Source organism: Collinsella aerofaciens, assembly GCF_015555045.1.
Classification (GTDB): Bacteria; Actinomycetota; Coriobacteriia; order Coriobacteriales; family Coriobacteriaceae; genus Collinsella; species Collinsella aerofaciens_W.
On the sequence record NZ_JADNJQ010000005.1, the window covers coordinates 1 to 99,956 of the forward strand.

General features: G+C 60.7%; 93 protein-coding genes and 2 tRNA genes. 78 read left to right on the forward strand and 17 right to left on the reverse strand.

Annotated features, from left to right (window positions below):
- The coding region (locus I2E45_RS02840; protein ID WP_195444158.1) for a sugar nucleotide-binding protein at window positions 1–1,400 on the forward strand (1,400 nt) is incomplete at its 5' end.
- Window positions 1,401–1,437: 37 nt separating this feature from the next.
- Here I2E45_RS02840 and I2E45_RS02845 read toward each other — a convergent pair.
- Genes I2E45_RS02845 through I2E45_RS02855 form a run of 3 tightly spaced genes read right to left on the reverse strand, consistent with a single transcriptional unit; the run spans window position 1,438 to window position 5,779 of the window.
- Window positions 1,438–3,849, reverse strand: coding sequence for a YfhO family protein (locus tag I2E45_RS02845; RefSeq protein WP_195444160.1), 2,412 nt, complete (start codon window positions 3,847–3,849; stop codon window positions 1,438–1,440).
- Window positions 3,833–4,801 (reverse strand): glycosyltransferase family 2 protein, encoded by a 969-nt coding sequence (locus I2E45_RS02850; protein ID WP_195444161.1) that lies wholly within the window; start codon window positions 4,799–4,801, stop codon window positions 3,833–3,835. Before I2E45_RS02850 ends, I2E45_RS02845 begins: the two co-directional genes overlap by 17 nt.
- Before the next feature lie 6 nt (window positions 4,802–4,807).
- Window positions 4,808–5,779, reverse strand: coding sequence for a glycosyltransferase family 2 protein (locus I2E45_RS02855; protein ID WP_195444162.1), 972 nt, complete (start codon window positions 5,777–5,779; stop codon window positions 4,808–4,810).
- 160 nt (window positions 5,780–5,939) lie between these two features.
- Here I2E45_RS02855 and I2E45_RS02860 point away from each other — a divergent pair, with 160 nt between their 5' ends.
- From I2E45_RS02860 to I2E45_RS02870, 3 genes are all read left to right on the forward strand, one after another.
- Entirely contained in the window at window positions 5,940–6,785 is an 846-nt protein-coding gene (locus tag I2E45_RS02860; RefSeq protein ID WP_271741963.1) for an ABC transporter permease, read from the forward strand.
- Between the two features lie 11 nt (window positions 6,786–6,796).
- The gene (locus I2E45_RS02865; RefSeq protein WP_022094777.1) at window positions 6,797–7,564 is read left to right on the forward strand and encodes an ABC transporter ATP-binding protein; all 768 of its coding nucleotides are present in this window, start codon (window positions 6,797–6,799) and stop codon (window positions 7,562–7,564) included.
- A 52-nt stretch (window positions 7,565–7,616) separates the two neighbouring features.
- Window positions 7,617–7,693, forward strand: a tRNA-Arg gene (locus I2E45_RS02870).
- Between the two features lie 310 nt (window positions 7,694–8,003).
- On the opposite strand, the gene I2E45_RS02875 is transcribed toward I2E45_RS02870, so the two are convergent.
- The 10 genes from I2E45_RS02875 to aroF all read right to left on the reverse strand — a co-directional run bounded on the left by I2E45_RS02875 (window position 8,004) and on the right by aroF (window position 18,018).
- The gene (locus I2E45_RS02875; protein ID WP_195444163.1) at window positions 8,004–9,005 is read right to left on the reverse strand and encodes a translation initiation factor 2; all 1,002 of its coding nucleotides are present in this window, start codon (window positions 9,003–9,005) and stop codon (window positions 8,004–8,006) included.
- Window positions 9,005–9,454 carry a DUF4869 domain-containing protein gene (locus I2E45_RS02880; RefSeq protein WP_195444164.1) on the reverse strand — a complete coding sequence of 150 codons (450 nt, stop codon included), beginning with the start codon at window positions 9,452–9,454 and terminating at the stop codon, window positions 9,005–9,007. Before I2E45_RS02880 ends, I2E45_RS02875 begins: the two co-directional genes overlap by 1 nt.
- Window positions 9,455–9,584: 130 nt before the next feature.
- Complete coding sequence (gene aroQ, locus I2E45_RS02885) at window positions 9,585–10,022, reverse strand: type II 3-dehydroquinate dehydratase (protein ID WP_195444165.1); 438 nt, start codon at window positions 10,020–10,022, stop codon at window positions 9,585–9,587.
- A 64-nt stretch (window positions 10,023–10,086) separates the two neighbouring features.
- On the reverse strand, window positions 10,087–11,337 hold the full coding sequence (locus I2E45_RS02890) for a shikimate kinase (RefSeq protein WP_195444166.1): 1,251 nt from the start codon (window positions 11,335–11,337) through the stop codon (window positions 10,087–10,089).
- Window positions 11,338–12,483 carry a prephenate dehydratase gene (pheA, locus tag I2E45_RS02895; protein ID WP_195444167.1) on the reverse strand — a complete coding sequence of 382 codons (1,146 nt, stop codon included), beginning with the start codon at window positions 12,481–12,483 and terminating at the stop codon, window positions 11,338–11,340. It abuts the gene before it with no gap.
- 39 nt (window positions 12,484–12,522) lie between these two features.
- Window positions 12,523–13,620, reverse strand: coding sequence for a chorismate synthase (aroC, locus tag I2E45_RS02900; protein WP_195444168.1), 1,098 nt, complete (start codon window positions 13,618–13,620; stop codon window positions 12,523–12,525).
- Between the two features lies 1 nt (window position 13,621).
- Window positions 13,622–14,941 carry a 3-phosphoshikimate 1-carboxyvinyltransferase gene (aroA, locus tag I2E45_RS02905; protein ID WP_152068251.1) on the reverse strand — a complete coding sequence of 440 codons (1,320 nt, stop codon included), beginning with the start codon at window positions 14,939–14,941 and terminating at the stop codon, window positions 13,622–13,624.
- A complete protein-coding gene (gene aroB, locus I2E45_RS02910; protein WP_195444170.1) occupies window positions 14,935–16,041 on the reverse strand; it encodes a 3-dehydroquinate synthase in 1,107 nt (368 codons plus the stop codon). The genes aroA and aroB overlap by 7 nt, the downstream gene beginning before the upstream one ends.
- 36 nt (window positions 16,042–16,077) lie before the next feature.
- Window positions 16,078–16,992, reverse strand: a complete 915-nt coding sequence (locus I2E45_RS02915) for a prephenate dehydrogenase (RefSeq protein ID WP_195444172.1) — start codon at window positions 16,990–16,992, stop codon at window positions 16,078–16,080.
- A gap of 3 nt (window positions 16,993–16,995) precedes the next feature.
- A complete protein-coding gene (gene aroF, locus I2E45_RS02920) occupies window positions 16,996–18,018 on the reverse strand; it encodes a 3-deoxy-7-phosphoheptulonate synthase (protein ID WP_035138595.1) in 1,023 nt (340 codons plus the stop codon).
- Between the two features lie 204 nt (window positions 18,019–18,222).
- On the opposite strand from aroF, the gene I2E45_RS02925 reads away from it, so the two are divergent.
- The 20 genes from I2E45_RS02925 to I2E45_RS03020 all read left to right on the forward strand — a co-directional run bounded on the left by I2E45_RS02925 (window position 18,223) and on the right by I2E45_RS03020 (window position 38,979).
- Window positions 18,223–18,299 (forward strand) — tRNA-Arg (locus I2E45_RS02925).
- A gap of 76 nt (window positions 18,300–18,375) precedes the next feature.
- A complete protein-coding gene (locus tag I2E45_RS02930) occupies window positions 18,376–21,099 on the forward strand; it encodes an HAD-IC family P-type ATPase (RefSeq protein ID WP_195444173.1) in 2,724 nt (907 codons plus the stop codon).
- 103 nt (window positions 21,100–21,202) lie between these two features.
- A complete protein-coding gene (locus I2E45_RS02935) occupies window positions 21,203–22,345 on the forward strand; it encodes a zinc ribbon domain-containing protein (RefSeq protein WP_195444175.1) in 1,143 nt (380 codons plus the stop codon).
- A gap of 107 nt (window positions 22,346–22,452) precedes the next feature.
- A complete protein-coding gene (locus I2E45_RS02940; RefSeq protein WP_195444177.1) occupies window positions 22,453–22,995 on the forward strand; it encodes a peptidylprolyl isomerase in 543 nt (180 codons plus the stop codon).
- An 11-nt stretch (window positions 22,996–23,006) separates the two neighbouring features.
- The gene (locus I2E45_RS02945) at window positions 23,007–24,311 is read left to right on the forward strand and encodes a tetratricopeptide repeat protein (RefSeq protein ID WP_229058796.1); all 1,305 of its coding nucleotides are present in this window, start codon (window positions 23,007–23,009) and stop codon (window positions 24,309–24,311) included.
- Window positions 24,312–24,438: 127 nt separating this feature from the next.
- The gene (gene mreB / locus I2E45_RS02950) at window positions 24,439–25,470 is read left to right on the forward strand and encodes a rod shape-determining protein (RefSeq protein WP_006236061.1); all 1,032 of its coding nucleotides are present in this window, start codon (window positions 24,439–24,441) and stop codon (window positions 25,468–25,470) included.
- 78 nt (window positions 25,471–25,548) lie between these two features.
- Window positions 25,549–26,490: a rod shape-determining protein MreC gene (gene mreC / locus I2E45_RS02955; protein WP_117770377.1), complete on the forward strand. Its 942-nt coding sequence runs from the start codon at window positions 25,549–25,551 to the stop codon at window positions 26,488–26,490.
- Window positions 26,491–26,501: 11 nt separating this feature from the next.
- On the forward strand, window positions 26,502–27,068 hold the full coding sequence (locus I2E45_RS02960; RefSeq protein WP_117745941.1) for a rod shape-determining protein MreD: 567 nt from the start codon (window positions 26,502–26,504) through the stop codon (window positions 27,066–27,068).
- A 13-nt stretch (window positions 27,069–27,081) separates the two neighbouring features.
- Window positions 27,082–29,151, forward strand: coding sequence for a penicillin-binding protein 2 (gene mrdA, locus I2E45_RS02965; RefSeq protein WP_195444179.1), 2,070 nt, complete (start codon window positions 27,082–27,084; stop codon window positions 29,149–29,151).
- A gap of 9 nt (window positions 29,152–29,160) precedes the next feature.
- Window positions 29,161–30,387, forward strand: a complete 1,227-nt coding sequence (locus I2E45_RS02970; RefSeq protein ID WP_195444181.1) for an FtsW/RodA/SpoVE family cell cycle protein — start codon at window positions 29,161–29,163, stop codon at window positions 30,385–30,387.
- Between the two features lie 17 nt (window positions 30,388–30,404).
- A complete protein-coding gene (locus tag I2E45_RS02975) occupies window positions 30,405–31,334 on the forward strand; it encodes a YcjF family protein (protein ID WP_195444183.1) in 930 nt (309 codons plus the stop codon).
- A 10-nt stretch (window positions 31,335–31,344) separates the two neighbouring features.
- On the forward strand, window positions 31,345–33,222 hold the full coding sequence (locus I2E45_RS02980) for a TIGR03960 family B12-binding radical SAM protein (RefSeq protein WP_055309861.1): 1,878 nt from the start codon (window positions 31,345–31,347) through the stop codon (window positions 33,220–33,222).
- Entirely contained in the window at window positions 33,219–34,031 is an 813-nt protein-coding gene (locus tag I2E45_RS02985; RefSeq protein ID WP_195444185.1) for a TIGR03936 family radical SAM-associated protein, read from the forward strand. The genes I2E45_RS02980 and I2E45_RS02985 overlap by 4 nt, the downstream gene beginning before the upstream one ends.
- A gap of 67 nt (window positions 34,032–34,098) precedes the next feature.
- Window positions 34,099–34,473 carry a 50S ribosomal protein L21 gene (gene rplU, locus I2E45_RS02990; RefSeq protein ID WP_035138585.1) on the forward strand — a complete coding sequence of 125 codons (375 nt, stop codon included), beginning with the start codon at window positions 34,099–34,101 and terminating at the stop codon, window positions 34,471–34,473.
- Window positions 34,474–34,506: 33 nt separating this feature from the next.
- Window positions 34,507–34,764, forward strand: coding sequence for a 50S ribosomal protein L27 (gene rpmA, locus I2E45_RS02995; protein ID WP_006236075.1), 258 nt, complete (start codon window positions 34,507–34,509; stop codon window positions 34,762–34,764).
- Between the two features lie 85 nt (window positions 34,765–34,849).
- The gene (gene obgE, locus I2E45_RS03000; RefSeq protein WP_195444187.1) at window positions 34,850–36,316 is read left to right on the forward strand and encodes a GTPase ObgE; all 1,467 of its coding nucleotides are present in this window, start codon (window positions 34,850–34,852) and stop codon (window positions 36,314–36,316) included.
- Between the two features lie 3 nt (window positions 36,317–36,319).
- The gene (nadD, locus tag I2E45_RS03005) at window positions 36,320–36,997 is read left to right on the forward strand and encodes a nicotinate-nucleotide adenylyltransferase (RefSeq protein WP_055285119.1); all 678 of its coding nucleotides are present in this window, start codon (window positions 36,320–36,322) and stop codon (window positions 36,995–36,997) included.
- An 87-nt stretch (window positions 36,998–37,084) separates the two neighbouring features.
- Window positions 37,085–37,618, forward strand: a complete 534-nt coding sequence (yqeK, locus tag I2E45_RS03010; RefSeq protein WP_193221482.1) for a bis(5'-nucleosyl)-tetraphosphatase (symmetrical) YqeK — start codon at window positions 37,085–37,087, stop codon at window positions 37,616–37,618.
- A gap of 27 nt (window positions 37,619–37,645) precedes the next feature.
- On the forward strand, window positions 37,646–38,101 hold the full coding sequence (gene rsfS / locus I2E45_RS03015; protein ID WP_035138582.1) for a ribosome silencing factor: 456 nt from the start codon (window positions 37,646–37,648) through the stop codon (window positions 38,099–38,101).
- Between the two features lie 137 nt (window positions 38,102–38,238).
- Window positions 38,239–38,979, forward strand: a complete 741-nt coding sequence (locus I2E45_RS03020) for a transposase (RefSeq protein ID WP_040359946.1) — start codon at window positions 38,239–38,241, stop codon at window positions 38,977–38,979.
- Between the two features lie 75 nt (window positions 38,980–39,054).
- On the opposite strand, the gene dinB is transcribed toward I2E45_RS03020, so the two are convergent.
- Window positions 39,055–40,308, reverse strand: coding sequence for a DNA polymerase IV (dinB, locus tag I2E45_RS03025; protein WP_195444189.1), 1,254 nt, complete (start codon window positions 40,306–40,308; stop codon window positions 39,055–39,057).
- A gap of 201 nt (window positions 40,309–40,509) precedes the next feature.
- On the opposite strand from dinB, the gene rpsP reads away from it, so the two are divergent.
- The 26 genes from rpsP to I2E45_RS03155 all read left to right on the forward strand — a co-directional run bounded on the left by rpsP (window position 40,510) and on the right by I2E45_RS03155 (window position 67,136).
- Window positions 40,510–40,851, forward strand: a complete 342-nt coding sequence (gene rpsP, locus I2E45_RS03030) for a 30S ribosomal protein S16 (protein WP_195444191.1) — start codon at window positions 40,510–40,512, stop codon at window positions 40,849–40,851.
- A 42-nt stretch (window positions 40,852–40,893) separates the two neighbouring features.
- Window positions 40,894–41,139, forward strand: a complete 246-nt coding sequence (locus tag I2E45_RS03035; RefSeq protein WP_171021534.1) for a KH domain-containing protein — start codon at window positions 40,894–40,896, stop codon at window positions 41,137–41,139.
- Between the two features lie 34 nt (window positions 41,140–41,173).
- Entirely contained in the window at window positions 41,174–41,665 is a 492-nt protein-coding gene (rimM, locus tag I2E45_RS03040; protein WP_226812527.1) for a ribosome maturation factor RimM, read from the forward strand.
- Between the two features lie 10 nt (window positions 41,666–41,675).
- Complete coding sequence (gene trmD / locus I2E45_RS03045; protein WP_117745952.1) at window positions 41,676–42,434, forward strand: tRNA (guanosine(37)-N1)-methyltransferase TrmD; 759 nt, start codon at window positions 41,676–41,678, stop codon at window positions 42,432–42,434.
- Between the two features lie 2 nt (window positions 42,435–42,436).
- A complete protein-coding gene (gene lepB, locus I2E45_RS03050) occupies window positions 42,437–43,000 on the forward strand; it encodes a signal peptidase I (RefSeq protein ID WP_195444193.1) in 564 nt (187 codons plus the stop codon).
- Window positions 43,001–43,059: 59 nt separating this feature from the next.
- Window positions 43,060–43,971, forward strand: a complete 912-nt coding sequence (locus I2E45_RS03055; RefSeq protein ID WP_006236091.1) for a glycine--tRNA ligase subunit alpha — start codon at window positions 43,060–43,062, stop codon at window positions 43,969–43,971.
- Window positions 43,972–43,974: 3 nt separating this feature from the next.
- Window positions 43,975–46,071, forward strand: a complete 2,097-nt coding sequence (glyS, locus tag I2E45_RS03060; RefSeq protein WP_117745954.1) for a glycine--tRNA ligase subunit beta — start codon at window positions 43,975–43,977, stop codon at window positions 46,069–46,071.
- A 34-nt stretch (window positions 46,072–46,105) separates the two neighbouring features.
- The gene (locus tag I2E45_RS03065) at window positions 46,106–46,972 is read left to right on the forward strand and encodes a pyruvate, water dikinase regulatory protein (protein ID WP_117745955.1); all 867 of its coding nucleotides are present in this window, start codon (window positions 46,106–46,108) and stop codon (window positions 46,970–46,972) included.
- A 250-nt stretch (window positions 46,973–47,222) separates the two neighbouring features.
- Window positions 47,223–49,973: a pyruvate, phosphate dikinase gene (gene ppdK / locus I2E45_RS03070; protein ID WP_271741971.1), complete on the forward strand. Its 2,751-nt coding sequence runs from the start codon at window positions 47,223–47,225 to the stop codon at window positions 49,971–49,973.
- A gap of 209 nt (window positions 49,974–50,182) precedes the next feature.
- On the forward strand, window positions 50,183–50,524 hold the full coding sequence (rplS, locus tag I2E45_RS03075) for a 50S ribosomal protein L19 (protein ID WP_006236098.1): 342 nt from the start codon (window positions 50,183–50,185) through the stop codon (window positions 50,522–50,524).
- Between the two features lie 93 nt (window positions 50,525–50,617).
- Window positions 50,618–51,406 (forward strand): ribonuclease HII, encoded by a 789-nt coding sequence (locus tag I2E45_RS03080; RefSeq protein WP_195444195.1) that lies wholly within the window; start codon window positions 50,618–50,620, stop codon window positions 51,404–51,406.
- Window positions 51,407–51,596: 190 nt separating this feature from the next.
- A complete protein-coding gene (locus I2E45_RS03085) occupies window positions 51,597–52,082 on the forward strand; it encodes a YraN family protein (RefSeq protein ID WP_195444197.1) in 486 nt (161 codons plus the stop codon).
- The gene (locus I2E45_RS03090; protein ID WP_055309873.1) at window positions 52,082–53,605 is read left to right on the forward strand and encodes a YifB family Mg chelatase-like AAA ATPase; all 1,524 of its coding nucleotides are present in this window, start codon (window positions 52,082–52,084) and stop codon (window positions 53,603–53,605) included. The genes I2E45_RS03085 and I2E45_RS03090 overlap by 1 nt, the downstream gene beginning before the upstream one ends.
- Window positions 53,605–54,537, forward strand: coding sequence for a DNA-processing protein DprA (locus I2E45_RS03095; protein WP_195444198.1), 933 nt, complete (start codon window positions 53,605–53,607; stop codon window positions 54,535–54,537). Before I2E45_RS03090 ends, I2E45_RS03095 begins: the two co-directional genes overlap by 1 nt.
- A gap of 14 nt (window positions 54,538–54,551) precedes the next feature.
- Window positions 54,552–55,889: a methylenetetrahydrofolate--tRNA-(uracil(54)-C(5))-methyltransferase (FADH(2)-oxidizing) TrmFO gene (gene trmFO, locus I2E45_RS03100; RefSeq protein WP_195444200.1), complete on the forward strand. Its 1,338-nt coding sequence runs from the start codon at window positions 54,552–54,554 to the stop codon at window positions 55,887–55,889.
- An 8-nt stretch (window positions 55,890–55,897) separates the two neighbouring features.
- Entirely contained in the window at window positions 55,898–56,806 is a 909-nt protein-coding gene (locus I2E45_RS03105) for a tyrosine recombinase (protein ID WP_229058799.1), read from the forward strand.
- A 219-nt stretch (window positions 56,807–57,025) separates the two neighbouring features.
- Window positions 57,026–57,754, forward strand: coding sequence for a 30S ribosomal protein S2 (rpsB, locus tag I2E45_RS03110; RefSeq protein WP_006236109.1), 729 nt, complete (start codon window positions 57,026–57,028; stop codon window positions 57,752–57,754).
- 45 nt (window positions 57,755–57,799) lie between these two features.
- The gene (tsf, locus tag I2E45_RS03115; protein WP_022094736.1) at window positions 57,800–58,669 is read left to right on the forward strand and encodes a translation elongation factor Ts; all 870 of its coding nucleotides are present in this window, start codon (window positions 57,800–57,802) and stop codon (window positions 58,667–58,669) included.
- Between the two features lie 117 nt (window positions 58,670–58,786).
- Window positions 58,787–59,509 (forward strand): UMP kinase, encoded by a 723-nt coding sequence (gene pyrH / locus I2E45_RS03120; protein ID WP_035138557.1) that lies wholly within the window; start codon window positions 58,787–58,789, stop codon window positions 59,507–59,509.
- A gap of 2 nt (window positions 59,510–59,511) precedes the next feature.
- On the forward strand, window positions 59,512–60,048 hold the full coding sequence (gene frr, locus I2E45_RS03125) for a ribosome recycling factor (RefSeq protein ID WP_195444202.1): 537 nt from the start codon (window positions 59,512–59,514) through the stop codon (window positions 60,046–60,048).
- Window position 60,049: 1 nt separating this feature from the next.
- Window positions 60,050–60,844 carry an isoprenyl transferase gene (locus I2E45_RS03130; protein WP_195444204.1) on the forward strand — a complete coding sequence of 265 codons (795 nt, stop codon included), beginning with the start codon at window positions 60,050–60,052 and terminating at the stop codon, window positions 60,842–60,844.
- Window positions 60,845–60,846: 2 nt separating this feature from the next.
- Complete coding sequence (locus I2E45_RS03135) at window positions 60,847–61,746, forward strand: phosphatidate cytidylyltransferase (RefSeq protein ID WP_271741974.1); 900 nt, start codon at window positions 60,847–60,849, stop codon at window positions 61,744–61,746.
- Complete coding sequence (gene dxr / locus I2E45_RS03140; RefSeq protein ID WP_195444206.1) at window positions 61,746–62,933, forward strand: 1-deoxy-D-xylulose-5-phosphate reductoisomerase; 1,188 nt, start codon at window positions 61,746–61,748, stop codon at window positions 62,931–62,933. Before I2E45_RS03135 ends, dxr begins: the two co-directional genes overlap by 1 nt.
- A gap of 23 nt (window positions 62,934–62,956) precedes the next feature.
- The gene (locus I2E45_RS03145; protein ID WP_195444207.1) at window positions 62,957–64,318 is read left to right on the forward strand and encodes a M50 family metallopeptidase; all 1,362 of its coding nucleotides are present in this window, start codon (window positions 62,957–62,959) and stop codon (window positions 64,316–64,318) included.
- Window positions 64,319–64,337: 19 nt separating this feature from the next.
- Window positions 64,338–65,414: a flavodoxin-dependent (E)-4-hydroxy-3-methylbut-2-enyl-diphosphate synthase gene (gene ispG, locus I2E45_RS03150; protein ID WP_195444264.1), complete on the forward strand. Its 1,077-nt coding sequence runs from the start codon at window positions 64,338–64,340 to the stop codon at window positions 65,412–65,414.
- Window positions 65,415–67,136 carry a proline--tRNA ligase gene (locus I2E45_RS03155; RefSeq protein WP_229058798.1) on the forward strand — a complete coding sequence of 574 codons (1,722 nt, stop codon included), beginning with the start codon at window positions 65,415–65,417 and terminating at the stop codon, window positions 67,134–67,136. It abuts the gene before it with no gap.
- 173 nt (window positions 67,137–67,309) lie between these two features.
- Here I2E45_RS03155 and I2E45_RS03160 read toward each other — a convergent pair whose 3' ends face one another.
- Together I2E45_RS03160 and adhE are read right to left on the reverse strand one after the other, a co-directional pair.
- Window positions 67,310–68,074, reverse strand: a complete 765-nt coding sequence (locus I2E45_RS03160) for an aminoglycoside phosphotransferase family protein (protein WP_195444209.1) — start codon at window positions 68,072–68,074, stop codon at window positions 67,310–67,312.
- Between the two features lie 87 nt (window positions 68,075–68,161).
- A complete protein-coding gene (gene adhE, locus I2E45_RS03165) occupies window positions 68,162–70,810 on the reverse strand; it encodes a bifunctional acetaldehyde-CoA/alcohol dehydrogenase (RefSeq protein ID WP_117797767.1) in 2,649 nt (882 codons plus the stop codon).
- A 330-nt stretch (window positions 70,811–71,140) separates the two neighbouring features.
- On the opposite strand from adhE, the gene I2E45_RS03170 reads away from it, so the two are divergent.
- On the forward strand, window positions 71,141–71,917 hold the full coding sequence (locus tag I2E45_RS03170; RefSeq protein ID WP_195444211.1) for a transposase: 777 nt from the start codon (window positions 71,141–71,143) through the stop codon (window positions 71,915–71,917).
- Window positions 71,918–72,113: 196 nt separating this feature from the next.
- On the opposite strand, the gene rpmB is transcribed toward I2E45_RS03170, so the two are convergent.
- Entirely contained in the window at window positions 72,114–72,302 is a 189-nt protein-coding gene (gene rpmB / locus I2E45_RS03175) for a 50S ribosomal protein L28 (RefSeq protein ID WP_195444213.1), read from the reverse strand.
- Between the two features lie 451 nt (window positions 72,303–72,753).
- Between rpmB and pyrR the strand changes: the two genes are divergently transcribed.
- From pyrR to I2E45_RS03310, 27 genes are all read left to right on the forward strand, one after another.
- On the forward strand, window positions 72,754–73,338 hold the full coding sequence (pyrR, locus tag I2E45_RS03180) for a bifunctional pyr operon transcriptional regulator/uracil phosphoribosyltransferase PyrR (protein WP_006236123.1): 585 nt from the start codon (window positions 72,754–72,756) through the stop codon (window positions 73,336–73,338).
- A 4-nt stretch (window positions 73,339–73,342) separates the two neighbouring features.
- On the forward strand, window positions 73,343–74,287 hold the full coding sequence (locus I2E45_RS03185; RefSeq protein ID WP_195444215.1) for an aspartate carbamoyltransferase catalytic subunit: 945 nt from the start codon (window positions 73,343–73,345) through the stop codon (window positions 74,285–74,287).
- On the forward strand, window positions 74,271–75,560 hold the full coding sequence (locus I2E45_RS03190; protein ID WP_195444217.1) for a dihydroorotase: 1,290 nt from the start codon (window positions 74,271–74,273) through the stop codon (window positions 75,558–75,560). Before I2E45_RS03185 ends, I2E45_RS03190 begins: the two co-directional genes overlap by 17 nt.
- Window positions 75,561–75,676: 116 nt before the next feature.
- The gene (locus I2E45_RS03195) at window positions 75,677–76,444 is read left to right on the forward strand and encodes a dihydroorotate dehydrogenase electron transfer subunit (RefSeq protein ID WP_195444265.1); all 768 of its coding nucleotides are present in this window, start codon (window positions 75,677–75,679) and stop codon (window positions 76,442–76,444) included.
- A 14-nt stretch (window positions 76,445–76,458) separates the two neighbouring features.
- Entirely contained in the window at window positions 76,459–77,367 is a 909-nt protein-coding gene (locus tag I2E45_RS03200; protein WP_006236128.1) for a dihydroorotate dehydrogenase, read from the forward strand.
- Entirely contained in the window at window positions 77,361–78,077 is a 717-nt protein-coding gene (gene pyrF, locus I2E45_RS03205) for an orotidine-5'-phosphate decarboxylase (protein WP_195444219.1), read from the forward strand. Before I2E45_RS03200 ends, pyrF begins: the two co-directional genes overlap by 7 nt.
- 239 nt (window positions 78,078–78,316) lie before the next feature.
- Window positions 78,317–78,625 (forward strand): integration host factor, actinobacterial type, encoded by a 309-nt coding sequence (gene mihF, locus I2E45_RS03210; protein ID WP_006236130.1) that lies wholly within the window; start codon window positions 78,317–78,319, stop codon window positions 78,623–78,625.
- A complete protein-coding gene (gene gmk, locus I2E45_RS03215; RefSeq protein ID WP_195444221.1) occupies window positions 78,626–79,195 on the forward strand; it encodes a guanylate kinase in 570 nt (189 codons plus the stop codon).
- Between the two features lie 5 nt (window positions 79,196–79,200).
- Complete coding sequence (locus I2E45_RS03220; protein WP_035138532.1) at window positions 79,201–79,482, forward strand: DNA-directed RNA polymerase subunit omega; 282 nt, start codon at window positions 79,201–79,203, stop codon at window positions 79,480–79,482.
- Window positions 79,483–80,727, forward strand: coding sequence for a tRNA uracil 4-sulfurtransferase ThiI (gene thiI, locus I2E45_RS03225; RefSeq protein WP_195444223.1), 1,245 nt, complete (start codon window positions 79,483–79,485; stop codon window positions 80,725–80,727).
- A 213-nt stretch (window positions 80,728–80,940) separates the two neighbouring features.
- Window positions 80,941–81,654 carry a helix-hairpin-helix domain-containing protein gene (locus tag I2E45_RS03230; RefSeq protein WP_195444225.1) on the forward strand — a complete coding sequence of 238 codons (714 nt, stop codon included), beginning with the start codon at window positions 80,941–80,943 and terminating at the stop codon, window positions 81,652–81,654.
- Window positions 81,651–83,954: a DNA internalization-related competence protein ComEC/Rec2 gene (locus I2E45_RS03235; protein WP_195444228.1), complete on the forward strand. Its 2,304-nt coding sequence runs from the start codon at window positions 81,651–81,653 to the stop codon at window positions 83,952–83,954. The genes I2E45_RS03230 and I2E45_RS03235 overlap by 4 nt, the downstream gene beginning before the upstream one ends.
- Before the next feature lie 78 nt (window positions 83,955–84,032).
- Window positions 84,033–84,995 carry a DNA polymerase III subunit delta gene (holA, locus tag I2E45_RS03240; RefSeq protein ID WP_195444230.1) on the forward strand — a complete coding sequence of 321 codons (963 nt, stop codon included), beginning with the start codon at window positions 84,033–84,035 and terminating at the stop codon, window positions 84,993–84,995.
- 133 nt (window positions 84,996–85,128) lie between these two features.
- The gene (rpsT, locus tag I2E45_RS03245; protein ID WP_022094714.1) at window positions 85,129–85,395 is read left to right on the forward strand and encodes a 30S ribosomal protein S20; all 267 of its coding nucleotides are present in this window, start codon (window positions 85,129–85,131) and stop codon (window positions 85,393–85,395) included.
- Between the two features lie 96 nt (window positions 85,396–85,491).
- Window positions 85,492–87,303, forward strand: a complete 1,812-nt coding sequence (gene lepA, locus I2E45_RS03250; RefSeq protein ID WP_195444232.1) for a translation elongation factor 4 — start codon at window positions 85,492–85,494, stop codon at window positions 87,301–87,303.
- 4 nt (window positions 87,304–87,307) lie between these two features.
- On the forward strand, window positions 87,308–88,351 hold the full coding sequence (gene dusB, locus I2E45_RS03255) for a tRNA dihydrouridine synthase DusB (protein WP_195444234.1): 1,044 nt from the start codon (window positions 87,308–87,310) through the stop codon (window positions 88,349–88,351).
- A 2-nt stretch (window positions 88,352–88,353) separates the two neighbouring features.
- Window positions 88,354–89,586 carry a radical SAM family heme chaperone HemW gene (gene hemW / locus I2E45_RS03260; protein ID WP_195444236.1) on the forward strand — a complete coding sequence of 411 codons (1,233 nt, stop codon included), beginning with the start codon at window positions 88,354–88,356 and terminating at the stop codon, window positions 89,584–89,586.
- Window positions 89,587–89,644: 58 nt separating this feature from the next.
- Window positions 89,645–90,748: a DnaJ domain-containing protein gene (locus tag I2E45_RS03265; RefSeq protein ID WP_195444238.1), complete on the forward strand. Its 1,104-nt coding sequence runs from the start codon at window positions 89,645–89,647 to the stop codon at window positions 90,746–90,748.
- 81 nt (window positions 90,749–90,829) lie between these two features.
- Complete coding sequence (dnaJ, locus tag I2E45_RS03270; RefSeq protein WP_195444240.1) at window positions 90,830–91,978, forward strand: molecular chaperone DnaJ; 1,149 nt, start codon at window positions 90,830–90,832, stop codon at window positions 91,976–91,978.
- Between the two features lie 9 nt (window positions 91,979–91,987).
- Complete coding sequence (locus I2E45_RS03275; protein WP_195444242.1) at window positions 91,988–93,280, forward strand: MiaB/RimO family radical SAM methylthiotransferase; 1,293 nt, start codon at window positions 91,988–91,990, stop codon at window positions 93,278–93,280.
- Window positions 93,261–94,247, forward strand: coding sequence for a PhoH family protein (locus I2E45_RS03280; RefSeq protein ID WP_195444244.1), 987 nt, complete (start codon window positions 93,261–93,263; stop codon window positions 94,245–94,247). The genes I2E45_RS03275 and I2E45_RS03280 overlap by 20 nt, the downstream gene beginning before the upstream one ends.
- The gene (ybeY, locus tag I2E45_RS03285) at window positions 94,244–94,753 is read left to right on the forward strand and encodes an rRNA maturation RNase YbeY (protein WP_117564282.1); all 510 of its coding nucleotides are present in this window, start codon (window positions 94,244–94,246) and stop codon (window positions 94,751–94,753) included. The genes I2E45_RS03280 and ybeY overlap by 4 nt, the downstream gene beginning before the upstream one ends.
- A 9-nt stretch (window positions 94,754–94,762) precedes the next feature.
- Complete coding sequence (locus I2E45_RS03290) at window positions 94,763–95,140, forward strand: diacylglycerol kinase family protein (RefSeq protein ID WP_195444246.1); 378 nt, start codon at window positions 94,763–94,765, stop codon at window positions 95,138–95,140.
- A gap of 12 nt (window positions 95,141–95,152) precedes the next feature.
- Entirely contained in the window at window positions 95,153–96,220 is a 1,068-nt protein-coding gene (gene era / locus I2E45_RS03295; protein WP_195444248.1) for a GTPase Era, read from the forward strand.
- Window positions 96,221–96,235: 15 nt separating this feature from the next.
- On the forward strand, window positions 96,236–96,985 hold the full coding sequence (gene recO / locus I2E45_RS03300; RefSeq protein WP_195444251.1) for a DNA repair protein RecO: 750 nt from the start codon (window positions 96,236–96,238) through the stop codon (window positions 96,983–96,985).
- Between the two features lie 138 nt (window positions 96,986–97,123).
- Entirely contained in the window at window positions 97,124–97,402 is a 279-nt protein-coding gene (gene rpsO / locus I2E45_RS03305) for a 30S ribosomal protein S15 (RefSeq protein ID WP_035138510.1), read from the forward strand.
- Between the two features lie 150 nt (window positions 97,403–97,552).
- A complete protein-coding gene (locus I2E45_RS03310) occupies window positions 97,553–99,799 on the forward strand; it encodes a polyribonucleotide nucleotidyltransferase (RefSeq protein ID WP_055309899.1) in 2,247 nt (748 codons plus the stop codon).
- Window positions 99,800–99,956: the final 157 nt, after the last annotated feature.

The following is a 99,956-nucleotide window of genomic DNA, read 5'->3' on the forward strand; positions in this document are numbered from 1 at the left end:
GCCTCAAGGTCGTCGACCTCGCCGTCCACGGCGACTCGCGCGGCTGGTTCAAGGAGAACTGGCAGCGCGCCAAGATGACCGCCCTGGGCATCCCGGACCTCCGCGTCGTCCAGAACAACATCTCCTACAACGACAGCCGCGGCGTCACCCGCGGCATCCACGCCGAGCCCTGGGACAAGTTCATCTCGGTGGCCCGCGGCAGCGTATTCGGCGCCTGGGTGGACCTGCGCGAGGGCAGCGAGACCTTCGGCAAGGTGTTCACCTGCACGCTCGACCCGAGCAGGGCCATCTACGTCCCGCGCGGCGTGGGCAACTCCTTCCAGGCCCTGGAGGACGGCACCGCCTACACCTACCTGGTGGACGCCCACTGGTCGCTCGAGCTCAAGAGGACCTACACCTTCGTGAACCTCGCCGACCCCGAGCTCGCCATCGAGTGGCCGATCCCCCTCGACGAGGCCACCGTATCCGAGGCCGACCTCAACCACCCGTACCTCAAGGACGTCGTCCCCATGGCGCCGAAGCGCACCCTCGTTACCGGCTGCAACGGCCAGTTGGGCCATGCGGTCCGCGCGCTGGCGGAGGAGCGCGGCGTCGCCAAGGACTTCGACTTCTGCGACATCGACACCTTCGACATGTCCGACCCGGAGGCCTACTCCAAATACGACTGGTCGCTCTACGGCACCGTGATCAACTGCGGCGCCTACACCGCCGTGGACAGGGCGGAGACCCCCGAGGGCCGTGTCATCGCCTGGAAGGCCAACGCGACCGGCCCGGCGCTTCTGGCCCGCACCTGCGCCGGGCACGGGATCACCCTCGTCCACGTGTCCTCCGACTACGTCTTCGACGGCACCGCCGAGGTGCACGACGAGGACGAGCCCCTCAACCCGCTCTCCGTCTACGGCCAGACCAAGGCGGCCGGCGACATCGCCGTGGCCGGCTGCCCGCGCCACTACATCATGCGCTCCAGCTGGGTCATCGGCGAGGGCCGCAACTTCGTCAAGACCATGAGGGCGCTCTCAGACCGCGTCGCCGACCCGGAGGACAAGCTGGAGCAGGTCACCGTCGTGGACGACCAGCTGGGACGCCTGACCTTCACGCGCGACATGGCGCAGGCCATCTTCCATGTGCTGGACGCGAAGGCCCCCTACGGTACCTACGACTGCACCGGCTCCGGTGCCGTGAGGAGCTGGGCGGATATCGCCCGCGCCGTCTTCGAGGCCGCCAACGGCAACGGCGACAGGGTCGTGCCGGTATCGACCGCCGACTACTACGCGAGCGCCGAGGGCCCCGTCGCCCCGCGCCCGGTCCACTCCGCGCTCGACCTGTCCAAGCTCGAGGCTGCCGGCTTCCACATGCCCGACTGGGAGGAAGAGCTGGGGGAGTACATCAAGACGCTCTAGCCGCTATTAACTTTTCGAGAGTAAAAGCCGCCGCTTGTTAACGGCGGCTTTTCTTATGCCTGGCGTATAGCCCCGCTGCAATAAGAGCGGCGGCGGTCGCCAGACTCACTGCAAGCCCCGCAAGGGCGCCCGGAGTCTTGTAAGTCATCACGATCCTATTCGCGCCTTTCTGCATGTTCAGGGACGACAAGCCCTTATCGGCGGCGGGCGTTAGTTCTGCGGCGGTTCCGTTTACCGTTACGTTCCAGCCCTCATCGTATGGAACGCTCAACAGCAGGTTGCCGTCATCCTTGGCGGTATACTCGCCTTCGATCCTTCCGTCTTCAAAAACCGTCGGAATAAACTCGCTCGTCTTAAGCTCGTTAATAATCTGATCAAAAACGTCCAGATTGAGGGCGTAAAAGACCGGCTCATTGTCTTGGGGCATGTCTGTATAGCCCTCTGCGACTCCGATTGACACCGTATGCTGGCTCGGGGCGTCCGATGCATCCGCAATCTGGCGGATATTATTGTCGAATCTCCAGGCCTCGTTTTCGATCGTTCGCTGGTCGATGGTAAGGGCGACGGGCCAATAACTGCCGGCGGTCGCATCTTTGTTGATGTAGAGATACCCGATGGAGCTTGCCGGTACAGTGACGCTCCATTGCTTTAAGCTATCGCTATTCTCTGTGCTCGTGGCCTCGATCTTGGTATAGAGCTCGACCTCACGGCCTAGGATTTTGCTGTAGAGGTCGTTCTGCTTTTCGAAAGGGTTTTCGCTCTTCAGCGTGCTGTTTTTGATATCGCTTGAGGCCGCGATGCCAATGCTGAGCGCATAGGGGTTCTCGTACACCGCGCTTGTGGAGTCGGCCTGATTCGTCTTGGCTAAAACGTATCCTGCAGGCGCGTTTTCAGGAATGGCGTACTTGACTCCCAGTAGGGCATCGACGGCGAGAATGGGCTCGGCATAACGGGTCGAGAATTCGCCGACGCTGCTGTATCCAAGGGAATTGAGCAGTGCGATGGCCTGCGGGTTGTTGGCGGACGAATACGAAGACAACTGGTTGTACCCAAGCGCCAGGCCTTCGTTGAGGGCGGCGCTGTCGACGCGTGTGGTCGTGCGGTCAATGCGATAGAACGACGCCGAAGTCTGGTCTTGAATGGCCGTGATCGCGTCGGTTGCGGCGGCGACATAGGTGCTGTTGGCTTCTTCGGAATAGCCTGTGTACAGCTGATTCCACATTACATGGGCGTTGGCAAATAGTTCAATTGCCGTGAGTGCCAGGAGTGGCAGGATAATGGCTGGACAATGGGCTCGACGTAATGTTGACCACTCTTTGAGTTTCTGCAGCGCGTATCCTGCGGCCCACAGCGCAAAGAAGCTCAGCAAAAAAGCCGTGCGTGAGTAGAAGCCATTGGGAACGCGCATGCCGCACCAGATATACTCGAGCGGGCTCAAAACGGAGCTTGCGACCAGGATTATCGTGACGACGAGTGTTGCGATGCGCGTCTTGATTGAAACCGTGCGGTTAACCAGCAGGCTCGCCGCGAGCTGCATCATGATGATGCCACAATAGAACTGCGGTGTGCTTTCGTTGTTTACCCACATGCAGGGAAGAAAGCCCCTGATGAGCGACTTGAGGCTGGTTTTAAGCAGGGGGCCAAGTGCCAGAACGGGACCGCCCTTGGACATGGCAAGGATGGCCGGCAAAAAGGTCCAGGCGGACAGGAGCAGCCCAAGCGCGATGGCCCCGGCGAATCGTAGGGCCCGATCGAGCATGAGCTTCCAGCTAAATCCTTCTTCTGCAACATAATCGACAAATTCGACCAATACGAAGATGCAGAGGAACAGGAGGCTGATGTAGGCCGTATACCAGCAGAACATGACATTGAGCGCCGTTGCGATGACGAGGCGGATCATGCGCTGCTTGCGGATGAGCTCGTAACAACCGTAGGCGCAAACGGGAAGCAGAATCAGACAGTCGATCCAGAGCGGGTTGCGCAGGTTGCTGACGGTCCAGCTGCAAAACGTGAATGACGCGGAAAGCAGAAATGTCGCGGGTTTGGATAAGCCAAAGCGCTTTTGCACATACCAAGCGCTGCTAATGTGGATACAGCCAAGCTTGAGTGCGCTGATGACGAATACAAAGAGCGTCAGCTTGTCTGCGGGAAACAGCACGCAGAACAGGTTGAAGGGGCTGGCGAGGTAGTAGCTATATAGCCCCCATGTGTTCATACCGAGTCCCTGTGAGAAGGAATAGCGAAGGTTTGCCTCGCCTAAAAGGACGCGGCGAAACCACGCGAAGAAGTCGATGTATTGGTATTTGAGATCGTTGGTGAGAAACGAGTTGTCGCCAAAGGGGTAGACATGCCCCGCCGCTGCAAGTGCGACAAAAAGTGCGACGGAAAACGCAAAGCAGGCGGCGTAGAACGCCACATTCTTGAGCGTGTTGTTATTGGGCTGTGTCATCAGATTCCTCGTTGGATTCTCGAATGATATAGATGGGGCGGCGCTTGGTCTCCAAGTAGGCTTTTGCTAGGTACTCGCCAATGATTCCCAGGCACAGGAGCTGCATGCCGCCAAACAGCGTAATGAGGCAGGCAAGGGAGGGCCATCCGCCTACGGGGTCGCCCCAAACAAGCGTTTTGACCAGGATGACGATGAATCCCAGGATAGCGATGAGACAGAAAACGATACCCGTGAGGGCGGCGAGGGAGAGCGGCGCCGTGGAAAACGCGACGATGCCGTCGATGGAATAGAGGAGCAGCGACCAAAAGCTCCATTTGGTCTCGCCGGCCACGCGGTTGACGTTTACGTAGGGGAGCCATTTGGTCTTGAAGCCGACCCAGCCGTAAATGCCCTTGGAGAATCGGTTGTATTCGCCCATGGAGATGATGGCGTTGACCATAGGTCGCTTCATGAGCCTAAAATCGCGTGCTCCGTCGACGATGTCGGCCTTAGAAATGCGGTTGATGATCTTGTAGAACATACGGGCACAGAACGACCTGATGGGAGGCTCGCCTTCGCGGGTGGTCCTGCGTGTGGCGACGTTATCGTAGCTATCGGTCTGCAGGATCTCGTACATCTGCGGCAGGAGCGAGGGCGGATCCTGCATGTCGGCATCCATGGTGGCGACATAGTCGCCCTTTGCGTGCTGGAGTCCGGCGAGTAGTGCCGCCTCCTTGCCAAAGTTGCGCGAGAAAGAGTGCCAGTGGATGGCGTATGGATGCGCCGCCGCGGCCTCGGCTTTCATGACGGTGAGCGTTGCGTCTGCCGAGCCATCGTCGACGAGGACGGCTTCAAAGGAAATGCCGGGGTCTTGCTGGGTCATGATGCGAACGACGCCATCGAGCTCTTTGAGAAAGATCGGAAGTGATTCCTGCTCGTTGTAGCACGGCACGACGATGGAGATGAGCGGCATGGTGGTTTACCTCACGCTTGGCTTGGAAGTGGGGTGGCCGAGCTGGTCGTCGTAGGCGTATTTGCTGTACACGTTGACCTCCCACTGCTTTTTTTCGACCTTTGCCACGGAGTCGAGGATGAATCCGGTTGCGAGACTCAGGCCGCACAGGAACATAAACGAGGCGGCGAGCATGGCGGTGGGGAAGCGCGGGACGAGGCCGGTCTGGAAATACTCCACAACGATGGGCATGCCCAGGGCGAGGCCGATAAGCGCGAATAGGATTGCGACCAGGGTGAAGAACTTTAGCGGGCGGTAGTCCTTGAACAGCGTGCCGATCATCGCGACGACTTTAATGCCATCGCTGACAGTGTTGAGTTTGGACTCGGAGCCCTCGGGACGGTCGCGGTACTCGATGGGTACATCTTTGATGCGCCAGCGGTGGTCGACAGCGTGGATCGAGAGCTCGGTTTCGATCTGAAAGCCCTCGGAAAGCACTGGGAAGGTTTTAACGAACGGGCGGCTCATGGCGCGGTAGCCGGTCATGACGTCATCGAAGCTGTAGCCATAGATCCACTTGATCATGGCGCGGACCAGATTGTTGCCAAAGCCGTGGAAGGCGCGCTTGTTTTCCTCGGCGTAGGTGCCGTTTGAAAGGCGATCGCCTACGGTCATGTCGGCCGTACCGTTAAGGATGGGCTCGCAGAGGGCCTTGGCCGCCTCGGCGGGATAGGTGTCGTCGCCGTCGACCATCAGGTAGCAATCAGCGTCGATGTCGCGAAACATCTGGCGGCATACGTTGCCCTTTCCCTGACGGGGCTCAAAGCGGACCGTGGCGCCGTGCTCGGTGGCGATGCGTGAGGTATCGTCCGACGAGTTGTTGTCATAGACATAGACCGTCGCTTGCGGAAGCTCGCGGTGAAAGTCGTCGATGACTTTGCCGATCGTGGGCGCTTCGTTGTAGCAGGGGATGATGACGGCGATGGATTCAGAATTCACTCAATGCTCCTTATACGTTCAATCCTTGAAAGTATAGCCGTTTGGGCTTGGCATCCTAAGATGTGGGTTAGTTCTCCAGTTTTGTTGCGCGAATCGTTTGCATGGCCGTCGGGTCTATACTGTTCGTTTGTCAACGATTACGAGTAAAGGAGTTGCATCCGTGTCGGATCAGACAAAGCAACAAGAAACTCGCAGTCTGCCTGCGACGTTTGCTAAGAACGAATTTGAGAAGGACGCGTTTATCCTTCGTCAGCTGGTTACCAAGGATTTTAAGATCAAGTATCGCCGTAGCGTTCTGGGCGTCGCATGGTCGGTGCTCAACCCGCTGCTGATGATGATCGTCATGGCCATCGTGTTCTCGACGATTTTTGCCCAGGGCCGCAATGGCTCGATTACGCCCGAGATGTACCCGCTGTATTTGATCGTGGGTAACGTCACCTTTGCCGTCATGTCCGAGTCTACGAACCAGGCCCTGACGTCGATCGTGGGTGCTGCCCCGCTGCTCAAGAAGGTTAAGGTGCACCGCTGGGTCTTCCCGGTGCAGAAGGTGCTCTTCTCGCTGGTCAACTTTGCCTTCTCGCTTGTCGCCGTCGCCATCGTTATGCTGTGGTTCCGCGTTATGCCTTCTTGGCACCTGATTCTGCTGCCGGTCTGCCTGCTGCTGCTTATGTGCTTCTGCATGGGCCTGGGCATGATGCTCTCTGCCCTTACGGTTTTCTTCCGCGATGTCATGCATCTTTGGAGCGTCATCATTACGGCGTGGACTTACATCACGCCCATCTTTTGGACGACCGATTTTGTTGCGCAGATGCCCCATATTGTCCGTATCTTGGTATATGCGAACCCCATGTACAACTATCTGCAGTTTATGCGCGATATCTTCCTGTTCCAGACCACGCCTTCGCTTATGACGTTTGGCATGTGCGTTGCTTGGGCGGTTCTTGCGCTTGCCATTGGCTATACCGTGTTCCATAAGTCCGAGCGTAAGTTCATCCTCTACATCTAAGGAGTGCTGTGATGACTGAATCTGTTGTTGATTACAGCGAGCAGCCTCTGGCTGTCGAGGTCGACGACGTCACCATGATCTTTAACATGGCGTCCGAGTCGCTGACCAACCTCAAGGAGTACTTTATCAAGCTTGCCAAACACGAACTGTTCTTTGAGGAGTTTAGGGCGCTCAAACATATCTCGTTTGATATACATCGCGGCGAGGTTGTAGGCCTTGTCGGCACCAACGGTTCCGGCAAATCTACGATGCTCAAGATTATTGCCGGCGTGCTTGAGCCCAGCGAGGGCAGCGTTAAGGTGCATGGCAACATTGCGCCCCTTATTGAGCTTGGCGCTGGATTTGACCCCGAGCTAACTGCCCGTGAGAACATTTATCTAAACGGCGCACTGCTCGGCTACACCAAGGAGTTCATCGATGCCAACTTTGACGGCATTATTGAGTTCGCTGAGCTGCAGAACTTTGTCGATATGCCGCTTAAGAACTTCTCCTCGGGCATGGTGGCGCGTATCGCCTTTGCAATCGCGACGATTACCGAGCCCGATATTCTGATCGTTGACGAGACGCTGTCCGTCGGTGATGTGTTCTTCCAGCAGAAGTGCGAGGACCGCATCCAGCACTTTATTCAGAGCGGTGACGTGACGGTTCTGTTCGTTTCGCACTCTATGGAGCAGGTTGAGCGCATCTGCCAGCGTGCCGTTTGGATTGAGAAGGGTGACCTTCGCATGGACGGCCCGGTCGATGAGGTCTGCAAGGCGTATCGCGAGCAGTTCAACTAGGTTATAATTACTTGCGCTTGGCCGAATTGTTTGGCTGGGCGTGCGGTTATTTGCTCCATTAGCTCAGTTGGATAGAGCAGGGGACTTCTAATCCCAAGGTCGACGGTTCGAATCCGCCATGGAGCACCAACGTTTATTAAGCCCGGACCGCTAGGTGGTCCGGGCTTTTTCACATGCCGGTGTTCTTTATTCTTGCCGAGTATACGTTTAGGCCGAAGCGGTGGTGCGAGCGTTCTGCGGGCAAGCCAGTCTGGCAATCTTTACGATCCATGCGGTCGATTGGTTTATTCCGTGGCAGACCATGCCTCTGCTTATGACGCTGCCAGCATCGTGGCTCTTCGCGTCAATCGTACGCTGCGCCTGCGATATTGGATTGGCGTACGTAATCAAGAAGGCGTAATAACGGCGGGGAGGACCAACTTGGCCCTCCCCGCTGTATCTAGTCTGTCTTCAGGCACTCGGGTAAGACGTTTGCAACTGCATTCATCGCCTGCGGCCTTAGGTATTGCTCATTGAGTTTTGCTTTTTTGTAGGCATAGCGAGTGTCTGCTGAGTATTTGACCAATACATCGGTAAAGAATCGCTCCCAGCTCAGGTAATCGCGGCTTTCGATATAGCTCGAAGGATCCTTGAGGATTTTTGGAATGTCGTTACTGGGAATGAGGCCAGATTGCAGAAGTGTCCACTCAAATGATTCCGGGAGGAACAAGCGAACGTTCTTGTAAACGCGCTGTCCGAGCACCTTTTCGATGTAGGGACCAAACGCTGCGCCGTCTCCAATGGCAAGAACGTTTTGCTCGGGGCATTCGTGAATTGTCCGCTTTAGATTTGCTACGCCGGTGGCGGTATAGCAGGGGATCCCGAGCCGGTTGCAAAGAGCGTTGTAGAATTGATAGCCAGATTTGCTATCTTCGACAACTACGGCGTCGGGTACCTCGAATCCAACATTTAGATCCTGATACAGCATACTTGCCGTGTGGTCATATAGCGGCTTGGTCACCGAGTAGAAGCGTCTGTCGCTCTTGCGGCCATTGATTGTTTTACTTGTCGTGTTGACTAACTTCAGGATCTCATCAACGCTGTAGGGGAGCTCGTTGGCATCGCGACGAGATATCAGAACATAATAGTTGGATGATCCGTTGACGTCTTTGGCGAAGTCCTTTGAGTAGATAAACTCGTTGCCCTCATCTAGAAAGACGATTGAATCTTCGATGATCGACAGCTCGCGCTCCCAGCGTCTGCCGGAAAGCGTTTCGCAAGGCACGTCGCAGCTGAGCGTAACGCCGCTTTCCGGTCCTCGGTCGTTGTAGTCGCGAATCATCGAGATGAGCGTCGTTTTGCCCGTGCCGCTGTTGCCGCGTATAAAGGAAATATTGCGCTTAAACGTGAGTGTGTATTTGACCTTTGCACGCTCTACGACAACGGTATGCGTTCCCTTCATTACTCATCAACATCCAAAAAGTCATTCGTGGCACCGACAAACTCCTGCATGTTCCTGACGATGCGGCCGTCGTTATTGATACGAATCTCAAAACGCTTCCAGGGGAACTTCATGATGTGGTAAAGGGTTACCAGCACATCCTGTTCTTTGCCAATTTTGAGCAGCCAGCGGGCACAATTGTCTCCGCAGGTGGATGCGTTGAACACCATGTTTGGGATATTGCGTACCAGCAGCAGCGTCTTAACGCCGCCGGACAGTTCGAGTGGAGTGATTGAGCCCAGCTGCTTGCTTACGATGTTGTGGGGACCGATGAGCTCTGATCCGTCCACGCTTTTAATAATCTGTGCGGCCATAGGATCTTCGAACCATGAGTCCAAGTATGAGTTCCTAAAATAGGTTTCGGTATCGTAGATGGAACCGGGGTAATCTCCCAGATGGATGCTCAGCATGTGGGTCTCCAGACGTTGTGTGACTGCAACGATTATATGCCAGTAATAAAATGCCGGCAGCAGCGAGGTCGCTGCTGCCGGCGCTGGCATTATTAGCGTGTGAATCGCGTTGATGGATTTGCTCGCGAGGCTACTTTTCGAGATGCTCCCTCAGCAGCTCCAGCGCGTGAGCGTAGCCTTGGAGGCCCTCGCCGGTGATGGTGGCGAAGCAGGCTAGGCGTGCATAGCTCACCTGGCGGAAGTCCTCGCGGGTCTCGACGGCGCTGATGTGGACCTCGACGGCAGGGATGGCGACGGCCTTGAGGGCGTCGAGGATCGCGACGCTCGTATGCGTATAGGCGGCCGGGTTTATGACGATGCCGTCGACCTTGCCGTAGGCCTCCTGGATCTTGTCGACGATGCTGCCCTCGTGGTTAGACTGGAAGACCTCGACCTCGTCGAAGCCCTGTGCGGCGCCCGCTTTCTGGCAAATCTGGACCAGGCGGTCGTAGTTGTCGCTGCCGTAGATGCCCGGCTCGCGAATGCCGAGCATGTTGAGGTTGGGGCCGTTGATGACGAGTGCTTTCATGGTTGCTTCCTTTGCGGTTGAAAAGCCAGCACAAAGGTGCCTGTCCCCTTTGTGCTGGTTTTGGTTAAAGAGCGGGTGGGAGGGTGTCGAGGAGGGCATGGGCGGTGTTGGCGGCGCAGTCGCGTGAGTCGATGATGTAGTCGGCCCAGGCGCGGTAGCGCGGCATACGCTGTTCGGCCAGCTTATCGATGCCGTCGCGCGCGGTGATGGGGCGGCCCTTGTGGGCGAGTTCGTCGAGCTTGCGATTGAGCATCACGATCTGGCTGTTTTGGTGCAGCAGCGGGTAGTTCTCGTCGCGTGTGACCACGCCGCCGCCGGTGGAGAGCACCAAGCCGCTGCGCTTGGAGATGTCGGACAGAGCCACCGTCTCCTGCTCGCGGAAGGCCGCCTCGCCGCGCTCGACGATAAAGTCGGTGCAGGGCATGTCGAGGCGTTCCTCGAGGGCGCGGTCCAGGTCGATGTGCTCGCGACCCGTGAGCAGGGCAATCTGCTCACCCACGCGGGTCTTGCCCGAGCCCGGCATGCCGATCAGCGCGATGTTCTGTTCGCGGCGTGACAAGCGCTCCGTTACATCCAGGATGCGCTTGCGCGGGGTGACCTGGCCGGTGTAGCGCTCAACAGCCTGTGCCGCTTGGGCCACGAGCATCAGCAGACCGCCGATGCAGGGGATACCGCGGCGCTCGGCCTCGAGCATGAGTCCCGTGCGGGCGGGGTTGTAGACAATGTCGATGACGCCCTCGAGCGCATCGAGCCCTTCGAGCGTGCAAGGCGCGTCGGGGCAATGGGGGAACATGCCGGCGGGCGTGCAGTTGACGAGCAGGGCGGCGTCGGATTGCTGCGCGATGTTGCCGTAGTTGACCTCGCTTGTGCGGCCCACGGGCACCACGGTGGCGCCCAGGTCGCCGAGTACCATGCTTGCCGTGGTGCCGGCGCCGCCGGTGGCTCCGAGCACGAGAGCCTTCTTGCCGGCAACCTCAACCCCCAGCTCCTCGACCAGGCACTGAAAACCAAAGTAGTCGGTGTTGTCGCCGCGCAGGCGGCCGTCGGGCAGGCGCGTGATGGTGTTGACGTTGCCCATGCGCTCGGCGAGCGGGCTCAGCTCGTCCAGGTAGTTCATGACGGCGCGTTTGTAGGGGATGGTCACGTTGGTGCCTTCCCATTCTTTACCCGTCATAAAGGCCGCGAGGTCCTCGGGCTCGCGCTCAAATCGCACGTAATCGAGCCCAGCGAGCTCTTTGTAGATGGTCGGGGTGTAGCTGTGGCCCAGCACGCGGCCCAGCACACCGTAGGGGCGGGTTGCGGCGGTATCGGTCATCTAGAGCACCTCCGTGTAGCTGCCAAAGTAGGTGAAGCTCTCGCACACGTCGTCGATGGAATCGAGCAGGTCGTCGAGGGCCTTGCTGCCAAAGGGGCAGTCCAGATCAAAGTAGAACATAAACTCAAAGTCGCGGCCGGGGATGGGGCGGCTCTCGAGCTTGATGAGGTTGATGTTGAGTGCGTAGAAGCGCTCGAGCACGCGATAGAGGGCGCCCGGCTCGTTGGCCGTGGTGATCATGAGCGAGGTGCGATTAGCGCCGGGGTAGACGCGCGGCTCGCGGCTGATGACGACAAAGCGCGTGTAGTTGTTGTCCGAGTCTTGGATATTGGGATCCAGCACCTCGAGGCCATACAGCGTGGCACAGCTGCGCGAGGCGATGGCGGCGACGTCGGTGCGCTCGGAGTTGGCGACCATCTCGGCCGACATGGCCGTGTTGGGGTACTTGGTGGCGTGCAGGCCGTGGGACTCGATAAAGCCGGCACACTGGGCAATGGCTTGGCCGTGGCTGTAGACCTCGCGTATGTCCGCGAGCTTGGTGCCGGGCTTGACGAGCAGGTTGTGGTCGATCTTGAGGCGCAGCGAACGCACGATATGGAAGTCGAACTGGGCGAGCAGGTCGTAGACGGCGTTGACCGAGCCGGCGGTGGAGTTCTCGATGGGCAGCACGCCAAACTCGCAGAAGCCGTCGCGCACAGCGCGCATAACGCCTTCGAAGGTCTCGAAAAACGCGATGTCGGGCACGTCGAAGAGCTTGCACGCGGCGATTTGACTGTAAGCGCCCTCAACGCCCTGGCAAGCGACGGTGGCAGTTTGAGGGAAGGGCGTGTCGGAGGCTGCAGCCGTGGCGTGGGCCTTTTGCGAGACGGTGATGCCCTTGAGTTCGTTGATGTAGCGCTGCTGCTCGGCCTTGCTCATGCTCATGAGGAGACGAAACAGGGTGATGGTCTGCGCCTCATAGCGCTCGGGCGCGCGGCTGGCGAGGTTGTTGAGTTTGGAGCGCTCGCGGGCGGGGTCGAAGACGGCCTTGCCCATCTCGATTTTTGACTTGGCGACCTCGGTGGCAATGTCCATGCGCTCGATAAAGCTGTTGAGGAGCGTGGTGTCGATGCCATCGATGGTCTGGCGGATGTCAGCAAGGTCCATAGGGACCCCTTTCGTGAATCATTGCCCGGGGTGGGCGGGTTAGCGCTGGGCGGCGTCCTCTAGGAGGGCGTCCCAAATCGCGAGGGCAGCGGCTGCTTCGGCTACGGGGACGGCTCGGGGGACGATGCAGGGGTCGTGGCGGCCGTGGACCGAGAGCTCGGCATTTTCCATGGCGTCCATGTCTACGGTCTGCTGCTCGCGGCCAATAGAGGGCGTCGGCTTTACGGCCATACGCCACATGACAGGCGCGCCGGTCGAAATACCGCCCAGGATGCCGCCGGCGTTATTGGACTCGACTTCGATCTCGCCGGTCTCGGCATCGATGCGATACGGATCGTTGTTCTCGCTGCCGCGCATGGCGGCCACGGCAAAGCCCATGCCAAACTCCACGCCCTTTACGGCGGGAATGCCAAACGCGATTTGCGCGATGCGGTTCTCGATGCCGTCGAACATGGGGTCGCCGATGCCCGCGGGAAGCCCGTAGATGCCGCACTCCACGATGCCGCCGATGCTGTCGAGTTCGTCGCGCGCGGCTAGGATCTCCTCGCGCATGCGGCCGGCTGCGGCGGCGTCAATGCACGGCAGATCGTTCGTAAGGATCGCCTTGCGGTCGGCCTCGCGATAGACTATGTCGTCCATCGGCAGGTCGGAGATGCCGCCGATCTGCGCCACATGCGCCATCACCCGAATGCCGCGGGCCTCGAGTGCCTGCAGCGCGATGCCGCCGGCGATGCATAGAGGGGCCGTCAGACGGCCGGAGAAGTGCCCGCCGCCGGCGACGTCGTGCATGTTGTGGTACTTCACACGCGCCGGAAAGTCTGCGTGCCCGGGGCGGGGCTTGCGGCGCAGCTCGGAATAGTCCTTGGAGCGCGTGTTGGTGTTCTCGATAATCGCGGCGATGGGCGCGCCGGTGGTATGTTCATCGACAACACCGGCGATGATGTGGGCGGCGTCGGCCTCGCGGCGTTTGGTCGCGGTCTCGTCGCGACCGGGGGCGCGACGGTCGAGGAAGGCCTGCAGCTTCTCCTGGTCCACGGCGATGCCCGCCGGGATGCCATCGAGCGAGCAGCCGATAGCGGGGGAGTGCGATTGGCCGAAGATGCTCAGATGCAAGACATTGCCAAAGGTCGAGGACATGCTATTCCTCCTCGAGCGTGACCTTGCCGCCCAGCAGACGGTAGTGGTCGAAGAAATCGGGATAGGACTTGTTGACGGCCTCGGCGCCGTGGATCACGACCTCGCCGGTGGCGCGGCTCGCGGCGATGGCGGCCATCATGGCGATGCGGTGGTCGTTGTGCGAATCGACCTCACCGCCGGTGAAGGCATCGACGCCCTTGATGATGAGGTCGTCGCCGGCAATGCGCACCTGCGCGCCCAGCGCGGTGAGCTCGCGGGTGGTGGTGGCCAGGCGGTCGGATTCCTTGATACGCAGACGGGCGCAATCGCGGATGAACGTGCGGCCCTGAGCCAGCGAGGCCACGGCCGAGATAACGGGCACCAGGTCGGGGATGTCGTGGGCGCTCATCTCAAAGCCGGCGAGCTTGTCGGACTGCACGGTGGCGGCGTTGGTGGAGCGCACGATGCGGGCGCCAAAGCGCGAAAGCGCGGCAAGCACGTTGCGGTCGCCCTGCGCGGAGCTCAGCGACACGCCCTCCACGGTGATGGGGTCGGTGCCGATGGCGCCGGCGCACAGCCAAAAGGCGGCGTTGGACCAGTCTCCCTCGACGGCTACGCTGCCGGGCGTACGGTACGATCCGCTGTTTACGCGGAAGTTCGTGACCTCGGGCTGGCCGTCCTTGGCGGGGATACGTTCGACGTTGACCTCGACACCAAAGGCCTTCATGGCCTGGATGGTCAGGTTGATATAGGGGCGGCTCTCGATGAGGCCGGTCACTTGCACACAGGAGGGCTGGGCCAGTAGCGGGGCCGCCAGCAGCAGGCCGGAGATATACTGCGAGCTCACGTTGCCCGGAAGCACAAAGGTGCCCGGGCGCATGCGGCCGCTCGTCTTGAGCGGAAAACCGCCCAGACCCTGTAGGTCGCAGCCGGCGGCGATAATCTCGTCCGAGAGCGGGGACAGCGGGCGGGCGCCTAAGCGTCCCTGACCCACAAAAGTTGCTTCTGCGCCCAGCGCGCAGGCGACGGGCAACATAAAGCGCAGCGTGGAGCCACTCTCGCCGCAGTCGAGCGTGCCGCCGGCTAGGGCCTTGAGCAGGCCAAATTCAATGCTCTTCATGGTGGGGTGGACCTGGAAGCCGTCCTCGGCGGTCTCGATGCGAGCACCCAGGGCCGTAAGGCAACGCACCGTAGCCTCGATGTCGGCGCAGGTGGTGTTACAGGCGACGTGCGTCTCGCCGTTGGCAAGCGCAGCGCAGATGATCAGGCGGTGCGCCATCGACTTGGACGCGATGGCGGGAACGGTGCCCTTAAGCGGGGACGGGGTGATGCGGGCTAGCATGCGGATGCGTCTCCCTTCTGGCCGAGGCCCTCGGCAATGAGTTCGTGGAAAGTGGAAAGCGGCGTGCGGTCGATGCTGCAGCGGCCAATGCCGTGCGGAATCACCAGGTCGATGGTGTCGCCCGCGCGCTTCTTGTCGTGGAGCGCCTCGGCAAAGACGGCATCGGCGGAAAGCTCGCAGCGGGTCTTGAGGCCGTGGCGGGCGCAGAGTTCCTCAATACGACCGGGCAGTGCAGCATCGCAGACGCCGTGCAGGGCCGCGGCGCGCGTGATGATGCCCATGCCGATCGAAACGCAGTTGCCGTGTCCGAGCTCAAAGTGCTCGCAGGCCTCGACGGCGTGTCCGGCGCTGTGTCCAAAGTTGAGGAGCTTGCGCTGGTTGGTTTCGCGCTCGTCGGCGACGACCACGGCGCGCTTGATGTCGATATTGCGGGCGATGATGAGCGCTACGCGGGCCACATCGCGGTTGAGCAGCTCCAGCGTGAGCGGGGTCTTCTCCAGCTCGGCGAAAAGCTCTGGGTCGGCGATCACGGCGTGCTTGACGACCTCGCCACAGCCGTCGGCGAACTGCTCGGGCGTGAGGGTGGCCAGGCACCCCACGTCGGCGATAACCACATTCGGCTGCCAAAAGGCTCCGGCGAGATTTTTGCCGGCAGCCAGGTCGATGGCGGTCTTGCCGCCCACCGACGAATCCACCATGGCGAGCAGGCTCGTCGGGATCTGCACAAACTTACAGCCGCGCATGTAGGTGGCGGCCACAAAGCCCGCCACGTCGCCCACGACGCCGCCGCCGAGTGCCACGATCACGTCGGAGCGCGAAAGCTCGTGCTCGGCCACAAACTCCAAAATGGCAACATAGGTTTCGGCGCGCTTATGGGCCTCGCCGGCCTCGAAGGTGCAGATGCTTACCTCGTAGCCAGACGCCTCCAGGCTCTGCTTAACGGGCATCTGGTAGAGCGGGCCCACGTTGGTGTCCGTTACGATGACGGCCTTGGCGCCGCCGGCAGTGGCGCGCACGAGCGGTCCCGCCTGCTCCAGCAAAAACGTGCCAACATGCACCTGGTAGGGGCGTGCAGTGTCGATATCGATGGTAATCGCCATAAGCTTCGGTCCTTTCGACCTGGCGTGATAGGTGGTCTAGTGGGAGGCCTCGTCGTCGAGTGCGCGCTTAATGCGGTCGCCCTCGGCAAGGAGATTCTCCAGATAGCGCTGGTCGCGGTTCTTGAGCGCACGGCTGTAGGCGCCAAGCGACTCGATCAGGTGGTCGATCTCGAAGGCAAGCGCGTCGGCGTCGTCGATCATGAGCTCGGACCACATTTGCGGGTTGAGGTGCGCCACGCGGGTGAGATCGCGGTAGCTACCGGCCGAAAAACCGTGGTGGACCTGGGCGGTCGGGCTCTTTACGTAGGCGTTGGACACCACGTGCGCAAGTTGGCTCGTGAAGGCGATGACGCGGTCGTGCTCGGCGGCGCTGGTCACGCTGAACTTGCCAAAGCCCAAGGGGCGCACCATCTCGCGCACCTGCCCCAAGAGCTCCAGCTTAAGGGCATCGTCTACCGCGGGCGGTACGAGCACCAGCGGGGCGCCCTGGAACAGGTCGGCACGAGAGTTAGCGTAGCCCGAGAACTGGGTGCCCGCCATGGGGTGCGCGCCCACAAAGTAAAAGCCGTGCTCGCGGGCAAGCTCAAAGGCGCGCTCGCACACGATGCCCTTGACGCCCACCGTGTCGATCACCACGGGGCCCATGATGGCGTCGGTATCGGTGGCGTCGGCGAGTGCCTGGGCATGCGCCTTAAGCCATTCGATGCAGGCCTCGGGGTAGCAAGCCAGGACGATGATGTCGCATTCGCCGAGTGTCCTGTCGTTGAGCTCTCCGGCGACAGTGCCCATGCTGGCGGCCGTCATGACATCGTCATCGGGGTCCCAGGCCAGCACGCGGACGCCCGCCTGCGCATAGCCGCGGGCAAAGCTGCCGCCGATGAGGCCAAGGCCGACGATGCCGGCGCACTTGGGGCCACCCTGGTTAACGCGCGCGTTTCTCACCGTACCCATGGGCTACTCCATGGTCTCTTGGCAGACAACCTCGCGGATGGCTCGGATGCGGCGCATGGTGTCGTCGAACTGGTCGGGGGTGAGGGCCTGAGCGCCGTCGGACCAGGCACGGCTCGGCTCGTCGTGGACCTCGATCTCCAGACCGTTGGCGCCGCAGGCGGTCGCCGCGAGCGCCATGGGCTCAACGTAGCGGGTGTAGCCGGTGGCGTGGCTGGGGTCGGCGACGACGGGCAGGTGCGACAGGTGGTGCAGCACCGGCACGGCGTTGAGGTCGAAGGTGTTGCGGGTGCGGGTCTCGAAGGTGCGGATGCCGCGCTCGCACAGGATGACGTTGTCATTGCCCTCGCTCATGATGTACTCGGCTGCCATAAGCAGCTCGTCGATCGTGCCGGACATGCCGCGCTTAAGCAAGATCGGAGTCTGGGTCTTGCCGACCTCCTTGAGCAGGGGGAAGTTCTGGGCGTTGCGGGCGCCGATCTGCATGACGTCAATCTTTTTGTCCAAGAAGACCTGCACGTCGCGTGGGTCCATGATCTCGGTGACGATCGGCATGTCGAGCTCGGCAGACGCCTCGCACAGCAGGTCGAGGCCGGCGGGGCCCATGCCCTGGTAGGCGTAGGGGGAGGTACGGGGCTTGTAGGCACCGCCGCGCAGCATCGTGGCGCCGGCGGCCTTCACGCGGCGTGCGATGCGAATGAGGTTTTCGCCTTCGACGGAGCAGGGACCGGCGATGACCTGGAACTGGTCGCCGCCGATCTTGACGCCGTGACCGCAGTCGATGACGGAGTCCTCGGGGTGGAACTTGCGGTTGGCGCGCTTGAACGGCTCCGAGACGCGCTGCACGCGCTCGACGACATCCATGGACTCGAGCAGGAACGGGTCGATCTTGGTCGTATCGCCCACCAGGCCGATAATCGTCTCATTCTCGCCGCGCGAGACATCGGTCTTCAGGCCCTTTTTCTCAATCCAGCTGACGATATGGCCGACGGCCTCGTCGCTGGCGCTCTGCTTTAAAATTGCAATCATGGTGTGCCTCTCACCTCGATGGATAACTTTTGCAAAAACGGCCCGCAATGCGAGCCGTGTATATATGGTGCATGAGAGTTTATACTATCTGACTCGCTTTTGCCTTCTAAAGTGGGCCGTTGCGCCGCGTCTTCCTCGGAATTGCAAAGCTTTTTCTTTTATTTTGATAGCCCGTGGTGCACTTGGGTATAATGCCAAACGTTGGCCCTATTAGCTCAGGGGATTAGAGCGTCTGCCTCCGGAGCAGAAGGCCGTTGGTTCGAATCCAACATGGGGCACCATCGAACGTAAGACCGTCCGAACCTCGCATGGTCCGGGCGGTTTTTCTTATACCGACGCGACGTGATGGGACGTGGTATGGCAGCAACGGATATCGAGCGCGGACTCTCGACCGCCGAGGTCGAGGAGCGCATCGCCGCCGGTAAGATCAACCGCAACATGGAGCTCAAGACCAAGTCGGTCAAAGAGCTCATCATCGAGAACCTCTGCACGCTGTTCAATTTGATCAACGTGATCTTGGCGTTCCTGGTCATTTTGACCGGTTCGTTTAAGAACCTGACGTTCCTGTTTGTGGTGTTCCTCAATACCGCTATTGGCGTCATTCAATCCATGCGGTCCAAGAAGATGGTCGATAAGCTCACGCTGCTGACCTCTAAGAAGGCCATCGCGGTGCGCGACGGTGCCGAGGTGGAGCTCGACTTGGACCAGATCGTGCTCGACGACATCATCCGCCTGGGGCGCGGCGACCAGATTCCCGCTGACGCCGTGGTGGTTTCCGGCGAAGCGCTCGTGAACGAGAGCCTGCTGACGGGCGAGAGCGACCTTATTAAGAAGCAGCCCGGTTCCGAGCTCATGAGCGGCAGTTTTATCGACTCGGGCCTGCTGCGCGCTCGCGTGATCCATGTCGGCGCCGACAACTACGTGGCTAAGATCAATAACGAGGCCAAATACGTCAAAAAGGTCAATTCCGAGATCATGAACGTGCTTAACGCCATCGTGCGCTTTGCGAGCATCATCATGATCCCGCTCGGTTTGGCGTTGTTTGCCTCGAGTGTGAGCGAGCTGTGGGATGCCGCGGGAACCCCGGGCGATAGCGCGCTTTCGTGGTGCTTCTCCGAGCTGTTGGCTGGTCATGTGCCTTCGTCGGCGCTGCTGTCCACGGTGGGCGCCCTGCTGGGTATGATCCCGCAAGGCCTGGTGCTGCTGACTTCGTCGGTGCTCGCCATCGCCACGGTGCGCCTGGCCCGCCGCAAGGTGCTGGCACAGCAGCTCTACTGCATCGAGACACTCGCTCGCGTCGACGTGCTGTGCCTGGACAAGACGGGCACCATCACGTCGGGCCGTATGGAGGTCGAGGGCACGTATCCGCTGCCTGTTGAGGGTGTTGGCTTTGGCGTGGACTCGGACGAGGCGGCTGTTCCCATCGATACCACAGTGCTCGATTTTGCGCTGGCTAACGTGGCACGTGCGACTTCGGCCGATGCCAACGAGACCTGCCAGGCGCTGCTCAACTATTACGCCGATCGCCCGGTCGAGGTGTCCGAGCCGCTGTCGGTCATTCCATTCTCGTCGTCTAAAAAATGGAGCGGCGCGTCGTTTGCGCAGGGCTCCTACGTAATGGGCGCCGCGCAATTTGTGCTCTCTGATCGTGCGTTTGCCCAGGTCGAGAACCGTGTCGCCGAGCTTGCCGATACCTGCCGCGTGCTCGTGGTGGCGCGCGTGGACGGCTTTACGCCCGATGGGGATATGGTGGGCGAGGCCGAGCCCGTGGGATTTGTGACCATCCGCGACGAGATTCGTACCTCGGCGGCCGAGACCATCGGCTACTTTAACGAGCAGGGCGTGACCCTCAACGTGATCAGCGGCGACGACCCGCGTACGGTGTCGTCGATCGCGCGCGTGGTGGGCGTGCCGGGGGCGGACGCTTATGTGGACGCCACGACGCTCGATACGCCGGCCAAGCTCGATGCCGCAGTGGACCGCTACCATGTCTTTGGTCGTGTGACCCCGCAGCAGAAGCGCGAGCTCGTGCAGGCGCTCAAGCGCCGCGAGCACACCGTGGCCATGACGGGCGACGGCGTCAACGACGTGCTGGCGCTCAAGGAGGCCGACTGCTCCGTCGCCATGGCGGCTGGCTCCGATGCCGCGCGCAACGTGGCCGAGATCGTACTCGTCGACAACGATTTTGCCTCGATGCCCGCCGTGGTGGCCGAGGGCCGTCGCTCCATCAACAACCTGCAGCGTTCGGCCTCACTGTTCCTGACCAAGACGCTGTTCTCGATGGGCCTGGCGGCGCTGTGTATCGCGCTGCCGCCGTACCCCTTCGAGCCCATCCAGATGACGCTCATTAACTTCTTCTGCATCGGCGCGCCGGGCTTTGTGTTGGGCCTGGAGCCCAACAATGCTCGTGTGAAGGGTGCGTTTTTGAGCAACGTACTCAAGCGTGCACTGCCGGCGTCGATTGCGGTCATTTTGGCTGCGGCGCTCGATATCTTTGTGGCGCGCGTGTTTGGCTTTAGCCAGCTCACGCTGTCTACGATGTGCCTGCTTACGTCGTGCGCGGCGAGCGTCAGCCTAATCTGGCGCATCTCGCAGCCTCTCACGCCCTTACGTGTGGTGCTCTTTGTGTTTGTAGTCGCCGGCATCCTGGTGGGCGTTATCGGATTCCCGGAGCTGCTGTCTATTGCCAACCTGTCGATGGGCCAGATGGTTATCTTGGCTGTTATCGTGGTCTTTACCTGCTCGGTGTTCTTTAAGCTCGCCACGATGATGGATTCGCTCAAGCCGCGTCGTCGTCATGCCGCAACTGGTTTTGGCCGTGGTGTGCGCGTCCACCTGGGTCGCGGTGGCGGCAAGGCGAGCTCGACGGGTTCGACGGCCGAGCGTTTTGCCAAGCGCGTCGCCGCCGACATGGCGCAGCGCCGCGAAGATCGCACCGCTCGCGAGGCCGAGGCCCGCGCACTCGAGGGCGTGGCCCAGGCCCAGCCCAAGAAAAAGAAGAGTGCCGGAGCCAAGCGCTCTCGCGTGACCAAGTCCGCCCAAGGCATCAAGGTCTCGATGCCAAGCAAAAAGAAGAAGTAGCTACGCGCCCTGGCGATGTTGAATTGGTGCCTTGTTCCTGTGGGGCCGTGGCGATGTTATGCTCTATCCTCGATTGTTTGAATTGCTTCGAAAAGAGGATGCCGTGATCTGCCCGCATTGCCTTAAGACTATCGAGGACGGCGCCTCGTTCTGCCCCTACTGCAACGCCTATGTGGGTCCGGGCGATGGCCCCGAGCACACCGAGTTCGTGTTCTGTGAGGGCTGCGGTGCCCGTCTTTCTCCGCATGATCGTACGTGCCCCAAATGCGGACGCCCCGCTCCGGGTATCCTCTCCGAGGACGCGGCCGCATCCGACCTGGCAGCGGGCCGCACGGCGGGCTTTCCGCGCCTAACGCAAGAGCAGATCGATACCGAGGTGCCGCATGCGCCTGCCTCGGCTGCCGCGGTTCTTTCGGACGCCGCCGATCCTAACGAGACCTGCGTGCTGCCGGCTTTCGATAAGGATTTCGGTATTCCCAAGGTCGATATTCCCACGCCCGTTTCCCTGCATGACGATGCTCAAAAACCCAAGCGCAAAGTGCATCCCGACGAGGACGCCTATCACAAGCACAAGCGTCATATCCCCAAGCCGCTCATCGTCATCGCGGTCCTTGCTGTCGTTTGTGGCGGTGCCTATTGGTTCGTGACGACCGATCCCATGGGTGTTATGCCCGGCTTCTATGACCAGTTTGGCCAGGCCGCGCAGACGACCTTCCCTACGCGCCAAAAGGGTGAGGCGACTGAGGACGATACCAAGCAGGACGATTCTGCCGAGGTGGTCCAGGAAGAAACCGTGCTCACCGATGATCAGCTCTATACCAGGCTCGACGGTCTGTATCAGACCATCGTGTCCTACGGTGACGAGGACCAGATCGGCGAGGTCATCGATTCTTTTAACAACGGCTATCTTCGAACGCCGCTGTCCACCCGTCAGGAGCTGTCGCAGAGTGCCTACGCCCTGCGCGACCAGATCAAAAAGACGCAAGATGAGCTCAACAACCTTAAGTATCAGGACGATACGGTCTATGCGGACGACATCGCCCACTTAAAGCAGCTTGCCGAGTGGATGTATGAGCGCGTCGACGTGATTTGCCAGAGCTGGGACATCTCGCTGGCCATTCCCGATGGCGAGTCGATGAGTTCCCACCAAAGCGAGATCCTGGCGCCCATCGCGCAGAGTGGCAACAGCGCGCTGAACCAGTACGACGCCAATGTGGGTTCCTGGAAGCCGCAGCAGCGTTCCTAAAATTAGTTCGCCATAGTCGGCATAACCTACGTGCGCAATTGATGTAAGCGCATGCTTATTGCTACAATTCGTACAAATATGCTTTAAACGCACGAGGAAGGAACCACATGTTTGGTTTTAAGAAAGAGCTCTACACGCCTGAGTATCAGCTTGCCGGCGACGAGTGCGCCGTTATCGAGACGTCGAAGGGTACCATCAAGGTCAAGTTTGACGGCGAGGGCGCTCCCATTCATGTCGCGAACTTCTGCGAGCTTTCCACGATGGGTTTCTATGATGGCCTTAGGTTCCATCGCTATGTGCCCGGCTTTGTCATTCAGGGCGGCGACCCCAATACCCGCGATATGTCCGGCGCCGACGTCGCTGCCGGTCTTGAGGGCCCCGACGGCATGCCCGGTACCGGTGGCCCCGGCTACTGCATCAAGGGCGAGTTTGCCACCAATCCGCGCAACAGCCATGTCGATGGCGCCCTTGCCATGGCACGCTCCATGGATCCCGATTCCGCGGGTTCGCAGTTCTACTTCTGCTTGGGCGCCCAGCATAACCTCGATTCCGGTTACACCGTCTTTGGTACCACGGTCGAGGGTCTCGATGTGATTTCGCAGCTGCGTGCCGGCGACGAGATCGTCCATGTCGAGATCGTTCACGAGTAAAGGGGATTTCCTTGAATAGCCAGCTGATCCAACAGGGCCGTGCCGCTTACCGCGCGGGTGATTTTTCCGCTGCAGCCCAGATGCTTGGGGCGGCAAAAACTCCCGATGAGATTATGGGCGAGGCCGATCACCTTCGTGGCAACGCCTTGATGCACCTGGGCATGTATGCCGAGGCCGCCGAGGCCTATGCCGCCGCCCTCAACGACGGCACCTATGGCAAGTGCGGCGCGCTGCTCACCAACCGCGGCAAGGCACTCGCCGCCGTGGGCGACTACACGACGGCCGCTCAGGCGTTCTCTGCCGCTACGCAGGACGCTTCTTATGCCACGCCGTTCAAGGCCTATCTGGGCCTGGGTAACGCGCTGTTCCAGTCGGGCGACTATGCCAACGCGGGTACTGCTTTCCGTCAGGCTGCCATCGACGGCGCCAATCCGGCTCCTGCCGCCGCACTCGGCGAGCTCGGTCGTTGCTTCATTAAGCTCGGCCGTCCGGCGGATGCCGTGGAGACCTACCGTACGGCTATCGACTTTGCCGGCCCCCGCGACGACACGCGTGCGCTCAACGCCGGCATGGGTCAGGCGCTTTCTGCCGCCGGCCGTCCCTCCGACGCACTCGACGCCTTTAACGCCGCTACTGCCGATGGTATCTACCAGCTCACCTCCGAGCAGGCCGATGAGCTTGCCCGCGTGCACGATTCGCTTGCCGCGCTGTCTGCCCAGACGGCTATGGCCACGGCTCCGGCGCCCGCGATGGACGTTCCTGCCGTCGATCCGCTCGATCCTACGGGCGCGACCGGTCAGTTTATGCCCGATCCCTCGGACACCGGCTTCTTTACGCTGTCCGAGTCCGAGATGGTCCAGCAGGACCGTCAGGATCGTAAGCAGGCCAAGGTCCGTCGTCGCCACCGCCACACGGGTCTCAAAGTTTTCATCGTGCTGCTTCTGCTCATTTTGATCGCCGTGGGCGGTCTGGGCTTTGCCTACACGCGCGGCTTTGGTTTCCCGTCCCAGGAGTCTGTCGTTTCCGATCTGTTCCAGGCTGCCGGCGACGGTGACACGGCAAAGGCCGAGTCTTGCCTGGCCTCGAGCCTGTCCGAGGACGCTAAGTCGATGATCATCTCCTCGATTCCGCAGGGTGCCACTGTGTCCGTCGAAGGCATGGATCAGTCCATGACCGAGACGACCGCTAAGGTGAAGGCATCGCTGTCCAAGGGCGGCGAGCAGGAGTACACCGTCAAATTCGTGCGCTCCGACAACCATATCGGCTGGGCCGTTTCCTCGCTCGATATGGATTTCTCGGCTGCTGACAACCAGTAGTGACCTTATGGGATTTAGCTTTGCCCGGCGCTTCACCGCAAGTGAGGTGCCGGGCTTGCGCTAGTATGATGAGCTAGTAGTTTTCCAGCAATCATCCAACACATCAGGAGTTGCGTTGTTTTCTTTGATGGATATGTTCTTCGGTAGCTATGCGGGCGATCTTGCCATCGACCTCGGCACCGCCAATACGCTTGTCTCCGTGCGCGGCAAGGGCATCGTCATTCGCGAGCCCTCTGTAGTCGCCATCGACAAGAACGACGAGCGCATCCTGGCGGTCGGTATCGAGGCAAAGCGCATGCTCGGCCGTACGCCCGGCAACATCGTGGCCGTTCGTCCCCTGAAGGACGGCGTCATCGCCGACTTCGATGTTACAGAGGCTATGCTTCGCTACTTTATCGACAAGGCGTCCGAGAAGCGCTATCCGTGGACCCCGCGTCCGCGCGTTGTCGTCTGCGTTCCCTCCGGTGTCACGTCGGTCGAGAAGCGTGCCGTCTTTGAGGCCACGATCCAGGCCGGCGCTCGCCAGGCCTATCTGATCGAAGAGCCTATGGCCGCCGCTATCGGCGCCGATCTGCCCGTCGAGGAACCCACCGGCTCCATGGTCATCGACATCGGTGGCGGTACCACCGAGGTTGCCGTTATCGCTATGGGTGGCATCGTCGTCTCGCAGTCCATCCGTATTGCCGGCGACGAGTTCGATCAGGCCATCCTCACGCACGTTCGTGATGCCTACAACTTGGCCATCGGCGAGCGTACGGCAGAGGACATCAAGATCAAGGTCGGCTCCGCCGTGCCGCTCAAGGACGAGCTCGACGTCGAGGTCAACGGCCGCGACGTGATCACCGGTCTGCCCAAGACCGTGCGCATCGAGAGCGAGGAGATTCGTCGCGCGCTCAACAAGCCGCTCGACGAGATGGCCAAGGCCGTCAAGGACGCACTCGACGCTACGCCTCCCGATCTTGCCTCGGACCTTATGTACTACGGTATTTTGCTGACTGGTGGCGGCGCGCTGCTGCGCGGTCTCGACGTGCGCCTGCGCGATGAGACCGGTGTTTCGGTCAACGTCAGCCCCACGGCGCTCGATAACGTCGTTAACGGCTGTGCCCGCGTGCTCGAGGCCAATGCGTTTGATGGCGGCTTCGTCCAGACCAATGCTTAATTTCCAAAAGGTGGATTCCATTTGGCACGATCTTCGGGTTTCTCCACAAATCTGAATACCAAGCGACAATCAACGGGTATGCGCCCGTTGATTGTTTTCAGCCTGATTTCGGTGTTGCTGCTCACGTTTTACATCCGCGAGGGCGAGGCAGGACCGATTCATGCCGTGCGTTCGGGCGTGACGACGATTACCTCGCCGGTGCGCTTTGTGGGCTCGGCTGTGGCGGCCCCCTTCAATGCGATCGGCAACGTGTTCTCTAACCTTACGGCGTCGCAGGACACGCTCGACGAGCTTAAGAAGCAAAACGAGGAGCTGACCTCTAAGGTTGCTGAGCTCTCCGAGGCTCAAAAGACCGCCGAGCGTCTGGAGGGGCTGGTCGGCCTGCAGTCGACCTACAACCTCAAATCGACCGCTGCTCGTATCGTTGGTGCCTCGGGCGATGCCTGGACCTCGACCGTAACCATCGACAAGGGCTCTGCCGACGGCCTTACCATCAACATGCCCGTGACGAGTTCTGCCGGTGTTATCGGTCAGATTATCGAGGTATCGGCCAAGACCTCTACCGTGCGCCTTATTGGCGACGAGAACTCGGGTGTGTCCGCCATGGTACAGGACACGCGCGCCCAGGGCATGCTGCAGGGTCAGGCTGACGGCACGCTGCGTCTTGAGTACGTGAGCGTCGACTCCGATGTTAAGGTTGGCGACATCATCGTGACCTCGGGCATTGGCGGTGTATTCCCCAAGGGTCTACCGCTCGGCACCGTCTCGTCGGTTGAGAAGTCGGCAAACGACGTGTACTACACCATTGTGGTGCGCGCTCAGACCACGGCCGAGAACAACGAGGAAGTGCTGGTCATCACCTCGCTGACCGACGAACAGTCGGCTTCGGATGAGGACGTGAGCACCGCTAATAGCACGCCGCAGGGAACGTCGCGCGACGCTGCGACCAAGACGAAGGACGAGAGTTCGGATGACAGTTCCGACGCGTCCGAGACGACCGATTCCGGCTCGAGCGAATAGGGGGCATGTCCATGGATCTACACGAGCAGGGGATGAGCTCCCGTACGTTTGTAATCGCCGCCATCGTGTGCGTGCTGCTGCAGGCAGGCCTGGCACCGCAGATCTCCATTGCGGGCGGTCGCGTCAACTTCATGATTATCCTGGTGTGCCTAAGCGTGTTCTCGGGCGACCCGACCCGTGCCGTCGTGTGCGGTTTTTGCAGCGGCTTGTTCTATGACCTGTCCGCTGCCGTGCCGGTGGGCGTTATGTCGCTCCTGCTGACCGTGGGTTCTTTTGCCCTGGTGCACAGCGCCGTCGGTCAGACGGGCGGTACCCCGAGTGCGCGCGGCATCACTGTGGGCGCCTTCGCGCTCGTCATTAATGTGATCTACAGCATCATCTTGCTGTTTATGGGTTTGGAGACGAGCTTTGTCGTGGCGATCTTCGGCCATGCGCTGCCGTCCTCGATCCTGACGGGTCTGGTTGCCATTCCGTTTTTGATGTCCGGCGTCGTGCCGCAGTCCGGCTATGGATTCTCCGCACGTGGCGGACGCCAGACGGGTATGCGCTTTAAGCCCAAGACCCGCAAGCTCAAATAGGGGAGGCCCGTAGATGTCTTCCCAGATGACGGTTATTATCGCCGGTATCGTGCTGGTTGTGGCCATCGTGGTCGCGCTGGTCATCATGCGTCGAGGCGATTCCCGTTTTACCTACGATACACAGCATGGAACGGCCCCGCGCGCCACCGAGGGCGAGGGCAATACCGCGGCGACCGCCTTTAAGGGCCGCTTTTCCATCCTCACCACGGGTGTGGGCGCGATGTTTGCGGCACTTGCCGTCAAGCTGTGGGGCATGCAGATGGTCTCGTCGGACTATTACGAGAAGCAGGCCAATAGTAATCAGACTCGCACCGTTACCACACCCGCTGTGCGCGGCCGCATCCTCGACCGCAATGGCGTGGCGCTTGTCCAGAACCGTCCCTCACTTGCTGTCGTGGCCTACCGCGACCTTGCCGAGGATGAGGTTCTGGTTCGCCATCTTGCCAACGTGCTTGGAATGCCTTATGTGGCGGTCCTTCGCAATATTCAGGACAATACAGAGGGCGCTCAGAGCCTGCATACCATCGCGACGGACGTCCGTCGCTCCACGGTTGCCTATATCAAGGAACACGCCGGCGAGTTCCCGGGCGTCAAGATTGCCGAGCGTACCGAGCGCCAGTATCCATACGGCGAGACGGCATGCCATATCTTGGGCTATACCGGCACCATTACCTCCGAGCAGCTCGAGGCCCAGAATAAGAAAACCTCTGGCGATGATGATGCTTCTGCTGGCAAGATTACGTACCAGTCGGGCGATATCGTGGGCCAGGCGGGCGTTGAGAGCTACTACGAAAACCTGCTGCAGGGTATTCGTGGCGAGCAGACCGTCAAGGTCGATGCCTCGGGCAATGTGACCGGTCAGGCCGGCGCCGTACCCGCAAAGGCCGGCTCTGACATTAAGCTCACGCTCGACCTTAAGATCCAACAGGCCTGTGAGGCGGCACTGGCGAGCGCTATCGAGCTTGCCAAGACCACTGGCTACAGCAATGCCGGTAACGGCGCCGTGGTGTGTCTCGATCCCAACAATGGCGAGATCCTGGGCATGGCGAGCGAGCCCAAGTTCGATCCGTCCGTCTTTATCGGCGGCGTCTCAAATGACGTGTGGACCGAGCTCAATGATGACAAGGGTTCGCACCCGCTGCTCAACCGCGCCATTAGCGGACAGTACATGTCGGCCTCGACCATCAAGCCGCTCTCGGCGCTGGCCGGTCTTGAGTTTGGAACCTACACTTCAACGCAGACAACCAACTGCACGGGCTATTGGACGGGCCTGGGCAAGGCTTGGGGCAAGCGCTGCTGGCTGACGTCTGGCCACGGCACCATGACGCTGCAGTCGGGTATCGCCAACTCGTGCGACCCCGTCTTCTACGACATGGGCAAGGCGTTCTTTTATGACGAGCAACATCCCGAGGGCCTGCAGGAGGTCTTTCGTCGCTGGGGTCTAGGCAAGACCTGCGGTATCGATCTGCCGAGTGAGGGCGCGGGCCGTATTCCCGATGCCGAGTGGAAAGAGTCGTACTTCACCGACGCATCTGCCGAGGACCGCAAGTGGAATGCCGGCGATATGACCAACATTGCCATCGGTCAGGGTGACATCCTGGTGACGCCCCTGCAGATGGCGTGCGCCTATATGGGTCTTGCCAACGGCGGCAAACAGTACGTGCCTCACGTGTTTTTGTCTGCCGTGTCGCGCGATGGCGACGGCGATGCCTATAAGTACAACGGCAAGGGCAAGAAGAAGCGCCTGGAGGCCAAGATCAACAGCGATTCGGATTTGGCTCTTGTTCGCAACGGCATGCACGACGTGATTTACACGGCATCGACGTCCCTGGCGGCTCACTTTGGCACCCTGACGCCCCAGGTATACGGCAAGTCGGGCACGGGCGAGAAAAGCGGCGAGGACGAATACGCGTGGTTCTGCGCCTATGCACCGGCCGATGATCCCAAGTATGTCATCGCTACTGTCCTGGAGCAGGGCGGCGGCGGCTCAGATACCGCGATGCATGTCGTGCGCGACGTGCTCGGTGTGATTTATGACGAGCCCGATACCTCTTCGGCCTCGGGCGATTCTTCGGTTCGATAGGAGGTTGCGATGGATTTTTCTCCGGCGGATCTGTTCCGTTCAACCAAGACCGGCTCTCGCAGCAGCCTGGACCGCGTCAACAAGCAACTTTCGGCCTCGCGCGGCACGTTTCGCCAAAAGGTGCATATCGGTGTGCTCGTGGCTACTGTGGCGCTCGTCGCCTACGGTGCCATCATCATCTGGTCGGCTTCGCAGTTTAAGGCCGATGCCTCGTTCTCACGCCATCTGCTGGGAATTGGCATCGGAGCGGTGCTGGCGGTGCTGGTCTGGCGTACCGATCTGCGCGGTATTTCCAATTTCTCGACGGCGTTGCTCGCCATCGACCTGATCGTGATCCTCTCGCCCAAGATTCCGGGTCTGTCCTATACGGGCGGTCTGGGCATGACGGGCTGGATCAAGATTCCCGGTATCGGCTTGACATTCCAGCCGGTTGAGCTTGCCAAGCTCATCACCATCTTCTTTATTGCTACGCTTGGATCGCAGTATAACGGCCGCATCGATACCGTTCGCGACTACGTCAAGCTCTGCGGCATGCTGTCCATTCCGTTTTTGGCCGTCGTCGCCATGGGCGACCTGGGCTCGGGCCTGGTCGTGCTGGTTTCGGGCGCCATCGTCATTTGTATGAGCGGTGCACGCCGCGAATGGGTGCTGTCGACCCTGGCCCTGCTCGTGGGCCTGGTGGCCCTCGTCCTGGCGCTCGATTCGGTCTTTGATTCGTTGCTCGGCCACGATGTGCTCATCAAGCAGTATCAGATGAACCGTCTGACGGTCTTTATCGACCCCGATAATGCCGATTCGGACGATGCCTACAACCTGCAGCAGTCGCTTATCGCTGTTGGCTCGGGCGGCTTCTTTGGTAAGGGTTTGGGCCATGCGACGCAGTCTGCCGGCGGCTTTCTGCCCGAGTTTCATACCGATTTCGTCTTCGCCTTTTTGTCCGAGACCTTTGGCTTCTGCGGCTCCTTTTTGCTGCTGTGCTTGTACGTGCTGCTCATCTTCTCGACGATCCGCGTTGCCTTTAAGTGCGAGTCTCTGTTCCTACGCTTATCATGCGTAGGTATCGTTGGCATGTGGGCGTTCCAGACCTTCGAAAACATCGGCATGTGCATCGGCGTGATGCCGATTACCGGTATTCCGCTCCCATTTATTAGCTTCGGTTCGTCTTCGATGATGATTCAGCTGCTGACGGTGGGTATCGTACAATCCATATGGCGGCATCGTTCGGGCGCCGCGTAACGCTGGAGGGGTTTGCCATGAAAATTCCCGTAGATAAGCTGACCCGCGCTTTTAAGATGGGCGCGTCCGTTAAGAAGGATTCCGATACACCTGTGCGCGTCTCGGTCTATCTGGATTCGTCCGCCTCGCGCTTTCTGGCCGAGACGGTGCGTGACGCCTTTGTGCCGCAGACGACCTCGGGCATTGTGCGCGTCGAGCGTCTGGGGGAGGAGCGAATTGCTCCAAAGACCGATACCGATGTGGTGCTGGTGCTCTCGTGTGGTTCCGACCGCTTGGAGAGTGCCGTGCAGGAGCTCGTGATCGCCGGCGCGCCCGTGTGCGTGCTTGCCGAGTCTGCTGTGGAGGTGCCGTTTATCGAGGAGTCCACGCCCATGCTTGGCGTGGTAGCGGCAACCGATAAGACGTATCTGCTCGAGACGCTTGCCCGCTGGATTCTCGATCGCACCGACAAGGAAACGGCTTTTGCGGCGAACTTTGCCTTCATGCGCATCGCGGCCGCCAATCGTATCATCACCTCGTGTGCGCTCACCAATATGGCGACCGGTGCACTGGTGTTTTTGCCGGGCGCCGATTATCCCGTTATGGCGCTGGCGCAGGTGGGCATGCTCTTTGAGCTCGCTGCCGTCTTTGGATGCGGCATTAAGCCTGAGCGCGGCTACGAGGTCGCGGGCGTGCTTGCCGGCGGTCTTGTGATCCGCGCGGTCACCCGCGCGCTCGTCAAACAGACGCCGCATATTGGGTTTGCCGTCAAGGCGCTCACTGCTGCCGCGGGCACCTACGGCATGGGCCGTGCGCTTGTTTCGCTCTACGAGCGCGATGTCGACTACAGCCGTGCCAACGAGGTGGTCACTGCCACGTTCTCCCGCGTTCGCGATCTGGTGACCACGGTCGCGGGCGCTACCCGTCCTATGGCGTCCTACCAAGACGCATCCGATCTCGCTGCTTAGGGGTTTTCCGTTGCGCGTTGCATACCAAGACTGTTTTCATTTAATTGAGCCGTTGCTCGCCAAGGTCGAGAAGCCGAGCCGCTATATCGATCACGAGTGGGGCACGCTTTCCAAGGCCGATGCCGACTACCGTTGCTGCCTGATCTATCCGGATGTGTACGAGGTCGGTCTGCCCAACCAGGGCATCGCCATCCTCTACAACATCCTTAACCAGGCCGAGGGCATCTCCTGCGAGCGCGGCTATGTGCCGTGGCCCGATATGGGCGACGCCATGCGCGAGGCGGGTATTCCGCTGCTATCGCTCGAGGGTGCAGCGCCGGTCGCTTCGTTTGATATCGTCGGTCTGCATGTGCCGCACGAGATGGCGGTGACGAACTTCCTCGAGGCTTTGGACCTCGCTGGCATTCCGCTGTTAGCGGCCGACCGAGGTGAAGACGACCCAATCATCATCGCCGGCGGTCCCTCGGTGTACAACCCCGAGCCGTACGCGGCCTTCTTCGATGCCATCCTCATCGGTGAGGGCGAGGAATCGCTGCTCGAGACCTGCCAGCTGCATCGCCGCCTGCGTGACGAAGGGGTCCCGCGCGCGCAGATTGTTGAGCAGCTTGCATCCATTGCCGGCAACTACGTGCCGTCGCTCTATGAGGTTCGTCACGACGAGCCCTGCTCGCCGCATGGCTACACCGTGCCGCGTGAAGGCAAGGATGCGCCTACTGTGGTCTACAAACGCGTCGTCGAGGATTTCGGCGCCACGAATCCGCTGTCGCAGTCGTGCGTACCCTATGCGCAGCTAGTCCACGACCGCCTGTCTATCGAGATCCTGCGCGGCTGCGCCCGCGGCTGTCGTTTTTGCCAGGCCGGCATGACGTATCGCCCGGTGCGCGAGCGCTCGGCCGACCAGATCGTCTCGTCGGTGATTCAGGGTCTGGAAAAGACCGGCTATGACGAGGTGTCGCTGACCTCGCTCTCCACGACCGACCACTCCTGCATTCGCGACGTGCTCGGCAGGCTCAACCGTCGCCTGGAGGATACGGGTATTCGCGTGTCTATTCCGTCGCAGCGCCTGGATTCGTTTGGCGTGGATATGGCCGAGTCGGTCGCCGGCGAAAAGAAGGGCGGCCTGACGTTCGCGCCCGAGGCCGGCAGCCAGCGCATGCGCGACATCATTAACAAGAACGTGACCGAGGAGGACTTGGACCGTGCGGCCAAGGCGGCCTTCGAGGCCGGCTGGAACCGTATGAAGCTCTACTTTATGATGGGCCTTCCCGGTGAGCGCGACGAGGACATCGTGGCCATCGCCAATCTGGCCGATCACGTGCTGGAGCTCGGTCGTTCCGTGGTGCCCAAGGCTCGTCGCGGCTCGATCTCGGTGTCCATCTCGGTTTCGGTCTTTATCCCCAAGGCTGCCACGCCGTTCCAGTGGTGCCCGCAGCTCGACTACGACGACGTCAAGCGTCGCCAGAAGCTGCTTATCACGAGCGTTCGCAACCGTGCCGTCCGCGTGCATTACCACGATGCCGAGACTTCGCTCATCGAGGCCGCGCTGTCCCGCGCCGGTCGCGACATGACGCCCGTCATCATCGATGCTTGGCGCTCGGGCTCTCGCTTTGACGCCTGGGTAGAGCATTTCTCGCTCGATAACTGGAAGGAGGCTGCTGCCAAAAACGGCATCGACCTCAATGAGCTCGTGCACCTGCCCTACGAGTTGGACTGGCGCCTGCCGTGGGAGCACGTGAGCCCCGGCTGCACGCGCGGCTTCCTCGAGCGCGAGTACCGTCGCTCGCTCGAGGGCGTCACGACTCCCGACTGTACCCGCACGTCGTGCACCGGCTGCGGGATCTGCCCCACGCTCCACGCCAAGAATGTATTGATGGGTGATCGCGCATGAGTGAGCGCCTGACCGACAACTCCTCGCTCTTTAGGCTTCGTGTTCGCTATGGCAAGCGCGATCGCCTTAAGTACCTGGGCCATCTCGAAGTAATCCATACCATTGAGCGCATCGTGCGCCGTGCGGGACTTCCCTATGCCGTCACGCAGGGCTTCTCTCCGCACATGCGCGTGGGCTTCTCTTCGGCGCTGCCGGTGGGTACGTCGTCGACCTGCGAGTGGTATGACCTGTTTATGACCGAGTTCGTGGCGCTCGACGAGGCGTTTGGGCGCCTGGCTGCGGCGTCTCCGGCCGATCTGGCGCCCATCGAGGCGGCGTACATCGACGTGCGCACGCCGGCGTTGACGGCGCAGCTCACGCGCCTGTCGTATCGCATCGACCTGCACTTGGATCCCGAGGCGCCCGTAAGCGCCGACGAGGTGCGTCGTGCGATCGACACGCTGCGCGCGGGCCACGGCATCGACTACGCGCGCGGCAAAAAGAGCAAGCGCTTGGATTTGGATCACACGCTCGTGGGCTATGAGCTCACGGCGGGGGAGCGCCCAGACCATTTGGTGCTCATGCTCGACACCCATGCCGACAACGAGGGCTCCATGCGTCCGGAAATTTTGCTTTCTGCTGCTGATGTTTTGTTGCAGGGCTTGACCCCGGGCGTGGATGCACCTATTGTTTCCACCGGTATGCAAGACCTCGTGACCATCTGCTCCTACGATGTCGAGCGTCAGAATCAAGCATGCGAGGACGACGAGGGCCGACTCGTCAGCCCCATACCTGTGCGAACTTGTGGATTTGCTCCACATACTCGTTGACGGGGGTATTTTCGCCTGCTACTATATTCGGCTGTTGCACTAACTGATGCATGAAGGGCAAGTAAACATGTACGCAATCGTTAACACGGGCGGCAAGCAGTACAAGGTCGCCACCGACGATGTCATCACCGTCGAGAAGATCGAGGGCAATGAGGGCGACAAGGTCACCCTGCCGGTTATCTTCCTCAACGATGGTAAGAAGATCGTCACCGATCCCGACAAGCTGGCCAAGGCCAAGGTTACCGCTCAGATCGTTGAGCAGTTCAAGGGCGAGAAGCAGCTGGTCTTCAAGTTCCACAAGCGCAAGCGCTATCGTCGTCTGAAGGGTCACCGTCAGCAGCTCACCAAGCTGAAGATCGTGAAGGTTCAGGCTACCTCCCGCGCCAAGAAGGCTGTCAAGGCAGAGGCTGAGGCTGTTGCCGAGGCTCCCGTCGCCGAGTAGATTACACTCGTAACGAAAGAGTAGGTATACACAATGGCACACAAAAAAGGACTCGGTTCCTCCCGTAATGGCCGTGACTCCCGCGGTCAGCGCCTTGGCACGAAGCGCTATGCCGGCCAGACGGTAACCACGGGCACGATTCTCGTCCGTCAGCACGGCACGCACATCCACCCGGGTGAGAACGTTGGCCGTGGTAAGGACGACACGCTGTTCGCGCTGGTCGACGGTACCGTTGAGTTCCACAAGGGTATCAAGCACAGGGTCAGCGTACGCCCGCTCGCGAACGCGTAATTCACCCTTCATAGAGCACATATGTGGGAGGCACTTGAGTTTTAGGATTCAAGGGTCTCCCTCTTTTTTGTAGGAGGCGATTCTGTTGTCACAGTTCACCGATATCAGCCGCATTAACGTGTGCGGCGGCGACGGCGGAGCCGGATGCATGTCGTTTAGGCGCGAGGCATTTGTCCCCAAGGGCGGCCCCGATGGCGGCGACGGCGGTCGTGGCGGCAATGTCGTCATCCAGGCCGATGCTCAGCTGTCTTCGCTGATCGATTACCGCTTTAAGCATCACTTTCGCGCCGAGCGCGGCACGCACGGGCAGGGTGCCCGTCGTAACGGCAAGAGCGGCGAGGACCTGATTCTCAAGGTCCCTATGGGTACCGTGGTGCGCGAGCTCGACCCCGAGACGCAGACCCCGATGTTCGAGATTGCCGATCTGGTGCATGATGGCGAGCGCGTTGTCGTGGCCCCTGGTGGCGCCGGTGGTCTCGGCAATACGCACTTTGTGACGTCGGTGCGCCGCGCGCCCGCGTTCGCCCAGCTGGGCGAGCCGGCCGAGGAGCACTGGATTGAGCTCGAGATGAAGCTCATGGCCGATGCCGCGCTCGTGGGCTTTCCCTCCGTGGGTAAGTCATCGCTCATCGCGCGCATGAGTGCCGCCCGTCCCAAGATTGCTGACTACCCGTTTACCACGCTCGTGCCGAACCTCGGCATGGTGCGTGCCGGTGAATATTCTTACGTCGTTGCCGACGTCCCCGGTCTTATCGAAGGCGCGAGCGAGGGTAAGGGCCTGGGTCACCAGTTCCTGCGCCACATTGAGCGTACGGCCCTGATCATGCACGTCGTCGACATGACGGGTGGTTTTGAGGATCGCGATCCGGTCGAGGATTACCACATCATCAACCGCGAGCTCGAGCAGTATGGCGCCGAGCTTTCGGAGCGTCCGCAGATCGTCGTTGCCAACAAGTGCGATGCGCCGGGCACGGCCGACAAGATTGCCGGCCTCAAGCGCGCAGCGCTCGACGATGGACATATGTTCTTTGCCGTGTCTGCCGTGACGGGCGCCGGCCTCAACACGCTGATGCTTGCCGTGGGCGAGCAGGTGGCTAAGCTGCGCGCCGAGTTGGCTGTCTCGGATGAGCCGGTCGTTCTGCGCGACGATGAGTGGGAGCGCCGTCGCCTGCAGCGTGAGAAGCGTTTCCGCATTGTTCAGGAAGAGCCCGGTGCCTTCCGCGTGGTCGGTCGTGCCATTGAGCGTATGGTCATCCAGACCGACTGGGAAAACGAGGAAGCCGTCATTTACCTGCAGCATAAGTTTGCGCGTATGGGTGTTGACGACGCGCTCGAGAAGGCCGGTTGCCGTGCGGGCGACGAGGTCCGCATTTGCCAGCGCGCCTTTGACTTTGAGGGCGCCGAGGACTTCTCGGAGTACGAGGAGCTCGAGGATGCTGGCGAGGACGTTGCCGTTGAAGCCATTGACGTGGCCGATGCTGCGGATGAGGGAGTCGAGGTTGTCGATGCGGCGGATGCCGCGGGCGATACCGAGACACCGGAGGGCGAGTAAGCCATGTCGCTGCGCGGTGGAATCGGTCTGCCCGAGCTTCCTCTAGAGGACGGGCAGGAGTTTAGGCTCGGCATTATGGGTGGCACCTTTGATCCCATCCATTACGGGCACCTGGTGACCGCCGAGCAGGCGCGCGAGTCGCTCGACTTGGACGCTGTGCTCTTTATGCCGGCGGGTTCTCCTGCCTTTAAGCTTGACAAGCCGGTGACGCCTGCCGAGGACCGTTATGCCATGACGGTCCTCGCCACCGCCGCGAACCCGGCTTTTTTGGCGAGCCGGTTCGAGATCGACCGCCCGGGCGTAACCTATACGGCCGATACGCTTCATGCCCTTCGCGACTTTTACCCGCCGCAGGTAAAGCTCTACTTTATTACGGGCGCCGACGCGATCATCGATATCGTGACCTGGCATGATGCCGAACGAATCGCTGAGCTTGCTACCTTTATTGCGGCGACACGACCGGGCTTTGATATCGATACGGCGCGTGCCCGAATCAAAGAGTCGGGGCTGCCGTTCGACGTGCGCTATATTCAGATTCCAGCGTTGGCGATCAGCTCGACGAACATTCGTAAGCGAGTTGCCCGCGGTATGAGCGTGCGCTATCTTACGAGCGAGTCCGTGCTCGGCTACATTCGCAAACGCAGGCTATATGCCGATTTGGGCCAAGAAGATTTTGAGTGATGGGGGTCTACGTTGTCGGTAGAGGATCAGTTTGAGGGCGATGAGCGCGCGCTGCTCAAGCGCATTCAAGAGCTGCTTGATGTTCGCATGAAGGATAAGCGCAAGCGCTATGTGCATTCGCTGGGTGTTGCCGAGACCGCACTTCATCTGGCCGAGGTCTACGGCGTTGACCGCTTTGATGCCGCTGCCGCCGGCCTGATCCATGACTGGGACAAAGTGCTCTCCGACGATGAGCTGGTCACGCGCGCTCTGCATTACGGCATTAAGATTGCCGGCTCTCCTTCCGCCGCGACGCCGCTTTTGCATGGCCCTGTTGCCGCCTATGAACTTCCGCAGCTTTTTCCCGAGCTGTCGCCGGCGGTCTTTCAGGCTGTCGACCGTCACACCGTGGGCGCTTGCGACATGACGCCGCTCGATATGGTGGTCTTTGTGGCTGATGCCATCGAACCCAACCGCCACGGCGATTATGCCCATGCGCTGCGCAAGATGGTGGGGGAGTCGACGCTCGATGAGTTGTTCTTCTCCTGTTTTGCGCAGGGTCTGGTCTATGTGATCCAGTCCGGGCGCTATCTTTATCCCACGGCTATTACGATTTACAACCATTACGCCCAGCTGCGCTAGCTCGGGCTGTCTAGAAAGAGGTATTCCATGGCCGACGAGACCATGACCGACGAGCAGATTCTTGAAGGCGTGGAGCACAAGAGTTTCGTTGCCACGTCCGACCGCACTGCCGCCTCGCTGTCCGCGAGCGGTGTCGCTGCCGAGGATGTCGCCCGCGCCGCCGCGCAGGCCGCCTACGACAAGAAGGGCGAGGACGTTCAGGTGCTCGACCTGACCGAGCTTTCCGACGTATGTGACTACTTTGTGCTTGCCACCGGTACCAACAACCGTCAGGTCGATTCTATCGTCGACGAGATCGAGGAGAAGGTCGCCGAGGCTTGCGGCGAGCATCCGTTCTCCATCGAGGGCCGCGAGCAGAAGACCTGGATGCTCATGGACTATGGTTCGGTTGTCGTCCACGTCTTCACTCCCGAAGCCCGCGACTTCTACCGCCTCGAGAAACTCTGGGGAGACGCCCCCCAGCTCCCCCTCAACCTCCTCTAAATGATTTTTCTGGGACGGGGATAAAATAATCATTGCTACCGTTTGCCGAACCGCTCACCTTTGTTGGGCGGTTCGGCCTTTTTCTTCCTTTCCTTTTGTATGCTGTGACTACTGCATCCTTGGAAGGGAGGGTTTCGATGACTCGTGTTGCCCGTGCGTTGTCCGAACTCGGCCATTATCACGTCATGCTCAAGGGCTGTGCTGGTCAGCTGATCTTCGAAGACGATGACGATCGCCTTTATTTTCTCAATCTATTGAACAGACGATTTACGTCCGCTCATATTCGTCTTCTTGCCTGGTGCCTCATGGACAATCATGTTCACCTGCTATTTGATGATCTCGATAATCAGATGAGCGTTGCTATGCATGCGATTGATACGGCATATGCGAAACACTTCAATCAAAAAACCGGCCGCCGCGGACCGGTGTTCCAGGAACGATTCAAGAGTGTGATCATTTCTGACGACAAACAGCTGCTCCGTTGCGTCCGATACATACACGACAATCCTGCAAAAGCAGGTATTTCTTCTGCTCCTCTGTATCGCTGGAGCAGCTTCCATGAGTATTTCTCTCATCCCGAAATTTGTGATTGTGAAGGTATTCTCAATCTGTTTGGGGGTACGGAAGCGTTTTATCTTTCGAGTACCGACGGCAAGCCTAATCCCTATTTTATGCCCGAAGGTAAGCATATCTCCGATATGGATGCGCTGGAAGTTGCCCGGGCTCTTTTGGCTCCGCATGAGCCTTATCAGCTTAAAACTTTGCCGAAATCAGAGCGAAATCGTCTTCTGGCAGTGTTGAGGCATCGGGGGTTTACGATTGACCAGATTTCGCGTCTGACGGGAATTGGGACCAATATCATTCAAAGGGCGAAATGACGCTCCAAATGATTAAAAAATCCCCGTCCTAGAATAATCATTCGCAGCTGCCCGCCTTTCTTTTTGCTTAAGGGGCTAATCGTTGAAGCGGGATTGGCGGCCGAAGGATAGGGCGGTGTCGCCGAATTTGTCTCGGACGGCGTCGATGGCGACGGAGAGGTCGCGTCGGTCGCTGGATTGGGCCCCGCGGTCATCGACTTCGCAGAACAGGTCAGTCTGGATGCCGCCCTGATGGTCAAAGTCGCTCATGCCGATGCCTGCTAAGCGCACGTGCATTCCTTCCTGCCAGATGTTGTCGAGCAGTTCGAGTGCAACCGCCACGAAGATGTTCTCATCGTCGGTTGGATGAGGCAGCCGGCGCTGTGCCGTACGCCCGCTTCCATACGAATACTTGAGCTTGAGCGTTACCGTGGCACCCGTCAGCCCCTGACGGCGCAGACGGCGTCCCACCGACTCACCCAGCAGCGCAATCGCCGCCTCAATATCCCCACGCTCAGTCAAATCTTTCGCAAAGGTGCGTTCATTACTGACCGACTTGACCTCACGCTCCTCATCGAGACTCGTGACTTCGGAGATTTCGAGTCCCAGCGCACGCTGGCGCATGCGTTCGCCGTTGACGCCAAAAATAGAGGCCAAGGTGGATTCCGGTGCACGTGATAGCTCGCCGAGGGTGTAGATGCGCATGCGGCGCAGTCGCTCCTCGGCCGAGCGCCCGATGCCGCTCATGGCAGATACCGGCAGCGCGGCCAAAAAGCGCTGCTCGGTTCCGGGGCGCACGATGGTCAGCCCAAACGGCTTATCCCGCTCGCTTGCGATCTTTGCGACCGTCTTGTTGCAGCCCACGCCAATGGAGCACGTCACTCCCAGCGCTGCCACGCGGTCGCTTATACGCCGCGCAACCAGCAGCGGGTCTTCGGGCGCAAAGCGACCCGGTGTGATATCGATAAAGGCTTCGTCGATGGATACGCGCTCAACGCGCGGGGTCTCGTCGGCGAGAATCGCCATGACCTGCGCGCTCACCTCGCGGTAGCGATCAAAGTGCCCGTGCGTCCAAATGGCTTGCGGGCACAAGCGCCGCGCCTCGGCCGAGGCCATGGCAGAGTGCACGCCAAAGCGACGCGCCTCATACGAACACGTGGACACGACGCCACGCGAATCGGCATTGCCACCCACGATGAGCGGCTTTCCGCGCCATTCGGGATGGTCGAGCATCTCCACGCTCGCAAAAAACGCATCGAGGTCCATGAGGCCCACCGCCGGACCCGTCCAGGGAGGCGGCGTGACGCCCATGGCATCCTCATAACCGTATGTATGTTCGCGTCTTTCCATGTCATGAGTATACCGCGCAGCTCATGTGGGGTGCGTGTATGTGCTTGCAAATCCCGAATTCTTGTCTAAGATATGGATTTGCCCTCGACTACACCGAAGAAGTTGGTCTCACGGACTTCACCTGCCCGCGTCGATGGCGTATTATGTTCAACTGTTTGTTTGTAGTTGCAGCCTAAAGCTGCTTGGTTGGAGGAGTTTCCTTTGGCAGTCAAGATTCGCCTTGCTCGTCACGGCGCTAAGAAGCGTCCGTACTACCGTGTCGTCGTCGCCGATTCCCGCGCCCCGCGTGACGGTCGTATCATCGAGGAGGTTGGCCGCTACAACCCGATGACCGCCCCCAAGACCATCAACCTCGACCTCGAGAAGATCGCCGACTGGCAGTCAAAGGGCGCTCAGCTCACCGACGCCGTCGCCGCTCTGGTCAAGGCCGCCAACGAGGGCGAGAAGACCGAGACCGTCGTCAAGAAGTCCAAGAAGCAGCTCGCCAAAGAGGTCGAGGCCGCTAAGGCTGCCGCTGAGGCCGCTGAGGGTGCCGAGGAGTAAATCGTGCCTGAGGTTGACGCTGCACAGCTCGAGGGTGAGGCAATGCTCTCAGATCGCATCGCCGATCTCGTCGAATATCTCGTTGTTCAGATCGTCGACGACCCGGATTCCGTGAGCCTTGAGGTCATCGATGGTGACGACGCCTCTACGATTGAGGTTTCGGTCGCCGAGGATGATGTCGCTAAGGTCATCGGCCGTCGTGGCCGTACCATCAAGGCCATTCGCACGCTCGCCCGTGCACTGGCCGCTCGCCTCGACACTGCTGTCGAGGTAGAGGTTCTGGGCTAGGACCTTGAGGTCCCAGTACAAAAACATCGCCCGTGTGGTCAAGCCGCACGGAAGGAAGGGGGAGGTCCTCGCGCAGCCGCTGCGGGGGCTTCCTTCTGTATTAGAGCCGGGTATGCGCGTCGCCCTGACGCCGCCGGCGCTCAAGCGCGACCGCTTTTGCACGGTCGTGTCCGTCACCGATACGGGCGATGGCGATCTGGTCTCGTTTGAGGGCATTGACGACTTGACGGCCGCCGAGGGCATCACGGGATGCTACGTGCTGGCAAATCGTGACGACTTTGAGCTCGATTCGCTCGACGCTGCCTATACCGACCTGATGGGTCGCGAGGTGGTCGACGAGCGCTTCGGTTCGCTCGGTACGATCGTCGAGATCATGTCGACGCCCGCCAACGATGTTTGGGTTGTCGAGGGTGATCGGTACGGCGAGGTGCTGATTCCCGTGATCGAGCAGGTCGTGCTCGATCTTCCCGACACAGGAACAATTTCCGTCCACGTTATGGACGGCCTGATCGATATGGACAAGTAGGGAGGACAACATGCTGATCGAGACCCTTTCGGTCTTTCCCGAGATGTTTGAGCCCGTCATGTCCACATCGATCTTGGGCCGCGCCCGCAAGGCCGGCCTTTTTGATTTTAAGGCGTATAACCTGCGCGACTGGACGCACGACCGCCATCGTACCGTCGATGACGAGCCGTACGGCGGCGGGCAGGGCATGCTCATGAAGGTCGAGCCTATCGCCGAGGCCATCGAGGCCATTAGCGCAGAGGGTCCCAAGCCCACTGTGGTGTTCTTTACCCCCTGTGGCGAGCCCTTTACGCAGCATGTGGCCGAGCGCCTGCTCAAAAGTGAGCGCCTGCTGTTTGTGTGCAGTCGCTACGAGGGCGTCGACGAGCGCGCGTATGCGTATGCCGATGAGCGTCTGTCGATCGGCGACTACGTGCTTACGGGCGGCGAGCTTCCCGCTATGGTCGTTGCCGATGCCGTCGTACGCCTGATTCCCGGCGCCCTGGGCGACGAGATGAGCAACGTCGACGAGTCGTTCTCGACCGCCGAGGACGGAGGACTGCTCGAGTACGCGCAGTACACCCGTCCTGCCGAGTTCAACGGCGAGGGCGTGCCGCCGGTGCTCGTGAGTGGCGATCATGCCAAGGTCGATGCCTGGCGTCGCAAGAACGCCATCGAGCGCACCTGCCGCTGGCGTCCCGATCTGATCGAGACGGCGCGCCTTACGCCCCAGGAGCGCGCTTACGCGCAGGAGATTTTGGACGCTGCGTATTCGCAGAGCGAGGAGTGAGAATGGTTCCATCGCAGCATTCCGCGTTGAGGGGCGCTTTTGAGTGGATCGCGGTCATCGCGATCGCGCTCGTGGCCACCTTCTTGATTCGCTCGTTTGTGGTCGAGCCCTTTGTGGTGCCCACCGGCTCCATGGAGTCCACGATCGAGATTGGCGACCAGATCCTGGCACAAAAGGTGAGCCTCGAGCTCGGTCAGCCCGTCAAGCAGGGTGATATCGTGGTGTTTCACAACCCCGATGGCACCTCCGAGCATGATGTTCTTGTCAAGCGTGTTATTGCCACGGCCGGCCAGACGGTCGACCTGCAGGATGGCAAGGTGGTCGTTGACGGCCAAGCGCTCGACGAGGACTATACGACGGGCATGAGCTGGCCGCTTTCGGTCCAAGCGCCCGGCGCTCAGGTAAGCTATCCCTACACGGTTCCCAACGGGTGCGTGTGGGTGATGGGCGACAATCGCGAAAACTCTGCCGACTCACGTTATTTTGGTCCCGTCGATCGCTCTGATTTGATCGCAGTGGCGCTTGTGCGCTACTGGCCGTTCAACCGCATCGGCGCTATCGACTAAAAACCGCTATAGTACAGTACCTAACCGTGTAATCGTTTCGACGAGGGGATATTAGAGGCATGAACGCTTCATCGCTTTCCTTCCAAGACATCATCCTGCGCCTCCAGCAGTACTGGGGCGAGCAGGGCTGCGTCATCATGCAGCCCTATGACTCCGAGGTCGGTGCCGGTACCTTCCATACCGCGACCACGCTGCGCTCGCTCGGTCCCGCCGAGTGGCGCACCTGCTATGCACAGCCCTGCCGCCGTCCCGCCGACGGCCGCTACGGCGAGAACCCCAACCGCATGCAGCACTACTATCAGTTCCAGGTGCTCATCAAGCCCTCGCCGGTCAACGCCCAGGAGCTCTACCTGGGTTCGCTGGCCGCCATTGGCCTGGACCCCAACGACCATGACGTCCGCTTTGTCGAGGACGACTGGGAGAGCCCGACGCTCGGCGCCTGGGGCCTTGGCTGGGAGGTCTGGCTCAATGGCATGGAGGTCACGCAGTTTACGTACTTCCAGCAGGTGGGCGGCATCGAGGTCGACCCCGTGCCCGTCGAGATCACCTACGGCCTGGAGCGTATCGCCATGTACGCCCAGGGCGTTAACTCGGTCTACGACCTGGTGTGGAGCTACCTGCCCGATGGCACGCCCATGACCTATGGCGACGTGTTCCTCGAGAACGAGCGCGAGTTCAGTGCCTATAACTTTGAGGTCGCCAACGTCGAGATGATGCGTCAGAAGTTTGACGACTACGAGGCCGAGTGCCATTCCTGCCTGGAGCGCAAGCTGCCGCTGCCGGCATATGACTGCGTCATGAAGTGCAGCCACGCTTTCAACCTGCTCGATGCTCGCGGCGCCCTGTCCGCGGTCGAGCGTGCCAACTACATCCTGCGCGTCCGCGCCGTCGCCAAGGCGTGCTGCGAGGCCTACATGGCCGAGGTCGCCGGAGTCAACGAGAATGCCGATCAGGAAGGCGAGGTGGCGTAAGCCATGGCAGACGCTAAGGATTTCCTGTTTGAGATCGGTACGGAAGAAATGCCCTCCGCACCGCTGAACAATGCCGTCAAGCAGCTTGGCACCATGATCGCCAAGGGTCTCGACGAGGCCGGTCTGGCCCACGGCGAGGTCCGTGTGATCTCGAGCCCGCGCCGCCTGGCTGCGCTCGTTGCCGACGTCGCCACCGCGACCGACGAGGTTCACGAGGTCAAGCGCGGCCCCGCGGCCAACATCGCCTTCGATGCCGACGGTAACGCCACCAAGGCCGCCCAGGGCTTCGCCCGCAAGTGCGGTGTGGCTGCCGAGGATCTGGTCCGTCGCGAGGACACCGACGGCCGTGAGTACGTCTTTGCCGAGAAGAACATCCCTTCCGCCCCGGCCACCCCGATCCTGACGGCCCTGTGCGAGAAGACTATCGCTGGCCTGCAGTGGCCCAACTACCGCTCTCAGCGCTGGGGTCACGAGCATGCGACCTTTGTTCGTCCGGTCCGCTGGATCTGCTGCCTTCTGGGCGAGGACGTTGTGCCCGTGTCGTTTGCCGACGTGACGAGTGGCAACACCACGCGTGGTCATCGCGTGCTTGGCCCTGGCGACCATGTGGTTGCCAGCCCCGCCGTCTACGAGCAGGTGCTCGAGGACGCCGGTGTGCTTTCTGCCGAGCGTCGTCGTGAGGCCATCCTCGCCGGTATCGCCGAGGTCGAGGCTGCCCGTCCCGGCTGCCATGTCGATACGCCCAAGAAGGTCTTTGAGGAGGTCATTAACCTCTGCGAGTGGCCGACGGTGCTCGTCGGTACCTTCGATGAGGAGTTTCTCAAGGTCCCGCACGAGATTATCTGCGAGTCCATGCTCACCAACCAGCGCTACTTCCCGATCTATGACGGCGAGGGCAAGCTCACGCGTGAGTTCGTGGTCGTTTCCAACAGCAAGCCCGAGAATGCCGAGCGCGTGATTGACGGCAACGAGCGCGTCGTGCGCGCCCGTCTGGACGACGCCAAGTTCTTCTACGAGGAGGACCTGAAGATCTCCCTCGACGAGTTCCGCGAGCGTCTGGCCAAGGTCGCCTTCCAGGAGAAGCTCGGTAGCGTGCTCGCCAAGTCCGAGCGCATTGAGCAACTCGCGCTTGCCATCGCTCGCGAGGCCCATCTGGGCGCCCACCTGGCCGCCGACGCTGCTCGCGCCGCGCACCTGTGCAAGGCCGACCTGGTGTCTAACGCCGTCGTCGAGTTTACGAGCCAGCAGGGCGTGATGGGCGGTTATTACGCGACCGCGATGGGGGAGAACGACGAGGTCGCCCACGCCATTCGCGATCACTATCGTCCCCGCTTTGCCGGTGACGAGCTGCCCGAGGGCACCGCTGGCTGCATCGTGGCCTGTGCCGACAAGCTCGATACCATTGCCGGTATCTTTGCCATCGGCGAGCCCCCGACCGGCTCCTCCGACCCCTATGCGCTGCGTCGTGCCGCTATCGGCATCATCAACATCCTGCGCGACCGTCTGCCGATCGACCCCACGTCGCTTATCGACTTCGCCCTCGAGCTCTATGGCGAGCAGGGCATTGAGTTCGACGCCGCCGAGGTCGCCCAGCAGGTTCGTGACTTCTTCCATGGCCGCCTGGTGAGCATGGCCCGCGACGAAAAGATCCCGGCCGATACCGTTGCCGCCGTCTCCGCGGTGCACATCATCGCTCCGTCCGTCTTCTTCGCCCGCTGCGCCGCCCTCGACGAGGCCCGCAAGAACGACGCCGAGACGTTCGACAACCTTGCGACCGCCTATGCTCGCGCCGCGCATATCTCCAAGCCCGAGCTGGGCGTGGAGTACGACCGCAGCCTGATGGGCGAGGTCGAGCTTGCGCTCGCCGACGCCTCCGAGGCTGCTCAGACCGCTGTCGATGCCGCCCTTGCTACCGAGGATTATCCGGCCGCATTTGCTGCCCTCGCCGCCCTGCGCGCGCCCATCGACCGTTTCTTCGACGAGGTCATGGTCATGGACAAGGACGAGCAGCTCCGCGATAATCGCCTTAAGCTGCTCAACCGCTTCGAGGCCGTTTTCTCCGGCATCGCCAACATCGGTGAGCTTGCTCGTAAAAAGTAAGCCAGCCTGCGCGTAAGCGCAAAAGGAGCCCCGCATGGATTGCCCGGTCACCGCTCGTCCCACCGTTATCGTTATCTCCGACTCGCTCGGTGATACCGCTTGTGAGGTGGTGCTTGCGGCGTCCGGGCAATTTGATGAAGGGGCTTTTCGTTTGTTGCGCCTGCCCAAGGTGACCTCGGTGGAGCAGGTGGAGTCGTTTGTGGGCCCGCGCGTCGATGCCGACCATCGCGATATTGCCGTGTTTCACACCATTGTCGATCCGGCGCTTCGCGCCCGCGTGCTCGATTACCTGGGCATGCTGCATATCCGTTCGGTCGACCTGATCGGTCCGACGCTCGCCGTGCTATCGTCGCTCATCGGTGTGCCGCCCAAAGGCGTCGCGGGCGTGATTCACAGGACCGATGACCGCTATTTCCATCGTATCGAGGCCATGGAATATTTCGTTGAGCACGATGACGGGCGCGGTTGCGACGATTTGTCGGGTGCCGATATCGTGCTGCTGGGCGTATCGCGCACGTCCAAGACGCCGCTGTCGATGTATCTGGCTTATCAGGGCTACAAGGTTGCCAATGTTCCGTTGGCCCATGGCATGGAGCCGCCGAAGTCGATTTACGAGGTCGACCCGATGCGCCTGTTCGGCCTGATTTCGACCGTCGATGTGATTTCCGAAATTCGCGATAGCCGCTTGGGCGATGACTACGCTCGTGCCGTTGCCGGCTCCTATGCCGAGCCCGAGAGCGTGCGCAGCGAGCTTGAGGAAGCTCGTGCCCTCATGAAACGCCTAGGCTGCTTTGTGGTGCGTACCGACGGCAAGGCCATCGAGGAAAGCGCTGCCGAGATCATTAGCCACTTGGAGGAAATCCAAGAAGCTCGCGCCCGCCGAGCCACCAGCCGCGCCTAATATTAGTAGCATTTTGATAAAGCGATTTAGCAAAAACATCGCATCTGACCTGCTTTTTTATTGTAGTGGTATCTTCATAAGGTAACCAACTTTACCTACCGTTTACCGCCAGTTTTAGCACGTTTACCAAACCGCGTATCCTCTGCTCAAGCCCGTTCAAATCCGGCCGTATAGTTCCCTCACGGCCCGCATCCGGCGGGTCGATTCGTTACCACGGTCGTGCGCGTAAGCGCATGGAAGGGGAAGTATCGTGAGCGATTGCAAGAGGGTTTACCGTTTTGGTACCGACGCCCAGGGCACCTGTGTCACCGAGGGCGACAAGTCCATGAACTTCGTGCTTGGCGGCAAAGGCGCTAACCTTGCCGAGATGAGCCGTATCGGCCTGCCGGTTCCCGGTGGCTTTACTATTACCTGCCAGACTTGCGTCGAGTACTCCGGTGCCGGCAACGTGTGGCCCGAGGGTGCACTCGATGAGATCGTTGCTGCCGAGGCGGACCTCGAGGCCCGCTGCGGCAAGAAGCTCGGCGACGCCTCCGATCCGCTGCTCGTGTCGGTTCGTTCGGGCGCTCCGTTCTCCATGCCCGGCATGATGGACACGGTCCTCAACTTAGGCCTCAACGACGACTCCGTTCAGGGGCTCATCGCCCAGACGCAAAATCCGCGTTTTGCTTGGGATAGCTACCGCCGCTTTATTCAGATGTTCTCCAACGTCGTTATGGGCGTTGACGCCGACCTGTTCGAGAACGCCCTGACCCAGGCCCGCCTGGTCGCCGGTGTTCGCGTCGATTCCGAGCTTTCGGCCGAGGACCTTCAGGAGCTTGTCGAGACCTTTAAGGGCATCTTCTCCGAAAACGTCGATGCCTCCCTGTATCCCGAGCTCGAGGTCGCTGACGGCAAGCCCGTTTTCCCGCACGACCCGGAGCTTCAGCTACGCCTTGCAATCCAGGCCGTCTTTGGCAGCTGGATGAACGAGCGTGCCTGCATCTACCGCAAGCAGCATGGCATTTCCGACGACCTCGGCACCGCCGTCAACGTACAGGCCATGGCCTTTGGCAACAAGGGCGAGACCTCTGCGACGGGCGTCGCCTTTACGCGTAATCCGGCCGACGGCACCAAGGAGTTCTACGGTGACTTTTTGGTCAACGCCCAGGGCGAGGACGTCGTCGCCGGTATCCGCAACACCGAGCCCATCGCCGACCTCAAGGCCACCCCGGGCCTCGAGTCTGCAGGTGAGGAGCTCGAGCGCGTGTTCCTGACGCTCGAGGACCATTACCGCGATATGTGCGATATCGAGTTCACCATCGAGCAGGGTAAGCTCTGGATGCTCCAGACACGCGTGGGTAAACGCACTGCCACCGCCGCCCTGCGCATCGCCATCGAAATGGTCGAGGAAGGCCTGATCACCCGCGAAGAGGCCGTGAGCCGTATCGATCCCGCGCAACTCGACCAGCTCCTGCACCCGCAGTTTGACGCTTCCAAGAGGTACGAGGCGCTGGCCAGCGGTCTGAACGCCAGCCCCGGTGCCGCCGTGGGTGAGGTTGTGTTCTCGAGTGATGACGCCGTCGCGCGCGCCAACGAGGGCCACAAGGTCATTCTGGTTCGTTGGGAGACCAACCCCGACGACCTGAAGGGTATGGTTGCCGCCGAGGGCATTCTGACCAGCCATGGTGGCAAGACGAGCCACGCCGCCGTTATCGCCCGTGGCATGGGTACTCCCTGCGTCTGCGGTGTCGAGCGTTTCCATATTGACGCGGCCGAGAAGGTCGTGCGTATCGAGGGCAGCGATCGCGTGCTGCACGAGGGCGACATCATCTCCATCGACGGCACTCAGGGCATCGTTGTCGATGGCGCTGTCGATTTGGTCTCCGCCGAGCTCACCGGCGACCTGGACACCATCCTGTCTTGGGCAGACGAGATTCGCCTGGAAGAGGCCGACGGTCACGCCAACCACGTGCGCGTCAACGCCGACAACCCCGAGGATGCCGAGCTCGCGCTCGAGTTTGGCGCCGAGGCCATCGGTCTGTGCCGCACCGAGCACATGTTCCTGGGCGATCGCAAGAACATTATCCAGAGTTTCATCCTGTCCGACGACGAGGCCGTGAAGCAGCAGGCCCTGGCCGATCTGCTCAAGGTCCAGACTGAGGACTTCCTGTCCATGTTCAAGACCATGTCCGGCCGCGATGTGGTCGTTCGCCTGCTCGATCCGCCGCTTCATGAGTTCCTAGATAATCCTCGCGAGCTCGAGGTCGCCATCACCAAGAAGGAGGCCGCCGGCGCCAGCGAGGAAGAGCTCGCCGCCCTGCGTGCCCGCCTGCGCCGCATCGACGGCATGGTCGAGTCCAACCCGATGCTCGGCCTGCGCGGCGTGCGCCTGTCCGTCGTCTTCGGTGACCTGCCGCTCATGCAGGTCCGTGCCGTGGCAACGGCTGCCGCCCGCCTTATCAAGGAAGGCGTCGACCCGCGTCCCGAGATTATGGTCCCGCTCGTTTCCATTACGGCCGAGCACGTTCAGACCCGCGAGGTCATTGAGCGCGTGATCGCCGAGGTCTCCGCCGAGGAGGGCGTTGAGCTCAACATTCCCGTGGGCACGATGCTCGAGCTGCCGCGCGCCTGCATGGTCGCTGACGAGATTGCACAGCACGCCGACTTCTTCTGCTTTGGCACCAACGATCTTACGCAGACGACTTTCGGTTTCTCGCGTGACGACGCCGAGGCCAAGTTCATTCCGCTGTACATGCACAAGAAGATCTTGAAGGATAACCCCTTCGAGACCATCGACTCGGCGGTGCTGGAGCTCGTGCGCATGGCCGTCGAGAAGGGCCGCGCCACCAACCCCGACATGCACTTTGGCGTGTGCGGCGAGCACGGCGGCGACCCTAAGTCCATCAAGGGCCTGTTTAACGTGGCCGATGTTGACTACGTGTCCTGCTCGCCCTACCGCGTGCCCCTCGCACGCCTGGCTGCCGCCCAGGCCAAGCTCGAGGCCAAGCGTTCCGCCTAACGTTTTGGGTTTAGACGCCTAGCGTAGCCCCCTTCATGCCGCCCGTCTCATTCGTGAGACGGGCGGTTATCATGTGCGGGTTTTGTCTTTTTGTCTGCGTAAAAAATTGTTCTTGCAGCAGAAACCCGCGCGTGTATACTCGAATACGTTTGTTCAACTACGTGCCGGCCAAGGTGGTACGGCACCTCTAGAAGAGTAAGGAATTGCACATGGATTACATCCGCGCAATCGAGCGTCAGCAGATCCGCGAGGACATTCCTCAGGTTCGCGTCGCCGACAACGTCAAGGTTCACTACCGCATTAAGGAAGGCGACCGCGAGCGCATCCAGGTCTTCCAGGGCGACGTCATCCGCATGGCCGGCGCCGGTGCCCGCGAGACCTTCACCGTCCGTAAGATGTCCTTCGGTGTCGGTGTTGAGCGTACCTTCCCGCTTCACAGCCCCAAGATCGCCAAGCTCGAGGTCGTTCGTCATGGTCGCGTCCGTCGCGCCAAGCTGTACTACCTCCGCGACAAGGTGGGCAAGGCTGCTCGCATCCCCGAGAAGCGCTAAGAAGATCGCAGCGTCTGTCCACTCGTTTGGACACAAGGGTCACCTTCGGGTGGCCCTTCTTTTTATCTGATTTGCATGCAAGGAGGGCCTGGTATGGCCAACATGACGAGCTCGGTTTCGGCATCGCAGGTTGCCGGTGAGTTGGCGAGCGCTACGTTTGAGGAGATTCCCGCCCTCGTGGAGCATTATCGCGAGGACCCGCGCCAGCAGGTGATCAAGGCTTGCGAGCGTGCTCTTAAGCGCCATGCCAAGGAGCTTGCCGAGCGCGAGCGCGTCAATGACATGTACGAGCTTATGCATGAGCTTGGCGGCGATGGGGTGGTCGTTGGTGTCGACGAGGTGGGCCGTGGCTCGGTAGCGGGTCCCTTAACCGTGTGTGCCGTGTGCCTTCCCATGGAACCGCGCGTCTGGGGTATCAACGATTCCAAAAAGCTCACGCCCGCGCGCCGCGAGTTGCTCTCAGTGAAGATTGCCGAGGTGGCGACGGCGATCGGTTTTTGCCATATCGCGCCTAAGGATATCGATGAGATGGGCATGGCCCGCGCAATCCGCGCTGCCGTTGTGGGCGCCGTGGCCGATACGGGGCTCGAGCCCGACTGCGTCCTCATGGACGGTAACCCCTTGGGCGCCGTTCCCAACGAGCGCGATGTGGTGAAGGGCGATGCCGAGATCGCCTGCATCGCCGCGGCATCCATCATGGCCAAGGTCACGCGTGACGAGATGATGGTCGAGTACGACGCCGAGTACCCCGAGTACCATCTGGCCGAGTCGAAGGGCTATGCGAGCCCCGAGCACATCGAGGCCATTCGCAAACATGGACTTTGTCCGCTGCACCGCGTGAGCTTTTGCGGAAACTTTCTGCAGACTGAGCGCCTTTTCTAGGTCAATTGTGGAGACAGGGACCTCTGGGGTTTTATAAACCTGCTGGTAGCGGGCCGTATGCAACACCATTGCTGCGTACGGCCCGTTTTTTTGACGGCATTTGGTCAGCTTTTGGTTTGCTTCCGGTACTTACCCGCATGAAAGGTGCTCTCATCATCGGGGCAATGCAGTGTGCGGGAAAGGAGACCCCATGAGTGCCGCAAGCAAAAAGAGTAAGACGCAGCAGCTCAAGGAGTGTTGGGAAAACGGCAAGCTCGACTGCGGGGCGATGACGCCCGAGTTTATCAAGGGACTCAGTCCTCGCGAGCTGGGCATGCTGGGCGAGCTGATCACCATCAACTACTTTAACGAGCGCGGCTACACCTTGCTGGAGCAGGGTTATCGTTGCACCGAGGGCGAGGCCGACCTGGTGCTGCTCGATGAGCTCGACGATGTCGTGGTGATGGCCGAGGTCAAGACCAGACGCGTTGCGCTGGATTGCAGCACGCGGGTCTTTCCCGAGGAGGCCGTGGACGCCCAAAAGCAACGTCGCTACCGCCGCATCGCAAGTTGCTATCTCATGGAGCATTATCCGCTCAAGGCGATTCGCTTCGATGCCGTGGGCGTTACCATTCGCGGCGGGCATATCGCCGAGATCGAGCACCAGTACAACGCGTTCGATTGGCAGGTGTCGTGATGGCGTTCGAGACGTTTGCCGTTCACGCGGCCTGCATCCGCGGCGTCGAGGCGATTCCCGTCACGGTCGAGGTCTCGCTTGCCGGCGGCGTTCCGGGCATCCAGATGCTCGGCATACCGAGTATGGAGGTGATGGAGTCGCGCGGTCGTATTCGCTGCGCGATGCGCTCGGCCGGCTTTGAGATCCCGCGCTCGGGCATTACGGTCAATCTGGCGCCCGGCGATATCCGCAAGACCGGTAGCGGCTTTGATCTGCCCATCGCCATCGCGGTATTGGCGGCCGATGGGCAGATTCCCCGCGACAACCTCGATCGTTGTCTTATCGCTGGTGAGCTTGGCTTGGACGGTACGGTGCTTCCTGTCAAGGGCGAGGTGGCGTTTCAGTTATTGGCGCGTGATTTGGGGCTGTCCTTTATCGCCGGCAGGTCAGACCAGCATGTGCCACTCGCGGGCGTGGATTGCGGATTCATCGATCATTTGTCTCAGCTTGCTCATGGTATGGGCGATGCCGCGCGGCACTACTTGGATTCCGAGGGCGTCGAGGCGACCTTTGAGCCTGAGCTCGACTATGCCGACGTGCTGGGGCAGGAAGTCGCTAAACGCGGCATGGCGCTTGCGGCGGCAGGAGAACTCGGCTTGCTCATGATCGGGTCTCCGGGATCGGGCAAGACGATGCTCGCACGCCGTATGACCGGCATCCTGCCCGAGCTTTCCGTTGAGGATCAGCAGGAGGCACTGTGCATCCATTCGGTTTTGGGTGAGAACATTGATGGCTTGTTGGCGGGGCACCGCCCCTTCCGCAGTCCCCACCACAGTATTTCGACCGCAGGCCTTATCGGCGGCGGGCGCCCGGTGCACCCGGGTGAGATCAGCCTTGCTCATGGCGGCGTGCTCTTTTTGGACGAGCTTGCCGAGTTTCCCACTGGCGTGCTGCAGACGCTGCGTCAGCCCATCGAGCGCGGCTACGTGAGGATCGTACGCGTCGACGGGGCTTTTACCTTCCCGTCGCGCTTTCAGCTGCTGGCTGCGAGCAATCCCTGCCCCTGCGGCTTTTTGGGCGATCGCGAGGTGCCGTGTCGCTGCTCGGCGGCGATGGTCGAGCGCTATCGGTCTAAACTGCGCGGTCCTTTGGCCGACCGTATCGACATGATGATCGATGTGACCCGTCCCGACCCTCAAGTGATTATCGAGGGTGCGGAGGGCATGTCGTCGGCCGAGTTACGTGACTACGTTGTGCGCGGTCGCGCCTTTCGCGCTTGGCGCGAATCCCGCATGGACGATGCGGATGCCGAGGCCGAGGATGACGAGACACGGTCCATTGACGGCGTCGTTTCGACCTTTGAGCTCGATGATGCGGCGGAGAAGTGTGTGCTCGGCCTGTCGAAGCGCACGCATCTCACAGGGCGTGGCATCGTGCGCCTTGTTCGCATTGCGCGCACGATCGCAGATGTCGCCGAGAGCGAGCAGGTGACGCAGGACCACGTGCTCGAGGCGGCGATGTACCAGGGAAGGAGGGACCAATGATGGCTGAGGGGACCTTCGAGCTGCATCCAGGTGACGCGTTGTATCCCGAGACCGTTTTGGAGCTTTCTGATGTACCTCAGACGCTCTATGTGCGCGGCAACCCCGAGGCGCTTTCGACGCCCGCGCTCTCCATCATCGGTGCGCGAAAGGCCTCGCCGTATGGTCTTGCCGTGGCAGAGCTTGCGGCGAAGGTGGCGGTTGAGGCGGGAGTGACGGTAGTTTCGGGCGGTGCGGTCGGTTGTGACCAGGCCTCGGGTTGGGCTGCGGTCAACGCCGGCGGCAAACACGTTGTGGTGCTGGGGACGGGCGCCGACGTGGTCTACCCGCGTTCGAGCGCGGGGCTGATTACGCGCACGCTTGATACGAGTGGCGCGGTCGTGTCGATCTCTCCGTGGGGCATGGGTCCGCGCAAGTTCGCCTTTCCGCGCCGCAATCGCGTAATCGCGGCCCTGTCGCAAGCCCTCTTTGTATCCGAGGCGGGTATGCCTTCTGGGACGTTTTCCACAGCCGAGGCTGCTATGGATTTGGGGCGCGAACTTCTTGCCGTGCCGGGGTCGATCCTATCGCCCGAGTCGCGTGGCACGAATTACCTCATTGCGAACGGTGCCTGCTGCATCGTCGACGAGGAATCTATCGAGATGGCTATCTCACGCATCTACGGAACCCTGCGCTACTCGCGCCCCGATGCTCCCGGCATTGCCGACCTGGATCCAACGCAGCAGACCGTGATGCATGCGCTCATCGCCTCTCCGCTCAAGGTCGACGACATCGCGGCGCTCGTCTCGCTCGATGCTGTCGGCGTACTCAAACTCTTGGGTTCGCTTGAACTCGAGGGTCTTATCGAGCGCATGATGGATGGAAGGTATGCGCCCTCCAAGTTTGCCCTTCACGCCCAGACACCCTTCGGTCACAATGGAAAACGTGTCAATTAGAAAGGTGTTTGCAGATGCAGTTCGATCAGGTGACAGTTATCGGTGGCGGTCTGGCGGGTTCGGAGTGCGCGATCCAGCTGGCAGATCGCGGTTTTGCCGTAAAGCTGTGCGAGATGCGCCCCCAGGTGAGCTCCCCGGCTCACCATACCGATCACCTGGCAGAGCTCGTCTGCTCGAATTCGTTTAAGTCGACCCGTCCGGATTCCGCGGCTGGTTTGCTGAAGGCCGAGCTTGAGCGCATGGGTTCAGTCCTGCTCGATTGCGCCCATCGCGCGGCTGTTCCCGCCGGTGGCGCCTTGGCGGTCGACCGCGTCAAGTTTTCCGAGCTTGTCGAGGCCGAGGTTGCCGCTCGTCCCAATATCGAGGTCGTGCACGGTGAGGTCACACAGATTCCCGAGGGTCACGTGGTCATTGCCGCGGGCCCGCTGTGTTCACCGGCGCTGAGCGAAGAGGTTATGAAGCTCGTCGGTGGCGATGCCCTGGCATTCTTTGATGCGGCGGCGCCGATCGTCGATGCCTCCACGCTCGATATGGACGTGCTGTTCTCGCAGTCGCGCTACGAGGAGCAGGGGAGCGGCGACTATCTCAACGCTTCGCTCAACAAGGAGGAGTACGAGGCCTTTATCGAGGCGCTTACCACGGCCGACCGCGTGGTGCTCAAAGACTTTGAGGGCGGCGATCTGTTCCAAGCCTGCCAGCCTGCCGAGGAAGTTGCGCGCACCGGCAAGGACGCCATTCGCTTTGGCGCCATGAAGCCCGTCGGCCTCACCGACCCGCGTACCGGACGTCGCCCTTGGGCGGCGATTCAGCTGCGTGCCGAGAACAAGGAGAAGACCGCCTATAACCTGGTGGGCTTCCAGACCAACTTGACCTTTGGCGAGCAGAAGCGCGTCTTCCATATGGTGCCGGGCCTGGAGAACGCTGAGTTCTTCCGCTACGGTGTCATGCACCGCAATACCTTTGTCGACGCCCCTCACGTGCTCGATAGCACCTTTGCCGTGCCCGGTACCGGCGTGCGCCTGGCCGGTCAGATCACCGGCACCGAGGGGTACATGGAAGCCGTGGCGACAGGTCTGCTCGCGGCGCTCAACACCTATGCCGAGGCTATCGGTGCCGCGGGCGTCGAGTTGCCGCGTGTGGGCGCCCTGGGTGCGCTCGTGGGCTATGCGACCGATCCTGCCACCGTGGGCTATCAACCCATGCATGTCAACTTTGGACTGGTGCCGCCGCTCGAGGACGGTAAGCGCCGCAGCAAGCGCGACCGCTACCAGGCCTATGCGGACCGTGCACTCGAGGCCCTTGATGCCTATCTGGCCACTCGCCCCGATCTGTTTGGAGGCGACCGGTCATAGTTTTTGACCTGTACGACACCGTCGACTCGTTTATCGCCTACATCGCACGTGTCGAGGGTCTTTCTCCCAACACGGTGACGGCCTATGGCTCGCGGTTGGAGCGCTTTGCTGCCTGGTGCGAGCGCGAGGACGTCGACGCTCGCGCCGCCGACGTGCGGACCGTTCGCTCCTATTTGGCCGAGCTGTCGCGTGGCCAGGTGGCGGCTCGGACCCTTGCGGCACACCTGTCTGCCATTCGCTCACTCTATCGGTGGATGGCTGCCGAGGGAATCGTTGAGGGCGATGCGGTCTCGGCGATTTCCTCGCCCAAGCTCCCGCGCGATTTGCCCGGTGTGCTGACGTCCCAACAGGTGGAGGCGCTCCTCAAAGCCCCCGATACCTCAACACCCTCGGGACTGCGCGATGCGGCGATGCTCGAGTTGCTCTATGCCTCGGGTGCTCGTATCTCTGAGCTCGCAGCACTCAATGTGGAGTCCATCGCTTGGTCCGAGCGCACGCTGCGCCTGTGGGGCAAGGGAAGCAAGGAGCGCATCGTTCCTCTGTATCGTCGTGCGCTCGATGTGACGCGTCTCTATATTGAAGAGGGGAGGCCGGAGTTGCTCGCTCGGGCAAAGCGCCGCGACCTCGCTACTGGGCCGCATCCGCTGCTTATATCGGCGCGCGGCAATCGCATGAGCGCCGCGATGCTCCGGCGGAGGTTCCATACGCTGGCGACGCTCGCCGGCATTCCGGCCGACATCGCCCCGCATGCGATGCGCCATACCTTTGCGACCGACTTGCTCGAGGGCGGTGCGGACCTGCGCTCGGTTCAAGAGCTGCTAGGTCATGCGAGCCTGTCCACGACGCAGATCTACACGCATCTCACACCCGATCGGCTTAAGCGGGCTGTGGCTCAAGCCCATCCCCGCGGCGAATAGTGGCTGGCACGTCCCGCGCCGCACTCAGGTGTGTGGTTTTGATTGCGGGTTGGCAGGAAGAGGCATTCCTGCTATCATTCATCGGGTTGCTTCACGGCAACATGTTTTTATCACGCACGCGCGGCTACTTCATACCGTGGTGCCCGGGCTTTGGTAGCACATGTCCGGGTTGGTTTTGGAGGATGACCCCGCGCGGAGGCAAACCACAGGAGGTTTAACATGGCTACCAAGATTAATATCCGCACCCTGCTCGAGGCCGGCTGCCACTTCGGTCACCAGACCCGTCGCTGGAACCCCAAGATGAAGCCGTTCATCTTCGGTGAGCGCAACGGCATCTACATCCTCGACCTCAAGCAGACCATTCTCGACGCCGACCAGGCCTACACCTTCGTCAAGAACGTCGCCAAGGGTGGCAACGTGCTGTTCGTCGGCACCAAGAAGCAGGCTCAGGAGGCCGTCAAGAACGCTGCTGAGCGCGCCAACATGCCCTACATCAACCAGCGTTGGCTCGGCGGTATGCTGACCAACTTCGTCACCATCCGCTCCCGCATCAACCGCATGGAGGAGCTCGAGGCCATGGTCGAGGACGGCCGCATGGCTGTTCTGCCCAAGAAGGAGCAGGCTGTTCTCGGCAAGGAGCTCACCAAGCTCCAGACCAACCTCGGTGGCGCTCGCGACATGAAGGGTCTGCCCCAGGCTCTCTTCGTCATCGACACCAAGCGCGAGGAGAACGCCATCAAGGAGGCTCAGCGCCTGAACATCCCCGTCGTCGCTCTGATCGACACCAACTCCGATCCCGACGAGGTCGAGTACGGCATCCCCTGCAACGATGACGCTATCTCCGCTGTCACCCTTATGTGCGAGCTCATGGCTGACGCCTGCCTCGCTGGCTCCGGCAAGGAGCAGGTCTCCGAGGCCGAGATGGCCGCTGAGCCCAAGGCCGAGTAAATCAGTCTTAGTTAATTCTTTTTCATCTCTTTGAAAGGAACCACAATGGCCCAGATTACCGCCGCTATGGTCAAGCAGCTCCGCGAGATGACCGACTCCCCGATGATGGAGTGCAAGAAGGCTCTCGTCGAGGCTGACGGCGACATGGACGCCGCTGTCGACGTTCTGCGTAAGAACGGCCTTGCCAAGGCTGCCAAGAAGGCTGGCCGTGAGACCAACGAGGGCGCTGTCGCCGCGTTCGTCTCCGAGGATGGCAAGACCGGCGCTCTGCTCGAGCTCTCCTGCGAGACCGACTTCGTTGGCTCCAACGCCAAGTTCACCGGCTTTGCTTCCAAGGTCGCTGAGGTTGTCGCTACCACCGAGCCTGCTGACGTCGACGCTCTGCTCGAGAAGCCGATGGGCGAGGAGACCGTTTCCTCCGAGCTCACCGAGATGATTCACATCATGGGCGAGAACATGAAGATCTCCCGCTTCGCTGCCCGCAAGGCCGAGAACGGCGCGCTCGCTTCTTACATCCACATGGGTGGTAAGATCGGCGTCCTCGTCGAGTTCGCTTTCGAGAAGGCCGAGACCGCTCAGGCTGAGTCCTTCAAGACCTTCGCTCACGACGTTGCCCTTCAGGTTGCCGCCGTCGCCCCGATCTGCGCTACCCGCGATCAGGTTCCGGCCGAGACCGTCGAGCACGAGAAGCAGATCTACATGGCCCAGGCTGCCGAGTCCGGCAAGCCCGAGGCTATCCAGGAGAAGATGGCTGTCGGCCGTCTGGAGAAGTTCTACAAGCAGTCCGTGCTCACCGAGCAGGAGTTCATCAAGGACAGCTCCCTCACCATCAAGAAGTACGCTGAGCAGGTCTCCAAGGAGCTCGGCGACACCATTACCGTCGTTGCCTTTGACCGTCTGGTCCGTGGCGAGTAAATAAGCTCTTGTAGCTGGTAATGAGCAGGCTGTGGGTTTTACTCACAGCCTGCTTTTTCATGGCTCTTATCAGAGCCTTTGATATCATATTGAGAGTCTAATTAAAGGAGGATCGCTTTGTCCGACATCCGATATAAACGCGTGCTTCTTAAGCTTTCTGGCGAAGCACTGATGGGCGACGGCCAATATGGCATCGACCCCAAGGTTACCGACCATCTTGCCAAGCAGGTCAAGGAGCTGCTCGCCGTTGGCCATGAGGTCGGCGTCGTTGTCGGCGGCGGTAATATTTTCCGCGGCATGGCCGGCGCTGCCGGTGGCATGGAGCGTGCTCAGGCCGACTACATGGGCATGCTGGCAACCGTTATGAACGCGCTCGCCCTGCAGGATGCCTTCGAGCACAACGATGTTCCCTGCCGCGTTATGAGCGCTATCCAGATGAACGAGATCTGCGAGCCCTATATTCGCCGTCGCGCCATCAACCACCTTTCCAAGGGCAACGTTGTTATTTTTGCCGCCGGTTCGGGCAATCCGTACTTTACGACCGACACCGCCGCGGCTCTTCGTGCGTGCGAGATCGGCGCCGAGATTCTGATTAAAGCCACCAAGGTTGACGGCATCTACGACAAGGATCCCGTCAAGTGCGCCGATGCCGTCCGTTTTGACAAGATTACCTATCACGAGGTTCTCGTCCGCGGTCTGCAGGTTATGGATTCCACGGCTACGGCACTGTGCCAGGATAACCGTATGCCGATTTTGGTCCTCAACATCGATGGCGAGGACACCGTCAAGCGCGCGCTTTCGGGTGAGCCCGTCGGCACGCTCGTCTATCAGGAGGATTAAGCATGGCAGAGAACATCACCGCCCACATGGACAAGTCGCTCGAGTCCCTCAAGCACAGCTTCTCCAAGGTTCGCACGGGTCGCGCCAACGCTAACATTCTGTCCGACATTTCGGTCGATTACTACGGTGTTCCCACGCCGGTTACCCAGGTTGCCGCCGTTAAGACTCCCGAGGCTCACATGCTGCTCATCGAGCCCTGGGACAAGGCACTCGTCAATGCAATTGTGAAGGCTATCAGCGCTTCCGATCTGGGCATTACTCCCAACTCTGACGGTACCGTCGTGCGCCTTCCGTTCCCGGCTCCCACCGAGGAGCGTCGTCGCGAGCTCGTCAAGGAGTGCCGCGAGTATGCCGAGCAGGCCAAGGTTTCCATTCGCAACATCCGTCGTGACTTTAACAACAAGCTTGAGCGCGACGAAGAGCTCACCGAGGACGATGTCCGTCGCGAGCAGGCCAAGGTCCAGAAGCATACCGATGAGTATGTTGCCAAGGTCGAGGAGCTTCTGAAGGAAAAAGAAGCCGAGGTCATGGAGATCTAAGGTGCAATACGACGAGAACAAACTGGTCGAGTACTTTGCCGACGCCCCTGCGGGCGTCGGTTTTTCCGACCTTGACCTCAATAAGATTCCGCATCATATTTCGTGCATCATGGACGGTAACGGTCGTTGGGCCACGGCGCGCGGTCTTGCCCGCACCGAGGGCCACAAGGCAGGTATCGTCTCCCTGCGCGAGATTATTACCGCATGCGTGCGCTTGGGCGTCGACGTCCTTTCGGCCTATGCGTTTTCCACCGAAAACTGGAATCGTCCGCAGCACGAGGTCAACGTTTTGATGCATTTGTTTGCCAAGACGTTTATCGATGAGCTGCCGCTGCTTAAGCGCGAAAACGTGCGCGTTGTCTTTTTGGGCGATATTTCCGCACTGCCCAAGAAGACCCGCGATGTCTTTGAGCGAGGTCTTGCCGAGTGTGCCGACCACACCGGCATGACGCTGGCGCTTGCCGTCAACTATGGCGCCCGTGCCGAGATCACCCGTGCTGTCCGTCAGATCGCGCTCGATGCCGCCGCTGGAAAGATCGATCCCGTCGCTATCGACGATGATATGGTTGCTACGCATCTGTACACCGCCGGATTGCCCGATCCGGAGCTTGTGATTCGCACCTCCGGCGAGCTTCGTCTTTCGAACTATCTGCTGTGGCAGGTTGCCTATTCTGAGTTTTATGTCACCAATACCTATTGGCCCGACTTTGATCGTTGGGGTCTTGTCAACGCCATTTTGGCCTATCAGGGCCGCGACCGTAGGTTTGGTGGACTGAGCAAGACCGAGGAGGCTTAATCGTGTCCGATCGTCCCAAGGCATCTGCTCCCAAGACGCCTGCGCGCAAAGCTACCACTGTGGGAGCGCCTGCAGCGAAGAGCGGCAGCGGTTCGTGGCTGGCGGGCTTTATTACCCGTGCCGCCGCCGGTATCGTCTACGCCGTTGTCTTTATCCTGTGCCTGGTTTTGGGTATCGTGCCCACGGCCATCTTCGTCTCTGTCATGAGTGGCCTGTGCTGCTATGAGTTTTTCCGCATGACGAGGCTCGATGGCAAGGTGGCAAATGAGCGCCTGGGTATCGCTGCCGCCGTGCTCTTTCCGCTCTCGGCGCTGGGCGACTCGCTGCTGTTGAACGCCCTGCTTTTTGCCCTGATGCTTGCGGTGGGCATTTGGTACGTCTGGTCTTCGCGTACCCGCATATCCGATGTAGCTGTGACGCTCATGGGCCCCATTTACACCGGTTTTATGCTGTCGGCCATCGTGCTACTGCGCGATGCCGTGCCCGGTTTTGCCGGCGCCCTACTTTCGGTGGGTGTTTGCGCGTCTCTCTGGGTCTCCGATTCGTTTGCCTACATTGTGGGCAGCCGTATCGGCAAGCACAAGATGGTTCCCAAGATCTCTCCCAAAAAGAGCTGGGAGGGTTTTGTCGGCGGCATCCTGGGCTCGGTTTTGATTTGGCTCATTCTGTGGGTGACGCACTTCTACAAGCTCAGCCTGCCCTATGCGCTGCTGTGCGGCGTGGTCGTGTCCATTTTGGGCGTTATCGGCGACCTTATCGAGTCGCGCATCAAGCGTGGCGTGGGCGTCAAGGATTCCGGCAACCTTATCCCGGGCCATGGCGGCATGCTCGACCGTAGCGACTCGCTTATCTTTGGCTGCATTACCGCGCAGCTGCTTTTGATGATCGGAGGCGTGCTGTAATGTCATTCCAGACGACGTATGGTCCCGATGGACGCCTTCGCGTTGCCATCCTGGGTTGTACGGGCTCTATCGGCACACAGGCACTCGATGTATGCCGTCAGCATGCCGATCGACTGCAGGTGACAGCGCTGTCCGTTAACTCCAGCACTTCGGAGCTCGTTGCCGCCACTCGCGAGTTCTCGGTTCCGGCCGTTGCCGTGGCCGACACCACCCACGGTGCGGACGCTGTACTGCAGGAGCTGCCCGAGGGCACCGAGCTCGGTGTTGGCGCGCAGGCGGTTTGTGAGCTCGCACGTCGCGATGACGTCGACTGTGTCCTTGTCGCCATTGTGGGCGCTGCCGGGCTCGAAGCGAGCCATGCGGCCCTCACCTCGAATAAGCGTCTTGCCCTCGCCAATAAGGAGTCGCTCGTCGTTGGCGGTGACCTGCTGATGCCGTTGGCGCAGCCGGGTCAGCTCATTCCGGTCGACTCCGAGCACTCCGCCATCTACCAGTGCTATCTGGGTGAGAATCCGCGCGAGGCTCACTGCATTTGGCTCACTTGCTCGGGTGGTCCGTTCTTTGGCCGTACCCGCGACGAGCTCAATCGCGTGACACGTGCCGATGCACTGGCACATCCCACGTGGGCCATGGGGGCCAAGATCACCATTGACTCCGCTACTCTTATGAACAAGGGCCTGGAGCGTATCGAGGCGATGCATCTGTTCGGTTGCGACCTCGACTTTATCAACGTGGTCGTGCAGCGTCAGTCCAAGATTCACTCTATGGTCGAGTTTGCCGACGGCTCCGTGATGGCGCATCTCGGTGCGTCCGACATGCGCATTCCCATCCAGTTTGCCTTTTCGTATCCCGAGCGCTGGGATACTCCGGCGCCGCGAATCGATTTTCGTGATTTGGGGCAGCTTACCTTCGACGCTGCCGATATGGACACGTTCCGCTGCCTGGCGCTGGCCGAGCGTGCCGGCAAGACGGGCGGCACCATGCCGTGCGTGCTGAATGCCGCCAACGAAGTTGCCGTCGATGCCTTCCTGCACGATGCCTGTACCTTTACCGATATCGATCGCATCGTTGAGTCCTGCATGGATGTACACGATGTGCAGACGGTTGCATCCTTTGAGCAGCTTCGCGATATCGATACGTGGGCTCGTGCCAAGGCCGCCGAGGTGCTTGCTGCAACCCGCTCTTAATCGTAAGGATTGCTTTTCGTTTTATGGATACTGTTCTGAGCGTTCTTTCCTCGGTCTTTTGGGGCCTTTTGATGCTATCCGTCCTCGTGTTTCTGCATGAGGGCGGCCACTTTTTGGCGGCCCGTGCGTGCGGCGTGCGCGTCACCGAGTTTTTCTTGGGCCTGCCGTGCCGCTTTGACATTCATCATACGTCGCGTCGCATTGGTACCAAGTTTGGCGTGACGCCGCTGCTGCTGGGTGGTTATGCCGCTATCTGCGGTATGGACCCGACCGATGTCTCGTGCGCTGATCGCGTGCTCGCGGCTATCTACCGTCATGGTCGTGTGACCGTGGCCGACCTTGCCGCCGAGCTCGTGCTTTCCGAGGAGGATGTGCTCGAGGCTTGTGCCCTGTTGCTGGGCTGGGGCTCCATCGCACCCTGGTATGAGGAAGGGGAGAAGCCCTCGCCGGGCTACTATCCCACCAAGTATCAGACGCTGCCTCGAGACGCTGCGGGTTACACCACCTTTGACGGCCGCCGGTTCGATCGAGAGCATGCGACTGCCGAGGGCGATGTGTGGGAGCTGCCGTGCGGCGAAGCCGAGTTTCTTGCGCAAGAGCGTTCGCATACCTATCTGGGCCAGGGTTTTCTCAAGCGCGCCTTTATGCTGCTCGCGGGCATTCTCGTCAATATCCTGACGGGCTTTTTGCTGCTTATGAGCATCTACTCTATTGCGGGTGTCACCGTGCCGATGGATACCAACGTGATCGGTCAGGTTGACGAGGGGTCTATTGCCGCCAAGGCGGGTATCGAGGGCGGCGACGCGATCCTTTCGGTTGACGGAGTATCGTGCTCTACCTGGATGGACGTTTACGATGCCATCGGCAAGGCTGCCGGTAAGGACGATATCGCCATTGAGTATGAGCGCGACGGCAAGCAGCATTCGACCTCGGTTGCGCTCAAAGAGGATGAGCGCCTAGGTGTGTATGCCTCTACGCAGGTGGTCCGTTTAGACCTCTTCACGTCGGCTCGCCTGTCTTTCTCCTATGTCGTGCAGACAGCGGAGGGCGTGATGCGCCTACTCCAGCCGCAGCATACGATGGAGATTCTCGACCAGTCCTCGTCGATCGTGGGTATTAGCGTTATGTCCTCACAGGCTGCTGCTGCCGGCCCTGCCACGTTCCTTTCGTTTGCCGCCCTCATTTCGTTCTCGCTTGGCTTTATGAACCTGCTGCCCATCCCACCACTCGATGGCGGCAAGCTGGTCATCGAGATCATTCAAAAGATTGCGGGCCGCGAGCTACCTCTCAGGGTCCAGACGATTGTGAGCTATGTGGGCATCGCGCTCTTTGCACTGCTGTTTGTCTACATGCTTCGTTCCGACGTCCTTCGATTTATTCTGTAGGGGAGTGTTTGGATTGTCTTTGTCCCATCCTTTGCCGCGCGAGCTGACGCGCCCTGTGTTTGTGGGCGACGTGCAGATAGGCGGCGGCGCTCCAGTGGTGGTTCAGTCCATGACCTGCACCGATACCGCCGACGCCCGGGCAACGCTTGCGCAAGTGCGCGCGCTTGCCCAGGCGGGTTGTGATGTTGTGCGCGTGAGTGTGCCCACCGAGGCCGCGCTCGACGGCTTTCGCATAATTTGTGCCGAGTCTCCGGTGCCGATCGTTGCCGATATTCACTTTAACCATAAGCTCGCCATTGGTGCCGTTGAGGCCGGTGCTGCCAAGCTCCGCATCAATCCCGGCAACATTGGCGATTGGGCCAAGGTCGATGCTGTGATCGATGCCGCGGGCGCCGCTGGGTGCGCGATTCGTATCGGTGTGAATGCCGGTTCACTCGAGCAGGATATCGCCGAGCGCGACGACCTCACGCAGCCCGAGAAGCTCGTGATGTCGAGCGAGCGCTTTGTGCGGCACTTTGAGGATCGTGGGTTTACCAACATAGTGCTTTCCGCCAAGGCCCATAGCGTACAGACGACGCTCGATACCTATCGAGCCCTGTCGCGTGAGATTCCCCACGTTCCGCTTCACCTGGGCGTAACCGAGGCGGGTACCAAGCTCCAGGGCACCATCAAGAGCTCTGTAGGCTTGGGTATCTTGCTTTCCGAAGGCATTGGTGACACCATGCGTGTGTCGCTCACAGCCGATCCGGTTGAGGAGCCGCCGGTTGCCTGGGGTATTCTGCAGTCGTTGGGCCTGCGTCGCCGTGGTCCCGAGATTGTCTCGTGCCCCACGTGCGCCCGCTGCCAGGTCAACCTGATTCCCATCGCTGAGGAGGTCACCGAGCGGCTGAAGAACTACTCCGCGCCGCTTTCGATCGCCGTGATGGGATGTGCGGTCAATGGCCCCGGCGAGGCTTCTGATGCCGACTTGGGCGTTGCCTGTGGACGAGGTCAGGGCCTGCTCTTTTCGCACGGCCAGATCATTGGTAAAGTAGCTGAGGACCAAATTGTCGATGCGCTTATGGCCGAGGTCGACAAGCTAATTGAGGAGAAATAAATGACCCGAGCAATGTATATGTCTAAGCTGTATGCTCCGACGCTCAAAGAGGATCCGGCCGACGCCGAGCTTGCGAGCCATCGCCTGCTGCTTCGTGCCGGCATGATTCGCAAGGAGGCCGCCGGTCTCTATTCCTATCTACCACTCGCATGGCGCTCGATTCGCAAGATCGAGAACATCGTGCGCGATGAGATGGACGCTGCCGGCGCCCAGGAGCTCATGATGCCCATCATGGTCGATGCCGAGCTGTGGCGCGAGTCCGGCCGAATCGATGCCTATGGCAAGGAACTCGTGCGCTTTGATGACCGCCACGGCCGCGAGTTCGTGTTGGGCCCCACGCACGAGGAGACCGTGACCGCTCTGGTTCGCAATGAGCTGCGTTCCTACAAGCAGCTGCCGGTGAATCTCTATCACATCCAGGATAAGTTCCGCGATGAGTTCCGTCCCCGCTTTGGCCTGATGCGCGGTCGCGAATTCATCATGAAGGACGCCTACAGCTTCTCTGCCACGCAGGAGAGTCTGCAGGAGGAGTACGACAAGATGAAGCAGGCTTATGCCAATATCTGCGAGCGCTGCTACATCAAGGCCCTGCCCGTCGTTGCCGATTCCGGCGAGATCGGTGGTGACACCTCCGTTGAGTACATGGCGCTGGCCGAGGCCGGCGAGGCTTCGCTGGTTTACTGCGACGATTGTGGCTTTGCTGCCGATGACGAGGCGGCAAGCACCAAGGTCGTTGTGACCGAGGGTCCCGGCGACGGTACGCTTACCAAGGTCGAGACTCCGGGCATGGGCACCATCGAGGCCGTTGCCAAGTTCTTTGGGTTCCCCGAGAACGGCACGCGCAAGTCCCTGGCGTTGATCGACGCCGAGGGTAAGCCGGTTGTGGCCATCGTTCCGGGCGATCATGAGCTCAACGACTGCAAGGCCGAGCACGTCTTTGGCAAGGGCTATCGCATGATGACCGACGAGGAGCTCCAGACCTACGGTCTGCATAAGGGCTTTATCGGACCGGTTAACCTGCCCGAGGGCATTCGTCTGGTCTGCGACGAGAGCCTGCGCGAGTCCAAACAGTGGGCCTGTGGTGCCAACGAGGTCGATTATCACTTTACCGGCGCCTGCCCCGAGCGCGACTTTACCGTCGATGAGTGGGCCGACCTTGTAACCGTCGTTGCCGGCGATCCCTGCCCGCACTGTGGCAAGCCGCTTTCCGCTGCCCGCGGTATCGAGGTCTCCCAGGTCTTCCAGCTGGGCACCAAGTATTCCGAGGCCATGGGTGCCACCTTTATGGACGAGGACGGCAAGGAGAAGCCGCTTATCATGGGCTGCTACGGCGTTGGTGTGTCCCGCTCGCTCGCTGCCGTCGTTGAGCAGCACAACGACGAGCACGGTATTGTCTGGCCGGTCTCCGTTGCCCCGTACGAGGTCGCGGTGATTCCGCTCGATCCCAAGAAGGAGGAGTGCGCTACCGTTTGCGATCAAATCGTCGAGGCTCTGTGCGCCGAGGGTATCGAGGTTGTCGTCGATGACCGTGACGAGCGTCCCGGCTTTAAGTTTGCCGATAACGACCTTATGGGCTTCCCGTATCAGGTGGTTCTTGGTAAGCGCGGCCTTAAGAACGGTACCGTTGAGCTCAAGGACCGTGCTACGGGCGAGCGCGAGGATGTGGCGATCGATGAGGTTGTCGCCAAGGTTGCCGAGCTTGTGAAGGCTGCACGCCGTTAATCGAGCCCGCTGCGTTGAGTGCGCTTACGAAGCGGCCCCGCGTTTCTCGAGGGAGAGGTGCAGGGCCGCTTTTGCGTCTAAGAATCTTTTATAGCTAAAAGGGAAACCCCACAGCCCATTCGAGCTGCGGGGTTTCCCTTTGTGCCTCCGATGCGAAATGAATCGCTCAGATATTACTGATAATCGACGACGTCGATCCAGTTCTTCAGGAACTCATCGTTCACGTTGCGCTTACGAGCGAGCTCGGAAGCGGCGACGATGCTCGTCCACTGACGCACGACCTGCATGGGCATGTCGGAGCGGTCGCAGTAGAGCTCCAGGTAGGCCTCGGCCTGGTCCTTGCTATTGAGGGCAAAGAGCAGGTAGGTGGTGGCAACGTCGGCAGCAGGGGAGCCCTGGGTGGCGTGTGCCCAGTCGCACACATAGAGCTGGCCGTCGTCGCCGACGATGACGTTGGAGGGGTTGAAGTCGCCGTGGCAGACCTTGAACTCCTTGGTCATGCCGTCCAGACGCTCCTGAAGGTTGTAGCGCGTGGTGGCATTGAGCTGATCGAGGCTGTCGATCATGCGTGCGAACTTATCGCGCTGACGGTTGAGCAGCGGGGAGGTGTAGCCGTGGATCTCGATCTGGAGGTCGACGAACATCTCGAGGTACTCACCAAAGCGCTGGGGCTCGGCAGTCATCTTCTCGGCAAGGGTAGTGCCCGGAACCTTCTCGGTCACAAGCGCCCAGCCGTTGGCGTTCTCGAGCTGAGAAACCTCGAGAGCCTTGGGGCTGCGGATGCCGCACTCATTGATGCGGGCAAGATTCAAAGCCTCGTTGAACACGTCGGAGACGGGCTTGGTCTCGTTAAAGACCTTGACGATCTTGTCGCCCAGGTCGTAAACGACCTTGTTGCCGCGACGGACGAGCTCGGTCTTGGAATCGGGGAGCAGCATGATTGCATCCTTTCAACGATGCGATAGAAGCAACGGCGGGGGCGTGCGTACACCCGTGCACCCCCGCCGCAAATAACCGTGCTAAAACTAGCAGACGGCGTAATCCTGGGGCTCGCGGCCGTAGTAGGCGTCCAGGTAGAGCTCCTTGATCTCGCTCATGAGCGGGTAGCGCGGGTTAGCGCCGGTGCACTGGTCGTTGAATGCCTGCTCGGTCATCTCGTCGAGGGTGTCGAGGAAGTACTGCTCGTCAACACCGTAGTCGGCGATGGTCTTCTTGACGCCGATGAAGTCCTTGAGCTCTTCGAGCTTCGTGATGAAGTTCTCGAAGACCTCCTTGTCGTCCTTGCCCTCGATGCCGCAGTACTTGGCCATCTCGGCGTAGTTGTGCAGCGCGTTGGGGTAGGGATACTGGGAGAACGTGCCCATCTTGACGGGGGCCTCGGCGGCGTTGTAGCGCATGACGCGAGTCAGGATGACGGCGTTGGCAAGGCCGTGGGGCAGGTGATGGAAAGCGCCGAGCTTGTGGGCCATGGAGTGGTTGAGGCCCAGGAAGGCGTTGGCGAAGGCCATGCCGGCCATGCAGGAGGCGTTGTGCATCTCCTCGCGGGCATGCGGGTCCTTGGCGCCGTTCGTGAAGCTGGAGGGCAGGTTCTCGAAGACGAGCTTGGCAGCGCGCTCGGAGAGGCCCTTGGTGTAGTCGGAAGCCATGATGGAGACGTAGGACTCGATGGCGTGGGTCATGACGTCGATGCCGGAGGCAGCGGTCAGGCCGCGCGGGGCGGTCATGCAGTTGTCGGCGTCGACGATCGCCATGTTGGGGAGCAGCGCGTAGTCGGCGAGCGGCCACTTGATGCCGGTCTCCTTGTCGGTGATGATGGCGAACGGCGTGCACTCGGAGCCGGTACCCGAAGAGGTCGGGACGGCGACGAAGTAGGCCTTCTTGCCCATCTCGGGGAAGGTGAAGATACGCTTGCGGATGTCCATGAAGTCCATGGCCATGTCCTCAAACTTGCACTCGGGGTGCTCGTACATCATCCACATGATCTTGCCGGCGTCCATAGCGGAGCCACCGCCGACGGCGATGATGACGTCCGGCTCAAAGAGAGCCATCTGCTTGGCACCGCGACGTGCGCACTGCAGCGACGGATCGGGCTCGACGTCGTAGAAGCAGTCGTGGGCGATGCCCATCTCGTCGAGCTTGGCCTCGATGGCGCGGGTGTTGCCATTCTTGAAGAGGAACTGGTCGGTGACGATGAAGGCGCGCTTCTTGCCCATGACGTTGCCCAGCTCGTCGAGGGCGACGGGCGTGGAACCCTTCTTGAAGTAGACCTTCTCGGGAGCGCGGAACCACAGCATGTTCTCACGGCGCTCGGCCACAGTCTTAACGTTGATCAAGTGCTTCACCCCAACGTTCTCGGAGACGGAGTTGCCGCCCCAGGAGCCGCAGCCCAGGGTCAGAGACGGCTTCATGCCAAAGTTGTACAGGTCACCGATGCCGCCGTGCGAGGACGGGGTGTTGATGACGATACGGCAGGCCTTCATGACGTGCTCGAACAGGCTGATCTTCTCGGCCTGGGCGGGGTGCACGTACAGAGAGGCGGTGTGGCCCGGGCCACCGGCGAGCACCAGGTGCTCGGCCTTGTCGACGGCCTCCTGGAAGTCCTTGGCGTGGTACATGGCCAGGACCGGGGAGAGCTTCTCGTGGGAGAACTCCTCCTTGGCGGGGTCGGTGGAGGTGACCTCGGCGATCAGGATCTTGGTCTTGGCGGGAACCTCGATGCCGGCGAGCTCGGCGATCTTGGCGGCAGCCATGCCGGGGATACGGTGATCGAGAGCGCCGTTCTTGAACATGGCGGCACGCAGGGCCTCCATCTCGGCACCCTGCTTGACGAAGTAGCAGCCGCGCTTCTGGAACTCGGCCTTGACCTGGTCATAGATGGTGTCGATGACGGTCACGGACTGCTCGGAAGCGCAGATCATGCCGTTGTCGAAGGTCTTGGAGTGGATGATGGAGTTGACGGCGAGCAGCACGTCGGCGGTGTCGTCGATGACGACCGGGGTGTTACCGGCGCCAACGCCCAGGGCGGGCTTGCCCGAGGAGTAAGCGGCCTTGACCATGCCCGGGCCACCGGTGGCGAGGATGATGTCGACGTCGCGCATGACCATGTTGGTCAGCTCGATGGAGGGGACATCGACCCAGCCGATGATGCCTTCGGGGGCGCCGGCCTTGACGGCGGCGTCAAGCACGAGCTTGGCGGCGGCGATGGTGCACTTGGCGGCAGCCGGGTGCGGGGAGATGATGATGGCGTTGCGGGTCTTCAGGCTGATCAGCGTCTTGAAGATCGCGGTGGAGGTGGGGTTGGTCGTCGGGATGACGGCGCCCACGATGCCGATGGGCTCGGCGATCTTGGTGATGCCGTAAGCCTCGTCGCGCTCCAGGACACCACAGGTCTTGGTGTTCTTGTAAGCGTTGTAGATGTACTCTGCGGCGTAGTGGTTCTTGATGACCTTGTCCTCAAGAACGCCGCGGCCGGTCTCCTCGATGGCCATTTTCGCCAACGGGATACGAGCCTTGTTGGCGGCCATGGCGGCCTCATAGAAGATCTTGTCGACCTGCTCCTGCGTGTACGTAGCAAAAAGCGCCTGGGCCTCTCGCATCTGAGCGAGCTTAGCCTCAAGCGCCTCTACGTTGTCCACAATTGCGGGAGTAGTGTTTTCCGGTGACTTTTTCACCATTTGTGTCTCCTTGCGATCGGAGATTTACCCTACAAGATGCATGATAGCAAGAAATAATTCGGTGAACGGTCAGATTCCCGTAAAAGACAAACTAAAACGCTTCAATCAAATGAACCGTTTCAACTAAAACTATGCCCAATGCATCGCCCCGCTCATTGGGGACAGACTTACATGAGTGCTTTCACTCATTTGGGACAGACATCGTTTTGCCATTTTGCCGTTCTGGGCCTGTTATTGCCGCTTATTGGATATAAATAGGTTGCAGGCTCAGCATTTCGCGTTGCTTCTCTCCTTTTAGGTGTTGCCTGAACAGTTTTGAAAGGAGAGATTATGCCCCGATGCGCCCGCCCCGTTTCGATCACCGGCTATTACCACGTCTTTGACCGCGGCAACTCCAAACAGATTATTTTTGAAGATGACTCCGACCGTTATCGTTTCTTATCGGATATCTCGGACAGGTTTGCGCGCCATGAAGTGGCGGTGTTGGCTTGGTGCCTTATGGACAATCACTTCCATTTGATGGTTGATGACCCATTTGACAACCTTTCAAAGGCAATGCAGTGCGCGCTGACGGCATATGCTAAGTATTTCAATGGAAAAACGGGGAGAACGGGACATCTGTTTGACAATCGCTATTCGCGGGTCGCGGTTGAGTCGGACACGCAGGCGGTGCAGCTGCTCGACTATATTCATCTCAATCCCGTGAAGGGTGCGCTTGACTCGCTCGATGCGTACCGCTGGTCAAGCTATAAGGCGTATCAGCTGGGCTATGATCCCTTTGACATCTGTGATGCGGCTCCTATGCTCGATATTGTCGGTGGCTCCCGGTGCTATTGCGAGCATCTCGAGGAAGTTGCCGGGCGCATCTGGTCAATGGAGGTTCTTCCACGCCGGCGGATCCCCGATGAGGAGGCCCTTTCCGTTGCGCGCGAAGTTCTGCCGAGCATAGATCCTGCACTGCTCAAAGCCCTGCCACGCCCCGAACGCGATGCGTGTCTGCTGAGGCTTAGGCGGGCGCATCTCACGGTCAAGCAAATTGCCCGTATCACCGGCATCGGCGCTACAAGCGTGACCAAGGCAACTGCAGGCTGGAAGGATGCTGCGTGAGGCAGGGGCCGGAGCCAGTCAGTGCGTCGCATGCGTGCTTCATGTCTGTCCCCAATGCGTGAAAGCACTCATGTAAGTCTGTCCCCAATGAGTGCAAAAAGGCGCCCTCCGTAGGGGAGGGCGCCTTTGGTAAGTTCTATATGAACGCGAGGTCTTTGACCCGGAGAGTCCGAGGTACTTGTTGGTAAGACCTTATTTAGGAGCGCGCAACCTTGCCGGACTTGAGGCAGGTGGAGCAAACGTTCATCTTGCGACGGTGACCATCGACGACGACGTACACGCGCTGGATGTTGGGGTGGAACTTACGGTTGGTGACGCGGTGAGAGTGGCTGATGGAGCGACCGGCAACGGGGTGCTTACCGCAAACTTCGCAAACTTTGGACATAACTGACCCTCCTTGGGCGACAAACGAACATGTCGCGTTAACAAACAAGCCTGAACTATAGCACAGAAGCAGCTCCCTGTGCGCAATCTACACAGAGATATTCCTCTTTTGGCGATAGTGCCCACGCTACGGCCCTGGACGTAGATCCGATTTGCGTGCAGCAGAGGGGATTATGCCAGCTCGAACCAAGGTTTTCAAGCTCGTCCCACAAATATATATAGGTTTATGGAGTGTTGGGCTCCGTTTACGGATTGCTCTGTATTTATGCTCGCAATTAAGCTCGAGGTTGGCTACACTATCCAGTGACCATTAAAGGGGTACGAGATACCCACATGGAATTACATTGCTGCCAAAGAGCAGCCCTTCCTGTGGGTGTCTGGTCCGCTTTGAGCGGTCGGGCATCTATTTTTTTGACTGTGTCAGCAGTCAAGACATGTGAGGAAGGAGATCGATGGGCACGACTTCCCCCAAGGCGGTCATCATGGACGAGACCGCCGTCAATCGAGCGATGACCCGCATCGCGCACGAGATTCTCGAGCGCAACGAGGGCTGTGAAGATCTCGCTCTGGTCGGCATCGTCACGCGCGGCGACCTTCTGGCAAAGAAGCTCGCCGAGGAGATCAAGGAGATCGAGGGCGTCGACGTTCCGCTCGGCAGCCTGGACATCAGCTTCTACCGCGATGACTATGCGACCAATTTCGCTCCCGCGATCCACGCTACCAACATTCCCTTCAGCGTCGACGGCAAGCGCGTCGTGCTGGTGGACGACATCCTGTATACGGGCCGTACCATCCGCGCCGCTCTTGACGCCGTCATGGACCTGGGCCGTCCGAGCCGCATCGAGCTGGCAGTCCTCGTTGACCGCGGCCACCGCGAGCTCCCCATCTCGCCGGACTTTGTCGGCAAGAACGTTCCCTCGTCGCATGAGGAGAACGTGCACCTATATATGAAGGAAGTCGACGGCCACACCGCCGTCGAGATTAACGACGTCGCGCCGGGTTCCCACGTGGGCTCCGCGCCGCTGGGAGGTGAGTAGTACCGTGGCGTTCAACCATAAGCACCTGATCGACATTACCGAGTACTCTGAAGAGGATATCAAGCTCATCCTCGAGACCGCCAAGGCGTTCTCCGAGGTCAACGAGCGTGCCATCAAGAAGGTCCCCACGCTCAAGGGCAAGACCGTCGTCAACATGTTCAACGAGCCCTCGACGCGCACCCGCAGCTCTTTCGAGCTCGCCGAGAAGCGTCTTTCGGCCGACAGCCTTAACTTTGGCGGCTCCTCGACCTCCACGGTCAAGGGCGAGAGCCTCGTCGACACCGTTGAGACCCTCAACGCCTATAAGATCGACTGCATCGTCGTACGCGACAAGCACGCCGGTGCCCCCTACATCGTCACGCAGAACTCGCCCGCGAGCGTCATCTGCGCAGGTGACGGCAAGCACAACCATCCCACGCAGGCCCTGCTCGACCTGTACACCATCTGGGAGCACAAGGGTGACTTCCACGGTCTGAAGGTCGCCGTCGTCGGCGATATCGCGCACTCCCGCGTTTGCGGCTCGCTGATCCCCGCCCTTAAGATCATGGGCTGCGAGACCTACGCCGTCGCCCCCGGCACGCTGCTGCCGCCGTCGCCCGAGGTCCTGGGCTGCGACCACGTGACGAGCGACCTCGATTCCGTCCTGCCCGAGCTGGACGTCGTCTACATGCTGCGCGTGCAGCAGGAGCGCCTCGAGGGTGCTCCGTTCCCGACCATTCGCGAGTACCACAAGCTCTTCGGCCTGACCAAGGACCGCGAGAAGCTCATGAAGCCCGACGCGATCATCTGCCACCCGGGCCCCATCAACCGCGGCGTCGAGTTCGACTCCTATATGGCCGACCACCCGCAACGCTCCGTCATCCTGGAGCAGGTCTACGCCGGTATCTGCGTGCGTATGGCTATCCTGTATCTGCTGCTTGGAGGTGCCGATAATGGCCTTGCTTCTTAAGAATGCCCACGTCGTCGACCCGTCCGTCGAGCTTGACGGTGTCGTTGACGTCCTGATTGACGGCGACAAGATCGCCGAGGTCGGCGAGAATCTCGCCGTCGAGGGAGCCGAGGTCCGCGACTTTTCCGGCAAGTACCTCGTCCCCGGCCTGGTGGATATGCACGTTCACCTTCGCGAGCCCGGCTACGAGGTCAAAGAGGACATCGAGAGCGGCACCCGCGCAGCTGCAAAGGGCGGCTTTACCGGCGTGTGCTCCATGCCCAACACCGATCCCGTTACCGATAACGGTACCGTCGTGGAGTTCGTCAAGTCCCGTGCTGCCGAGGTCGGTCACTGCCGCGTCTATCCGTCGGGCGCTATGACCCGCGGTCTTAAGGGCGAGGCCATGTCCGAGATGGGCGATATGGTCGCCCACGGCGCCGTCGCCTTCACCGACGATGGTCGCGGCGTGCAGGGCGCGGGCATGCTCCGTCGCTGCATGGACTACGGCAAGATGTTCGGCAAGGTCTTTATGAGCCACTGCCAGGACGAGGATCTGGTCGGCCACGGCCAGATCAACGAGGGCAAGGTCTCGACCCGTCTGGCCCTCGAGGGCTGGCCGGCTGCCGGCGAGGAGCTCCAGATTGCCCGCGACATCGAGATCGCCAAGCTGACCGGTGCCAAGCTGCACATCCAGCACATCTCCACCGCCCATGGCCTGGAGATCGTGCGTGCCGGTAAGGCCGCTGGCGTTCAGGTTACCTGCGAGGCCACCCCGCATCACATGTTCCTGACCGAGAACGACCTGGACGAGACCTACAACACCTCGCTCAAGGTCAATCCGCCGCTGCGCACCGACGAGGACGCCGAGGCCATCCGTCAGGGCGTCATCGACGGCACCGTCGACGTTATCGTCACCGATCACGCTCCCCACACCCCGTGGGAGAAGGCCCGCGAGTTCGAGCTTGCGCCCTTTGGCATGATCGGTCTCGAGACCTCGCTGTCGCTCGTGCTCACCGAGCTGGTCAACACGGGCAAGATGAGCATGGGCCGTATGGTCGAGCTCATGGCCATCAAGCCGCGTGAGATCCTGGGCCTCGACCAGGTTCAGGTCAAGGCGGGATCCGTTGCCGACCTGACCGTGTTCGACCCCTCCGCAACCTGGACGGTTGGCGAGGACGGTTACGAGTCGCGCGCCGAGAACTCCGGTTTTGCCGGCCGCACGCTCACCGGTCGTGCCACCGATGTATTTGTCGGCGGTAAACAGACGCTTGCCGACGGCTGCATCTGCTAGCATAGCCTTATCGCTTTTGTGCGCGGCGCCCTTGCGGTGCCGCGCTTTCTATTCGTTTGGACCATGCAACCGCATGGGGGATTGGAGCGTTTATGCCCACACCTTCCACTGCACGCATGCACGACTTCGAGGTCGTCTCGAACCGGGAGATTGCCGACGGCGTCTTCTCGCTCGTCATCTCGGCCCCCAAGCTTGCAAGTGCGCTCAAGCCCGGTCAGTTTGTGAACATCGCCGTACCCGGTGATGCGTCCTCGCTGCTTCGCGTGCCCCTGAGCTACTACCGCGCCGACGCCGAGGCCGGCACCGTCGAGCTGTGGTACGCCGTCGTGGGCGACGATACCCGTCGTTTGTCCCAGATGGGCCCCGGCTCCACCTCTAACCTGCTGGGCCCCGGTGGCCGTGGCTGGATGGTACCCGAGGGCACCAGGAAGGCCCTGCTCGTCGCCGGTGGCATCGGCGTTCCGCCTGTGCTGTGCCTTGCCGGCATGCTTGCCGAGCAGAGTGTTGATGTGGACGTGTGCCTGGGCTTTGGCACCGCTTCCAAGGCCGTGGGCATCGACGAGTTCCGCGCGCTGGGCGCCACGGTTAACGTGTGCACCGACGATGGCACGCTGGGCACGCACGGTTTTTGCACCGACCCGGCAGCCGAGCTGCTCGGCGAGGGCGGCTACGACTACGTCGCCAGCTGCGGTCCCGCCGTCATGATGAAGAAAGTCGCCGCCGCTGCCGCCGAGGCCGGTGCGTACTGCGAGGTGTCGCTTGAGCGCATGATGAGCTGTGGCTTTGGCGCCTGCAACACCTGCAATGTCGAGACGGTCGACGGTATGAAGGGTGCTTGCATGTGCGGCCCCGTGTTCGATGCTTCCAAGGTGGTGGTCTTCTAGTGGGTACCGTGAACATGGCCGTCGATTTCGGCGGCGTCAAGATGCAAAACCCCATCAACACCGCAGCCGGTACCTTTGGCTACGGCTGGCAGTTCCAGAACTTCTTTGATGTTTCCCAACTGGGCGCCATCACCACCAAGGGTTGCGCAGCCGAGCCCTGGCCCGGTAACCCCGCGCCCCGCATGGCCGAGATCCCCGGCGGTATGATCAACTCCGTGGGCCTTCAGAACCCCGGCGTGGCCGCCTTTGCCCGCGAGTCCGGTCCGTGGCTCGAGCAGCTCTCCAAGGACGGCTGCCAGGTCATCTGTCAGGTTGCCGGCCACTCCGTTGACGAGTTTGTCCGCGCACTCGAGATGTATGTCGAGCTGTGCCCCTGGGCTGCCGGCTACGAGATCAACGTGAGCTGCCCCAATATCGCCGCCGGCGGTGCCGCCATGGGCTCCACGCCCGAGGGCGCTTCTTCCGTTATGGCTGCCTGCCGCAAGGTGACCGATAAGCCGCTGTTCGTGAAGATGGCGCCGGTCAACGTCGCCGAGATCGCCAAGGCCCTCGAGGCTGCCGGCGCCGACGGCCTTTCGGTCATCAACTCCATCCAGGGCATGGCCATCGACGTCCATACCCGCAAGTCCCGCGTGGCCAAGCCCAAGGGCGGCCTTTCGGGCCCGCTGTGCCACCACATCGCCGTGCGCATGGTCTGGGAGGTTGCCCAGGCCGTCGATATCCCCATCAACGGTGTCGGCGGTGTCATGACCGGAGAAGATGCGGCCGAGTTTATCCTGGCCGGCGCCACCTGCGTGTCGGTCGGTATGGCCAACTTCGTCGATCCGTGCGCTTCGCTCAAGATCGCGCATGAGCTCGAGGCCTGGGCCGAGTCCCAGGGCGTAAAGGACATCAACGAACTGGTAGGTGCTTTCGAATGCTAGAGACCGATGCCCGCGACCGCGTAATCGTCGCCCTCGACTGCGACCGTGAGCGTGCGCTCGAGCTTGCCCACGAGCTTTCGGGCCATGCCGCCTGGCTCAAGGTTGGCATGACGCTCTATTACGCCGAGGGTCCCCAGATCGTCAAGACATTCAAGGACCTGGGCTTTAAGGTCTTCCTTGACCTTAAGTTCCATGATATTCCGCATCAGGTTCGCGGTGCCGCCCGCTCGGCCTCGCTTGCCGGTGCCGATCTGCTTTCGGTCCACGGTTTGGGTTCGGGCGCCATGCTCGCTGCCTGCCGCGAGGGTGCCGAGGAGGCGCGCGAGGACCGCGCTAAGCTCGTCGCCATCACCGTTCTTACGAGCATGAATCAGGATGCCTTGAGCGAGATTGGCGTCGAGTCGCCCGTGGCCGAGGAGGCCGCCCGCCTGGCAAAGCTCGCTCAGGCCAACGGCATCGATGGCATCGTGTGCTCGCCGATGGAGGTTCACGACATGCGTGAGCTGCTGGGTCCTGATGCCCTGATCGTGACTCCGGGTGTGCGTCCGGTGGGTGCCGCCTTAGGCGACCAGTCCCGCGTGGCGACGCCTTCTCAGGCTATCGAGCGTGGCGCAAGCCACATTGTGGTGGGCCGTCCCATCACCGGCGCCGACAATCCGGTTGCCGCCTTTGACGCTATTGTCGCCGAGCTGGTCGAAAACGTCGCCTAAAAGATTCCCCTAAGTCACCACTTTTGGGTCTTATTAGCACAAAATAGCCCCTGTGCCTGCGTAAACTTTCCCATCCTTTGTGTGGAATCGCAGGTCAGGGGCTTAACTTTGGGCGCAGTATATTGCACTTTTTGCGGGTATCGTCTAACCTATGGAGCCGCGATTGGGCATTTTGTACGTTCTACGTGCTAAAATGCCAATTATTGAATCAGATATAACCCAACTATTTGGAGGTACGAATGGCACTCCCTCAGCTTACCGATGAGCAGCGCAAGCAGGCTCTTGAGAAGGCTGCTGCCGCACGTCACGCCCGCGCTGAGCTTCGCGAGCAGATTAAGAAGGGCGAGAAGTCCCTCGAGTCCGTGCTCAACTCCGATGACCCCATCGCTTCCCGCATGAAGGTTTCCACCCTCATCGAGTCTCTCCCTGGTTATGGCAAGGCCAAGGCCGCCAAGATCATGGAGGAGCTCGGTATCTCCGCTACCCGTCGCGTCCAGGGCCTCGGCGTCCGTCAGCGCGAGCAGCTCCTCGAGCAGCTGACCAAATAAGTGAGCGCTCAGGATTCCAAGCTCTTTGTGATTTCTGGACCGTCAGGCGCAGGCAAGGGTACGCTCGTCACTCGTGTGCGCGAGCGCCGCTCGAACCTGGGCCTGACGGTTTCGGCTACCACGCGAGCACCACGCAAAGGTGAGGTCGACGGCGTCAACTACTTTTTTCTGACGCGCGAGGAGTTCGACCGCCGCGTGGCAAACGGTGAGTTTGTTGAGTGGGCCGAGGTCCACGGTAACTGCTACGGCACGTTGCTGAGCGAGGTTCAGTCCAAGCTCGCCTCTGGTTCGTCTCTCATCTTGGAGATCGATGTCCAGGGTGCCCTGCAGGTGAAGGAGCGTTTCCCCGAGGCCGTGCTGATCTTTATCAAGCCACCTTCGCTCGAGGTGCTTCGCGAGCGTCTAGTCGGTCGCGGTACCGAGACGCCCGAGACGATTGAGCTGCGTATGGCAAACGCCGCCGATGAGCTTGCCCTTGCCGACCGCTACGACGACGTAGTGGTTAATGACGATCTCGACCGCGCGACCGATGAGCTCGTTCGCGTTCTCGATATGCATGAAAGGATCTGAGGTCCGTGTCCGTTGTAAAGCCTTGCATTGACGATCTTCTGGAGAAGACCGATCACAACCGCTTCCTGCTCGCTTCGCTTGCCTCCAAGCGCGCCTGCGACATCAATAGCATGCTGCGTGGCCAGCACAACCGTGTGCTTGCCGTCCAGGATGTCGATGACATCACCATCGGGCTTTCCGGTGCCGATACCATCTCGATGGCTATGGACGAGATTGTCGACGGCGACATCTCTTACGACGAGGCCCGTTACGAGAAGGCGCTCGGCCACAAGGTTGCTGAAGCCTAAATGGCGGCTCGCGTCTGCCTGGTCCACTATCACGAGGTTGGACTGAAGGGTAAGAACCGCGCACATTTTGAGCATATCCTCATGGATAACATCAAGGCGGCCTTGGCCGCCTTTTCCGTGAATGCCGTGTCTCGAATTTCCGGTTATATCCTCGTGACCTTTAACGAGCATCAGGCCGATGAGGCGGCGCGTGTCATTCGCACCGTTCCCGGCGTTGCTCGCGTGTCTTTGGCGTATCACACCAATCGCGACCCTCAGGAGTACTGCGCCGCCGCCGTGAAGGCGCTGCGCGAGTTTGGTTCCTTCGATTCGTTTAAGGTGCAAGCCAAGCGCTCCAATACTGACTATGAGCTCACCTCGATTGACATCAATCGTCAGGTGGGCGAGGTGCTGTGTGAGGCCTTCCCCGATAAAAAGGTTCAAATGCACGACCCCGATGCGATGGTGCACGTACTGGTGGTCCAGGGTAGCGTTTATGTGTATGCGCGCTCCGAGCGCGGCGTGGGCGGTCTGCCGGTTGGTTCTGCCGGCAAGGTCGTGACGCTGCTGTCGTCGGGTATCGATTCTCCGGTGGCGACCTGGATGCTCGCGCGTCGCGGCGCGGTGTGCGTGCCGGTGCATTTCTCTGGTCGTCCGCAGACGCCCGATACGAGCGAGTATTTGGTGCAGGACATCATCCGTGCGCTTGAGCCGGGTGTCCAGATCGGCCGCCTGTACGTAGTGCCGTTTGGCGACTGCCAGCGTGAGATTTCGGTCACCTGTCCCAGCAACCTGCGCGTGATCATGTATCGCCGCATTATGTATTCGGTTGCCGAGCACATTGCACACATCGAGGGCGCCAAGGCCATCGTGACGGGCGAATCGCTTGGGCAGGTTGCCTCCCAAACGCTTGAGAATATCATGGCCGTTAACGAGGCCGTGAAGATCCCCGTGTTCCGTCCTCTCATCGGTTCGGACAAGCAGGAGATCATCGCGCGCGCCGAGGAGATCGGTACGTTTGATATCTCGACTGAGGCCGCTCCCGACTGCTGCACGCTGTTTATGCCGCGCCGTCCCGAGACGCACGCTAAACTCGATGCCGTGCATGAGGCCTGGGAGCTGTTCGATCACGAGGAGATGATCGAGCGCCTACTCAAGCAGACCGAGTACATCGACTTCGAAAGCAACACGTATAAGGCCCCTAAGACCTTAAAACGCAAACATTCGGAGCTTGCTCCGCGTGAGATTTACCAAGATCACGAGTAAATTTGTGCATAGACCGACGATGCGCTTGCATCGTCGGTCTTTTGCTATCTGGGCATTTTGCGGCTAAGTGTTCATTTGCTGACGTGTGCCTGAATAAATGGACAGATTTGTGCAAGGTTTTGGTCAGCTTTTGGTTTGACCGCGAAAACCGGTTTTGAAGCATGGCTGTTGCAGGGCTCTTTTCCTGACACGATGTTGTTGGGAGGTTTTGCTATGGCGCAGCGCGAACAACACGAACGGGTCAAAAAGATGGACCGCTGGGCAGGCAAGCTGCTCGGTCATAAGGCTGTGGTGGTGGCGATGCTGGGCGTCATTGCGATGGCAAGCGGCTTGGCGATGGCGAACCTTGGCGGCGGTGCCGGCGGTGTGTCGTTTGAGCGCACTGATGGTACGGGCTCGTTAGTGGAGCCGGGATCCGGCGATGCTTCGAGCGGAAAGACATCCGAAGGCTCTTCGACTAAGGCTTCTGCCGCGGCAGAGGTCTATGTCGATGTCGATGGCGCCGTTGTGTCGCCCGGTGTATACAGGCTCAAAGACGGGGCACGGGTATCCCAGGCGATCGATGCCGCCGGCGGGCTGGCGCCCGAGGCTGACGTTACGGGGCTTAATCGGGCATCTAAGGTCACTGATGGACAAAAAATCCATGTTCCAACGGTAGGGGAGCAGCAGGCGTCCATTGCGGAAGCCGGTGTTGATGGTGGGGCTTCCACATCATCGGGCGTGAGTGGCGCAACAGGCCTAGTAAACATCAATACGGCAAGCGCGGTAGAGCTGCAGACGCTCTCGGGCATCGGTCCCTCCATGGCCCAGTCGATTATCGATGAACGGACAAAGAACGGTGCTTTTGCCTCGGTTGACGATCTGATGCGTGTGTCGGGAATCGGCGAGAAGAAGCTTGCCAAAATCAAAGATTGCATCTGCGTATGAGTGCGACCGAGCGCGAGCGTGTGATGCCACCGCGGCCCCTGCTTCCGTGGACGATGGCCTTGTGTGCCGGCATGTGCATGAGCTGCGCCTTGGTGCTCAACGTGGCCGCTGATGCGCTGCTGAGGGAGCGGGCGCCGGCGGTCGGGCTGCTATGGGCCATTCCCGTTGCGGCGGCGGTATTCGTTGTACTGGCTCAATCTTGTGCGCGGCTTGCCCCTTTGAAGCGGTGGTTGTATGCCGCGTCCGTCGGTCTCGTGGCGGGAGCGGTCGTCTCGGCGTGGTGGGCTGTGGGTGCGCTCAGCGCCTCGAAGGCGCTCGACGGTCGAGCGGCAAGCGGCCTCGAGTTTATCGTGCAGGGCGATCCATCCATAAACGACGACGTGTATTCCTGTACCTGCGAGGCACGCGCGGACGGTAAGAACTTGGCAACGGTTCGCCTATCGTGCGACCGCGAGCTCAAGGTCGGGGCGCACGTGCGTGTTATCGGTCGCGTTTCACGTTTTGAGAACGATGCATATGGACGATCGCGCGTGCTCCGAGGCGAGGTGCGCAAGGTTAAAGTCGTTCGGATTGTGTCGGCCGATGAGGGCTCTCCGGGACCGCTGCTTCGGCTGCGAAATGGGCTGCTTGCGTCCATCGCGCCTGCGACCGACCCGGCGCGTGCACTCATAGCCGGTGTCGTCTGCGGTCGTTCGGCCGAACTGCGCGCCCAGCCGGCGGGCGACTGGTTTTCGGTGACGGGAACGGCGCATCTTATAGCCGTCTCCGGCAGCCATTTGGCTAACGTGGGATTTGTAATCGAGGGTGTATTGCAAAAGACTCGCTGCTCACGTGGTGTTCAGCGGGCGATATTGGCGATGGCGCTTGTGGGCTACACTGCCTTTACGGGCGCGTCTCCCTCGGCCGTGCGCGCGTGCTGCATGGTGTTCGCGACGCTTGTCGTAAACGGCGCGGGGCGTCGCCGGCACGGCGCATCGGCACTCTTCGTAACCATGTCCATCTTTGTGCTACTGCGGCCGACGGTGCTGTTCGAGATGGGCTTTCAGCTTTCATGTGCCAGCGTCTTAGCCATTCTGTGCTTTTGCCCCTATGCGACCTACGCTTTGGGTGAGCTGGGCGTGCCATCGGGCGTTGCCAACATACTTTCCGTCACGCTGTGCTCGCAACTGGCAACACTTCCCATTACCATTCCTGCCTTCGGTACGTTCTCGCTCATTGCTCCGCTGGCAAATGCAGTCATCGGTCCGGTGGTGAGCGTACTGCTCGCTGTGTCGATCGTGCTGGTTCCCTTTTCGCTCGTGGAACCGTTGCGGATTTGGGCGCTCGTTGTGCCCATGGTTGCCGCCCGTTGCGCACTGTTCTTCGAGCAGCTGTTTGCCGCCGTGCCGGGTGCATCCGTGAGCGTGCCGCCCGATAGCATGTGGATTTACCTAGTGCCGTGTTTGCTGGCGGTTCTGCTGGTCTGGTGGCCGCGTCCCCGTGCACGTCCTATGGCGGTGGGGCTTGCATGCCTGGTGCTCTTGGCTGCGATTCCGTACGTCTACTGGGATCGATTCGCTCCGCCTTCGGTGACGGTGCTCGATGTGGGCCAGGCCGATGCGATTCTTATCCGCCAGGGCGGCGTAGTAGCGCTCGTCGACTGCGGGCTCGACGAGCGCGTGGTAGCGGCGTTGGTTCGCAATAACGTGCACCATATCGATGCCGTCTTTGTGACGCATTGGGATGAGGACCACTGGGGTGGTCTGCCTGCCGTGCTCGAACAGTTTTCGGTCGGAACGATTGCCGTGGCGGCGGATGCGCTGGAGGATGCTCCTGCCGAGGTATTGAACCGACCTGGCGTGGAGTATCGGCAGGTGCGCCGCGGGGATACGGTCGACATCGGCTCTTTTTGCGCCCGCGTGATGTGGCCATTCGAGGCCGTGGATGGCGAGGGAAATGAGGACTCGCTTGTCCTGCTGCTCTCTTATGTTCAGGAAGGCAAGGGCCTGCGCATACTTCTCACCGGTGATGCCGAGCTCGACCAAGAACGGGAATTCGTGCGGGAGGTGGGGGATATCGATGTCCTTAAACTTGGGCATCACGGCTCCAAGGTTTCAGTCGATGATGAGCTGTTGGACGTCCTGAAGCCCGAGCTTTCCCTCGCGAGCGCGGGCGAAGGGAATCGATACGGCCATCCGTCCGATGCCTGCATCGATGCCGTTAAGGAAGCGGGCGGCGTGTTCGCGTGCACCATCGAACACGGCGACATTACCGTCGCGCCGACTGCGAATGGCTTTGCGATGCGATGCCAGCGACCATGACGACGTCGTTGGCGTGTGGTGGGCCCCTGGGCTAGAATGGCACGGAACGAATACGAAGGCCTGCGGGAGGGGAGCGCAATGTCCGAAACCGGTCTGCTGCCGGCATATCTGATCGTCGGTACCGACGGAGTCAAGCGCGATTACGCCGTCTCGCGTATGAAAGCGCGTCTGGAAAAGTCGGGTATGGTCGAGTTCAACCTCGACGAGCGCGACATGACCAAGGACCCCGATATCGAGTCCATTATCGGATCGCTCAACACCTTTCCGATGGGTAGCGAGTTTCGCCTAGTAATCCTTGACGGCTGTTCAAAGCTCGCCAAGGCGGTCTCGGAGCCGCTCGTTGAGTATCTGGCGAGTCCCAGCCCCACAACGGTCTGCCTCATCATCGCCGACTCGCTTGCCAAGAACACGCGCCTGTATAAGGCGATCGCCAAGATCGACAAGAAGGCTATCGTCGATTGCTCGGGCACCAAGCGCTGGGAGCTCCCGCGCCGCGTGCAGCAGATGGCGACGCAGCACGGAAAGTCCATCTCGACGGCGGCCGCCGAGGAGCTCGTTTCGCGCTCGGGCGAGAACACCCGCATGCTCTATAACGACTTGGCCAAGCTTGCCCAGATGGTCGAGGCATCGCAAATTGAGCTTGCCGACGTTGAGCGCTGGATTGTACGTACGGCCGAGGTTCAACCCTGGGACTTTCTCAATGCGGTCTCGGCCCGTGACATGCGCTGCTCGCTCGAGCTCTTCAATCTACTTCCCGCCAAGAGCTACGTGTGGACTTACACATTGCTGTGCGGCCGCATCCGCGAGCTTATCGTTGCCAAGGCGCTCGATGCGCGCGGACAGGGTCGTGAGCTGGCCGCAACACTCAAGCTTCAGTCCTGGCAGGTCAAGAATCACCTGACCTGGGCACGTCGCTTTTCGATGGCAGAGCTCGTCGCAGCGCTCGAGGGTGCCGTTGATGTGGAGCTCGCGCTCAAGGGTTCGGCCGATTCTGAGACCGCGCTTTTACTCTGGATTACGAACATCTTGAGAAAATCGTGATGATACCTGCCTATTTGACAAATTCGTTCTATCCCTTTGAGGGGGAGCGTGCTATAGTAGGCGCTTGCATGACCTCACCGTGTCTCAGAGGTGTCATACATTTTTTGCAAGGAACTCGAAAGGAACTCCAGAAGTGGCAAACATCAAGTCTCAGAAGAAGCGTATCCGCACCAATGAGGCAGCTCGCATGCGTAACAAGGCTGTCAAGTCCGAGCTCAAGACGCTGACCAAGCACGTCCAGTCCGCCGTCGCCGAGGGCGACGCCGAGAAGGCCCAGGCTGCCCTCAAGACCGTCACCAAGCGTCTCGACATGGCTGCTGCCAAGCATGTTATCCACAAGAACCAGGCTTCCAACCGCAAGTCCGGTCTTGCCAAGCTCGTGAACAGCATCAACGCCTAAGTTGTAAATTTCACACCAAACAGATTACGCGCATAAATGGAGCCTGTTTTATGGAACAGGCTCCATTTTTTGTACCGCTCGGGTAAGATAGTCCGCATGAATACTTCAATTGACATTTCCCACATCCGCAACTTCTCAATCGTTGCGCACATCGACCATGGCAAGTCCACGATCAGTGACCGTATCCTCGAACTCACCCATACCGTCGACGAACGCGACATGGAGTCGCAGCTGCTCGACACCATGGATATCGAGCGCGAGCGCGGCATCACGATCAAGTCCAATGCCGTTCGCGTGTCCTATGACGCCGACGATGGCGAGACGTATCTGTTCAATCTGATCGATACGCCGGGCCACGTGGACTTTACCTATGAGGTCTCGCGCTCGCTGGCAGCCTGTGAGGGCGCGGTGCTCGTTGTCGACGCCACGCAGGGCGTTGAGGCGCAGACCGTCTCTAACGCGACGCTCGCCATGAACGCCAATCTGGACATTGTGCCGGCCATCAACAAGATCGACCTGCCCTCGGCTCATCCCGACGAGGTTAAGACCGAGATCGAGGATGACCTGGCGATCCCTGCCGATGATGCCGTGTGTGTCTCGGGCAAGACCGGCGAGGGCATCCACGATCTGCTGGAGTCCATTGTCTTTCTGATCTCTCCGCCCAAGGGCGATGCGAATGCGCCGCTCAAGGCACTCATTCTGGATTCATACTTCGACGAGTATCGTGGCGTCGTCGCCACGGTGCGCATCTTTGACGGCTCCATCAAAAAGGGTGATACCCTGCGCATGATGCAGGCAAAGGGCGATTTTTTGGTCGATGGCGTGGGCGTCAAGCGTCCCGCCGAGACTCCGGTTGACGCGCTGACGGTCGGCGAGGTCGGTTACGTGGTCACGGGCCTGAAGGACCCCGAGGCCGTTCGCGTGGGCGATACCCTCACGTGGGCGTCGAATCCCTGCCCCGAGCCGCTTCCCGGCTACCGCGAGGCCAAGCCCATGGTCTATACGGGCCTGTTCCCGATCGATAACAAGGACTACGAGAACCTGCGTGACGCACTCGATAAGCTCCACGTTAACGACCCCTCGTTGGTGTGGGAGCCCGAGACCTCGGTGGCGCTCGGCTTTGGCTTCCGCGTGGGCTTCCTGGGTCTGCTGCACATGGAAGTCGTCAAGGAACGCCTGGAGCGCGAGTTCAATCTGGACCTCATTGCCACGAGTCCTTCGGTCGACTATCACGTGTACAAGACCGATGGCGAGATGATCGATGTCCGCAGCCCGCAGGACCTGCCCGAGGCCACACGTATCGAGCGCATTGAGGAGCCGTACCTCAAGGCTAAGATCATCTGTCCGCCCGAGTATACGGGTGCCGTCATGCAGCTCGCCATCGAGCACCGCGGCATTACTACCGACATGATCCATCTCACGAGCAAGTCGGTTGAGATGCGCTTCGATATGCCGCTTGCCGAGCTCATCTTGGACTTCTTTGACCAGCTCAAGAGCCGTACCAAGGGCTATGCCTCGCTCGACTACGAGTTCAACGAGTACCGTCCCTCCGAGCTTGTGAAGCTCGATATCTTGCTTTCGGGCGACGAGGTGGACGCGCTGTCGTTTATCGTCCATAAGGACAAGGCTTATGGCCTGGCCCGTGGTCTGTGCGACAAACTTAAGGAGATCATCCCGCGTCAGCTGTTCGAGGTGCCCATCCAGGGTGCCATCGGCAACAAGATCATTGCCCGCTCCACCGTCAAGGCGCGTCGCAAGGACGTGCTTGCCAAGTGCTACGGCGGCGATATCTCGCGTAAGCGCAAGCTGCTCGAGAAGCAGAAAGAGGGCAAGAAGCGCATGAAGGCCATCGGCTCAGTCGAGGTCCCGCAGGAGGCCTTTATGGCGATCCTCAAGGTGGACGAGTAGGTCTATGGCGCTTTCTGAATACAGCAAGCGGCTGCTGGGTGCTTATGCTGAGCAGCCGTTCCTTATGGCTCCTATGGCGGGCGTGACCGACCCCGCCTATCGCATCATGTGCCGCCGCCGCGGTGCCAACCTTGCCTACAGCGAGATGGTGAGCGTTGCAGGCCTTGCCTATGCCAGCAACAAGACGTGGCGCCTGGTGTTGCCGGCCGACGAGGAGCAGCAGATTTGCGTGCAGCTCTTTGGTTCCAAGCCCGATCAGTTTGTGAGTGCCGTCGCCGCCGTCGAGGAGCGTGTGGGCGATCGCCTGTCGCTCATCGATATCAATATGGCATGCCCCGCCCGCAAGGTCGTTACCAAGGGCGAGGGCTCGGCGCTCATGCGCACGCCCGACCTTGCGGAGAAGATCGTTGAGGCCACGGTGGGCGCGGCGCACGTGCCCGTGACCGTAAAGATCCGCAAGGGCTTTTACGCCGAGGACCGTAATGCCGCGACGTTTGCCCAGATGCTCGAGGGGGCAGGGGCCGCTGCGGTGGCGGTACATGGTCGCTGTGCCACGCAGCTCTATACGGGCCAGGCCGATTGGTCGATCGTCGATGAGGTGGCCGACGCCGTCGAGATTCCCGTGATCGGTTCGGGCGATGTGTTCTGCGCCGAGGATGCCGCGGAGCATCTGCGCAGCTCGGGTGCCAGCGCGGTGTTTATCGCGCGCGGCATCTACGGCAATCCGTGGGTGTTCGGCGATGCTCGCGCCCTTGCACTCGATGGCACGCCGGTACCGGCGCGCAGCTCGGTCGAGCGCCTGAACGCCCTGCGTGAACACCTAACGCTGACGCATGAGCTCCTGCCGCTCATGTCGCGTGCCCGCACGTACGCAAGCTGGTACTTAAAAGGCATGCCCCATGCCGCCGCTTGGCGTGCCCATGTGGTGCGCTGCTCCACGTATGAGGAGTTCATGGCGCTGGTCGATGAGATCGAGCACGATGTGGTGGCCTGCGAGGCTGCCCTTTCCGCCGGCGAATCGGTGCCCCCTCATCCGCTGGAGGCTTAAGGGTGGCCGTTACCGCGCTGTACGTGCATGTGCCGTTTTGCGCCCAAAAGTGCCGGTACTGCGACTTTGACTCGCGCAGTTTTGCTCCGTGCGACCTGAGCGCTGCGCTCGATGTCTATTTTGAGCAGTTGTTCGCGCGCCTCGATGCTTTTGGCAAGGCTGGGGCCCTTGACCAGATCCGCACCGTCTATATTGGTGGCGGTACGCCGTCGCTGGCGGGGAAGCGCCTGGTGGAGCTGGCGCGGCGTATTCGTGCGTGGTGCGCCCCCGTTGAGTTTACCTGCGAGGCCAATCCCGAGTCGCTGTCCGCCGAGCTTGCCGCTGCACTTGTCAAGGTTGGTGTCACACGCGTCTCTCTGGGCGTGCAAACGCTCGATAACACCGAACTTACTGCCATCGGCCGTATTCACGATGCCGATCGGGCGCTCGCCGCTATCGCGATGGTCAAGAACGCTGGGCTTGACGTGTCGTGCGACCTTATGTGTGGACTTCCCGGGCAGACCGCAGTGAGTTGGAAGCGCACGCTCGATGGCGTGCTGGCGGCGGCTCCGCATCATGTGTCGGTTTACCCGCTCACGCTCGAGGAGGGGACGCCCCTCTATCGCATGGCGTGCCGCGACGAGTCGCTCGAGCCTGATGAGGATTTTCAAGCTTCGTGCATGGACGTGGCACGCGAGCTCCTGGGTGCCGCTGGCTATCACCCGTATGAGGTGGCGAGCTACGCGCTCGACGGCCATGAGTGCGCCCATAACATTGCTTACTGGACCGGCCGGGGCTATTTGGGCCTGGGTCGCTCTGCCGCCGGTATGCTCGACGCCGAGGATTTTGATCGCTTGGCCGGGCTGTTTCCCGGCGTGTCTGCTCGCGGCGATGCGTACCGCGTGCGACTGGTGCAACGTGACGATGCCGCGACGACGTTTGATTTCGAGTATCTGTCGCAGCGTGAGGCTGCGGCTGAAGACCTGATGCTCGCTTGTCGCATGACGCGCGGTATTGCATCCGACCTGTTGATTCGTGCGGCTTGCGTCATCCCAACGGGCGAGCTGGCAGCTGTCTGCGATCGCGCGCTCGAATTGGGTCTTGCCACTTGGGTGCCCGAGACGCTCGGGGTCCATGAGGGACCCCTCACTTCGGCAGATGTCGTCGCGGGCCGCGTTCGCGCTCGTCTGGCGCCGACACACCTGGGCTGGCTCGATGGAAATGTTCTGTTCGAGCTGTTTTGGGATCTAGCTTAGGCCGCTCGGGTAGAATTACCGGAATATATACGCTGCTGTGAGCAGGAGGTTGCCGCGCATGGCGACGATGAACGAAAAAGATTACTACGAGATTCTGGGTGTCTCCAAGGACGCCACCTCGCGTGATATTCAAAAGGCCTTCCAGCAAAAGGCCCGCAAGCTCCATCCGGACGTCAACAAAGAGCCGGGTGCCGAGGAAAAGTTTAAAGAGGTTTCCGAGGCCTACGCCGTGCTTTCGGATGAGCAAAAACGTGCGCGCTACGACGCCATGCGTTCTGGCAATCCCTTCGCCGGTGCTCCTACGGCTTCGCCCTATGGCGGCGGCTACACCGGCAGCGCGGGCTATGGCAATCCCTTTGAGGGCGGTTTTCCCTTTGGTGGCGCCTGGGGCCAGCCGCGTCGCGGGCAGGCTGCCTACAATCCCGAGAACGGCGCCAACGTGGTCGTCGATATCAAACTCGACGCCAAGGAGGCCAAGGGCGGTGCCCGCAAGACCGTCCGCTACACGCGCTTCGATACCTGTAACAACTGCGGCGGTTCGGGCTCCGTTTCGTCTGAGCATGCCCATACCTGCCCAAGCTGCGGTGGCCGCGGCCACATCGACGTTGACCTGTCCTTCCTGTTTGGTGCGGGCACGTTCCAGTCGGTCTGCCCCGAGTGCGGCGGTTCCGGTAAGGTCGTGGCCGACCCCTGTCCTGATTGCGGCGGCAGCGGTCGTACTCGCGTAACCTCCGAGCAGACGATTGAGTTTCCTGCCGGCACGCACGATGGCGACGAGGTCCGCATTGGCGGCATGGGCCATGCTGGCACCAACGGTGCCGCGGGCGGCGATCTGGTCGGCCGCGCCCATGTTGAGGCCGAGCGCTTGGAAGGCAAAGCTCGTACCGGTTTTTACCTGATGGGCATCGTGGCGCCGTTTTTGGTACTCTCGGCCATCTCGGGCGTGTTCTCGGCCTTTGCCGTGATGTGCTTTATTCCGTTTACCATGGGCCTGTTCATGGTGCTTTCGGACGGTGTGCTTCATCGCAGTCTGCTGTGGTGGAAGCGCGGTGCGATGCAGTTTGCCAACGGTTTTGCCAACGGCTTCATGTTCGCGCTCGTGTCGGTTTGGTTTGCGAGCTGCTCGCAACGGGCCATGCTTTCGCCGTACCAAATGCAATAACATCAAACCCTCTGTTTGCGGCCGGCCCAGCTTGGGTATAGGACGCACTGTGACAATAATGAAAGTCGGAAGGATTAGGTCGTGTCGGAAAATAGGGATTACTACGAGGTGCTTGGCGTCGACAGGGATGCCGACGCGCGGACGATTAAGCGCGCGTTTCTAAAGAAGGCCCGTACCGTACACCCGGACGTTTCGGACGACCCCGAGGCCGAGGCCAAGTTCAAGGAGCTCAACGAGGCCTATTCCGTTCTTTCCGATGAGCAGAAGCGTGCTAACTACGACCGTTACGGCACCGCCGACGGCCCTGGTGGTTCGGGCTACGTCGATATCAACGATATCTTTGGTGGCATGGGCATGGACGACTTGTTCTCGTCGTTCTTTGGCGGCGGTGCCGGCGGTGGCGCCCGCAGCCGTCGTGAGCGTCGTCGCGGACGTGACATGGCCATCTCGCTTTCGGTGACGCTCGAGGAGGCGGCGCTCGGCTGCAAAAAGACGATCAGCTATGACCGCCTTGCTCCCTGCGAGGATTGCAACGGTACGGGCAAGGCTGACGGTGCGACCGAAAAACAGTGCAGCCGCTGCCACGGCACGGGCTATGTCACCACGGTCCAGCGCTCTTTTTTGGGCCAGGTTCAGTCTTCCTCGCCTTGTCCCGACTGCCATGGCGAGGGCACGGTTATCGACCATCCCTGTGAGACCTGCGACGGTCAGGGCCGCACGCCTTCGCACGAAAAGATCGACATCGATATTCCCGCCGGCGTTTCGACCGGTCGCCAGCTGCGTGTGGGCGGCTTTGGCGAGGCCGGCCTTCGCGGCGAGCCCTCGGGCGACCTGATTGTCAACGTGCGTGTTGCCGACCATGAGCGCTTTAAGCGCAACGGTGACGACCTGTACCTGGTGAGCGATATTTCGATTGCGCAGGCTGCACTCGGCTGCGAGATCGAGGTCGAGGGCATTATGCCCGACGAGGTCGTTAAGGTGACGGTTCCCGCCGGCGCCCAGTACGGCGACACCGTGAGCGTCAATAATTACGGCATGCCGCGCATTGGCGGTGGCGGTTCGCGTGGCCGCCTGATCGTGCAACTGCGCGTTGTCGTTCCCACCAATCTTTCCAATAAGCAACGCGAGCTGCTCCGTGCTTTTGCCGATGAGATGGGCGATGACGTCACTTCCGGTAAGAAGTCGGTGACCGACCGTATCAAGAGTGCCCTCGACGATATCCTCGATTAAGGAGCCCGCGTGCTCGCACCCCATATTTCCGTCGTCAACCTCGGCTGCCGTGTCAACCGGGTTGAGTCTGACCGTATCACTGCCGATCTTATGCGCCTGGGCTTTGCTATTGTGGAGCCCCAGGATGCCGATCTGATCGTCATTAACACCTGTGCCGTTACGGGCGAGGCCGAGGCCAAGACCCGTAAGGCCGTCCGCCATGCGCTGGCCCATCCAAACGAGCCCTATGTGCTCGTGACCGGATGCGTGGTCAATTTGCATCCCGAGGAGCTGCTGGAGCTTTCGAACCGCGTGATCGCCGAGCCGTCCAAGATCGATGTCGCCGAACGTGTCTGTGAGGTGCTGGGTGTCGAATCCGATAGCGTTCCCGCCTGCAGCGATGGCGAGGTGGTCGATGCGCTCGGTCGCTCTCGCCTGGGCGTGAAGATTCAGGACGGCTGCAACCATCGCTGCACCTATTGCATTGTGTGGAAGGCACGCGGCCCCGAGCGCTCCGTGCCCGTCGAGTCCGTGCTCGAGCAAGTTCGCGAGGCCCAGGAGGCCGGCGTGCCCGAGGTGGTGCTGACCGGTGTGAACCTGGGTGCCTACGATGGCAAGAGCGCGACCGACGAGCACGTCGAAATCGATGAGCTGCTCGAGGCCATCATGGAGCGCACGTCTATTCCGCATGTGCGCATTTCCTCGGTCGAGCCCATGGATATCTCCGAGCGCCTGCTTAAGGTTATGGCGCGCTATCCGCAGCGTATCGCCCCGTTTTTGCACCTGCCCGTGCAGTCCGGCTGCACGGCGACCCTGCATCGCATGGGCCGTCCCTATAGCGCCGAGGCCTTTGAGGACACGGTGCGTATGATTCGTGCCATCTTGCCCCAGGCGTCCCTTTCGTGCGATGTCATCGTCGGTTTTCCTGGTGAGACGGACGAGGAGTTCGAGGAATCGCTGGCGCTGTGCCGCCGTGTGGGTTTCTCGCGTATGCACGTGTTTCGCTACAGCAGGCGTCCCGGTACCCTTGCTGCCGACATGCCCGACCAGGTGCCACCCGAGGTTATGGCCGAGCGCAGCCGCCGTATGCGGGCCGCCGCACAGGAGCTCGCTATTGCCGACGCTCGTCGTCGCGTGGGCACGGTCGAGCGTGCCGTGCTCGAGTATGGTGACAACCTGACGCTCGGCTCGTTCCATCATGCCCGTCTTGACGATACCTGTGGACTTACAGCCCCGTGCCTGCTCGATGTTGCTATCATCGGAGTCGATGATTCCGGCTTGGTCCATGCACGCAGGGAGGTTCATGGAAGCCTCGAAGATTAGACTTACCGTTCCCGAGGGGATTGATTCCTCGCGCGTTTTGGGCGCCGGCGACGGCGTCCTTCGTGCGCTCGAGAGCTTGGTTCGCGCCCATGTGGTCGCCCGTGGCGATAGCATCTCCGTGAGCGGCGACCCGGACGAGGTCGAACTCGTGGCGCGCTTTTTCGAGCACGCTTTTCGCGAGGCGGCCGCCGGGCGCACGCTGTCTGCCGACGATGTCTCTCGCTGCCTGGCCGTCTTGCGTGACGGTGAGCACGAGGCTACGTCGCTTCGCGATGACGTGCTGCTTTCGTATCGCGGCCGCGTCATTCGCCCCAAGACGCTCGGGCAAAAGCGCTATGTGGATGCCATCCGCTCGCATACCATCACGTTTGGCTTGGGTCCTGCCGGTACCGGTAAGACCTATCTGGCTATGGCGCTCGCCATTGCCGCGCTCAAGCGTCACGAGGTGGGCCGTCTGATCTTGACGCGTCCGGTTGTCGAGGCGGGGGAGAATCTGGGCTTTTTGCCCGGCACCCTCGAGGAAAAGATCGATCCCTACATGCGTCCGCTTTACGACGCCCTTTTTGACATGATGGATCGCGAGCGCACCGATGAGCTTATGGAGCGCGGCGTGATCGAGATCGCCCCGCTTGCCTACATGCGCGGCCGCACGCTGAGTGATGCCTTTGTGGTGCTCGACGAGGCGCAAAATACCACTCCCGAGCAGATGAAGATGTTCCTGACGCGCCTGGGCTTCAACTCCAAGTTCGTGATTACCGGCGACCTGAGCCAGCGTGACCTGGTGGGTCGTCGTGGTGGCTTGGCGGATGTCGAGAAGATTTTGGGCCGTGTCGATGATGTCGCATTTTCGCACCTCGAGCGTGCCGACGTGGTGCGCCATGCCTTGGTGGGACGTATCGTCGAGGCATACGATATTTATGATGATGTGCGCGAGCAGCGCGTACGTGACCGAAAGGAGTCCCGTTGAGTGTATTGATCAGCAACGATGCCGAGCTCGATACGCTGCTCGACGCGCAGGAGGTGGAGCACATCTGCGAGGTTGTGCTTGCCGCCGAGGGCGTTGAGCGTGAAGTCGAGATTTCCCTTTCGTATGTCGACGAGGACGAGATGCACGAGCTCAACCACGAGTGGCGCGGTATCGACCGCACCACCGATGTGCTCTCGTTTGAATGCGACTCGGCCTTTGACGAGGATATTCCCGCCGACGAGACGCTCGAGCTCGGCGATATCATCTTGGCCCCGCAGGTCATTGCCCGTCAGGCCCCCGGCTTTGGCAATAGCCCTGCCGACGAGTGCCGCCTGATGCTCGTGCATGGAATGCTGCACCTGCTGGGGTATGACCACATTGAGGACGATGAGGCCGAGGTCATGGAGGCCCGCGAGGACGCCATTCTGCGCGATCTGGCGCTCGAGCGCGGCGAGGACCCCAAGCTAGTCCACGTCGGCCCCATCACCAACCACGCCCACGACTAGGAGCCGTCTATGATTCCCGGATCGAACAAGGACCATCCGTCCTTCTTAAAGTCGTTCTCCTACGCCATGGAGGGCTTCGTTACCGCCGTCAAGACCGAGCGCAACATCAAGGTCATGCTCGTGGCGGGCGTGTGCACCATTATTGCCGGCTGTATCGTGGGGCTCGACATTGCCGAGTGGGCCACGATTATCATCTGTTGTGGCCTGGTGATTCACGGCGAGCTGTGCAACACCGCTATGGAGGCTATCGTCGACCTGGCGACCCAGGAGCTCCATCCGCTGGCTAAGCGTGCGAAGGACATCGCCGCCGCCTCTGTATACGTTCTTTCCATCACCGCCGCGATTGTGGGCGTGCTGGTATTTGCCCACGCGCTCGGCTTTATTTAGAAAGGGATTCCCATGTCCGACAATATGCAGCCTACCGATGAGATCCTGGACGACGAGACTTTGGACGCAGTGGATACCGAGGGGCTCGAGGATGTCGAGGAGTTCGACCCGTTTGAGGGCATGAGCGATGAGGAGCTCGACGCCCTGTGCGACGAGGACGACAACCTCGCGGGCTTTGGCGACGTTGAGCCTGGTTTCCGCAGCGGCTTCGTGGCCCTGGTCGGACGCCCCAACGCAGGCAAGTCCACATTGCTTAATGCCTGCTATGGCAAAAAGGTCGCCATCACCTCGCCGGTGGCCCAGACGACCCGTCGCCGCATGCGCGCCGTCGTCAACCGTCCCGGCTACCAGCTAGTCTTTGTCGATACCCCGGGTATTCATAAGCCCAAGGACGGTCTGGGATCCGAGCTCAACAAGAGCGCGTTGTTCGAGCTGAACGATGTCGATGTCGTCGCGTTTTTGATTGATGCCACCAAGCCGATCGGCAGGGGAGACGCTTGGGTTGCCGAGCGCGTCAGATGCGCCCGTTGCAAGAAGGTCCTGGTGCTCACCAAGGCCGATGAGGCCGATCCCGCCCAGGTTATGGAACAGCTCAAGGCCGCCCACGAGCTCATGGAGTATGACGACGAGATCGTGACGTCGTCGGTCAAGAACTTCAACGTCGATGCCTTTATCGAGACCGTTGCGCACTTTTTGCCCGAGGGTCCGCGTTGGTTCCCCGAGGACATGGGTACCGACGCTTCCGATGAGACGCTCGTTGCCGAGTTTGTGCGCGAGAAGGTCTTGCGCCGCACCCGTGATGAGATCCCGCACTCCGTGGGCGTGATCTGCGATGCGCTCGAGCAGACCAAGAAGGTGCTGCGCGTGCACGCCACCATTTATGTTGAGCGCGAGGGCCAAAAGGGCATCATCATCGGTAAGGGCGGCGAGATGATCAAGCATATCGGTATCGACGCCCGTCGCGATCTTGAGCGCATCTTTGGCACGCAGGTCTTTTTGGAGCTGGACGTGAAGGTCAAGGCCGGCTGGCGCGACGACGAGGCCCAGATTCGCCGCTTTGGCTACAACGCCGAGGACTAAGGACGCGCGGCGCGCATGACAGGCTCCCGGACATATCGCACCAAGGTGCTCGTCCTCGACAAGACGAAGCTCAAAGAGACCGACCTGATCTTGACGATGCTTGACGAGCGGGGGCGGCAGGTTCGTGCCGTGGCAAAGGGCGCCCGCAAACCCGGCGGACGCCTGGCTGCGCGCTGCGAGCTGTTCTGTACGGTAGATATGCTGCTCGCACATGGACGGTCACTCGACGTGGTTTCCCAGGCCGAGCTTATGGAGGCGCCGCTCGGCGTTGCGCCCGATTACGAGACGACCTGCGCCGCAAGCGCGATCGCCGAGGTCGCGCGCGTGTGCTCGTTCGAGGACGCCGAGGACCCGTTTACCTTTGCTATAACGCAGCGAGCGCTTGCCCTGGTGGGCAGCGGGCTCGACACGGCGCATATGGATCTACTTGTGGCGGCATATGTCTTTAAGCTGCTGTCGCACGTTGGCTATCGACCCGATTTTTCGGCCTGCGTGCTGTGCGGAGACCCCATGCTGTCGTATTTTTCGCCCCAGGCGGGCGGCCTCATGTGCGGGTCGTGCGCGTCGAGCGTTCCAGGTGCCGAACTGGTGTCGACCGGTGAGGCCGCATGGCTGCGCGCCCTCATGTCCATGACCTTCGATGCGCTTTTGGCCGAGCGAATCGACCCGCATACCGCAGCCTTTTTGCTGGGGCTTTCGCATGTTTGGGCTGCGACGCACACCGATCAGCGCCTCCGTGCGATGGAATTCATGTTGGGTCGGTGATGATGCGCAGGCGCGGGCTGCTTGTGGTAACATACCGACCTGTTGGTACCTCGACCTTGGTTGCTCGCTCCACCGGCGGCTTCCCAGTCCGAGGCGAATCGAGTCGCCCGATGGCGACGCAAAACGAAAGGTGAAACAATGACTGTTTCCAAAGAGCGCAAGGCGGAGCTGACTGCCCAGTTCGGTAACACCCCGGTCGACACCGGCAACCCCAAGGTTCAGGTCGCCATCCTGTCCGAGCGCATCAAGGAGCTGACCGAGCACATGAAGTCCCACCAGAAGGACTTCCACACCCGTCGTGGCCTGCTCATGCTCGTCGGCCGTCGTCGTCGTCTTCTCTCCTACATCAAGAAGAACGACATCGTCGAGTACCGTGAGCTCATCAAGGCTCTGGGCATTCGCGACAATATTCAGTAGTGAACTTGTACATGCTAAGAGCGTCCTGCATGCGGGACGCTCTTTTTGTGTAAGGGCGTGAACAATCACGCTCTGAAGCGTGGCGGGGGCAGGGGGCCCGCGTCACATGAGAAGCCCGCAGGCAAGGGGCCTGTGGGGTAAAGGAGAACAATGACACTCGTATCCAAGACCTTTGAGCTGTACGGCAAGACCTACACCTTTGAGTCCGGCGAGCTTGCCAAGCAGGCCACTGGCGCCTGTCTGGTCAAGCAGGGCGACACCACGATGCTCGATACCGTGGTCGTCTCCAAGGAGCGCAAGAACTATGACTTCTTCCCGCTGACCGTCGACTTCAACGAGAAGATGTACGCTGCCGGCCGCATCCCGGGTGGCTACCTCAAGCGTGAGGGCCGTCCCAGCGAGAAGGCCACGCTCACCGCGCGCATGATCGACCGTCCGATTCGCCCGAGCTTCCCGGACGGCTTCCGCAACGAGGTGCACATCGTCGCTACCTCGCTTGTCGCCGACCAGGTCAACCCCTTTGACGTCATCAACGTCATGGGTGCCTCTTTGGCTATGACGCTCGGCGGCGTGCCCTTTGAGGGCCCGCTTGCTTGTGTGCGCATCGGCCGCAACGTGGAGACCGGCGAGTTTATCGTCAATCCCACCTACGAGGAGCGCGAGAACTCCGATCTGGACCTGGAGCTGGGCGGCTCTGCCGACTTCATCTCGATGGTCGAGGCCGGCGCCGAGGAGATCTCCGAGGACGACATGCTCGCCGCCATGAAGTTTGGCCAGGAGGCCCTTGCTGCCTTCTGCCAGGCTCAGGACGAGTTCGTTGCCGAGTGGGAGCAGGTCAACGGACCCATCGTCAAGAAGGAGTACCCGCTCGATCAGCCCGTCGAGGAGGTCCAGGAGCGCATCTTCGCCCACTACGACGAGATGGCAGCCGCCCTTCGCGATGCCGACAAGCTTTCCCGTATCGGTAAGGTCGAGGCTCTGAAGGAGTCCATCCGCGCCGAGTTCACCGAGGAGGAGCAGGCCGCTTGGGAGCGCGAGATCCCCGTGGCGCTCAAGAAGCTTGAGAAGAAGGCCATGCGCACCATGGTCGTCGAGACCGGCGAGCGCGTCGACGGCCGTGCCGCCGACGAGATTCGCCCCATCATGGTGAAGGATAACTACCTGCCTCTCGTTCACGGCTCCGGCCTGTTCCAGCGCGGCCAGACCCAGGTGCTCTCCGTCCTGTCACTCGGTATGCTCAACGAGGGCCAGCGTCTGGATACCATTGAGCCCACCGAGGGCAAGCGCTACATGCACCACTACAACTTCCCGCCGTTCTGCACCGGCGAGACCGGCCGCATGGGCAGCCCCAAGCGCCGCGAGATCGGCCATGGCAACCTGGCCGAGCGCGCCCTGCTTCCGGTGCTCCCCGACGAGAACGAGTTCCCTTATGCCATCCGCGTCGTCTCCGAGGTCATGGAGTCCAACGGTTCCTCTTCGATGGCTTCGACCTGCGGCTCCACGCTCGCCCTTATGGACGGCGGCGTGCCCATTAAGCGCCCGGTCTCCGGTATCGCCATGGGCCTGATCCAGGAGGAGGGCAAGACCGTGGTCCTGTCCGACATCCAGGGTCTCGAGGACTTCCTGGGCGACATGGACTTTAAGGTCACCGGCACCACCGAGGGCATCACCGCCCTGCAGATGGACAACAAGGCCACCGGCCTCACCTTCGACATCCTGGCCCGCGCCTTGCAGCAGGCCAAGGAGGGTCGCGCCTTCATCCTGCAGAAGATGCTCGATGTGATCCCCGAGCCGCGTCACACCACGCGCAGCACCGCCCCGCGCATCGTCTCCATCCAGGTTCCGACCGACAAGATCCGCGACGTCATCGGTTCCGGCGGTAAGGTTATCCGCGGCATCCAGGACGAGACCGGCGCCTCGGTCGACATCCAGGAGGATGGTACCGTCTTTGTCGGCGGCACCGGCGAGTCCGTCGACCAGGCCGTCGAGCGTATCAAGCTCATCATCAAGGTTCCCGAGCCGGGCGAGGAGTACACCGGTCGTGTGGTCTCCATCCAGCCCTTCGGCGCCTTCGTCAACCTGCTGCCCGGTAAGGACGGCCTGCTGCACATCTCCCGCGTCGCCAAGGGCCGCGTGGAGAAGGTCGAGGACGTCCTCAACGTGGGCGACGAGGTCAAGGTCGTCGTCATCGAGGTTGACGATCGCGGCAAGATCTCGCTCGATCGTCTTGACAAGCCCGAGGCCCCGGCTCGCGCCGAGGGTGCTTCCGAGGGCGACGGCGAGCACTTCCAGCGCCGTGAGCGTCCGCGTCGCGAGCGCTCCGAGCGCAGCGACCGTCCGCGCCGTCCCGGCGACAACGGAGGCCGCAAGCCCCGCCGTCACCACGACGCCGAGTAACAGCTAAACATAAGCAGCTCAACAAGGGCGACTCCGGACAGGGGTCGCCCTTTTGCTTGCGCCCGGGAGGGGCGCATATGAAGTTTCCTGCTCTACAGTCCTGCGCAAGACGGAAAGCACATTAAGTGCTTTCCTTTGCGTGCGGAACTCGCGATAA

Coding starts and splice junctions, on each gene's coding strand:
- I2E45_RS02875 (WP_195444163.1), bottom strand. CDS start 9,005: ATGAAGGGAACGCATACCGTTGTCGTAGAGCGTGCAAAGGTCAAATAC.
- aroQ (WP_195444165.1), bottom strand. CDS start 10,022: ATGAAAGCACTCGTCATCAACGGCCCCAACCTCAACATGCTCGGCATT.
- rplU (WP_035138585.1), top strand. CDS start 34,099: ATGTACGCAATCGTTAACACGGGCGGCAAGCAGTACAAGGTCGCCACC.
- I2E45_RS02845 (WP_195444160.1), bottom strand. CDS start 3,849: ATGACACAGCCCAATAACAACACGCTCAAGAATGTGGCGTTCTACGCC.
- tsf (WP_022094736.1), top strand. CDS start 57,800: ATGGCCCAGATTACCGCCGCTATGGTCAAGCAGCTCCGCGAGATGACC.
- pyrR (WP_006236123.1), top strand. CDS start 72,754: ATGGGCACGACTTCCCCCAAGGCGGTCATCATGGACGAGACCGCCGTC.
- I2E45_RS03020 (WP_040359946.1), top strand. CDS start 38,239: ATGACTCGTGTTGCCCGTGCGTTGTCCGAACTCGGCCATTATCACGTC.
- pheA (WP_195444167.1), bottom strand. CDS start 12,483: ATGGACCTTGCTGACATCCGCCAGACCATCGATGGCATCGACACCACG.
- I2E45_RS03035 (WP_171021534.1), top strand. CDS start 40,894: ATGCTCTCAGATCGCATCGCCGATCTCGTCGAATATCTCGTTGTTCAG.
- I2E45_RS03065 (WP_117745955.1), top strand. CDS start 46,106: ATGGATTGCCCGGTCACCGCTCGTCCCACCGTTATCGTTATCTCCGAC.
- I2E45_RS03290 (WP_195444246.1), top strand. CDS start 94,763: ATGATTCCCGGATCGAACAAGGACCATCCGTCCTTCTTAAAGTCGTTC.
- holA (WP_195444230.1), top strand. CDS start 84,033: ATGTCCGAAACCGGTCTGCTGCCGGCATATCTGATCGTCGGTACCGAC.
- lepA (WP_195444232.1), top strand. CDS start 85,492: ATGAATACTTCAATTGACATTTCCCACATCCGCAACTTCTCAATCGTT.
- yqeK (WP_193221482.1), top strand. CDS start 37,085: ATGAAGGATAAGCGCAAGCGCTATGTGCATTCGCTGGGTGTTGCCGAG.
- pyrF (WP_195444219.1), top strand. CDS start 77,361: ATGCTAGAGACCGATGCCCGCGACCGCGTAATCGTCGCCCTCGACTGC.
- aroA (WP_152068251.1), bottom strand. CDS start 14,941: ATGCTAGCCCGCATCACCCCGTCCCCGCTTAAGGGCACCGTTCCCGCC.
- aroF (WP_035138595.1), bottom strand. CDS start 18,018: ATGATTGCAATTTTAAAGCAGAGCGCCAGCGACGAGGCCGTCGGCCAT.
- I2E45_RS03190 (WP_195444217.1), top strand. CDS start 74,271: ATGGCCTTGCTTCTTAAGAATGCCCACGTCGTCGACCCGTCCGTCGAG.
- I2E45_RS03090 (WP_055309873.1), top strand. CDS start 52,082: ATGGCGTTCGAGACGTTTGCCGTTCACGCGGCCTGCATCCGCGGCGTC.
- I2E45_RS03310 (WP_055309899.1), top strand. CDS start 97,553: ATGACACTCGTATCCAAGACCTTTGAGCTGTACGGCAAGACCTACACC.
- I2E45_RS03170 (WP_195444211.1), top strand. CDS start 71,141: ATGCCCCGATGCGCCCGCCCCGTTTCGATCACCGGCTATTACCACGTC.
- I2E45_RS03160 (WP_195444209.1), bottom strand. CDS start 68,074: ATGCTGCTCCCCGATTCCAAGACCGAGCTCGTCCGTCGCGGCAACAAG.
- glyS (WP_117745954.1), top strand. CDS start 43,975: ATGGCAGACGCTAAGGATTTCCTGTTTGAGATCGGTACGGAAGAAATG.
- I2E45_RS03265 (WP_195444238.1), top strand. CDS start 89,645: ATGGCGACGATGAACGAAAAAGATTACTACGAGATTCTGGGTGTCTCC.
- I2E45_RS02975 (WP_195444183.1), top strand. CDS start 30,405: ATGAAAATTCCCGTAGATAAGCTGACCCGCGCTTTTAAGATGGGCGCG.
- mihF (WP_006236130.1), top strand. CDS start 78,317: ATGGCACTCCCTCAGCTTACCGATGAGCAGCGCAAGCAGGCTCTTGAG.
- I2E45_RS03155 (WP_229058798.1), top strand. CDS start 65,415: ATGACCCGAGCAATGTATATGTCTAAGCTGTATGCTCCGACGCTCAAA.
- I2E45_RS03095 (WP_195444198.1), top strand. CDS start 53,605: ATGGCTGAGGGGACCTTCGAGCTGCATCCAGGTGACGCGTTGTATCCC.
- I2E45_RS02930 (WP_195444173.1), top strand. CDS start 18,376: ATGGCAGCAACGGATATCGAGCGCGGACTCTCGACCGCCGAGGTCGAG.
- I2E45_RS02880 (WP_195444164.1), bottom strand. CDS start 9,454: ATGCTGAGCATCCATCTGGGAGATTACCCCGGTTCCATCTACGATACC.
- I2E45_RS03235 (WP_195444228.1), top strand. CDS start 81,651: ATGAGTGCGACCGAGCGCGAGCGTGTGATGCCACCGCGGCCCCTGCTT.
- I2E45_RS03200 (WP_006236128.1), top strand. CDS start 76,459: ATGGCCGTCGATTTCGGCGGCGTCAAGATGCAAAACCCCATCAACACC.
- rsfS (WP_035138582.1), top strand. CDS start 37,646: ATGGCCGACGAGACCATGACCGACGAGCAGATTCTTGAAGGCGTGGAG.
- I2E45_RS03195 (WP_195444265.1), top strand. CDS start 75,677: ATGCACGACTTCGAGGTCGTCTCGAACCGGGAGATTGCCGACGGCGTC.
- I2E45_RS03280 (WP_195444244.1), top strand. CDS start 93,261: ATGGAAGCCTCGAAGATTAGACTTACCGTTCCCGAGGGGATTGATTCC.
- dinB (WP_195444189.1), bottom strand. CDS start 40,308: ATGGAAAGACGCGAACATACATACGGTTATGAGGATGCCATGGGCGTC.
- rplS (WP_006236098.1), top strand. CDS start 50,183: ATGGATTACATCCGCGCAATCGAGCGTCAGCAGATCCGCGAGGACATT.
- mrdA (WP_195444179.1), top strand. CDS start 27,082: ATGTCTTCCCAGATGACGGTTATTATCGCCGGTATCGTGCTGGTTGTG.
- I2E45_RS02940 (WP_195444177.1), top strand. CDS start 22,453: ATGTTTGGTTTTAAGAAAGAGCTCTACACGCCTGAGTATCAGCTTGCC.
- I2E45_RS03085 (WP_195444197.1), top strand. CDS start 51,597: ATGAGTGCCGCAAGCAAAAAGAGTAAGACGCAGCAGCTCAAGGAGTGT.
- aroB (WP_195444170.1), bottom strand. CDS start 16,041: ATGGCGATTACCATCGATATCGACACTGCACGCCCCTACCAGGTGCAT.
- I2E45_RS02960 (WP_117745941.1), top strand. CDS start 26,502: ATGGATCTACACGAGCAGGGGATGAGCTCCCGTACGTTTGTAATCGCC.
- aroC (WP_195444168.1), bottom strand. CDS start 13,620: ATGTCCTCGACCTTTGGCAATGTCTTGCATCTGAGCATCTTCGGCCAA.
- dusB (WP_195444234.1), top strand. CDS start 87,308: ATGGCGCTTTCTGAATACAGCAAGCGGCTGCTGGGTGCTTATGCTGAG.
- I2E45_RS02915 (WP_195444172.1), bottom strand. CDS start 16,992: ATGGGTACGGTGAGAAACGCGCGCGTTAACCAGGGTGGCCCCAAGTGC.
- rpmA (WP_006236075.1), top strand. CDS start 34,507: ATGGCACACAAAAAAGGACTCGGTTCCTCCCGTAATGGCCGTGACTCC.
- I2E45_RS03080 (WP_195444195.1), top strand. CDS start 50,618: ATGGCCAACATGACGAGCTCGGTTTCGGCATCGCAGGTTGCCGGTGAG.
- mreB (WP_006236061.1), top strand. CDS start 24,439: ATGGATATGTTCTTCGGTAGCTATGCGGGCGATCTTGCCATCGACCTC.
- I2E45_RS03230 (WP_195444225.1), top strand. CDS start 80,941: ATGGCGCAGCGCGAACAACACGAACGGGTCAAAAAGATGGACCGCTGG.
- trmFO (WP_195444200.1), top strand. CDS start 54,552: ATGCAGTTCGATCAGGTGACAGTTATCGGTGGCGGTCTGGCGGGTTCG.
- I2E45_RS02865 (WP_022094777.1), top strand. CDS start 6,797: ATGACTGAATCTGTTGTTGATTACAGCGAGCAGCCTCTGGCTGTCGAG.
- I2E45_RS02985 (WP_195444185.1), top strand. CDS start 33,219: ATGAGTGAGCGCCTGACCGACAACTCCTCGCTCTTTAGGCTTCGTGTT.
- era (WP_195444248.1), top strand. CDS start 95,153: ATGTCCGACAATATGCAGCCTACCGATGAGATCCTGGACGACGAGACT.
- I2E45_RS02970 (WP_195444181.1), top strand. CDS start 29,161: ATGGATTTTTCTCCGGCGGATCTGTTCCGTTCAACCAAGACCGGCTCT.
- rpsB (WP_006236109.1), top strand. CDS start 57,026: ATGGCTACCAAGATTAATATCCGCACCCTGCTCGAGGCCGGCTGCCAC.
- I2E45_RS03055 (WP_006236091.1), top strand. CDS start 43,060: ATGAACGCTTCATCGCTTTCCTTCCAAGACATCATCCTGCGCCTCCAG.
- recO (WP_195444251.1), top strand. CDS start 96,236: ATGACAGGCTCCCGGACATATCGCACCAAGGTGCTCGTCCTCGACAAG.
- dxr (WP_195444206.1), top strand. CDS start 61,746: ATGTCATTCCAGACGACGTATGGTCCCGATGGACGCCTTCGCGTTGCC.
- I2E45_RS02850 (WP_195444161.1), bottom strand. CDS start 4,801: ATGCCGCTCATCTCCATCGTCGTGCCGTGCTACAACGAGCAGGAATCA.
- I2E45_RS03145 (WP_195444207.1), top strand. CDS start 62,957: ATGGATACTGTTCTGAGCGTTCTTTCCTCGGTCTTTTGGGGCCTTTTG.
- thiI (WP_195444223.1), top strand. CDS start 79,483: ATGGCGGCTCGCGTCTGCCTGGTCCACTATCACGAGGTTGGACTGAAG.
- lepB (WP_195444193.1), top strand. CDS start 42,437: ATGGTTCCATCGCAGCATTCCGCGTTGAGGGGCGCTTTTGAGTGGATC.
- mreC (WP_117770377.1), top strand. CDS start 25,549: ATGCGCCCGTTGATTGTTTTCAGCCTGATTTCGGTGTTGCTGCTCACG.
- I2E45_RS02890 (WP_195444166.1), bottom strand. CDS start 11,337: ATGACCGATACCGCCGCAACCCGCCCCTACGGTGTGCTGGGCCGCGTG.
- frr (WP_195444202.1), top strand. CDS start 59,512: ATGGCAGAGAACATCACCGCCCACATGGACAAGTCGCTCGAGTCCCTC.
- adhE (WP_117797767.1), bottom strand. CDS start 70,810: ATGGTGAAAAAGTCACCGGAAAACACTACTCCCGCAATTGTGGACAAC.
- nadD (WP_055285119.1), top strand. CDS start 36,320: ATGTCGCTGCGCGGTGGAATCGGTCTGCCCGAGCTTCCTCTAGAGGAC.
- rpmB (WP_195444213.1), bottom strand. CDS start 72,302: ATGTCCAAAGTTTGCGAAGTTTGCGGTAAGCACCCCGTTGCCGGTCGC.
- rpsO (WP_035138510.1), top strand. CDS start 97,124: ATGACTGTTTCCAAAGAGCGCAAGGCGGAGCTGACTGCCCAGTTCGGT.
- trmD (WP_117745952.1), top strand. CDS start 41,676: ATGCTGATCGAGACCCTTTCGGTCTTTCCCGAGATGTTTGAGCCCGTC.